The organism is Martelella mangrovi, assembly GCF_040545495.1.
Lineage (GTDB): Bacteria > Pseudomonadota > Alphaproteobacteria > Rhizobiales > Rhizobiaceae > Martelella > Martelella mangrovi.
In genome coordinates this window covers 1-113411 of the sequence record NZ_JBEPLY010000002.1, presented here as the reverse complement: position 1 = coordinate 113411, position 113411 = coordinate 1, and the positions used below count along the sequence as shown (strand labels likewise).

The 113411-nt window shown below is 60.4% G+C and carries 106 protein-coding genes, 1 tRNA gene, 1 pseudogene and 1 riboswitch (1 of these 109 running past the window's edge); of the genes and pseudogenes, 58 read left to right on the top strand and 50 right to left on the bottom strand.

Features of this window, described 5'->3' with window-relative positions:
• On the bottom strand, positions 1-350 hold the 5' end (the start) of the coding sequence (gene trxB, locus ABID12_RS02920; RefSeq protein WP_354433033.1) for a thioredoxin-disulfide reductase. The gene continues 628 nt to the left of window position 1, outside the view; the window shows 350 of its 978 coding nt (coding positions 1-350); its start codon is at positions 348-350; the stop codon falls past the left edge of the window.
• 220 nt (positions 351-570) lie between these two features.
• Here trxB and ABID12_RS02915 point away from each other — a divergent pair, with 220 nt between their 5' ends.
• Positions 571-1035, top strand: coding sequence for an Lrp/AsnC family transcriptional regulator (locus tag ABID12_RS02915; protein ID WP_106301919.1), 465 nt, complete (start codon positions 571-573; stop codon positions 1033-1035).
• A 6-nt stretch (positions 1036-1041) separates the two neighbouring features.
• Here the strand turns inward: ABID12_RS02915 and ABID12_RS02910 are convergent, their stop codons facing one another.
• Complete coding sequence (locus ABID12_RS02910) at positions 1042-2184, bottom strand: glycosyltransferase family 4 protein (RefSeq protein WP_354433032.1); 1143 nt, start codon at positions 2182-2184, stop codon at positions 1042-1044.
• A 416-nt stretch (positions 2185-2600) separates the two neighbouring features.
• Here ABID12_RS02910 and ABID12_RS02905 point away from each other — a divergent pair, with 416 nt between their 5' ends.
• Positions 2601-3314: a hypothetical protein gene (locus ABID12_RS02905; RefSeq protein WP_181190660.1), complete on the top strand. Its 714-nt coding sequence runs from the start codon at positions 2601-2603 to the stop codon at positions 3312-3314.
• 91 nt (positions 3315-3405) lie between these two features.
• Here ABID12_RS02905 and ABID12_RS02900 read toward each other — a convergent pair whose 3' ends face one another.
• Positions 3406-3720 (bottom strand): hypothetical protein, encoded by a 315-nt coding sequence (locus tag ABID12_RS02900; protein WP_354433031.1) that lies wholly within the window; start codon positions 3718-3720, stop codon positions 3406-3408.
• 587 nt (positions 3721-4307) lie between these two features.
• On the opposite strand from ABID12_RS02900, the gene ABID12_RS02895 reads away from it, so the two are divergent.
• Positions 4308-5768: a cation:proton antiporter domain-containing protein gene (locus ABID12_RS02895; RefSeq protein WP_354433030.1), complete on the top strand. Its 1461-nt coding sequence runs from the start codon at positions 4308-4310 to the stop codon at positions 5766-5768.
• Positions 5769-6032: 264 nt separating this feature from the next.
• Here ABID12_RS02895 and rpmG read toward each other — a convergent pair whose 3' ends face one another.
• Positions 6033-6200: a 50S ribosomal protein L33 gene (rpmG, locus tag ABID12_RS02890; protein ID WP_018066542.1), complete on the bottom strand. Its 168-nt coding sequence runs from the start codon at positions 6198-6200 to the stop codon at positions 6033-6035.
• A 394-nt stretch (positions 6201-6594) separates the two neighbouring features.
• On the opposite strand from rpmG, the gene ABID12_RS02885 reads away from it, so the two are divergent.
• The 3 genes from ABID12_RS02885 to ABID12_RS02875 all read left to right on the top strand — a co-directional run bounded on the left by ABID12_RS02885 (position 6595) and on the right by ABID12_RS02875 (position 8823).
• Positions 6595-7266, top strand: a complete 672-nt coding sequence (locus ABID12_RS02885) for a spermine/spermidine synthase domain-containing protein (protein WP_354433288.1) — start codon at positions 6595-6597, stop codon at positions 7264-7266.
• Between the two features lie 195 nt (positions 7267-7461).
• The gene (locus ABID12_RS02880; protein WP_435528148.1) at positions 7462-8370 is read left to right on the top strand and encodes a sensor domain-containing diguanylate cyclase; all 909 of its coding nucleotides are present in this window, start codon (positions 7462-7464) and stop codon (positions 8368-8370) included.
• A gap of 135 nt (positions 8371-8505) precedes the next feature.
• The gene (locus ABID12_RS02875) at positions 8506-8823 is read left to right on the top strand and encodes a DMT family transporter (protein WP_354433028.1); all 318 of its coding nucleotides are present in this window, start codon (positions 8506-8508) and stop codon (positions 8821-8823) included.
• A 46-nt stretch (positions 8824-8869) separates the two neighbouring features.
• Here the strand turns inward: ABID12_RS02875 and ABID12_RS20840 are convergent.
• From ABID12_RS20840 to topA, 5 genes and pseudogenes are all read right to left on the bottom strand, one after another.
• A pseudogene (locus ABID12_RS20840) lies at positions 8870-8995 on the bottom strand (DUF983 domain-containing protein); the annotation flags it as partial.
• A 31-nt stretch (positions 8996-9026) separates the two neighbouring features.
• Positions 9027-9623, bottom strand: a complete 597-nt coding sequence (locus tag ABID12_RS02870; RefSeq protein ID WP_354433027.1) for an alpha-ketoglutarate-dependent dioxygenase AlkB — start codon at positions 9621-9623, stop codon at positions 9027-9029.
• Positions 9624-9634: 11 nt separating this feature from the next.
• Positions 9635-10084 (bottom strand): DUF983 domain-containing protein, encoded by a 450-nt coding sequence (locus tag ABID12_RS02865; RefSeq protein ID WP_354433026.1) that lies wholly within the window; start codon positions 10082-10084, stop codon positions 9635-9637.
• A gap of 46 nt (positions 10085-10130) precedes the next feature.
• A complete protein-coding gene (rnr, locus tag ABID12_RS02860; protein WP_354433287.1) occupies positions 10131-12392 on the bottom strand; it encodes a ribonuclease R in 2262 nt (753 codons plus the stop codon).
• A 56-nt stretch (positions 12393-12448) separates the two neighbouring features.
• Entirely contained in the window at positions 12449-15115 is a 2667-nt protein-coding gene (gene topA, locus ABID12_RS02855) for a type I DNA topoisomerase (RefSeq protein ID WP_354433025.1), read from the bottom strand.
• A 481-nt stretch (positions 15116-15596) separates the two neighbouring features.
• On the opposite strand from topA, the gene ABID12_RS02850 reads away from it, so the two are divergent.
• The gene (locus ABID12_RS02850) at positions 15597-15797 is read left to right on the top strand and encodes a hypothetical protein (protein ID WP_106301883.1); all 201 of its coding nucleotides are present in this window, start codon (positions 15597-15599) and stop codon (positions 15795-15797) included.
• Between the two features lie 69 nt (positions 15798-15866).
• On the opposite strand, the gene dprA is transcribed toward ABID12_RS02850, so the two are convergent.
• The 4 genes from dprA to ABID12_RS02830 form a co-directional block, all read right to left on the bottom strand.
• Positions 15867-16991: a DNA-processing protein DprA gene (dprA, locus tag ABID12_RS02845; protein ID WP_354433024.1), complete on the bottom strand. Its 1125-nt coding sequence runs from the start codon at positions 16989-16991 to the stop codon at positions 15867-15869.
• A 67-nt stretch (positions 16992-17058) separates the two neighbouring features.
• Positions 17059-17676 carry a glycerol-3-phosphate 1-O-acyltransferase PlsY gene (gene plsY / locus ABID12_RS02840; protein WP_319519429.1) on the bottom strand — a complete coding sequence of 206 codons (618 nt, stop codon included), beginning with the start codon at positions 17674-17676 and terminating at the stop codon, positions 17059-17061.
• Between the two features lie 118 nt (positions 17677-17794).
• Positions 17795-19084 (bottom strand): dihydroorotase, encoded by a 1290-nt coding sequence (locus ABID12_RS02835; protein WP_354433023.1) that lies wholly within the window; start codon positions 19082-19084, stop codon positions 17795-17797.
• Positions 19081-20022, bottom strand: coding sequence for an aspartate carbamoyltransferase catalytic subunit (locus ABID12_RS02830; protein ID WP_354433022.1), 942 nt, complete (start codon positions 20020-20022; stop codon positions 19081-19083). Before ABID12_RS02830 ends, ABID12_RS02835 begins: the two co-directional genes overlap by 4 nt.
• A 150-nt stretch (positions 20023-20172) precedes the next feature.
• On the opposite strand from ABID12_RS02830, the gene ABID12_RS02825 reads away from it, so the two are divergent.
• On the top strand, positions 20173-21819 hold the full coding sequence (locus ABID12_RS02825; RefSeq protein WP_354433021.1) for an acyl-CoA dehydrogenase family protein: 1647 nt from the start codon (positions 20173-20175) through the stop codon (positions 21817-21819).
• A 175-nt stretch (positions 21820-21994) separates the two neighbouring features.
• Here the strand turns inward: ABID12_RS02825 and ABID12_RS02820 are convergent, their stop codons facing one another.
• Both ABID12_RS02820 and ABID12_RS02815 read right to left on the bottom strand, forming a co-directional pair.
• Positions 21995-22162, bottom strand: coding sequence for a hypothetical protein (locus ABID12_RS02820; protein WP_181190649.1), 168 nt, complete (start codon positions 22160-22162; stop codon positions 21995-21997).
• 226 nt (positions 22163-22388) lie between these two features.
• Positions 22389-22526: a hypothetical protein gene (locus tag ABID12_RS02815; protein WP_354433020.1), complete on the bottom strand. Its 138-nt coding sequence runs from the start codon at positions 22524-22526 to the stop codon at positions 22389-22391.
• On the opposite strand from ABID12_RS02815, the gene ABID12_RS02810 reads away from it, so the two are divergent.
• Entirely contained in the window at positions 22525-24360 is a 1836-nt protein-coding gene (locus tag ABID12_RS02810; RefSeq protein ID WP_354433019.1) for an aminopeptidase P family protein, read from the top strand. The two genes, ABID12_RS02815 and ABID12_RS02810, sit on opposite strands and share 2 nt — an antisense overlap.
• On the opposite strand, the gene ABID12_RS02805 is transcribed toward ABID12_RS02810, so the two are convergent.
• Positions 24350-24667: an AzlD family protein gene (locus ABID12_RS02805; protein ID WP_354433018.1), complete on the bottom strand. Its 318-nt coding sequence runs from the start codon at positions 24665-24667 to the stop codon at positions 24350-24352. The genes ABID12_RS02810 and ABID12_RS02805 overlap by 11 nt on opposite strands.
• Complete coding sequence (locus ABID12_RS02800; protein WP_354433017.1) at positions 24664-25365, bottom strand: AzlC family ABC transporter permease; 702 nt, start codon at positions 25363-25365, stop codon at positions 24664-24666. The genes ABID12_RS02805 and ABID12_RS02800 overlap by 4 nt, the downstream gene beginning before the upstream one ends.
• 159 nt (positions 25366-25524) lie before the next feature.
• Here ABID12_RS02800 and ABID12_RS02795 point away from each other — a divergent pair, with 159 nt between their 5' ends.
• Positions 25525-25761, top strand: coding sequence for a DUF2164 domain-containing protein (locus ABID12_RS02795; protein ID WP_354433016.1), 237 nt, complete (start codon positions 25525-25527; stop codon positions 25759-25761).
• Positions 25762-26027: 266 nt separating this feature from the next.
• Here the strand turns inward: ABID12_RS02795 and pncA are convergent, their stop codons facing one another.
• From pncA to ABID12_RS02780, 3 genes are all read right to left on the bottom strand, one after another.
• The gene (gene pncA / locus ABID12_RS02790; protein WP_354433015.1) at positions 26028-26654 is read right to left on the bottom strand and encodes a bifunctional nicotinamidase/pyrazinamidase; all 627 of its coding nucleotides are present in this window, start codon (positions 26652-26654) and stop codon (positions 26028-26030) included.
• Between the two features lie 60 nt (positions 26655-26714).
• The gene (locus tag ABID12_RS02785) at positions 26715-28997 is read right to left on the bottom strand and encodes a sensor domain-containing protein (protein WP_354433014.1); all 2283 of its coding nucleotides are present in this window, start codon (positions 28995-28997) and stop codon (positions 26715-26717) included.
• A gap of 216 nt (positions 28998-29213) precedes the next feature.
• On the bottom strand, positions 29214-31664 hold the full coding sequence (locus ABID12_RS02780; RefSeq protein ID WP_354433013.1) for an ATP-dependent helicase: 2451 nt from the start codon (positions 31662-31664) through the stop codon (positions 29214-29216).
• 243 nt (positions 31665-31907) lie between these two features.
• Between ABID12_RS02780 and ABID12_RS02775 the strand changes: the two genes are divergently transcribed.
• The 4 genes from ABID12_RS02775 (at position 31908) to ABID12_RS02760 (ending at position 37852) form a co-directional block, all read left to right on the top strand.
• The gene (locus ABID12_RS02775) at positions 31908-33044 is read left to right on the top strand and encodes an efflux RND transporter periplasmic adaptor subunit (protein WP_354433012.1); all 1137 of its coding nucleotides are present in this window, start codon (positions 31908-31910) and stop codon (positions 33042-33044) included.
• Positions 33041-36238, top strand: a complete 3198-nt coding sequence (locus ABID12_RS02770) for an efflux RND transporter permease subunit (RefSeq protein ID WP_354433011.1) — start codon at positions 33041-33043, stop codon at positions 36236-36238. The genes ABID12_RS02775 and ABID12_RS02770 overlap by 4 nt, the downstream gene beginning before the upstream one ends.
• Before the next feature lie 167 nt (positions 36239-36405).
• Positions 36406-37062 (top strand): YiaD family glycine zipper/OmpA-like lipoprotein, encoded by a 657-nt coding sequence (locus tag ABID12_RS02765; protein ID WP_106301844.1) that lies wholly within the window; start codon positions 36406-36408, stop codon positions 37060-37062.
• 139 nt (positions 37063-37201) lie between these two features.
• The gene (locus ABID12_RS02760) at positions 37202-37852 is read left to right on the top strand and encodes a YiaD family glycine zipper/OmpA-like lipoprotein (RefSeq protein WP_354433010.1); all 651 of its coding nucleotides are present in this window, start codon (positions 37202-37204) and stop codon (positions 37850-37852) included.
• A gap of 72 nt (positions 37853-37924) precedes the next feature.
• Here the strand turns inward: ABID12_RS02760 and ABID12_RS02755 are convergent, their stop codons facing one another.
• Together ABID12_RS02755 and ABID12_RS02750 are read right to left on the bottom strand one after the other, a co-directional pair.
• Positions 37925-38194, bottom strand: coding sequence for a hypothetical protein (locus tag ABID12_RS02755; protein ID WP_227023528.1), 270 nt, complete (start codon positions 38192-38194; stop codon positions 37925-37927).
• A 208-nt stretch (positions 38195-38402) separates the two neighbouring features.
• Positions 38403-39854 carry an SPOR domain-containing protein gene (locus tag ABID12_RS02750; protein ID WP_354433009.1) on the bottom strand — a complete coding sequence of 484 codons (1452 nt, stop codon included), beginning with the start codon at positions 39852-39854 and terminating at the stop codon, positions 38403-38405.
• Between the two features lie 274 nt (positions 39855-40128).
• Between ABID12_RS02750 and ABID12_RS02745 the strand changes: the two genes are divergently transcribed.
• Complete coding sequence (locus ABID12_RS02745; protein WP_354433008.1) at positions 40129-40857, top strand: rhomboid family intramembrane serine protease; 729 nt, start codon at positions 40129-40131, stop codon at positions 40855-40857.
• Between the two features lie 123 nt (positions 40858-40980).
• On the top strand, positions 40981-41415 hold the full coding sequence (locus ABID12_RS02740; protein WP_106302201.1) for a CBS domain-containing protein: 435 nt from the start codon (positions 40981-40983) through the stop codon (positions 41413-41415).
• A gap of 26 nt (positions 41416-41441) precedes the next feature.
• Here ABID12_RS02740 and hisI read toward each other — a convergent pair whose 3' ends face one another.
• Positions 41442-41888, bottom strand: a complete 447-nt coding sequence (hisI, locus tag ABID12_RS02735) for a phosphoribosyl-AMP cyclohydrolase (RefSeq protein ID WP_354433007.1) — start codon at positions 41886-41888, stop codon at positions 41442-41444.
• Positions 41889-42050: 162 nt separating this feature from the next.
• Here hisI and ABID12_RS02730 point away from each other — a divergent pair, with 162 nt between their 5' ends.
• Entirely contained in the window at positions 42051-42512 is a 462-nt protein-coding gene (locus ABID12_RS02730) for an iron-sulfur cluster assembly scaffold protein (RefSeq protein ID WP_354433006.1), read from the top strand.
• Positions 42505-42861 carry a membrane protein insertion efficiency factor YidD gene (yidD, locus tag ABID12_RS02725; RefSeq protein WP_354433005.1) on the top strand — a complete coding sequence of 119 codons (357 nt, stop codon included), beginning with the start codon at positions 42505-42507 and terminating at the stop codon, positions 42859-42861. The genes ABID12_RS02730 and yidD overlap by 8 nt, the downstream gene beginning before the upstream one ends.
• Here yidD and ABID12_RS02720 read toward each other — a convergent pair.
• The 4 genes from ABID12_RS02720 to moaA all read right to left on the bottom strand — a co-directional run bounded on the left by ABID12_RS02720 (position 42846) and on the right by moaA (position 46397).
• Positions 42846-43667, bottom strand: a complete 822-nt coding sequence (locus tag ABID12_RS02720; RefSeq protein WP_354433004.1) for a class I SAM-dependent methyltransferase — start codon at positions 43665-43667, stop codon at positions 42846-42848. The two genes, yidD and ABID12_RS02720, sit on opposite strands and share 16 nt — an antisense overlap.
• Before the next feature lie 63 nt (positions 43668-43730).
• The gene (mobA, locus tag ABID12_RS02715; protein WP_354433003.1) at positions 43731-44363 is read right to left on the bottom strand and encodes a molybdenum cofactor guanylyltransferase MobA; all 633 of its coding nucleotides are present in this window, start codon (positions 44361-44363) and stop codon (positions 43731-43733) included.
• Positions 44363-45325, bottom strand: coding sequence for a DMT family transporter (locus tag ABID12_RS02710; RefSeq protein WP_354433002.1), 963 nt, complete (start codon positions 45323-45325; stop codon positions 44363-44365). Before ABID12_RS02710 ends, mobA begins: the two co-directional genes overlap by 1 nt.
• A 79-nt stretch (positions 45326-45404) precedes the next feature.
• Positions 45405-46397: a GTP 3',8-cyclase MoaA gene (gene moaA, locus ABID12_RS02705; protein WP_354433286.1), complete on the bottom strand. Its 993-nt coding sequence runs from the start codon at positions 46395-46397 to the stop codon at positions 45405-45407.
• Positions 46398-46567: 170 nt separating this feature from the next.
• On the opposite strand from moaA, the gene ABID12_RS02700 reads away from it, so the two are divergent.
• Both ABID12_RS02700 and ABID12_RS02695 read left to right on the top strand, forming a co-directional pair.
• Positions 46568-46939, top strand: coding sequence for a gamma-butyrobetaine hydroxylase family protein (locus ABID12_RS02700; protein WP_435528147.1), 372 nt, complete (start codon positions 46568-46570; stop codon positions 46937-46939).
• Positions 46940-46949: 10 nt separating this feature from the next.
• Positions 46950-47561 carry a pyridoxamine 5'-phosphate oxidase family protein gene (locus ABID12_RS02695; RefSeq protein ID WP_354433000.1) on the top strand — a complete coding sequence of 204 codons (612 nt, stop codon included), beginning with the start codon at positions 46950-46952 and terminating at the stop codon, positions 47559-47561.
• A gap of 2 nt (positions 47562-47563) precedes the next feature.
• On the opposite strand, the gene ABID12_RS02690 is transcribed toward ABID12_RS02695, so the two are convergent.
• Positions 47564-48649 carry an AI-2E family transporter gene (locus ABID12_RS02690; protein WP_106301807.1) on the bottom strand — a complete coding sequence of 362 codons (1086 nt, stop codon included), beginning with the start codon at positions 48647-48649 and terminating at the stop codon, positions 47564-47566.
• A gap of 116 nt (positions 48650-48765) precedes the next feature.
• On the opposite strand from ABID12_RS02690, the gene ABID12_RS02685 reads away from it, so the two are divergent.
• The 13 genes from ABID12_RS02685 (at position 48766) to ABID12_RS02625 (ending at position 68115) form a co-directional block, all read left to right on the top strand.
• Positions 48766-49347 carry a DUF924 family protein gene (locus ABID12_RS02685; RefSeq protein WP_354432999.1) on the top strand — a complete coding sequence of 194 codons (582 nt, stop codon included), beginning with the start codon at positions 48766-48768 and terminating at the stop codon, positions 49345-49347.
• A gap of 82 nt (positions 49348-49429) precedes the next feature.
• Entirely contained in the window at positions 49430-52018 is a 2589-nt protein-coding gene (locus ABID12_RS02680) for a mechanosensitive ion channel family protein (RefSeq protein ID WP_354432998.1), read from the top strand.
• A 140-nt stretch (positions 52019-52158) separates the two neighbouring features.
• On the top strand, positions 52159-54672 hold the full coding sequence (locus ABID12_RS02675) for a GcvT family protein (RefSeq protein WP_354432997.1): 2514 nt from the start codon (positions 52159-52161) through the stop codon (positions 54670-54672).
• A 240-nt stretch (positions 54673-54912) separates the two neighbouring features.
• Positions 54913-54988 (top strand) — tRNA-Trp (locus ABID12_RS02670).
• 167 nt (positions 54989-55155) lie between these two features.
• Positions 55156-55356, top strand: coding sequence for a preprotein translocase subunit SecE (secE, locus tag ABID12_RS02665; RefSeq protein ID WP_106301795.1), 201 nt, complete (start codon positions 55156-55158; stop codon positions 55354-55356).
• A gap of 26 nt (positions 55357-55382) precedes the next feature.
• A complete protein-coding gene (nusG, locus tag ABID12_RS02660; protein ID WP_106301792.1) occupies positions 55383-55913 on the top strand; it encodes a transcription termination/antitermination protein NusG in 531 nt (176 codons plus the stop codon).
• A gap of 151 nt (positions 55914-56064) precedes the next feature.
• A complete protein-coding gene (gene rplK / locus ABID12_RS02655; protein WP_106301790.1) occupies positions 56065-56493 on the top strand; it encodes a 50S ribosomal protein L11 in 429 nt (142 codons plus the stop codon).
• 5 nt (positions 56494-56498) lie between these two features.
• Positions 56499-57194: a 50S ribosomal protein L1 gene (rplA, locus tag ABID12_RS02650; protein ID WP_354432996.1), complete on the top strand. Its 696-nt coding sequence runs from the start codon at positions 56499-56501 to the stop codon at positions 57192-57194.
• Between the two features lie 341 nt (positions 57195-57535).
• Positions 57536-58054 (top strand): 50S ribosomal protein L10, encoded by a 519-nt coding sequence (gene rplJ, locus ABID12_RS02645; RefSeq protein ID WP_106301787.1) that lies wholly within the window; start codon positions 57536-57538, stop codon positions 58052-58054.
• A 64-nt stretch (positions 58055-58118) separates the two neighbouring features.
• Positions 58119-58496 carry a 50S ribosomal protein L7/L12 gene (rplL, locus tag ABID12_RS02640; RefSeq protein ID WP_106301784.1) on the top strand — a complete coding sequence of 126 codons (378 nt, stop codon included), beginning with the start codon at positions 58119-58121 and terminating at the stop codon, positions 58494-58496.
• A 292-nt stretch (positions 58497-58788) separates the two neighbouring features.
• Entirely contained in the window at positions 58789-62934 is a 4146-nt protein-coding gene (gene rpoB / locus ABID12_RS02635; protein WP_106301781.1) for a DNA-directed RNA polymerase subunit beta, read from the top strand.
• A gap of 193 nt (positions 62935-63127) precedes the next feature.
• Positions 63128-67342, top strand: coding sequence for a DNA-directed RNA polymerase subunit beta' (gene rpoC, locus ABID12_RS02630; protein WP_106301778.1), 4215 nt, complete (start codon positions 63128-63130; stop codon positions 67340-67342).
• A 155-nt stretch (positions 67343-67497) separates the two neighbouring features.
• Entirely contained in the window at positions 67498-68115 is a 618-nt protein-coding gene (locus tag ABID12_RS02625; RefSeq protein WP_354432995.1) for a LysE family translocator, read from the top strand.
• 37 nt (positions 68116-68152) lie between these two features.
• Here the strand turns inward: ABID12_RS02625 and ABID12_RS02620 are convergent, their stop codons facing one another.
• Genes ABID12_RS02620 through ABID12_RS02605 form a run of 4 tightly spaced genes read right to left on the bottom strand, consistent with a single transcriptional unit; the run spans position 68153 to position 71814 of the window.
• Positions 68153-69298 (bottom strand): ABC transporter permease, encoded by a 1146-nt coding sequence (locus ABID12_RS02620; protein ID WP_354432994.1) that lies wholly within the window; start codon positions 69296-69298, stop codon positions 68153-68155.
• Entirely contained in the window at positions 69288-70223 is a 936-nt protein-coding gene (locus tag ABID12_RS02615; protein ID WP_354432993.1) for an ABC transporter ATP-binding protein, read from the bottom strand. Before ABID12_RS02615 ends, ABID12_RS02620 begins: the two co-directional genes overlap by 11 nt.
• The gene (locus ABID12_RS02610; protein WP_354432992.1) at positions 70223-71185 is read right to left on the bottom strand and encodes an HlyD family secretion protein; all 963 of its coding nucleotides are present in this window, start codon (positions 71183-71185) and stop codon (positions 70223-70225) included. The genes ABID12_RS02615 and ABID12_RS02610 overlap by 1 nt, the downstream gene beginning before the upstream one ends.
• A complete protein-coding gene (locus tag ABID12_RS02605; protein ID WP_354432991.1) occupies positions 71182-71814 on the bottom strand; it encodes a TetR/AcrR family transcriptional regulator in 633 nt (210 codons plus the stop codon). Before ABID12_RS02605 ends, ABID12_RS02610 begins: the two co-directional genes overlap by 4 nt.
• 455 nt (positions 71815-72269) lie before the next feature.
• On the opposite strand from ABID12_RS02605, the gene ABID12_RS02600 reads away from it, so the two are divergent.
• The 3 genes from ABID12_RS02600 (at position 72270) to ABID12_RS02590 (ending at position 75921) form a co-directional block, all read left to right on the top strand.
• The gene (locus ABID12_RS02600) at positions 72270-73376 is read left to right on the top strand and encodes a TRAP transporter substrate-binding protein (protein ID WP_106301755.1); all 1107 of its coding nucleotides are present in this window, start codon (positions 72270-72272) and stop codon (positions 73374-73376) included.
• Positions 73377-73542: 166 nt separating this feature from the next.
• The gene (locus ABID12_RS02595) at positions 73543-74763 is read left to right on the top strand and encodes an NAD(P)/FAD-dependent oxidoreductase (protein WP_354432990.1); all 1221 of its coding nucleotides are present in this window, start codon (positions 73543-73545) and stop codon (positions 74761-74763) included.
• A gap of 168 nt (positions 74764-74931) precedes the next feature.
• Positions 74932-75921 (top strand): LacI family DNA-binding transcriptional regulator, encoded by a 990-nt coding sequence (locus ABID12_RS02590; protein ID WP_181190643.1) that lies wholly within the window; start codon positions 74932-74934, stop codon positions 75919-75921.
• A 23-nt stretch (positions 75922-75944) separates the two neighbouring features.
• Here ABID12_RS02590 and ABID12_RS02585 read toward each other — a convergent pair whose 3' ends face one another.
• The 4 genes from ABID12_RS02585 to ABID12_RS02570 all read right to left on the bottom strand — a co-directional run bounded on the left by ABID12_RS02585 (position 75945) and on the right by ABID12_RS02570 (position 79910).
• Positions 75945-76658, bottom strand: coding sequence for a phosphoadenylyl-sulfate reductase (locus tag ABID12_RS02585; RefSeq protein WP_354433285.1), 714 nt, complete (start codon positions 76656-76658; stop codon positions 75945-75947).
• Between the two features lie 145 nt (positions 76659-76803).
• The gene (locus ABID12_RS02580; protein ID WP_354432989.1) at positions 76804-78216 is read right to left on the bottom strand and encodes a chloride channel protein; all 1413 of its coding nucleotides are present in this window, start codon (positions 78214-78216) and stop codon (positions 76804-76806) included.
• A gap of 141 nt (positions 78217-78357) precedes the next feature.
• Complete coding sequence (locus ABID12_RS02575; RefSeq protein ID WP_354432988.1) at positions 78358-79269, bottom strand: SDR family oxidoreductase; 912 nt, start codon at positions 79267-79269, stop codon at positions 78358-78360.
• Entirely contained in the window at positions 79269-79910 is a 642-nt protein-coding gene (locus tag ABID12_RS02570; RefSeq protein WP_354432987.1) for a glutathione S-transferase family protein, read from the bottom strand. Before ABID12_RS02570 ends, ABID12_RS02575 begins: the two co-directional genes overlap by 1 nt.
• Positions 79911-80085: 175 nt before the next feature.
• Between ABID12_RS02570 and focA the strand changes: the two genes are divergently transcribed.
• From focA to ABID12_RS02550, 4 genes are all read left to right on the top strand, one after another.
• Complete coding sequence (gene focA, locus ABID12_RS02565) at positions 80086-80949, top strand: formate transporter FocA (protein WP_354432986.1); 864 nt, start codon at positions 80086-80088, stop codon at positions 80947-80949.
• Positions 80950-81055: 106 nt separating this feature from the next.
• Positions 81056-81619 carry an HdeD family acid-resistance protein gene (locus ABID12_RS02560; protein WP_354432985.1) on the top strand — a complete coding sequence of 188 codons (564 nt, stop codon included), beginning with the start codon at positions 81056-81058 and terminating at the stop codon, positions 81617-81619.
• 105 nt (positions 81620-81724) lie between these two features.
• The gene (locus tag ABID12_RS02555) at positions 81725-82726 is read left to right on the top strand and encodes an NAD(P)H-quinone oxidoreductase (protein WP_354432984.1); all 1002 of its coding nucleotides are present in this window, start codon (positions 81725-81727) and stop codon (positions 82724-82726) included.
• A gap of 27 nt (positions 82727-82753) precedes the next feature.
• Complete coding sequence (locus ABID12_RS02550) at positions 82754-83752, top strand: asparaginase (protein ID WP_354432983.1); 999 nt, start codon at positions 82754-82756, stop codon at positions 83750-83752.
• Here ABID12_RS02550 and ABID12_RS02545 read toward each other — a convergent pair.
• Entirely contained in the window at positions 83744-84211 is a 468-nt protein-coding gene (locus ABID12_RS02545) for a MarR family winged helix-turn-helix transcriptional regulator (protein WP_354432982.1), read from the bottom strand. The genes ABID12_RS02550 and ABID12_RS02545 overlap by 9 nt on opposite strands.
• 177 nt (positions 84212-84388) lie before the next feature.
• Between ABID12_RS02545 and ABID12_RS02540 the strand changes: the two genes are divergently transcribed.
• The 4 genes from ABID12_RS02540 to ABID12_RS02525 all read left to right on the top strand — a co-directional run bounded on the left by ABID12_RS02540 (position 84389) and on the right by ABID12_RS02525 (position 87232).
• The gene (locus ABID12_RS02540) at positions 84389-84814 is read left to right on the top strand and encodes an organic hydroperoxide resistance protein (RefSeq protein ID WP_354433284.1); all 426 of its coding nucleotides are present in this window, start codon (positions 84389-84391) and stop codon (positions 84812-84814) included.
• A 246-nt stretch (positions 84815-85060) separates the two neighbouring features.
• Complete coding sequence (locus ABID12_RS02535; RefSeq protein WP_354432981.1) at positions 85061-85936, top strand: branched-chain amino acid aminotransferase; 876 nt, start codon at positions 85061-85063, stop codon at positions 85934-85936.
• Between the two features lie 189 nt (positions 85937-86125).
• On the top strand, positions 86126-86542 hold the full coding sequence (locus tag ABID12_RS02530) for a MerR family transcriptional regulator (RefSeq protein WP_354432980.1): 417 nt from the start codon (positions 86126-86128) through the stop codon (positions 86540-86542).
• A gap of 198 nt (positions 86543-86740) precedes the next feature.
• The gene (locus ABID12_RS02525; RefSeq protein ID WP_354432979.1) at positions 86741-87232 is read left to right on the top strand and encodes a GNAT family N-acetyltransferase; all 492 of its coding nucleotides are present in this window, start codon (positions 86741-86743) and stop codon (positions 87230-87232) included.
• Positions 87233-87245: 13 nt separating this feature from the next.
• On the opposite strand, the gene ABID12_RS02520 is transcribed toward ABID12_RS02525, so the two are convergent.
• From ABID12_RS02520 to ABID12_RS02490, 7 genes are all read right to left on the bottom strand, one after another.
• Positions 87246-88109, bottom strand: coding sequence for a cytochrome c (locus ABID12_RS02520; RefSeq protein WP_435528162.1), 864 nt, complete (start codon positions 88107-88109; stop codon positions 87246-87248).
• Positions 88110-88213: 104 nt separating this feature from the next.
• Complete coding sequence (locus ABID12_RS02515; RefSeq protein WP_354432977.1) at positions 88214-88657, bottom strand: c-type cytochrome; 444 nt, start codon at positions 88655-88657, stop codon at positions 88214-88216.
• A 123-nt stretch (positions 88658-88780) separates the two neighbouring features.
• Positions 88781-89581, bottom strand: coding sequence for a bifunctional hydroxymethylpyrimidine kinase/phosphomethylpyrimidine kinase (gene thiD / locus ABID12_RS02510; RefSeq protein WP_354432976.1), 801 nt, complete (start codon positions 89579-89581; stop codon positions 88781-88783).
• Positions 89578-90216, bottom strand: coding sequence for a thiamine phosphate synthase (gene thiE, locus ABID12_RS02505; protein WP_354432975.1), 639 nt, complete (start codon positions 90214-90216; stop codon positions 89578-89580). Before thiE ends, thiD begins: the two co-directional genes overlap by 4 nt.
• Positions 90213-91007, bottom strand: coding sequence for a hydroxyethylthiazole kinase (thiM, locus tag ABID12_RS02500; RefSeq protein ID WP_354432974.1), 795 nt, complete (start codon positions 91005-91007; stop codon positions 90213-90215). Before thiM ends, thiE begins: the two co-directional genes overlap by 4 nt.
• Positions 91008-91056: 49 nt before the next feature.
• Positions 91057-91151: riboswitch (TPP riboswitch) on the bottom strand.
• A gap of 105 nt (positions 91152-91256) precedes the next feature.
• The gene (locus ABID12_RS02495) at positions 91257-92069 is read right to left on the bottom strand and encodes an enoyl-CoA hydratase-related protein (protein WP_354432973.1); all 813 of its coding nucleotides are present in this window, start codon (positions 92067-92069) and stop codon (positions 91257-91259) included.
• A gap of 180 nt (positions 92070-92249) precedes the next feature.
• Positions 92250-93746: a CoA-acylating methylmalonate-semialdehyde dehydrogenase gene (locus ABID12_RS02490; protein ID WP_354432972.1), complete on the bottom strand. Its 1497-nt coding sequence runs from the start codon at positions 93744-93746 to the stop codon at positions 92250-92252.
• A 257-nt stretch (positions 93747-94003) separates the two neighbouring features.
• Here ABID12_RS02490 and ABID12_RS02485 point away from each other — a divergent pair, with 257 nt between their 5' ends.
• Positions 94004-94891, top strand: coding sequence for a LysR family transcriptional regulator (locus ABID12_RS02485; protein ID WP_354432971.1), 888 nt, complete (start codon positions 94004-94006; stop codon positions 94889-94891).
• Between the two features lie 204 nt (positions 94892-95095).
• Here the strand turns inward: ABID12_RS02485 and ABID12_RS02480 are convergent, their stop codons facing one another.
• Positions 95096-95455 (bottom strand): hypothetical protein, encoded by a 360-nt coding sequence (locus ABID12_RS02480; RefSeq protein ID WP_106301690.1) that lies wholly within the window; start codon positions 95453-95455, stop codon positions 95096-95098.
• Positions 95456-95621: 166 nt separating this feature from the next.
• Between ABID12_RS02480 and ABID12_RS02475 the strand changes: the two genes are divergently transcribed.
• Complete coding sequence (locus tag ABID12_RS02475; protein WP_354432970.1) at positions 95622-95795, top strand: hypothetical protein; 174 nt, start codon at positions 95622-95624, stop codon at positions 95793-95795.
• Between the two features lie 6 nt (positions 95796-95801).
• On the opposite strand, the gene ABID12_RS02470 is transcribed toward ABID12_RS02475, so the two are convergent.
• On the bottom strand, positions 95802-96368 hold the full coding sequence (locus ABID12_RS02470; protein ID WP_354432969.1) for a dual specificity protein phosphatase family protein: 567 nt from the start codon (positions 96366-96368) through the stop codon (positions 95802-95804).
• Positions 96369-96660: 292 nt separating this feature from the next.
• Here ABID12_RS02470 and ABID12_RS02465 point away from each other — a divergent pair, with 292 nt between their 5' ends.
• Positions 96661-98895: a TonB-dependent hemoglobin/transferrin/lactoferrin family receptor gene (locus ABID12_RS02465; RefSeq protein WP_354432968.1), complete on the top strand. Its 2235-nt coding sequence runs from the start codon at positions 96661-96663 to the stop codon at positions 98893-98895.
• A gap of 184 nt (positions 98896-99079) precedes the next feature.
• Here ABID12_RS02465 and pyk read toward each other — a convergent pair whose 3' ends face one another.
• Together pyk and ABID12_RS02455 are read right to left on the bottom strand one after the other, a co-directional pair.
• A complete protein-coding gene (pyk, locus tag ABID12_RS02460; RefSeq protein ID WP_106301680.1) occupies positions 99080-100519 on the bottom strand; it encodes a pyruvate kinase in 1440 nt (479 codons plus the stop codon).
• Positions 100519-101022: a DUF1036 domain-containing protein gene (locus tag ABID12_RS02455; RefSeq protein ID WP_435528146.1), complete on the bottom strand. Its 504-nt coding sequence runs from the start codon at positions 101020-101022 to the stop codon at positions 100519-100521. The genes pyk and ABID12_RS02455 overlap by 1 nt, the downstream gene beginning before the upstream one ends.
• A gap of 167 nt (positions 101023-101189) precedes the next feature.
• On the opposite strand from ABID12_RS02455, the gene ABID12_RS02450 reads away from it, so the two are divergent.
• The 3 genes from ABID12_RS02450 (at position 101190) to ABID12_RS02440 (ending at position 102651) form a co-directional block, all read left to right on the top strand.
• A complete protein-coding gene (locus ABID12_RS02450) occupies positions 101190-101972 on the top strand; it encodes an N-formylglutamate amidohydrolase (protein ID WP_354432967.1) in 783 nt (260 codons plus the stop codon).
• 18 nt (positions 101973-101990) lie between these two features.
• Positions 101991-102296, top strand: a complete 306-nt coding sequence (locus ABID12_RS02445) for a DUF1244 domain-containing protein (RefSeq protein WP_354432966.1) — start codon at positions 101991-101993, stop codon at positions 102294-102296.
• An 88-nt stretch (positions 102297-102384) separates the two neighbouring features.
• On the top strand, positions 102385-102651 hold the full coding sequence (locus ABID12_RS02440) for a DUF2312 domain-containing protein (protein ID WP_106301671.1): 267 nt from the start codon (positions 102385-102387) through the stop codon (positions 102649-102651).
• 56 nt (positions 102652-102707) lie between these two features.
• Here ABID12_RS02440 and ABID12_RS02435 read toward each other — a convergent pair whose 3' ends face one another.
• The gene (locus ABID12_RS02435) at positions 102708-103466 is read right to left on the bottom strand and encodes a sulfite exporter TauE/SafE family protein (RefSeq protein WP_354432965.1); all 759 of its coding nucleotides are present in this window, start codon (positions 103464-103466) and stop codon (positions 102708-102710) included.
• A gap of 99 nt (positions 103467-103565) precedes the next feature.
• Here ABID12_RS02435 and ABID12_RS02430 point away from each other — a divergent pair, with 99 nt between their 5' ends.
• The 7 genes from ABID12_RS02430 (at position 103566) to ABID12_RS02400 (ending at position 110842) form a co-directional block, all read left to right on the top strand.
• Positions 103566-104219, top strand: coding sequence for a thiamine phosphate synthase (locus ABID12_RS02430; protein ID WP_319519485.1), 654 nt, complete (start codon positions 103566-103568; stop codon positions 104217-104219).
• 7 nt (positions 104220-104226) lie between these two features.
• A complete protein-coding gene (locus ABID12_RS02425; RefSeq protein ID WP_354432964.1) occupies positions 104227-105357 on the top strand; it encodes a tetratricopeptide repeat protein in 1131 nt (376 codons plus the stop codon).
• Positions 105358-105473: 116 nt separating this feature from the next.
• Positions 105474-106595, top strand: coding sequence for a GGDEF domain-containing protein (locus ABID12_RS02420; protein ID WP_354432963.1), 1122 nt, complete (start codon positions 105474-105476; stop codon positions 106593-106595).
• A 104-nt stretch (positions 106596-106699) separates the two neighbouring features.
• Positions 106700-107497, top strand: coding sequence for an inositol monophosphatase family protein (locus ABID12_RS02415; RefSeq protein WP_106301656.1), 798 nt, complete (start codon positions 106700-106702; stop codon positions 107495-107497).
• 165 nt (positions 107498-107662) lie between these two features.
• Positions 107663-108691: a flagellar motor protein MotA gene (locus ABID12_RS02410; protein WP_354432962.1), complete on the top strand. Its 1029-nt coding sequence runs from the start codon at positions 107663-107665 to the stop codon at positions 108689-108691.
• A gap of 2 nt (positions 108692-108693) precedes the next feature.
• Positions 108694-109725: a peptidoglycan -binding protein gene (locus ABID12_RS02405; RefSeq protein ID WP_354432961.1), complete on the top strand. Its 1032-nt coding sequence runs from the start codon at positions 108694-108696 to the stop codon at positions 109723-109725.
• Between the two features lie 226 nt (positions 109726-109951).
• Positions 109952-110842, top strand: a complete 891-nt coding sequence (locus ABID12_RS02400) for a DMT family transporter (protein ID WP_354432960.1) — start codon at positions 109952-109954, stop codon at positions 110840-110842.
• 3 nt (positions 110843-110845) lie between these two features.
• On the opposite strand, the gene ABID12_RS02395 is transcribed toward ABID12_RS02400, so the two are convergent.
• Positions 110846-112669, bottom strand: a complete 1824-nt coding sequence (locus ABID12_RS02395; RefSeq protein WP_354432959.1) for an ABC transporter transmembrane domain-containing protein — start codon at positions 112667-112669, stop codon at positions 110846-110848.
• A gap of 157 nt (positions 112670-112826) precedes the next feature.
• On the opposite strand from ABID12_RS02395, the gene rpmE reads away from it, so the two are divergent.
• The gene (gene rpmE / locus ABID12_RS02390; protein ID WP_106301644.1) at positions 112827-113048 is read left to right on the top strand and encodes a 50S ribosomal protein L31; all 222 of its coding nucleotides are present in this window, start codon (positions 112827-112829) and stop codon (positions 113046-113048) included.
• The last annotated feature ends 363 nt before the right edge of the window (positions 113049-113411 follow it).

Sequence of the window (113411 nt, the reverse complement as noted above, 5' to 3'; positions counted from 1 at the left end):
GCCTGCGCGCCGGTGGCGAGAATCACCGTATCTGCGGTCCAGACTTCGCCCGAATCGGTGGTCGCCGTGAACGGACGCTTGCTCAGGTCGAGGCTGGAGACCAGATCGTTGACGATTTCAGTGCCGACATTTTCCGCCTGGGCCAGCATCTGTTCCATCAGCCAGGGGCCCTGGATCGGATCGGCAAAACCGGGATAATTTTCGACATCGGTGGTGATCGTCAGCTGGCCGCCCTGTTCAAGGCCGGCAATCAGCACCGGCTTCATCATCGCGCGTGCGGCATAGATCGCGGCGGTATAGCCGGCCGGGCCGGAACCGATGATCAGAACCTGTGTGTGATGGTCTGGCATATCAAATCCTTTCAGCGCATCCCGGCAAGCGGGAAATGATGGCGCGCCGGCGCAATTCAGTGTTCTGGCTCATTTATGGCTGGACGGGCGTCAGTTTCAAGGCCATGGGATAGCTACCAACAGACCATTTCCGTCTGTTGAAAGATTCCTGCGGAGTGTTGTAATAATATTGCTCGCTCTGAGCCCCAAACGCGTCCCGAATCCGCTTCAGGAGAAATCTATGCGCGCCGACCTCGATTCCGTCGATCTCAAGATCCTGCGCGAGCTGCAGCGCGACGGCCGGATGACCAATGTCGAACTGGCCGAGCGGGTCGGCATTTCCGCGCCGCCCTGCCTCAGGCGGGTGCGCCGGCTTGAGGAAGCCGGCATTATCGAAGGCTATAACGCCATGCTGAACGCGCCGCGGCTGGGCTATGATCTCGTTGCCTTTTGCATGGTCGGGCTGAAGCACCAGTCCGAGGCCGAACTGAAGGCGTTTTCCACGGCGACCGAAGACTGGCCGATTGTGCGCCAGGCATGGATGACCTCCGGGGAGACCGATTTCCTGCTGCATTGCGTTTCGGAAAACCTGATGCAGTTTCAGGATTTCGTGATCGAGGTGCTGACCACCAACATGCATGTCGACACGGTCCGCACCATGCTGACCATCCGGCAGGTGAAGAAGGAAGGGCTGGTCGCCATCTGACGGCGGCTATCTGTCTTCCGCAAGCAGCCTTTCATAGGCGGAAAATTCCTTTTCGAGCATGGTTTCAACCGTGAAATTGGCAAGCACATGGGCACGCGCGGTGCGGCCCATCGCCGCCAGCGCCTCACGGTCTGAAAGGGCGATGTCGATCGCATCGGCAAAGCCCTTTGCGCTTGCCGGCGGAACGAGATAGCCGGTCTTGCCGTCAATCACCGTTTCAAGGCTGCCGCCATGGCCGGTGGCAATCACCGGTGTCGCCATCACCTGCGCCTCGATCGAGACCCTGCCGAAAGCCTCCGGTCGTGTGGAGGCGGAAACAGCAATATCGGCGGCGGCCATTACGGCGGGAATGTCACGGCGGCTGCCGGTGATCGTCACCCGGTCGGCAAGACCCTGTTCGGCAATCAGCGCCTCCAGTTCGGCAATCACGCTTGCGCTTCCCGAGCCGATGATTGCCAGATGGAAATCTTTGTTCCTGGCAAGGGCGAGGGCTTCGACAAGATAGCGGTGCCCCTTCCAGTCGGTGATGCGCCCGACAATTGCGATCAGAGGCTCACCGGTTTGCGCGCCAAGTTCGGACCGCACCTGGGCGATTTCATCGGCCGTGATCGCGTCGGGATCAAAAACGGCGGTGTCCACGCCGCGCGGCGCCACGATGATCCTGTCTGCCGGAAAACCGTAGACCGCGATGATGTGATCGCGGATAAAGGCCGAATTGGCCACCACCAGCGGCCCCTTCAGCATCACGCCGGCATAGGCGCGCTTGAAACGGTTGCCGTGGCTGTAGACGCCGTGAAACGTCGTCAGGAAGTGTGGTTTTCGCTTGGCCCGCGCCGCGGCAAGCCAGCCAACCCAGGCCGGTGCACGGCTGCGGGCATGCACGATGTCGATTTCGTGTTCATCGATCAGCCGCGCCAGCCGGCTGGCATTGGCATTGATGGCAAACGGCGATTTCCGCCCGACCGCCAGATCGAAGTGATGGGCGCCGGTTTCCGTCAGCGGCGCCAGCAAAGGCCCGCCCGCGCTTGCCACATAATGTTTTATGCCCTTTCGGGAAAGATAAGCCGCCATCTCCAGCGTTCCGCGTTCAACCCCGCCATCGCCAAGTGCGGGAAGAAGCTGCAGAATGCGCGGTGATCGGTCTGTCATGGTTATTTCCCCGGAGATTGTGCAGGCAGGCGATGCGATGATGTGATAAAGCCCCGGCCTGTCATGCCTTTTACAGGGTTTCGGTATAGACCGGAAAACGGCATCAGGGTATCTTTTCGCCGTGTGGGGCGTGGTGGATGAGGCGATGAACCGTTTTTTCCACCATTACGTGCTTTTAATTAAAAAGTTCTTTTTCAGAATTTACGAATTGATGTAATGGACGCTTGTGTTCAGTTTTTCATATTATCGCCCTCCGATGGAGTTGCGCTTGCCGCAGCTTAATTCATAGACAAAGAGACGGATAATCGCCGTAGGAAACGTTGGCATTCGAGTGTCCGGCCGTGGCCACCCTCAACCGGGCAATCGATGTTCCGCAGAATTTGATAGGATCAAGCCTGTTGCAGACCATCGTATGTATGAAATGGGGAACGCGCTATCCCGCACTTTATGTGAACCGGCTCTGGTCGATGATAAAGCGCCATACGAAACGGCCGACCCGTCTGGTCTGCTTTACTGACGACGCGACGGAAGTTGACGCGGAAGTGGACACGTTCCCGCTGCCCTCGATCCGGATTGAAGATGACATTGCCTTCACGCCTTGGCGCAAGCTTTCGCTCTGGCAGGCGCCGCTTGCCGATCTCGCCGGCGACGTCCTGTTTCTCGACCTTGATATCGTAATTACCGGCGATCTCGATGCAATATTCGATTTTCGTCCCGGTACGTTTTGCGTCTGCGAAAACTGGACGCAGCTGGGGCAGGGGATCGGCAACACCTCTGTCTTCCGCTGGCATGTGGGAAAAAATACCCATATTTTCGATGATTTCGAAAAGAACGGCATCGCAATCCGGAAAAAATACGGGATCGAACAGGTCTATATTTCCGATGTTGTCGATGAAATGGCTTTCTGGCCGCGCGAGTGGTGTGTCAGTTTCAAACACACGCTGCTTCCCGCCTGGCCGCTGAATTTCTTCCGAACGCCGCCGCTGCCGGATAATACCAGGATCGTCGCCTTCACCGGAAAACCGGATCCCGACGAGGCGGCCATCGGCAAATGGCCGGTGAACGCGCCGTGGAAACGGATTTACAAACATGTCCGTTCGACCCCCTGGATCGACGAACACTGGCAGTAACACGCAGACCGGACCGGTTTCGCCGCCCGCATTGCGCCTGAGCGGTGACGCGAGGTTTTCACATCGCCCGCTCATTCACGCCAGCGCGGCTTCAGCGTTTGCGATCGAAAAAGAACGAACTGCGCTTGCTGGAGAAAGGCTTGCCGGTTCTGCGTCTGCTGCGGAAAATCCGCTTGCGCGAGGCCGGTGCCTCGCTGCTGGCATTGCCGGCCAGAAAGCCGAGACCGAAGGCCACAAGCCCGACCAGCGCGAGGGCCGATCCGCTTGCTGCGGGATGTTGCCGGGCGGTTTTGCTCAGGGCATTGACCTCACCGCGCACCACTGATCCTGCGCGTTCCACAGGTGTCTGCTGAGAAAAACGCAGGCGGTCGAGCAGGTCGCTCGGGGAAGTCTTGTGTTCAAACATGGTGTTCTCCGTGCCAATTGGTCTCACATCCGTCTCCACAACAGGAAACGGAAACAAGCCGTTTTGCGATGACCGCACCATCATGATGCCCCTGTCACGCGCAAACCGCATATAGGACCATAACAACGCAAAACTATGGCAGCCGGTTCCCTCCGGCAATGCCTTGGCAAAGATAGCGTCCGGGCGCCTCTGTCTGGTTTAGACGAAGAGCATAACCGTTACGAAAACGAATGCTGCTCCGATCAGAAGGGTATGCAGGGAACGTGATAAACTCATGTCGTCTCCTCCATTTATCGTTAACAATATATGACGAATTTCACGGCTGGCAAAGAGAAATCGTTGCTGCGCTGCGCAATACCTCCATCCCTCAAGGCCCGGCGGCCTTCCTTGCCGCAACTGTGCCAGCGGTTGCGGGATGTTGAAATGCTATCCGTCAAGTCTCTGAATTTTATTGGGAAACGATACATCCCGCACAGGGCGGCCGTTTTGGAAGGGTTTGGTTGAGCTTTTGATGCGATGATCCTTATTCTGTGGACAAGGGACTGAGTTGAAACAGTCTTTGCGGCGACTGGAAGGAAAGGGCGCAGATGGAACAGATTGTTCATGAGGCGGTTGCGCAGGGAAGCTCGCATGGCGGTGATTTCGCCGCCGTTGCGCTGGTTATCGCGGTTGCGGCGTTGGCCGGCCTTGGTTTCCTGTGGCTGCGGCAGCCGCCGCTCGTCGGCTTCATTCTCGCGGGCATTCTGCTCGGCCCCACCGGCATGGGGCTGATCGCCAATAATGACAGCGTCGCCTTTCTCGGAGAAATGGGCGTTGTCGTGCTGCTGTTCTTCATCGGCATGGAATTGTCGATCAAGGCCTTCGTTGTTTCGCTCAGGCAAGCATTGCTCGTTGTCGTCGGGCAATTGGCAAGTGCGGCGCTTCTGGCTGTGGTCATCGGTGCCCTGCTTGATGCCACCACCCGCGAAATCGTGATTCTCAGCTTCGTCATTGCAATGTCCTCGACCGTGGTGGCGATGAAGATGCTGGATGAAATGGGCGCGCTCAGGGGCGATGCCGGGCGCATCGCCGTTGGTGTTCTGATCGCCCAGGATATTGCGGTGGTGCCGATGTTGATTTTTGCGTCGAGCTTTGGCGGCCAGGGCTTCGACGTGGTGTCGACCACGGTCCGCGTCGTGGTCGCCGTCGGCATCATGGCGGGGTTTCTGTGGTATTTCGGACGGTTCGGAAAGCTCAGGATTCCCTATGCGGAAAAGGTGGAGGACAAGGTCGAGCTTCTGGCGCTCGGCGCGCTGGCGCTCTGCTTTTCGGCGGCCGCCATATCGGGCGTGGCCGGTCTTTCGCCGGCCTACGGCGCCTTTATTGCCGGCATCTGCGTGGGCAATTCCACCCTTCGAAGCCGCATTATTCCCGTCGTCGAGCCGATCCAGAGCGTGCTGCTGGTGATCTTCTTCCTGTCCATCGGCCTTTTGATCGATCTCGGCTTTATCTGGGACAATCTTTTGACCGTTCTGCTGGCGGCCATCGGTGTCGTTGCCGCCAAGTCGGTGCTCAACGTGATGTTTTTGCGCTGGACCGGCTCTTCGGCACAGACCGCGCTGATTGCCGGGCTGTCGATGGCGCAGGTTGGCGAATTTTCCTTTGTACTGGCCGCGGCCGGCCTTGCCGCCGGCGCGCTTGGCGAAGACCTTTATCGTCTCGTGATTGCGATGACGGCGATTTCGCTGCTGGTCTCCCCCGTCTGGGTCTCGGTCATGCGGCGTCTCGAAGCCACCTACAGCGAAGGGCTCGAAAGCTATCGCAATGCACTTGCGGTCGCTTATGCCCAGGAGCTGCGCGAGGTCGATCGCGGCCGCATTTTCGTCGGGCGGATGGCTGCCGGCGCCAGGGCAAGGCTTGTGGCGCTCGATCTTGCCCGGCGGGAGCGCCGCCGCCGGAAAGCCGAGCGCAAGGCGGAAAAGGCGCGGGAAAAGCAGGCTGCTGCCAAGGTAGAGGCAGGACAGCAGGGCGAAATCGCTGATCGATCGAAAGGTGGCGAGACTGAATGACGGTGGCTTTACCTCGCCGCCAGGCCCCTGGACCGGAAAGTGTTCCGCTCATCGTCTTCGGGTAAACCTGTTTCATTCGGTTTCCGCCAGCGATAGCCGCGCTGAATATGTCTGCGCCGCGGCGATTTCGGGCCGTGCTAAATAGGGCAGCGCTTCTGAATGTTCGAAATGTCTGTCGCCGTCTGCTGAAACGCGCCGGCGCATAACAAAAAAGCCCGGTTCCAAAGAGCCGGGCCTTTTCACATAAACAGGATGTGCCTGATCTTACTTGATCTTGGCTTCCTTGAATTCGACGTGCTTGCGCGCGATCGGATCATATTTGGTCTTGACCATCTTTTCCGTCATCGTGCGGCTGTTCTTCTTGGTAACGTAGAAAAAGCCGGTGTCTGCCGTCGACAGAAGCTTGATCTTGATCGTTGTTGCCTTTGCCATTTTATTCCGCCTTCAAGAGCAATCCGCCTCCGACAAGGGAAAAGCGGAACCGGTACGCCCGGAATTTTTCCTAAAAATCAGGAAGCGCCCGCTCGGGACGCCTCACATTCCCGCCGGGCCGGTTAACCGTCCGCGGCAAAATCTGGCCGGACACTACGAATCTGGAAGCAAAAGTCAAGGAGAAGCGTGCCGGAAATGCGCGTCTTTGGCTGTTGCCGGCCTGCCGGGTGGCATTTTGGGCGTATGGACGGGTTTCTGTTGCCGCGAAAATGGCCGCCGGGACACATTCCCTGGCTTGGTTTTGCACCTGTTTCAGGTCTCTTGCAGGCCGATGGCTTGGCGAAATGGCTGAATGCGTTATGAAGCGGGTGAAGACGAACGGACGGAAAAGCCGATGATTCCATGGATCGAACTCGACAGCGCCTCAATTCCGGGCGAGGCGGCGACATTGCGGCTGAAACAGCGCGGAGCCGAATTTTCCATCATGCTCGGTTCCAACGAACTGATGAACAGCCGCCTTTACGGCTCGGAAGAGGCGCTGGCCGAACTGGCGGCCGAACGAATTGCCGGCCGCAAGGCCCCGGCTGTGCTGATTGGCGGGCTTGGCATGGGGTTCACCCTGCGCGCTGCCCTTGCGGTGTTGCCGGCGGATGCGCGCATTATTGTGGCCGAGTTGGTGCCCGCCGTCGTGGCCTGGGCGAGGGGGCCAATGGCCGATGTCTTCAAGGGTGCGCTCGATGATCCGCGCGTGGAGGTTGTCACCGGTGATGTCACCGCGCTGATTGCCCGCTCCAAGGGCGCCTTCGACGCCATCCTGCTCGACGTCGACAATGGCCCCGATGGGCTGACCCGCTCATCCAACGACCAGCTCTACAGCCTCTCCGGCCTTGCCGCCTCGAAAGCAGCGTTGAAGAAGGCCGGCGTGCTTGCCGTCTGGTCAGCACACCCTGACGACAGGTTTACGGCCCGGATGAAGAAAAGCGGCTTTGCCACCGAAGCGGTTTCGGTGCGCGCCAATGCGAAGAAGCGCGGGCGCAAACATGTGGTCTGGGTGGGCGTGAATTGATCTGAACGCAATCCGGTCAAAGCCATGTTGGCTATATCGGCTGACTTGTTTCTCACCCTGTCCGTGAGCAAGCCTGGCGCTGCCCGCCAATACACGTTTCCGGCGGTGGCGCGCCAAACACCGAGACGCTAGGTATAGATCTGTGGCCGGTTCCACACCGGTAAGGCTGTCTCGAACAGGGTGTGCGTTACAGACATGGACGGTAAGCTGGAAAAGTTTCTCCGCCTTATGGAGATTGCTGACGCGTTTTTCGCCGTCTTTGACGAGCACGACCGGCTGGTCCTGGCAAACCGGCACTACAGGGAGGTGTTCTTCGTCGGGCCGGATGAATATCCGGACTGGCCGACATTGATGCGCCGTAATTTCCACGCCCGGCGCGGCACGGTGATTTCCAGCCCCGATTTCGAATTATGGCTCAAGGGCACGCTGTCGCGGCGCGGCAAGGTGCCGTTTCGGGCTTTCGAGACCGATGTCCATGACGGTCGCTGGCTTTGGATGACCGAAACGGTGGACGAGGATGGCTGGATGATGTGTCTTGCCAACGATATCACCGAACTGCGCACCCAGGGGCGGAGCCTGCGCCAGGAGCGCGACCTCGCGCTCAGGACCTCGCTGACCGATGACCTGACCGGCATCGCCAATCGCCGCTTTGTGATGGAGCGTCTTTCCGAGATGATGACGCGCGCGGGCGGATCGCCTCAAACGCCGACCGGTTGTTTCGCCATTCTCGATGTCGATAATTTCAAGCAGATCAACGATCGCTTTGGCCATTCCGTCGGCGATCAGCTTCTGATCGACTTCGCCCAGAAGATTTCGGCGAGTGTTCGCCGCACCGATTGCTTCGGCCGGCTCGGCGGTGAGGAGTTCGGCCTTGTCCTGCCGCGCATGACGCCACTGGCGGCGATGGGCGTGGTCGAGGCAATGCTGCGGGAGGTGAGCACGCACAGGCCCTTGCCGATGCATCCGGAATTTCGCTATTCCTTCTCCGCCGGTATTGCGCCTGCGATTTGCGACGAAGACCAGTCCGAACTTTACGCCCGCGCCGATGCTGCCCTCTACACGGCCAAGCGCACCGGCAAGCACAAGGTCTGCCTTGCCGACTGAAGCCCGACCTTTCCGCAGAACGCTTCCCTTTCAGGCTGAAATGCTCTAGATCATCGCCGGCGCGGGACGACCCGTGCCTTTCGATATCCATCCGGGACGGCCCGGCCACTCTTGATCAAAGAAGGTGGACCCGTCATGGCCTGGTTCATTCTCGCAATCGCCGGTGTTCTCGAAGTCGTCTGGGCCTTTTCCATGAAAAAGTCGGCGGGCTTTACCCTTCTCACCCCCACGCTCGTCACCTTCCTCGCTGCCGCGGCCAGCTTCATTCTGCTCTCGCTCTCCATGCGCACGCTTCCGCTCGGCACGGCCTACACGATCTGGACCGGCATCGGTGCCATCGGCGCCTTTGCCGTCGGCGTGGCCGTTCTTGGCGAGGCGGTAACGCCCGGAAGGCTGATCGCAGCGGTGCTGATCATCTCGGGGATCGTGGTGATGAAGATGTCGGAGGGATAAGGCGCTGCCGGGTGCAGATCGCCAGCCTTTTCGCAAAGATGAGCGTTCACCGCTCGGAATAATCCACCGCTTCTTCCTTCCCCTTGCCATCGAAGCCGTGCATTTTCAGCGCCCATTGCAGACCGATGACGGCGCCTTTCATGGGTTGGATGATCAGGAAGGCGGTGAGAAGGACCCAGCCGGTCAGACCGCGAACTTTGCTTTCAAGCTGACCCTGTATGGATAACCTTGCGAAAGGTGAGCGAAATCCTGCGCTCTCTGGCTATTCTTGCGCCGCCAATCAGATCGCTTTTGCGTGCGGGAATCTCATGCGACCAGTCGTAGCGGGCCGGACCGCGGAGAACCAGAGCAGAGCGGGGCTCAAGAATGAGCGAGCACCGTTCATTGCCATGCTGTTGACGGAAGATCATCTCGCATTGTGAAAGCAGGCTGACGGAAACGATTGTGTCGCCGAAACAAGGCGGGCAGTCGACATGCGCGCTGATTCCCTGACCCGGCAGATATTCGTTTGCAATGACCTGATCGGGCGGCGTTTCAAAGAATCCGGCGGCGTGCAGTCGGCTTCCAAGCTTTTCCAGCCATGGTGGCAGGGGGCCGATATAGGCATCGGATGTGACCGTGCGCGCACGATAATCATAACGATAACCAAAATGCTGTACGCGGCGTTTGAGTTCGACACTCCAGTTCAGCGCATCAAGCGCATGAACCAAAGCCGCCTCTTCGTCAGGCCGGACGAATGCCGGCAGGAAAACGGCTTCCGAAGGCAAATTTTCTGATGCAATTCCCGTCAGGTCTTTCATCGCCTCAGGAATCAGCCCCCTTCCGAATAATCCACGGCTTCTTCCTTCCCCTTGCCATCAAACCCGTGCATCTTCAGCGCCCATTGCAGGCCGATGACGGCGCCTTTCATGGGTTGGATGATCAGGAAGGCGGTGAGGGCTGTGAGCGGTACCCAGATGGCGAGATGGACCCAGTCGGGCAGGTCGAAGAGTTCCGCACCCGTCATGTAGCCGCCGACCATGAAATGGCCGAGGACGAGAATCACCAGATAGGCGGGCAGGTCATCGGCGCGGTGATGGTGGATTTCGGTGCCGCAGCGGTCGCAGACCTCCACGCTTTTCAGGTATTTGAAAAACAGCTTGCCTTCGCCACAGGACGGGCAGCGGCATTTGAGCCCGTTGACGATGGCCGGCATCAACCGGCGTTCGCCTTGCGGGCTGTCGCCGTAAACCTGGTGATTGTCTTTCGCCTGCTCGGACATGTGGCCTCCCGGAGGCGATTTAGTCAGACATTCGGTTTGAATGCAATCACCGCCTGCCGCGTGCGGAGCGCCGTCCGGCGCCGCCGCCGCGCATCGGGCGGCCGGTTTTCGACTTGTGATAGGAGCGGGTGGCCGTCGGCATCTTGCGCGGGGCGCTCAGCATTTCAAAGCGGATCGCGCCGGCCAGCGGGATCGCCTCGACAAGCTGCACCTCGACATCGTCGCCAAGCTGATAGCCAAGCCCGGTGCGCTCTCCGACCAGCGACTGGCGCACTTCATCGTGGACGTAATAGTCCGCGCCAAGCGTGGAGGCGGGGATGAAGCCATCGGCGCCGTACTCCGGCAGCGCGATGAACAGCCCGGAGCGGGTGACGCCTGCCACGCGGCCGTCGAAGCTTTCGCCGATGCGGCCGGCCAGATGATGGGCAATCAGCCGGTCGACGGTCTCGCGTTCGGCGGCCATGGCGCGGCGCTCGAAGGTGGAGATTTCGGCGGCGATATCGTCAAGCTGGGCTTCTTCCTCCGCCGTCAGCCCGCCTTCGCCCAGATGCAGTGAAGCCACCAGCGCGCGATGGACGATCAGGTCGGCATAGCGGCGGATCGGCGAGGTGAAATGCGCGTATTTCATCAGGTTGAGGCCGAAATGGCCGATGTTTTCGGGCGAATAGACCGCCTGGCTCTGGGCGCGCAGCACCATCTGGTTGACCAGATCCTTGTGCGGCGAATTATCCGCCTTGGAGAGGATGCCGTTGAAGGAATTGGCGCGCAGGTTGCCGCCCTTGGCCAGCGGGATCGAAAGCGTGGCGAGGAATTCGCGTAAGGATTCCTGCTTGGCAAGCGATGGCGCGTCATGGGTGCGGTAGATCAGCTTCTGGCGTTTGGTCTCCAGCGTTTCGGCGGCGGCGACATTGGCCTGGATCATCATCTCCTCGATGAGCTTGTGCGCATCGAGCCGCGGCGGCACCACCACCTTGTCGACCGTGCCGTCTTCCTTCAGCAGGATGCGGCGCTCGGGCATGTCGAGTTCCAGCGGCTGGCGACGGTCGCGGCCACGCTTCATGGTCTCGTAAGCGGTCCACAGTGGCTTCAGGACGGGTTCCAGCAGCGGGCCGGTCTTGTCGTCCGTCTTGCCCTCTATGGCCGCCTGTGCCTGTTGGTAGGAGAGCTTGGCAGCGCTCTTCATCATGATGCGGTGGAAGGTGTGCGATGCCTTGCGGCCTTCCTTCGAGAACACCATGCGCACGGCAAGTGCGGGTCGATCCTCGCCCTCGCGCAGCGAGCAGAGATCGTTGGAAATCCGCTCCGGCAGCATCGGCACCACGCGGTCCGGGAAATAGACCGAATTGCCGCGCTTCATCGCTTCGCGGTCGAGCGCCGATTTGGTGCGGACGTAATAAGAGACGTCGGCGATTGCGACGGTGACGATCACGCCGCCCTCGTTTTCCGGCCGCGTGTCGAGCTCGGCGAAAACGGCGTCGTCATGGTCCTTGGCGTCGGCCGGGTCGATGGTGACCAGCGGCAGGTCGCGCCAGTCCTCGCGGTGCGACATGGTGGCGGGCCTGGCCGCGTCCGCCGCATCGAGCGCCTCTTTCGGAAAGATGTGCGGAATGCCGTGGGCGTGGATGGCGATCATCGACACGGCCTTTTCCGAGGTCAGCGAACCGACGACGGACAGCACTTCGCCGCGCGGCAGGCCATGGCGGCCCGACCGTTTGACGTCGACTTCGACCAGATCGCCGTCTTTCGCGCCGGCAAGCTCATCGAGAATCATTTCATTGTCGCGGCGCTCGATCGGCATCAGCCGCGCCGTGCCGTCGTCGAGCAGCTTCACCACGCCCAGCGCGGCCTGCTTGCGCTTGTCGATCACCTTGATGATGCGGGCGGTATAGGCCGGGCCGGTATCCGATTTCGACGGGAATATCTTGGCGACGATACGGTCGCCGAGACCGGCAGTGGCGACCTTGCGTTTGTTGTTCTTGCCGCCGCCGGACTGGCGGATCAGCACGGCAGGTGCCGCCCCTTCCATCTCCGGCCATTCGGCAGGGCGGCCGATCAGTTCGCCGTCCTTGTCGCGGGTGGTGATGTCGAGCACGGTGACCGGCGGCAGTGCACCCGGTCGCACAAGGCTCTTGCGCTTTTTCTGCAGCAGGCCCTCGTCCTCAAGGTCGCGCAAGAGGTCCTTCAGCTCGACGCGCGCCGCACCCTTGATGCCGAAAGCCTTGGCAACCTCGCGTTTCGATGCGCGCTCGGGATTGTCGGCGATGAACTTCAACAGAACATCGCGCGGCGGCACAGCGCCCTGGATGATCGGTGCATCGGGTTTCGGCGTGCTAGTGTCCTTCGTGCGGGGACGCGGTTTCTGGCTCAACTGTTGTCGCTTTCAGCCTCAGCCTTTTTCTTTGCAGAGGCTGTTTTCTTCGTGGTGGTCTTCTTTGCTGCCGCGGTCTTGGTCGTTGCCTTCTTGGCAGCCGGTTTCTTGGCCGGGGCCTTCTTCTTGGCTGGCTTTTTCGCGCCGGTCTTTTCCATGCGGGCGGTCAGAAGCGGAATGGCCTCTTCCATGGTCACCGATTGCGGGTCCTTGCCCTTCGGGATGGTGGCGTTGATCTTGCCCCACTTCACATAAGGTCCGTAGCGGCCGTCATTGACGGTGACTTCGCCGCCATCCGGGTGATCGCCCAGCGATTTCAGCGCGGCGGGTGCGGAACGGCGGCGGCCGCCATTGGCGCGCTTGTCGGCGATGATCGAGACCGCACGGTTGACGCCGACAGAGAACACATCGTCGATGCTTTCGACATTGGCATAGGTGCCGTCATGCAGCACGAAGGGGCCGTAGCGCCCGAGGCCCGCGGTGATCATCTTGCCGTCTTCCGGATGCGGACCAACTTCGCGCGGCAGAGACAAAAGCTGCAACGCCTTTTCAAGGTCGATATCCTCCGGCTTCCAGCCCTTCGGCAGCGAGCAGCGCTTTGCTTCCTTGCCATCGCCACGCTGGACATAAGGGCCGAAACGGCCAGTGCGCAGCGTGATCGGTTCGCCGGTTTCCGGGTCTTCGCCGAGCTGGTTCGGTTCGTTCGGATTGATGCCGTTTTCGGCCTCCGCATCGGCGCCCAGCTGGCGGGTGTAGTTGCATTCCGGATAGTTGGAACAGCCGACGAAGGCGCCGTATTTGCCGAGCTTCAGCGACAGCTTGCCGGTACCGCAGACCTGGCAGATGCGCGGGTCGGAGCCGTCTTCGCGCTTGGGGAAGACCAGCGGCGCCAGCGCTTCGTTCAGCGCATCAAGCACATTGGTGACGCGCAGTTCCTTGGTGTCTTCGACTTGCGCGAAAAAGTCCTTCCAGAAATCGCGCAGGACCTGCTTCCACTCCAGCGAACCGTCGGAAATCTTGTCGAGCTTTTCCTCAAGGTCGGCCGTGAAATCATATTCCACATAGCGGTTGAAGAAGTTTTCGAGGAAGGCCGTCACCAGCCGACCCTTGGCCTCGGGCGTCAGCTTGCGGTTTTCGATGGTGATGTATTCGCGGTCGCGCAGTGTCGCCAGCGTCGAGGCATAGGTCGACGGGCGGCCGATGCCCAGTTCTTCAAGCTTCTTGATCAGCGAGGCTTCCGAATAGCGCGGCGGCGGCTCGGTGAAATGCTGGGTGGCGCGGATCTTTTCCTTGGCGGCGCTTTCGCCCTGATTGATCTCGGGCAGACGACCATCATCGTCATCCTCGTCGGAGGGCTGCTTTTCCTCGCGGTTGTCGGCATAGGCCTTCAGGAAACCGTCGAATTTTACCACTGTGCCAACGGCGCGCAGACCGGCGCTGTCGCCGCCTTTCGCAGCGGTGATTTCGGCGGTCGTGCGTTCCATTTCCGCCGATGCCATCTGGCTGGCAATGCCGCGCTTCCAGACGAGGTCGTAAAGGCGGAACTGGTCGCTATCGAGATATTTCTTCACTGACTGCGGTGTGCGGGTGAAATCGGTCGGGCGGATGGCCTCATGCGCTTCCTGCGCGTTCTTGGCCTTCACCGAATAATGCCGCGCGCTTTCCGGCAGGTAGCGCTGGCCGAACTGGTCGCCGATCGCGTCACGCGCGGCGGTGACCGCTTCCGGCGCCATGGAGACGCCGTCGGTACGCATATAGGTGATCAGACCGGCCGTTTCGCCGCCGATGTCGACGCCTTCATAAAGCCGCTGCGCCACCTGCATGGTGCGCGATGCGGAAAAACCGAGGCGCGACGAGGCCGCCTGCTGCAGGGTCGAGGTGGTAAAGGGCGGGCCGGGATTGCGGCGCACCGGCTTGGCCTCGACGCTTGCAACCGAATAGGTCGCGCCTTCGAGAAGCTCCTTGATGCGGCCGGCATGATCGCCGTCCTTGATGGAGTTCTTCTGGACGCGCTTGCCGTCGGCCTTGACGAGGCGGGCCTCGAAGGCATCGCCGCGCTCGGTCTTCAGGTCGGCGACGATGTTCCAGTATTCTTCCGGAATAAAGCGTTCGATTTCGGTTTCGCGGTCGCAGACAATGCGCAGCGCCACGGACTGAACCCGGCCGGCCGAACGCGCCCCCGGCAGCTTGCGCCACAGAACCGGCGACAGGTTGAAGCCGACGAGATAGTCGAGTGCGCGGCGGGCGAGATAGGCATTCACCAGCGCCTCGTCGATATCGCGCGGATGGGCCATGGCGTCGAGCACGGCCTTCTTGGTGATGGCGTTGAAGACCACGCGCTTGACCGGCTTGTCCTTCAGCACCTTCTTCTTCTGCAGAAGATCGAGCACATGCCACGAGATCGCTTCACCTTCCCTGTCCGGGTCGGTTGCGAGGATCAGGCCGTCGGCACTCTTCACCGCGTCGGCAATGTCCTTCACCCGCTTGGCCGATGCCGTGTCGACCTTCCAGGACATGGCGAAATCGTCGTCAGGCAGCACCGAGCCATCCTTCGGCGGCAGGTCGCGCACATGGCCGAAGGATGCCAGAACCTTGTAGTCCTTGCCGAGGTATTTGTTGATTGTCTTTGCCTTTGCAGGGGACTCTACGACGACTACGTCCATGTGTTCCGTCTCAATTCTCGTTGTGCCGTGTCAGGCGCTGCCGGCTATCATGTCGGCGCATTCGGTTCTGGTGATATTGGTTCCGGCGCCAGCCGGACCGTTCACCGCATATGAAGGCCGGAACCGGAAGCGCGGTCGGCATTGTGCCGCACCGTCTGTGCCGGGAAGGCGCTGATGCGAAGAGGTATGTTGATATTCACAGCCCAACCGCCATTCGCGTTTTCGCTGGCTCGATCAACACAGCCTTTACCCTGAAAGAGGGGGGCAGTGCAAACCCGACATTTCTCCGGTTCCCAAGGTTTCCGAAATGGACAGGGTTTGCCGCCCGGTCAAGTCCCGGCGCGGATTTTTCGCCGAATACAATCAAATACAACTAAAAGCGAATACTTTTGACAATTGCAATGTGTCTCTCAGACGGTATTCTAGGGTAAGCAGGGGAGTACATGTTCTGCCGCAGCAGCGCCAGTAAACAGGTGAATGCATGACAGTGAAAATGCCGGAAAATGACAATTCTGAAACGCTGACTGAAGAGGGTGTTATCTATATAAAACAGATCCTTGGTCAGCTTCGACGCCTTTCGGACAAGGAGGGCGCTGAAATGCTTTGCTATCTGATCGATATGGCGTATCTCGAAGCGGGTGAACTTCAGTCTCTACTGATATCGGACCCCCGGTCCGAATGAGCGCTGCGTTTTATGGTTTCAACTATTTTTCGCCCTCGCCGTGCCGGGCCGGTCTGATTTGCCAGTCGCTCAACTCAATGAAATCCGCCCGCCCGGATGGCGCACAAGGCGTCCGGCGAGGTCCAGTTCGAGCAGGATAAGCTGAACGGTTGCCGCTTCCACGCCGGTGAACCGGATCAGATCGTCGATTTCGCAGGGGCTGGGGCCAAGCGCCTCGGCAATGCGCAGGCGGTCGTCTTCGCCGGGTTCGGCAGGCGGCCCGCTCTCCGGTTCGTTTTCCTCGTCGGCATTGCCGGAAAATGGCAGTTCCATGTTTGCCAGAGGCGCAAGCGCCTCCAGGACATCATCAGGCGAGCAGATGATCATCGCCCCTTGCTTGATCAGGCCATTGCAGCCCTGGGCGCGGGGATCGAGCGGAGATCCCGGAACGGCGAGCACCAGCCGGCCACTTTCATTGGCAAGCCGCGCAGTGATGAGAGAACCGGACCGCATCGCCGCCTCGACCACGACGACGGCAAGCGAGCAGCCCGCAATCAGCCGGTTGCGCCGGGGAAAATCGCGGGCGCGCGGTTCCCAGCCATAGGGCATCTCGCTGATGGCAACGCCGCCTTCGGCGCAGATCCGGCGGTAGAGATCGGTATTTTCGCTCGGATAGATGTGATCAAGACCGCCGGCGAGGGCGGCAAGCGTGCCATGCTTCAGGCTTGCATGATGGGCGGCCGCGTCGATGCCGCGTGCAAGACCCGAGGCAATGGTATAGCCCGCACCGGCTGCCGCCGTGGCAATCATCGCCGCGAATTTGGCGCCTGCGACCGAGGCATTGCGGGCGCCGACAATGCCCAGTGTCGGCCGGGTTGCGGTTTCGCCGCTGCCGCACATCGCCAGAAGCGGCGGCGCGCCGTCAATGGCGCGCAGAGCGGGCGGATAATCCGCCTCGCCAATGGCGACAAAGCGTCCGCCATATCGTTCCGCCGTCTGCATCTCCGCCTCGGCCTCGGCAAGGCTTGCCACCCGGATGCGCTTCATCGCGCCGCCGCGTTTTGCCAGTTCGGGCAACATGTCGAGCGCGTTTTCTGCACTGCCGCAGTGATTGATGAGTTCGCGGAAGGTTGCGGGGCCGACATTGTCGCTTCTGATCAGTCTGAGCCAGGCTATGCGCTGGCTTTCAGAAAGCGATATGCCGGCGGGGCTCAACGGATGGCTTCCATGTCTCGGCGCTGCGCTGAAGCGCTTTCATGACCGCCGGGACGCCCGTTGTTTTTCACCCCTTGTCTCCGATCCTGCTTTCCGTGCCCGCAATCAGGCGTTCGATATTGGTCTTGTGCCGCCACCATGAAATGATCGTCAGAACGGCCATGACCAGTGAAGCCTGTGGTTGATCCATTATCCACAGGGCAACCGGAATGACAAGCGTGGCCACCAGCGCCGACAAGGACGAATAGCGCGAAAGCCGGGCAATCAGCAGCCAGACGAAGGCGAAGATCAGCACGGCGGCAGGGGCGACGCCGAGCAGCACGCCGATATAGGTGGCAACGCCCTTGCCGCCCTTGAAGCCGAGCCAGACGGGAAACAGATGGCCGATGAAGGCGGCAGCACCGGCCAGCAGGCCCGCATCCGTGCCATAAAGCCTGGCACAGATGATCACGGCAAATGTCGCCTTCAGCGCATCCAGCAGCAGGGTGAGGGCGGCCAGATGGCGCTTGCCGGTGCGCAGCACATTGGTCGCGCCGATATTGCCGGAACCCATCTTGCGGATATCGCCGAGCCCCGAAAACCGGGTGATCAGATAGCCGAAGGGCAGCGAGCCCAGAAAATAGCCGATCACCAGAACGATCAGCGCCTGAACAGGTGTCAGAGCGAAAGCGAACAATTCCCCCACGACGCGTTTCCTCTCCTACAGCGCGTCCGGCAAAAGTGGATACCGGTTTTCCGTCCGGACGCGCGTAAAAATAAATGGATCGAGCATTTCCGGTGATCCGGTTCTCACCGAAAATGCTCTAGTTCGCCTGATAGACGCAGTTTCCACCGACATAGGTGCGCACGGCGCGACCGGAGAAGCGGGCGTTTTCAAACGTGGTGTTCTTCGAAAGCGAAACGAGCCGATCCGGCGTGACGATCCACGGTTCTTCCGGGTCGATCAGCGTGATATCCGCGCGTGCGCCGGGTTGCAGCGTGCCGGCATCGAGCCCGAACACGCGTGCCGGGCGGGTCGACATCGCATCGATCAGGCGCATCAGCGGCACTTCGCCGGAGTGATGAAGGCGAAGCGCGGCCGACAGCATGGTTTCAAGACCGATGGCACCGTCTTCGGCATCGGAGAACGGCAGGCGCTTGGTGTCGACATCCTGCGGGTCATGCGATGAGACGATGATATCGATCAGCCCGTTCTTCAGCGCCTCGACCATCTGCAGCCGGTCTTCCTCGTGGCGCAGCGGTGGCGTCAGCTTGAAGAAGGTGCGGTATTCGCCGATGTCGTTTTCGTTGAGCGTCAGATTGTTGATCGAAATGCCGCTCGACACAAACGCGCCGCGTTCGCGGGCAACCCGGATTGCCTCGACCGATTCGGGCACCGAGATCAGGGCGGCGTGGTAGCGCGCGCCAGTGAGGGCTGCGAGCCTCAGATCGCGTTCCAGCGGAATGATTTCCGCCTCGCGCGGAATGCCGGAAAGGCCGAGCCAGCTTGCAAAAAGCCCCTCGTTCATCACGCCGGTTTCGCTCAGATAGCGGTCGCGTGGTTCCAGCGAGACCACCGCATCGAAGGCGCGCGCATAGGTCATCGCCCGGCGCAGAACCCGGTTGTCGGAAAGCGAATAGCGGCCATTGGCAAAGGCCACCGCGCCTTCACCCTTCAACAGGCCGATTTCGGTCATTTCCAGGCCGGCAAGCCCCTTGGTAAGGGCGGCAGCGGGGAAGATATTGACCACGGCATTGTCGCGGGCGGTTTTCAGCACGAATTCCAGCAGCGCGACATCGTCAATCGGCGGGTTGGTGTCGGGCATCATCACAAACGAGGTGATGCCGCCGGCAGCCGCCGCAAGGCTTGCCGAATGGATGGTTTCGGTGTGTTCGGCGCCGGGCTCGCCGACAAAGACATGGGCATCGACAAGACCGGGCGCTGCTACCAGTCCGCGGCAATCGACAATCTCGGCGCCCTCCGGCGTTCCCTGATTGGCAGCATCGCGTCCGGCGGCAACAATGCGTCCGTCTTCGACGATGATCGTGCCGGTTTCATCGAGGTCGCGGGAGGGGTCGATGATGCGGGCGTTATTCAGAACGAGCGGTTTCATACGCGTGCTCCTCCATTGTCCGAAAGCATCAGCGTCTCCATGACGGCCATGCGCACGGCCACCCCCATTTCCACCTGTTGTTCGATAACGCTTTGCGGGCCATCGGCGACATCGGTGGCGATTTCCACGCCCCGGTTCATCGGGCCGGGATGCATCACCAGCGCGTCGTCCTTGGCGGCCTTGAGTTTTTCATGATCAAGGCCCCAGAAACGGAAATATTCCCGGATCGAGGGCACGAAGGCGCCGGACATGCGCTCACGCTGCAGCCGCAGCATCATCACCACGTCGGCGTCCTTCAGCCCGTCTTCCATATTGTCGAAGACCTCGACGCTCATGTCGCGGATGCCGGCCGGCAGCAGTGTTGCCGGGCCGACCACGCGCACGCGCGCGCCCATGGTGTTGAGCAGAATGATGTTGGAACGGGCAACGCGCGAATGCAGGATGTCGCCGCAGATCGCAACCACGATATTGTCGAGCCGGCCCTTCGCCTGCCGGATGGTGAGCGCGTCGAGCAGCGCCTGGGTCGGGTGCTCATGCGCACCGTCGCCGGCATTGATCACCGAGCAGGCCACCTTCTGCGACAGGAGCGCCGCCGCGCCGGCGGAGACATGGCGGATCACCAGCACATCCGGGTGCATGGCGTTCAGCGTCATCGCCGTGTCGATCAGGGTTTCGCCTTTTTTCACTGATGAATTGCCGACCGACATGTTCATCACATCGGCGCCCAGCCGTTTGCCGGCCAGTTCGAACGACGCCTGTGTCCGGGTCGAGGCCTCGAAGAACAGGTTGATCTGGGTAAGCCCGCGCAAAACGCTGTTTTTCTTTTCGCGGGAACGATTGAATGCTATGGCCTCTTCGGCCTTGTCGAGCAGTGTTCCTATATCGACGGGCGAAAGGCCCTTGATGCCGATCAGGTGGCGGTGGGGAAAGAAGACCATTGAAGCTTTCCTCCGTATGAGGCCGTGCGGTCTATCGCTTGAAGTCTTGGCGTCTATAATGGCTCACCGGCCTGGCTGCAAGCTTTGACAGATCATATCGAAGCGTGCCAACTCGGTGATCTGTCTTCAAAGAGAAGTGCGTAAACGGCGATGACCGATAATGATGTTTTCAGGACGTTGAACCAGCCAAAGCCGTGGAGCGGGTACAACGCCTTTCATTCCGATCCGCTTTTGGGCGATCTGACGCGCAATCTGGCGCGACCGCTGCGTGAGGAGTTCGACACGATCGGACGTTACGTGACCTCGCCGGAAGCGCAGGAACTGGCGCAGATGGCCAATGCCAGCGCGCCGCAGCTGAAAACCCACGGACCTGCCGGAGAGCGTCTGGACACGGTTTCCTTCCATCCGGCCTGGCACGCGCTGCTGCGCCGGTCGATGTCCTCGGGGCTGCATTCTTCGCTGTGGGAGCCGCCGCGCGATGCCGATTCGAAATCGAAGGCGCATAAGCTGAGAGCCGTGCGTCTGTTCCTGACCGCCCAGCTTGAATGTGGTCATCTTGAGCCGCTTTCATCCACGTCGGCGTCGCTGGCCGTGCTGGCTGCCACGCCGCAATTGCGTTCGGAATGGGCGCCGAAAATCCTGTCGCGCAAATATGATTCGACCAACCGTCCGCAGGCGCAGAAGACGGCTGCGACCATCGGGCTGGCCATCACCGAAAAACAGGCCGGCAGCGATATGCGCGGGCTTGCCACGAAGGCGGTGCGCGTCAGCGAGGGCGTTTATCGCCTGTCAGGCCATAAATGGTTCGTCTCGGCACCGATGAGCGATGCCTTCATCATGCTCGCCGATGTCGACGGCAAGCCGGGCTGCTTTCTGGTGCCGCGGCTTCTGGATGAGGGGCGGACCAATGCGCTGCGCTATCAGCGGCTGAAAGACAAGCTCGGGCTGCGTTCGAATGCGGTGGCCGAGGTCGAATTTTCCGATGCTTTCGGTTTTCTGCTCGGCGCGCCGGATGCAGGCCTCAGGACCGTTCTCGACATGCTGACCCTGATGCGGCTCGACAGTGCGGTGATGGCCTCGGGGCTGATGCGCGCTGCTTTGGCCGAAGCCGCTCATGCCACACGCGGCCGCAATGTCGGCGGTCGTGCGCTGGCCAGCCAACCGCTGATGATGCGTGTGCTGGCCGATCTGGCGCTGGATGTGGCGGCGGCGGGCGCGCTCTGCTTCCGGCTTGCCGAAAGCTTCGACCGGGCACGCGACAGCGCCGAAGAGGCGGCCTATGCGAGGGTGATGACCCCGGTCGCCAAATACTGGACCACCAAGATCGCCCCTGCCGTGGTGGCCGAAGCGATGGAGGCCATGGGCGGCAACGGTTTTGTCGAAGACCGCCCGATTGCGCGTCATTATCGCGATGCGCCGGGCCTGGCCATGCATGACGGCGCGGGTAACATGATGGCGCTCGATCTCAGGCGCGTTGTCGAACATGGCAGCGACCTGTTCGAGGCCGTGTTTCAGGTGATTGCGCGCGATCTCGGCGCGTCCGGGCCCAAGATCGTCGAACTTCTGCGGGCCGCCATGGCGCTGTGCAAGAGCCATGAGAGTGCCGCACGGATTTTCATCGAGCAACTGGCGCTGGCCGCCGGCGCCGCCGAACTCTACCGGCTGGGGGCGGGCCGCATTGCCGATGCGTTCCTCGAAACCCGGCTGGCTGCCGGCTGGCGTTCGACCTACGGCATGCTCGATACCCGTTTTGACGCGAGCTATATCGTCGAACTGCTGTTTCCCGAAATGGATTGAGGCCTTTGGGGTCTCAGAGCGTTTCAATCTGAAATGCTCGTGAACAAAAAGAAAGGGCCATGCCTTGCGGCACGGCCCTTGTTTTGCTGACCTGCGGCGCTCCGCGAGCGGGGAGGACGCTCAAGCAGATTGCGGGGTCTGCACGACGCTTAGCAAGCGCCGGAAATCGTCTCGATTAGAACAACATCGAGCTGTTGGCGTTGCGACGCAGTTCAGCGCGCGACTTGCCCATCTTCTTCAGGGATTCGTCGTCGAGCTTCAGAAGTTCGGCATTGACGAAACGGTTGGCCTGGCTCTGACGGGCGCTGGCGATGTTCTTGTAAGCGGTACGGAAGAAACCCATTTTAAATTCTCCTTTTCTGGCGGATCGGGCCGGACGGCCATTCCGTCCTTCGATCCATTGTGCTTCGCGGCTATCAGTCCTGATCCCCTTGATCATCACCGGCGCGAAGCCTTCATCAATCAACTGTCTGGAATATAGGCCGTGCCTTTCGCTTCAGGCAGGTGGGTAGTCGAATGGGAGCCATGCAGAAAACGCATGCTCTTTTGTGGAACTGGCAAAACGCCTGTCATGCTGCACGAATAATGTGCATCGATGCCCGTTCCCGGGGCAGGGCGCGCCATGTGTGAAGCGCCAACGCCAATTGTTGTGATGGCGGATGAATCGCTCTATCGTCGCGCCGATCGAATTGATTGGTGATTTTCATGTTTCAGTCCTACGACGTTTCCGCCCGCCCGGAGCAGGCCGCCCCGCGCATCAAGGCCTTGCGCGCGCTTTTCCCGTCCTTGGGAATCAATGCAGTGCTGGTGCCGCGCACCGACGAATATCAGGGCGAGTATGTGCCGCCTTCAGCCGAACGGCTTGCCTGGCTCACCGGTTTTACCGGCTCTGCCGGCATGGCGCTGGTGATGGCTCAAACCGCGATCGTGTTTGTCGACGGTCGCTATACCTCCCAGCTGAAAATGCAGACAGATCCGGCGCTGATTTCCGGCGGCGATCTGGTGGGCTGCCCGCCCACTGCATGGCTCACCGAAAACAGGCCGGAGGGTATGCGTCTCGGCATCGACCCCTGGCTGCATACGCCAAGCGAGGTTGAACGCCTGAAAGCGGCGCTCGGGGACATCGGCGGCGAACTCGTTCTGCTGTCTGAAAACCCGGTCGACCGCATCTGGGATGACCAGCCTGCGCTGCCATCTGCGCCGGTTTCTGTTCAGCCGCAGCAATTTGCCGGAAAACCGGCGGAAGAAAAGCTTGCCGGCGTTGCCGAAACCGCCCGCAAGAACCGGGCGGATGCGGTGCTGATCGCCGATTCGACCTCCGTTGCCTGGCTTTTCAATATTCGCGGCAATGATGTCGCCCACACCCCGACGCCGCTGTCGCGCGCAATCGTAAGGGCGGATGGCAGCGCCACGCTGTTTCTGGCGGCAGAAAAAGTCTCCGGGGAGGCTGAAGCACATATTCGCGGGCTTGCCACGCTTGCGGCCCCGACAGCCGTTTCGGCCCATCTTGAGGTGCTTGCGCGCGAAGGGCTTTCCATCATGCTCGATCGTTCGGGCGTGCCCTATGCCGCGCTGCAGATCATCGAGGATGCAGGCGGCCGCATTGTCGACGCCGCCGATCCGGTTGTCGCTGCCCGCGCCGTCAAGAATGACGGAGAGCAGGCCGGGACACGTCAGGCCCATCTGCAGGACGGCGCGGCCATGGTGACGTTCCTCAGCTGGCTTGACGCTCAGCCGGCCGGAACCGTCAGCGAGATTGAAGCTGCAAAGGCGCTCGAAGCGGCGCGGTCTTCCGTCGGAAAGCGCATGCAGAACCCGCTGCGCGACATTTCCTTCGATACAATCTCCGGTGCGGGGCCCAATGCGGCGATCATCCATTATCGGGTAACCACCGACACCGACCGCCGGCTTGGGGCGGGGGAGCTTTATCTTGTCGATTCGGGCGCGCAGTACCAAAACGGGACCACGGATATCACTCGCACACTTCCTGTTGGCGTCGTGGATGACGAAAAGCGGCGTTTCTTCACACTGGTGCTGAAGGGCATGATCGCGCTTTCCACGGCCTGCTTTCCTGCCGGCACGCGTGGCATGGATCTCGATCCGCTGGCCCGCATCGCGCTTTGGAAGGCCGGTGTCGACTATGCCCACGGCACGGGGCACGGTGTCGGCTCCTATCTCTCCGTTCACGAAGGGCCGCAGCGTCTGTCACGGCTGGGCACGCCGGAACTCAAACCCGGCATGATCCTGTCGAACGAGCCCGGTTATTACAGGCCCGGGGCCTTCGGCATCCGTATCGAAAACCTGCTTCTGGTGAAGGCGGCGGAACCGGTTGAAGGCGGCGAGATCCCGATGCTTTCCTTTGAAACGCTGACCTGGTGCCCGATCGATCGCCGCCTGGTCATGCCGGAATTGCTGACGGATGAGGAGCGCGACTGGCTGGATGGCTATCACGCGCAAACCTGCGAAAATCTGATGCCGCTCGTCTCCGATGAGGGCGAACGCGCCTGGCTTGAACAGGCGACGAAGCCCCTCAGCCCATGACGAAGTAGCGGCAGACCATCACGATCGACCAGCCGACCGCGATCATCGGCAGGGGGGATTCATAACGCAGCCCGGTGACAAGGGCTGCGGCAATCGCAAGCTTGCTTTCCCAGCCGCCGGCATAAAAGGCGGGCGCCACCAGCGTCGTCAGCACGGCGGCCGGAATGGCGTTGAGCGCCGCTTCTGCACGCGGCGGAATGTCGGAGACCACCGAAAGCAGGAGGTAGCCGGCAATCCGCGTCATGTAGGTTGCGACCGCGGCGCCCAGAATGACGAGGATCATGTGGTCATTGGTGAAGTCGCTCATTGTGCCGCCTCCTTTTTGGTGTCGGGCGGCAGGATTGCGGCAAGCAGAATGCCGGCAACAGCACCGATGCTGACATGCCAGGGCGAACCGATGGTGGCATAGGCCAGGATCGAACCCAGCGCGCTGATGGCGACCACAGGCAGAAAATTCGGCCGCTTTCTGAAGCCGATGACAAGGCTCAGGAAATAGATCGGCAGAAGAACGTCAAGGCCAAGCGCGTCGGGATCGCTGATCAGCCCGCCAAGCGTCGCGCCGATCAGCGTCATGATGTTCCAGAGGACATAGAGCACAAGTCCGGCGCCGAGATACCAGGAAAAGGTGACGCGTTCTTCCCGTTCGTGCCGTTTCAGCGCTTCGGCAAACTGCGGATCGGTCATCAGGAAGAAGGCGGTCAGTTTTTTCGGCAGTGAGAAATGCGCGATCACCGGTGTCAGGGCGGCGGAATAAAGCACATGCCGGAAGTTGACGGCGACGATCGAGGCGATGATCAGCCATGGTGCAACCCGCTGTCCGAAAAGCTCCACGCCGACAAGCTGGCTGGCGCCTGCAAAGATCGTTATGCTCATCAGCGCGGTTTCAAACACGCTTTGGCCCTGCGCAACGGCGACTGCGCCGAACAGCATGCCGAAAGGCGCTGCCGAAAGGGCAGGGATGAGGCCGGATTTCAGGCCGCTTGAAAACTCCGTCTTCTCTGACACGTGGACAAAATCTCCTGATGATGGCGGGTTTGATCCCCGAAAAGGAGCGGCAGAAGAACTGCAGGAGGGGAAACGAGACTTATGTCCGTTTACCGTCTTTGCATTGCCGGCACAAATGAGAAGAATTGATAATGGGATCAAACGTGAGGAAACACCCCGATGATCAGGCTCAGCGCACGCGAAAAAGCCGCCCTGGCGGAGCGGTTGCGGGAATATTGCATGGCAGAATTCGACTGCGAGATCGGCAATCTGCAGGCTGAACTGTTCGCGGACATCATCGCGCGCGAATTCGCGCCGGTCTTCTACAACAGCGGGCTGCGCGATGCAGAAGCGCTGCTGATGAAGCGCATGGAAAGTTTCGGCGATGAAATTGTCGCTCTGGAAATGCCGGCCTAGAGCCCTTCAGGTTTATATGGAAACAGTTCTGTTTGCCCAAACCGGTCATTCCACGCGAAGAAGCCCGCGCGGCATAGCCATAGCTATGGCGAAGGGCTTCGACAAAGTGGATGGCCGGTTTCGGCAAACCCGCAGGGCGGCATGAATTTGCGCCATTACCAGCGGTCTTCGGCTTGGACATAGCTTCGGCTATGCCCTGCGCCAAAGCCCTTGGTTCTGGTGCAAATTCCTTGCCGCAGAACGATTCCATATAAACCTGAAGGGCTCTAACTGCCGATTGCGGTCTTGAGGTCGATGATCGCAACACCCGCATCACGCATTTCGGCAAGCGCCTGCTCGACGCCTTCCTCGCTGATGCCGCGGCAGCCGTCGAGGATCAGCCGCACCGTCACGCCGGGCAGCATTTCAAGGGCGTCGAGGGCGGTAAACTTGACGCAGAAATCAAGCGCCAGACCGACGATATCGAGCGTGGTAACGCCCTGCTGCTTCAGATAGGCATCGAGGCCGGTGACGGCGTCGTGATCATTGTCGCGAAATGCCGAATAGGAATCGATCTTCGGGTTTTCGCCCTTGCGCTGCACGAAATCGATGGCGGCGAGATTGAGGTCCGGGTGAAACGCGGCATCTGCGGTATCCTGCACGCAGTGATCCGGCCACATCATCTGCGGCTTTCCCGATAGTTCGCCCATCGTGAAGGGGGCCATTCCCGGATGCGCGGAGGCAAAGGAACCATGCCCTTCAGGGTGCCAGTCCTGAGAGGCGGCAACGACGCCATATCCGCCCGTCTCGATCAGTGCGTTGGCAACCGGCACCACGGCATCGCCATCGGCAACAGCGAGGTTTCCGCCGGGGCAGAAGCCGTTCTGGATATCGACGAGCAGAAGCGCTTTCATGTGTTTTCTCCCAAAAACGGTATGCGTATTGCCGGTGCGCGGCGCGGCCCGGCGCCGGTTTTATGGCGGCGGCGTCAGATAATGGTCGGCCGGTTGAGGCCGGCTGAACAGGAACCCCTGAAGGCCCTCACAGCCATGTGCGCGCAACCATGCTGCCTGTTCAACGGTTTCCACCCCTTCGGCCACAATCGAGATACCCAGATGATGCGCCATGGTGATGATCAGTTCAACCAGCGAGGTGTCGTTGCTGTCATGCGGCACGCCGGCGATGAAGGTCTTGTCGATCTTGAGTTCGTTCAGTGGAAACTGTTTCAGATAGACAAGCGCGGAATATCCTGTCCCGAAGTCGTCGATCGACAGCCTGATTTTCATGTCCCGGATTTTCCTGAGCTGCGAAAGGGCCAGGTCGAAATTGGCGATCATCAGGCTTTCCGTCATCTCCAGCGTCAGCCGTTCCGGATCGAACTGATAGGTCTCGAGCAGCGCTGCAACATCGTCGATGAAGCTTTCCCTGAGAAACTGGCGTACCGAAACGTTGACGGCGAGATGCAGGTCGTCATGTTCGGCCAGCAATTTGCAGGCTTCTTCCAGAACCCAGGCGCCGATGGGAACAATCAGTCCCGTCGCCTCGGCAATGTCGATAAAGCGTCCCGGCTCGATAATGCCACGCTCGGGGTGATCAAGCCTGAGCAGGACTTCGAAATGCCGTCCGGGCGCGCCGTCGATCACCTTGGGCTGGAGAAAGAGCCTGAGGCCGCCCTGCTGCAGCGCCTGTTCCAGCGCGGTTTCAACATCGAACCGGGCGACAAGGTCCTGGACCATGCCGTCGTGAAACCATGTGATACTGCCGCGTCCGTGCGATTTTGCGTTGTGCATGGCCAGATCGGCATGCCGCAAATGCTCAGATGCCCCTTCTGAATTCGGCATCACCAGAACCGCGCCTGCACTGGTGCTCGGAGTGATCTGGTTTCCGTTGATGAAGGTCTGGCGGGACAGAAGGCTGTGCAGCCGTTCGATCTTCTTGTGGGCCGCTGTTCGCGCTGTCTCTTCGCTGCTGCCAAGTGAGGTCAGGAACACGACGAACTCATCGCTGGAAAGCCGCGCCGTAAAGCAGCCGGGATCGATATTGTCGCACAGCCGCCGTCCTGTGGTTCTCAACAGCGCATCACCGATTGCATGACCGAAAATCGAGTTGATGGCCGCGAAATTGTCGAGGTCGAAGATGGCAATCGCCATATACTGATGACTGACCCTGTGGGTTGCCAGCAGCCCGACAAGAACCTCCTGCGCCTTTGTGCGGTTGGCAAGTTTTGTCAGCGGATCGTAGTAGGCGAGCATTTCGATCCGGGCTTCCGTCCGCCGGCGTTCGGTGACATCCCGCCAGACGCTGACCGATCCGAGCCGTTCGCCACGGGCATCGATCACAGGCGCCTTGATCATCTCAAGCGTATATTTGCGACCTGCCGGATTGGTGACCTCGCCCTGATTGATCAGCTTGCCCTCATCGTTGACGTCGCCGAAGACCTGCTGCATCAACAGCGCGTCATTGGTCTGGCCGAAAATCTCCCTGTCGGTCTTGCCGACGATCGTTTCCGTCGGCATGCCGATGAATTCGGCGGCTGCCTGATTGCAGGCTTCCAGCGTGCCGTTCGGCCGTTTGAAATAGATCTGGTCGGGTATCGCGTCGATGACCACGCGCAGCAGAAGGTGCTGACGGCTGAGGGCGTTGACGAGCCGCCGACCGCGCACGAGGACAAGGGCCAGAATGACGATAATGCCGGAAAGCACCGCAATTGCGGCAATCAGGGTCAGGTTCAGCAGGCCGGACTTGTGTTGCAGTTCCGTGGATTTCCGGCGAACGGCTTCCACCAGGTTCGAGGAATAGGCCGCCAGCGGTTCGCTGCCCGCTCGCACATCCCTGGCTTCGGAGACAATCGACAAAAGCGCCGTCCGGTCCTGAATCGTGATCGGCCACGAGAAGATGCGCATCGTATGGACGGAGCCATCCTGAAAGCGATGGGGGAACAGAAAATAATGCTGCTCGTCCAGACTTACCTCTTCCATCAGCGCCATGATTTTTTCTCTGGGCAACTGGTTCAGTTCGGAGATGGAAAGGTTGCGGAATTCCTTTGATGTCCAGCCATAGAGCGACTGTGCGGCATCGTTTGCTGCCAGGATATCCCCGCTGATCGGATCGATCAGCATCATCGCAACCGGGCTGTTGCTGAAGATATCGGCGAAGGGCGGAAGCGATGTCTGCGCGTATAACTGCGTGGCTGTAGACGAAGCGAACACAAAGGCGGCCAACGCGACACCGGCAACACGTTTGTCGAATCTTCGCACCTTTCGTGTTGCCATCTTCATATTATCGGTGGCCTTTTGCGGTCGGATGTGGCGGTGCGTAATAAATCAGTGGGCGAACAACCAAAAGTAATCCATGTGTAATCTTACACGACATAATAACAGGTAAACATTACATTAGAGAAATTGCATTCATGCCGGGCAAAATGCAAGGGGGAGGGAGGCGCGGTGTCCCTCCGGGCCTTTTTGAGGGCGTGCTCAGGCCGGTTTGACGAAGCCGTCCAGGACCCGTTTCTGACCGGCCTTGTCGAAGTCGATGGTCAGCTTGTTGCCTTCGATCGCCGCGATGTTTCCATTGCCGAACTTCATATGGAAAACGCGGTCGCCGACCGAAAAACGCGACGGCGTTTCTTCGCTGCTGCGGGCAACGAGCTCGCCTTCGATCGTGCGCCCGCGCGGCCCGCTTTCGCCATAGCCGATGCGTTCGACGGCATGACCCGACCGCGTGCCCCAGTTGTCCCGGGTGGCATCGGTGCGGTGTTCCTGCGCGCGTTTCCAGCCGGGGGTGGCATAGGTGTTGGAAAACGGCTGGGCCCGGTCGAAGCGCGACTGGCCGTAGCCGCCGTAGGAGACTTCGGTTTCGCCGACCTCGACATGGTCTTCCGGCAGTTCATCAAGAAAACGTGATGGCATGGTCGATTGCCACAGCCCATGGATGCGCCGGTTCGAGACGAACCAGATGTGGCAATTGCGTTTCGCCCGCGTCAGCCCGACATAGGCGAGGCGGCGTTCCTCTTCGAGGCCCGCGCGGCCGCTTTCATCCAGCGCGCGCTGGTGGGGAAACAGGCCTTCCTCCCAGCCGGGCAGGAACACGGTCTTGAACTCCAGTCCCTTGGCCGAATGCAGCGTCATGATCGATACGGCGTCCATGTCCTCGTTCTGGTCGGCATCCATCACCAGCGAGACATGTTCGAGAAAACCGCGCATGCTTTCAAACCCGTCCATGGAACGGATCAGCTCCTTCAGGTTTTCAAGCCTGCCGGGGGCTTCCGCCGAACGGTCGTTCTGCCACATCTCGGTATAGCCGCTTTCCTCCAGAATGATTTCTGCAAGCTCGGTATGCGGCGTGGTCTCGAGAAGCTCCTGCCAGCGGGTGAACTGGGTGACCACATCGAACAGCGCCTTGCGCGGCTTCGGTTTCAGTTCGTCCGTGTCGATCATCTCGCGGGCGGCGGCCAGCATCGGGATATTGCGGGCGCGGGCGTAGTCGTGGATCTTGCGCACGCTGGCGTCACCCAGGCCGCGCTTCGGCGTGTTGATGATCCGCTCCAGCGCCAGATCGTCGGCCGGCTGGCAGGTGAGGCGGAAAAACGCCATCGCGTCGCGGATTTCGAGCCGTTCGTAAAAGCGCGGGCCGCCGATGACCCGGTAATTGAGGCCGAGTGTGACGAACCGGTCCTCGAATTCGCGCATCTGGAAGGAGGCGCGCACCAGAATGGCCATGTCGTTCAAGAGTTCGCCATCGCGCTGCAACTGCTCGATTTCCTCGCCGATGGCGCGGGCTTCCTCTTCGGAATCCCAGGCGGCATGGACCTGAACCTTGTCATCATCCGGCTCGGAGCGTTCGGTGAATAGCGTCTTGCCGAGCCGCCCGTCATTATGCGCGATCAGCTTGCCGGCAGCTCCCAGAATATGGGCAGTGGAGCGGTAATTGCGCTCCAGCCGCACGACCTTGGCGCCACGGAAATCCTTCTCGAAACGCAGGATATTGTCGACTTCGGCGCCGCGCCAGCCATAGATCGACTGGTCGTCGTCGCCGACACAGCAGATGTTGACCGGACCGTCATCATCGCCGGGGCGCTGCGCCAGAAGCCTGAGCCACATATATTGCGCGGTATTGGTATCCTGATACTCGTCCACCAGAATGTAGCGGAAGCGGCGGTGGTATTCCTTCAGGATATCCGGATTTTCGCGGAAAAGCCGGATCGGGTGCAGCAGAAGATCGCCGAAATCGCAGGCATTCAGCGTCTTCAGCCGGTCCTGATAGGCCTGATAAAGCTGGCGACCGCGGCCATTGGCAAAGGCGCGGGCGTCGCCTTCCGGGATCAGTTCCGGCGTCAGTCCCTTGTTCTTCCAGCCATCGATCATTGCGGAGAACTGCCGCGCGGGCCAGCGCTTGTCGTCGAGGCCTTCCGCTTGGATAAGCTGCTTGATCAGGCGGATGACATCGTCGGTGTCGAGAATGGTGAAATCGGACCTCAGCCCGACAAGTTCGGCATGGCGGCGCAAGAGCTTGACGCCGATGGAGTGGAACGTGCCGAGCCAGGGCATGCCTTCAACCGCGCCGCCGACGAGGACGCCGATGCGCTCCTTCATCTCGCGCGCGGCCTTGTTGGTGAAGGTCACGGCCAGAATCTGGCTGGGATAGGCCCGTCCGGATGCGAGGATATGCGCAATCCGCGTGGTCAGCACCCGGGTCTTGCCGGTTCCCGCACCGGCCAGCACCAGAAGCGGACCGTCAATGGTCTCGACAGCGTCGCGTTGCTCGGGGTTCAGGCCGTTGAGATAATCCGGTGGCGCCGGTGCGCGCCGTGCCGCCATGGCGCGGGCGGCAAGCCCGCCCTGTTGCGCCGGCGCGGCGTTGCCTTCCGGTTTGCGCGGTTCATCGTCATCATCGAAAAACGGTATGTCGTCGTGGCCCTGAATCATGGCGTCAATCTAGTGAGTTGAAACGCAAAGGTGAAGGTGCACGCTGAACTGAGAACAAAATATGCACAGCTCGACCGCATTTCCACGTCCAAAAACGTGTAAAATCAGACAAATCACACCGCTGAACATTACAATTCTGTGAGGTTTCATTCGACAGCTTGCAGTGCGTCGGGCGATCTGGATACTTCCATCCATATTTTCCGCCGCGGCGTTTTCGACGGCTTTTTCAAACCGGGGACATTGATGCGTTTCTACAAACAGGTTGCTGTCAGTGTGTGTGTTCTGGCAATCGGATCTGCAGCCTGGCTTTTTCTGGCGCCGGGCGGGCGGGCCGTGCTTGTGTCCTACGGCATTCTGGATGCGCCGGCAGCCGGCGGTGGCGGCGGTCGCCCGGCTGGCGGGTTTTCGGGCGGCGGCATACAGGTGGTGTCCGCCCCGGTGACAACGGGCACCGTCAATGATGAACTGACGGCCATCGGCAGCGGTGAGGCGATCCGTTCGGTGACCGTGCTGCCCGAGGAATCCGGCACCATTACCGAACTGCTGATCACCTCCGGCGATACGGTCGCGCAGGGCGATACGATCGCCGTTCTTGATGATCGCGAACAGGTGCTGGCCCGCGATCTGGCGCAGGTGGCGCTTGAAAGCGCAACCCGTCAGGCCGAGGTCAACCGCCGTATCAAGTCGGCGATTTCCGATCTGGAAGTCTACAATGCCGAGATCGATCAGCGGTCGGCCGAACTGGATCTCAAATCGGCCGAACTGGCGCTGTCACGCCGCCGGATCGTTGCGCCCATCGATGGCGTGGCCGGCATTGTCGGGGTGAATGTCGGCGATTATGTCACCACCTCTTCGGAAATCGTTACCATAGACGATCGCTCCTCGATCCTTGTCGATTTCCCGGTGCCGGAGCGTTTTGCCACTGCCGTCCGCTCCGGCGCGCCGGTCGAGGCCAGCCTGGTCTCGGCGCCGCAGCAGGTGTTCGAGGGTGAGGTGCAGGCCGTCGACAACCGTATCGATGCGGCAAGCCGGACCTTCATGGTGCGCGCGCGGCTCGACAATGACGACGATGCCCTGCGCGCCGGCATGTCCTTCGATGTGTCGATGCGGTTTCCCGGCGATGTCTATCCGGCCGTCGATCCGCTGGCGATCCAGTGGGATTCCAACGGCGCCTATGTCTGGCAGCTTGTCGACGGGCAATCGACCAAGACCCGCGTGCGCATCATCCAGCGTGATCCCGATGTGGTGCTGGTCGATGCCGGGCTCGACGAAAACGATCTGGTGATCATCGAGGGTATCCAGCGCCTGCGGGAAGGCGCTTCCGTGACCGATATTGCCAATGGCGCCGGTGCCGGCGGCGTGGCGGAGACGGCGTCATGAGCGACAACGACCGCGAAAACGGCAATCTCCCCTCCGACGAAAAAAACACCGTTCCCGAGGCGGACGATGCGCGCAGCGAGGCGGCAAAGGCGATTGCTGAGCATGAGAGCGAGCACGGCTTTACCGCGCTTTTCGTGCGCCGTCCGATTCTCGCGGCGGTGTTCAACGCACTGATCCTGGTGGCCGGCCTTGCAGCCTTTTTCGGCGTCGAGGTGCGCGAACTGCCCGATGTCGACCAGCCCGTGATTACCGTGCGCACCAATTTTTCGGGCGCGGCGCCCGAGACGGTCGACCGCGAGGTGACCAATGTCATCGAAGGCGCGGTTGCGCGCGTGCCCGGTCTGCAGTCGATGTCGTCGCGCTCGAACACCGGTTCGAGCCGGGTGACGCTGGAATTCAGCAAGGACACCGATATCAATGTCGCGTCGATGGATGTGCGCGATGCCGTCGGCCGGGTCGAGGGGCAATTGCCCGACGATGCCGACGAGCCGCGCATCGTCAAGGCGGATTCCGATTCCCAGCCGGTGGTGCGACTGGCAATCACCTCGTCCACGCTCGACATTGACGACCTGACGGTGCTGGTTGAAGACGAGATCGAGGACCGTTTTGCCGCCGTCCCCGGCGTCGCCGATGTCGCCGTCTATGGCGAACGGGAAAAGATCTTCCGTATCGATATCAATCAGGCAGCGCTTGCAAGCCGCGGTCTTTCGGTGGCGGACCTGACGGCGGCGCTGTCCGATATTTCCTGGGATGTGCCCGCCGGATCGTTGACCAGCACCACCCAGGCGCTTGGCGTGCGCGCCACCGCGGATGTCACCACGCCGCAGGAATTTGCCGATATTCGGGTGGCTGAAAATGTTCATATCGGCGATGTCGCCACCGTCGTCTTCGGCCCCGACACCGCCGCAACGGCGCTGCGCTATAACGGTCAGCCGGGCATCGGTCTCGGGATCATCCGGCAGGCCAAGTCGAACACGCTGGAAATTTCCGAAGGCGTGCACCGGGTCGTTGCCGAAATCGCGCCCAATCTGCCCGAAGGCACCACCATCCGGGTTTCCAGCGACGATGCGGTGTTCATCTCCGGCTCGATCGAGGAGGTCGTTCGTTCACTTTTGCTCGCAGCGCTCATTGTGGTTGCGATCATCTATGTTTTCCTGCGCGACTGGCGCGCGACCATCATTCCGGCCATCACCCTGCCGGTGGCGCTGGTGGGCACGCTGGCCGCCATTTATGTCGCCGGCTTTTCCGTCAATATTCTCACCCTGCTGGCCATCGTGCTGGCAACCGGCATGGTGGTCGACGATGCCATCGTGGTGCTGGAAAACATCGTGCGCCTGCGTGCCGGCGGCATGGGCCCGCGTGCGGCAGCGGTTCTCGGCACCCGGCAGGTGTTTTTCGCCGTCATCACCACCACGGCAACGCTGGCCGCCGTTTTCGTGCCGCTTTCGTTTCTGCCGGGGCAGGCGGGCGGCCTGTTTCGCGAGTTCGGATTCGTGCTCGCCTTCGCGGTGATGCTGTCGTCCTTCGTGGCGCTGACGCTCTGCCCGATGCTGGCTTCGCGCATTCTGGTGCAGCACAAGGACACCAACCCGGGGCCGATCGCACGGCTGGGCATGCTGTTTGCCCGCGTCTATGCCGTCACGCTGCGCTGGGTGCTGGCCGCGCCGCTGGTGCTGCTGTCGCTTGCCGCGCTTTTGATCTTTGGGGCCTATCTTGCCTATGCCAATCTGACCACGGAACTGTTGCCGCGCGAGGACCGGTCGATGCTGATGATGCGGGTTTCCGCCTCGCAGGGCGTCAGTCTTGATTATACGCGAGACCGCATCCAGCAGGTGGAGGAGAAGCTTCAGCCGCTGATTGAGAGCGGCGAGATTGAAAGCATCTTCTCGATTTCGGGGTTCGGCAATAACACAAACAGCGGCTTCGTGGTGATGTCGCTGGCGCCCTGGGCCGATCGAGACCGCACGCAGGATCAGATTGCCCGGGATGTGAATGCGGCAGCGGGCAGCATTCCGGCCGTGCAGGCCTTCGCCTTCCAGCCGAATTCGCTCAATATCCGCGGTGCCGGCAACGGGCTTTCCGTGGCCCTTGTCGGCTCCAGCCATGCGCGGTTGAGCGAGGCGGCGACCGCGCTGGTTGAAGCCATGGAAACCGATCCGATGTTCGACGCGCCGCGGCTTTCCGAAGATGCGACCCAGGCGCAGCTGTCGCTCACCCTCGACCGGCGGCGCGCGGCCGATCTCGGTATCGATATCGGCGGTCTTTCGCAGGCGCTGATGGCGATGCTCGACGGCCGGTCTGTTGGAGAGGTGTTCATCGACGGGGAATCCTATGATGTCCAGCTTCGCGCCGACACCAGGAAGGTCGACGATCCCGGCGATTTGAGGAATATTTTCCTGCGCACCGGCGACGGTCGCATCGTGCCGCTGTCGACCATCGCCACGCTGGAGGAAAAGTCGATTGCCCCGACGCTTGAACGCGAGCAGCAGCAGGCCGCCGTCTCGCTGTCGTCGAGTCTTGCGCCCGGCGTGGCGCTGGGCGATGCCTATCAGCGGCTGCTGGAACTGGCCGAACCGCTGTTGCCGCCGGGTGCCCATGTCGAGGCGCAGGCGGAGGCCGCAGCGCTCGATGAAAACGCATCGGGCATGGAGATGGTGTTCGGCTTTGCGCTCATCATCGTCTTTCTGGTTCTGGCCGCCCAGTTCGAGAGCGTGTGGAGCGCGCTGATCATTCTGGCAACCGTGCCCTTCGGCATCGGCTGCGCCTTCATCGCCATGCTGCTGACCGATACCAGCCTCAACATCTATTCGCAGATCGGTCTGGTGCTGTTGATCGGGGTGATGGCGAAGAACGGCATTCTGATCGTTGAATTCGCCAATCAGCTGCGCGACCGTGGCGAGAGCGTGCGCGATGCCATCGAGCATGCCACCATGCTGCGCCTGCGGCCGGTGATGATGACGATGATTTCCACCGTGCTCGGCGGCATTCCGCTTGTGCTGGCATCCGGTGCGGGTGCGGAAGCGCGCATCGCGCTTGGCTGGGTGATTGTCGGCGGGCTCGGCCTTGCCACCATCGTCACGCTTTACGTCACGCCGGTGGCCTATTTCCTGCTTGCGCGGTTCTCCAAACCGAAGGCCGACGAGGAACGGCGCCTCAATGCGGAGATGCATGACGCCGCGTCGATCAGCCATTAGCGGCAGGCGTTTGGTTGAAACCGTCCCTTTGGTGGTTTTCGCGCCCGCACCGCCAATGTGAAGGGCGGATGTTGCCATGCAACCGTGAAAGATGCCGGAGAGGAGCCAGTGTATTCGACCTGTCGTTGAACGGAAAAACTTGCTAAGTCAGGCCCGATACTGTTTTTATGGCGCTTATCGCAATGATCTGCAACGACGATTCCGATCGTCTCGAAGGGGGAAACATGTCAGCCAAGGCAATCACCGCCGTTATCGCAACAGCATTGCTCGCAAGTTGCGCGGCCAATACGCAGAACAGCGTGAACCCGGGCGCCGACGAAGTGTCGGTCACCAACATTTCCGTCAGCGATCCGGGCGACTACATGGACCGCCAGGAAGCGGAAATGCGCCAGAAGCTTGAAGGCACCGGCGTCACCATCGTCCGCACGCCCAAATATATTGCCCTGGTGTTCCAGTCGAGCATCACATTTGCCACCGACAGTGCCGAAGTGGTGCCGGAATTCGCGCCGTCGCTCGCCGTGATCGCGGGCCTGCTGCAGAAGTATAATGCCACCGATATCGACGTGAACGGCTATACCGATTCAACGGGTTCGGACGCTTACAATCTCAAGCTTTCGCAGCAGCGCGCCAACGCCGTTGCCGGTGCCCTGATCCAGCGCGGCGTCAGCCCGCAGCGCATCATGCCGGTGGGATACGGCAAGGCCGATCCCGTTGCCACCAACGATACCGCCGACGGGCGCGCCCAGAACCGCCGTGTCGAGATCAGGATTGCGCCGCCGCCGGCGGCCGGTGCCACCGGTGCCACGGCTGCGGCAACCAACTGACAGCCAAGGGCAAAGCCCACAGACAGGATGGTCCGGCGCCTGACGACGGACCATTGTTATATCCAAATGGCGGTTGCGCCATATCATTGCCGTAATGAGACGGCTTGAAAGTGTTTGAAGCTTCATATTGAGGGACATCATGCTGAAAAAACTGACCATCGCTGCCGTGAGCGTTGCGTTTCTTGCCGGCTGCACCACCACAGACCCGTATTCGGGTCAGACCGTCAACAATAACACCGGTACCGGTGCGCTTGCCGGCGGCGCTCTTGGTGCGCTGGCAGGCCTTGCTGTCGGCGGTGATGCCAAGGGGGCTGCAATCGGCGGCGCCATCGGCGCGATTGCCGGCGGCGGCATCGGCGCCTACATGGACAATCAGGAAGCCGAATTCCGCCGTGCTCTTGCCGGCACCGGCGTTTCCGTCGTGCGCAATGGCGACCGCCTGACGCTGATCATGCCGTCGAACGTCACCTTCCAGACGGACCAGTATGATATTTCGCCGAATTTCTACAGCACGCTGAATGCCGTTTCGACCGTGCTGCGCAAGTATGACCGCACCGCGATCAACATTAACGGTTATACGGATTCGACCGGTTCGGCCGAATATAACCAGAGGCTCTCGCAGGAGCGAGCCAACAGTGTCGGCAATTATCTGATCCAGTCCGGTGTCGGCGGCAATCGCATCTCCGCCGTCGGGTTTGGCGAATCCAATCCGATCGCCTCCAATTCGACGCCGCAGGGCCGTGCCCAGAACCGCCGCGTCGAGGTACAGATCTCCGCCGTCAAGATGTAAGGTCTTCGGTTCAGGAAATGAAAAAGGCGCCGCAGGGCGCCTTTTTTGATGCTCGGGATTTATTCGATACGGTCAGCGCAGTCTGAGGCTGATCGGAGCGTGGCCTTGCTGCCTGCTCTGTATATAGAGGTGGATCCGGGCCTCGGGCTGCATGGCACGGGCCGCGCGGTCACCCTGGCTGGTCAGCAGGCCGACGAGTTCCTTGGCTTTGTAGCGGCCCTGAAAACGGGCATATTCGGCAAGTTTCTGGGCGGCCTCGTGAAGCGGGTTGAAGCCGCTGCGGCGCGCGGTTGAGAGTTCGATATTGCCTGACATCATGCCGGAACGCTGTTTCCTGTTCACTTCAATCCCCTTAGCTACGCAGAACAGACAGAGGGTTTTTGTGTGGCATCGGAGGCGATCGTCATTCTTGCTTTCCGAAACCTTACCGAGAAAACTAGCGGCTAAATCTTTCGAAACCCTTTACGGAAAACGCCGGCCCGCAATGCGGACCGGCGTTTTGTTGTTCATATCGGTAGCGCGGCGATGCGCGCCTGTTTCAAGCTGAAGACTACTGCAGGCTTGCCCAGCAGCTCACGCCGTTGCGCTTCAATGCGCGGCAGGCCTTTACCGCTTCTTCCTGATCGGGGAAGCCGCCGAAGCGGGCGCGGTAGATTTCCTGGCCGCCATTGTTGTAGGCAAGCGCGAAAGGATCGGACCTGTCGAGCGCTCCGTCGGCCTTGCCCTTCGTGCGGGTAAGCAGATCGCGGGCGCCTTCGGCCGTTGCCGCCGTGCCGACCTGAACCACCCAGCCGCGCGGCTTCTGGATCGAGCTCGTCTTGATCGAAGTGTCAGGCGCGCTTTCGGAAGCCTGGGCTGCGGGAATGATTGCGTCGCCAACGGCATCGGCCATGTCGTCGGCGGTCTGCAGCACGTCTTCGACGCTCAGGCCCTCATCATTGTCGGCCGGGCGGCGTGCGCTGGGAACCGGCACGTTGGAGACCAGTTCGGCCTGGACGCCGGTCAGGCCGGCTGCAGCTGCCGGTGTAGCATTGTCATTGGCCGCATAAGCCAGTGCCACACCGCCTTCGGCTGCCGGGCGCGGATAGGGGATGGGCCCGGTTTTCGGGAACACCATGCTGCCGGAACGGGCAATCACGAAGTTACCGCCGCGGCCATTGGAGGCTTTCGGCAGGTAGGTGTTGATCAGGCGGGTCGCCCATTTGTCGCGGCTTGCCGCCGTCGCGCCACCCATGACAACGGCTGCAATCGACCGGTTGCCGGAAATCACGGACGTGGCAATGTTGAAGCCGGAAGCATTGGTATAGCCGGTCTTGATGCCGTCAAGGCCCTTGATCTTGCCGAGCAGGTGGTTGTGGTTGCCGATCGTGCTCTTGCCGTATTTGAAGCTGCGGGTGCTGAAATAGTGGTAATACTGCGGAAAATGCTGGCGCAGGGCGATGCCGAGACGGGCCTGATCGCGGGCCGTGGTCTTCTGCGCGCTGTTCGGCAGGCCGTGGGCATTGCGATAGGTGGTGCGCGTCATGCCGAGGGCATGCGCCTTGTTGGTCATCATCTTCGCGAAGTTGGTTTCCGATCCGCCGAGATATTCACCGACAGCGGTGGCGACATCATTGGCCGAACGGGTAATCAGCGCATAGATCGCGGTTTTGACCGTGACGCTGCGGCCGGCAGGGATGCCGAGTTTGGTCGGCGGCTCGGCAGCGGCGTTTTTCGAAAACGGAATTTCGGTATTCAGCGTGACGCGGCCCTCATCCATGGCTTCGAACAGCATGTAGAGCGTCATCATCTTGGTCAGCGATGCCGGATAGCGCGGCGCATCCGGGGCCTCGCTGTAGAGCACTTTTCCGGTATGCGCATCGATCACGATGGCCGCGTCGTTCGAATCCGCGCGGGCGTCGTTTACGGGAACACCGGTGATGATGGCCATGAAGGCTGCGAAGATCATCGCTGCCCTGGATAACCGGCTTGAACGGAAGCGGCGTGTTGCCTGTCTCTGCATTCGAAAAACTCTTGCGAAATCTGGCGGTTGTTGGTTCCTGGCGAAGCCGTGGCGGCATGATAACGGCCGCATTCATCCTTTGCTAGGCTGAACCGGATACTGATCAAATTGCGGTTAATATTCGTTTAAGTTTCCTTGGCCCCCGGCGGCTTTTCCAATGCCGATGCCTCAAACCGCGTGGCGGATGGCGCTCGTTGATCCTTCTGCCAGTTTCGTCGGCGCTTTTCAAACATCTTTCGATCGGATAATCAGAACCCGAACAGGAGTACGACCCATGCGCACACCGCAGACCGGCGGCGCCCCATTCAGGCCCCAGAGGCGCGAGCCGCCGATCAACCTTCCGCCGGTCGTTCTGGCAGCGCTTGGCGTGCTGTTTGCGATCTTTCTGATCCAGGAATTTGCTCTCGGCTACGCGACCAACCTGATGATCTGGCAGGAATTCGGGTTCCTGCCCGCCCGTTACGTGCATCCGCTTGGCGAGCAGGGGCTTTCCTGGCTGTGGTCGCCGCTGACCTATTCGCTGCTTCACGGCGGCTGGAGCCACATCATCTTCAATGCGATCTGGCTGGCGATTTTCGGCGCGCCGGTTGCCCGCAGGATCGGCGCCGTGCGCTTCCTGACCCTTTGGCTGACGAGCGCGGTGGCCTCGGCGTTTTTCTTCGCCGCCACCGACTGGGGCGCCGTTTCGGTGCTGATCGGCGCCTCCGGTGTGGTTTCGGCCTATATGGGGGCTGCCTGTCGCTTCGTCTTTGCCGGTGGGCGTTTTCTGCCGCAGGCCCATCTTGGCCGGCGGCTTTCGATCAGCGAGGTCTTTGCCGATCCGACGGCGCGGGCCTTCGTGCTGGTCTGGCTTGTGGGCAATCTGCTGGTTGCCGTCGGCGTCAGCTTTGTGGGCATCAGTGCGGCCAGCATCGCCTGGCAGGCCCATGTCGGCGGTTTCCTGTTCGGGTTTCTGGCCTTTCCGCTGTTTGACGTGAAGACCCCGCGCACACTCGTTTTCTAGCGCCGCGTAAATCCTCCAGACATGGTTTTCTTGCAATCGCCCAAAACCTCATGCACCATGCTCAAATGCATGGTTCGTGTGGAGGCGGGCGCGTGCCTGCGAGCCGGAAACGAGGAGGTTTTTATGGCGATCACTGTCAGAATGATACTGGATGAAAAAGGCAGGGCGGTCGTGACCGCGCCGGCCAAAACCCCGATTTCGGAAATGGCGGTCATTCTTCATCAAAACCGTATCGGTGCGGTGGTGATTGTGGACGAGGACAACAGGATTGCCGGTATCTTTACCGAGCGCGATCTGGCCGCTTGCGTCGGCAAGCACGGCGCACGTGCGCTGGCCGCGCCGGTCTCCCAGGAAATGACCGATAATGTCCACCGCTGTGACGAGGGCACCAGCGTCAACGAGTTGATGGAAGTGATGACCAAGCGGCATTTCCGTCATGTGCCGGTGGAAGTTGACGGACGCCTTGCCGGCATCATCTCGATCGGTGACGTGGTCAAGTCACGCATCCGCGAGGTCGAGCAGGAAGCCGAGCACATCAAGTCCTATATCGCCGGCTGAGCCGGAGCGGCGCCAAGGCGGCAGACCTATTTGCCGTAAACCGTCTTCGGGTCGAAGGCTCTGTGGTCGGCGATCGTCTCAAGCACGGCCGTGCCGTCGCTGGCGCTCACCGCGCGATAAAAGCAGGAGCGGCGGCCGGTGTGGCAGGCCGCATCATGGCCGGACATGGAAACCTTGAGCAGGATGGCATCCTGATCGCAGTCGGTCAGCATCTGCTCCACCTTCTGCAGGTTGCCGGAGGTTTCGCCCTTCTTCCAGATCGCGTTGCGCGAGCGGCTGTAATAATGCGCAAAACCGGTCTCGATCGTCAGCGACAGCGCTTCGGCATTCATATGGGCAAGCATCAGCACCGCATTGTCGCGGGCATCGGTGACCACGGCCGTGACCAGCCCCTTGTCGTCGAAACGGGGGGTGAAATCGGTGGCCTCGTCAAGCAGGGCCTTGTCCTGCGGCGGCTTTGCGAAATTCAGCATGCTCTTTCCTGTCGTTGCCGGGTGTTGATAGCCCGCTCGGGGACCGTTGGCAATCGCCTCACCGTCGCCGGGGACTTGCCCCGGCCTTGCCGAAATCCCATGTTCTCCTTTAATCATTCAGTTCCGGCCGGTTTGAAGGTCAGGCATCACGGAAAGCAGAAAATGGACGATATCTATTCCGCGCGCATTTTGAGCCACGCCGGCAATGTGACCCGGCTGGGCGTGCTGGAAAATGCCGATGCCAGCGCGTCTGCCCATTCCAGGCTGTGCGGGTCGCGGCTGACGGTCTATGTGCGGATGTCCGGCGGCAAGGTCAGCGACTTTTCCCATGAGGTAAAGGCCTGCGCTCTGGGGCAGGCATCCTCCGCGATCATGGCCGGAACCGTGATCGGGGCGACGCCGGATGAAATCCGGCAGGCCCGCAGCCAGATGCGCGCAATGCTGAAAGAGGGCGGGGACGGTCCCGACGGCCGATTTGCAGAAATGCGCAGTCTCCTGCCGGTGAAGGACTATCCGGCCCGCCACGCATCGGTGATGTTGACCTTCGAGGCGCTGGTGAAGGCGCTCGATACGCTGGACGGTCTTTCGCACGATGAAAAAGAGGACGCCGGGCACGATGTGTGAAACCCGTGGCGGCGCGAAGACGGCGTCGCGCAACTGGCAGGGGCCGTTTCGCAAGACGCCCGGCCGCCTGTTGGGGCTCGGCCTCATCCGCTTCTATCAACTGACATTTTCAAGCCTGATCGGCCAGTCCTGCCGCCATTTGCCGACCTGCTCGGAATATGGATACGAGGCGGTCGCGCGGTACGGGCTTTGGGCGGGCGGTTTTCTGACGCTCTTTCGGGTCGGACGCTGCGGCCCGGGCGGCACGGACGGGTTTGATCCGGTGCCCGAAAGGCTGGATGCCGACTGGCACTGGTATACGCCGTGGCGGTATTTTCAGGCCGGGCGGCGTTCTCACGCGTCGAGATAGCGCGCGATAATCAGATAACCCGGTGTCGGCTGGCCGTTTTCAAAGCGGACATTGATATCGGTGGTATCGACCATTCTGAAGCCCGCCTTTTCCAGCCCTGCGGTCAGATAGGCCAGACTGTGGCCGAAACGGTGATGCGGGCCGACCATATAATCACGGCCCTTCAGGGTCTCGTCGGGCAGGGTTTCGGCGGAAAACGCCAGAATGCCGCCGCCGGACATGCTCCTGGCCGCCCCGGAGAAGAAGGCATCGAGCGTGCCGAGATAGGGCAGAACATCGGCGGCAGTGATCAGGTCGAATTCTTCCTCGCCGTCATCATGCAGAAACGCTTCGACCTCGGCGACGAACAGCGTGTCGTAAAGGTCCTTCTCATAGGCGATTTCCACCATGTTTTCGGAAATGTCGAGCCCGGTGATCTCGCCGGCCATATCGCGCAGCGCGCTGGCGCCGAGCCCCGTGCCGCAACCCAGGTCGAGCATGCGCTCGAACGGGCCGATGCCGAGCGCCTGGAACCGCTGGCGGATGATCATCGGCACGCAATAGCCGAGCTGGTCGACGAGAATATCCTCGAAATCCTCGGCGTGCTGATCGAACAGCGTTTCGACATAGGCGTCGGGCGCCTTTTTCGGCGCTTCGCCGAAGCCGATGGCGGCAAGCCGCACCGCCGCGCCGCCGTGATCCTCCGGGTCGATCTTCAGGACCTGGCGGTATGCCTCTGCCGCTTCGGCCAGTTTACCCGCCTTTTCGAGCGAAAGCGCCCGGTTATAGGCCTTGGCCAGTTTTTCCTCGTCGATCTTGCGTGCCATTGCGGTTGCCCCGTTGAATATCGCTCATGCTCTATGCCGGGATCGGGGGCGGCGCAACCGCGATCAGGCGTTTCCGGTCAGTTTTGCGATCTGCCGGGCGGTGTCGAGATCCTGCGGGGTGTTGATGTTGAAAAACGGATCGACAGCGCCTTCCGGCGTGGCAACCGTTGAAAAATCGACGGTCCGGTGCGGATGGGCTTTGACAAAATCCATCAGGCGCCGGTTGCTGCCGGTGGCAAACCAGCGTGTCAGGTCGTCGTGGAGAGCAAGCGGCCACAGCGCGAAGACCGGATGAACCCGCCCTTCCGACTGTGCCAGCACGATTTCATTTTCGGCAGGGCGCGCTTCAGTCAGCCGGGCAACGAGGTCTGCGGGGAAAAATGGCGTGTCGACAGCGACCGAAATCATGTGGGTTGCCGGGCTGTCGTTCCTTGTGAGGTGGTCGAGTGCGGCGAGAATACCCGCAAGCGGTCCCTCGTGGTCTGTTCCGATGTCGCGGACAACGATAGCGCCGGGCGGAGCCCGCATATCTGCACCATGGCGGCTGACCAGTACGGGCGAGGCCTGGAGCGCAATCTGCCGATGCGCCCGGGCCAGAAGGGTTTCGCCGTCAATTTCCAGCATCGCCTTGTCGGTGCCCATGCGCTGCGACGCGCCACCGGCGAGAATGACAGCGGGGGGAAGGGCGGGGGACATCACGACTTATCCTTCAGCATGTCCTCTTCCGCCTTGACGATCGGGCCGCCGCCTTCGGAGGCGACCGGCTGGTCGGTCGCAGCCAAGGGTTCCAGCCCTTTCTTGCGCTCGCGGTAGAAGGAATAGAGGCCGGCGGCCACGATGATCAGGCCGCCGCCGAGGACGTTGATGTCCGGATAGGTGCTGAAGATGATCATGCCGAGCAGCGTTGCCCACAACAGGCCGGCATAACGGAATGGCGCGATATAGGAGATATCGGCAAGGCGCACGGCAAACACCACGAACTGATAGCCGGACAGCAGGAAGGCGGCGGCCAGCATCAGCTTGAACAGGATCGGCCAGCTCATCATGCTCCAGTCCTGTTCGACCGTGCCGAGAACGGCGCCGCCGAGCGTCAGGAAAATGGCCGTTGCCAGGGTGATGACGATGGCCGGTATGTCCGAGCGGATGGTCTTGGTCAAAAGGTCACGGGCGGATGCGGCAAGCATTGCGATGATGGCAAAAACGGCGCCCTCTTCAAAACCGCCGGGGCCGGGCCTGATGATGATCAGCACGCCGATAAAGCCGACGGCGATCGCGCTCCAGCGGCGCCAGCCGACCGGTTCCGACATGAACAGGGCCGCACCGAGCGTGACGGCGAGCGGCAGGCACTGGAGGATGGCGGCGGCATTGGCAAGCGGCATCGCCTTCAACGCCTGCAGAAAGGAAAGGGCGGCGACGAGTTCGCAGACGCTGCGCACGAGCACCCGAAAATCGAACACCGCACCGATGTTTTTCAGCACCCGGCTGCGCCAGGCAATCAGCATGGCAAAGGCCGTGATGATGAGGCCCCTGAAGAACATGATCTGGCCGACGCCGATTTCTTCGGTCAGCAGTTTGGCCGTGGCGTCGTTGAGGGCAAAGCCCGCCATCGCCGCGATCATGCAGACGGCGCCGGTGATATTGGAGGAGGTGCGCATCATTCATCCCGTTATCGTGTTGTTGTTCTTATAGATGAATAACGGGTCGGGGAAGTGATCTGTGTCAGTCGTGATTGACTGTTCAGCCTCCGGTCATGCTCATGTGGCGGGCCACTGCAACGCGGGATTTCGTGCTGTCGAGTTCGAAATTATGCTCTTCCGGCTTGCGCGCAATCGCCCGGTCGATCGCGCGGTAGAGCACCGCATCATCATCGGGATTGTCGCGCAGCACCTTGCGGAAATCGGCATTGTCGTCATGCCCGAGACAGAGATAGAGCATGCCGGTGCAGGTCAGCCGCACGCGGTTGCAGGACGCGCAGAAATTATGCGACAGCGGGGTGATGAAGCCGAGCTTGCCGCCGGTTTCCGCCACATTGACGAACCGGGCGGGGCCGCCGGTGGTCATCGGGATATCGCTTAAGGTAAACTGCTGTTCGAGGTCGCGGCGCACCTTTGAAAGCGGCAGATACTGGGCGGAGCGGTCGGTATCGACCTCGCCAAGCGGCATCGCCTCGATCAGCGTCAGATCCATGCCTTCGCCATGGGCGAAACGCATGAGCTCCGGAATTTCATGCTCGTTGAACCCGGCAAGCGCCACGGCATTGAGCTTGACCTTGAGGCCGGCCTTGCGGGCCGCTTCGAGCCCGGCCATGACCTTGTTGAAATCGCCCCAGCGGGTGATCTCGTGGAATTTCCGCGCATCGAGCGTGTCGAGCGAAACATTGATCCGCCGCACACCGGCGGCATAAAGCCCGTCTGCGAAACGGGAAAGCTGCGAGCCGTTGGTCGTCAGCGTCAGTTCGTCAAGCGCGCCTTCGGGAATACGCTGTCCGAGGTTTTCGATCAGCTGCATCACGTTCTTGCGCATCAGCGGTTCGCCGCCGGTCAACCGCAATTTGCGCACGCCCTTGTCGATGAAGGCGTTGCACAGACGTTCGAGTTCTTCCAGTGTGAGGAGATCGCGTTTCGGCAGAAAGGTCATGTGTTCCGCCATGCAATAGGTGCAGCGGAAATCGCAGCGATCCGTCACCGAAACACGCAGATAGGTAATCGCCCGGCCGAACGGGTCGATCATCGGTGCGGGCTTTTGATGGAAGCGGCCGGTATCGCCCTTGCTTTCAGCGGTCAAAATAGCCAATTTTGCGTTCTCCTCGTCACAATAAATGGAATGTGACCTGGCAAGCGTCAAGACAGGGTCAAAACACTTCGGCGTGAAAACTTCCCTCGATGCCATCGGATTTCAAAATGACAATGACACCAACCGAACTGCGCGTTTCCAAAGACAGGCGCGTTCTGACCATAACCTTTGACGATGGCGCGCGATATGCGCTTCCGTCTGAAATGTTGCGTGTGCTTTCGCCCTCGGCCGAGGTGAAAGGGCACGGTCCCGGGCAGGCCGTCACCGTGCCGGGCAAGCGCAATGTCGAGATCATGACGGTCGAGGCGGCAGGCAATTATGCCGTGCGCATCGGCTTTGATGACATGCATGACAGTGGTATCTACACGTGGTCCTATCTTCGCGAGCTTGGCGAGAATGGTGACAGGCTGTTCGCCGACTATGAGCGCGAACTGGATGAAAAGGGCATGACCCGCGACAGGGCGGAGCGGCCACGTTGAGTAAGGCAAGATGAAGAAAATCGAGACCGTTGAAGCGCTTCGTGAAATATATGGCGAACCCGGGCAGACATCGCTGGCAAAGGTGACGGCGAAGCTTACGGCAGCTTACCGGCAGGTGATCGAGGCCTCTCCGTTTCTGGCGCTGTCGACGGTGGGGCCGGAAGGCCTCGACTGCTCGCCGCGCGGCGATGACGGCGCCGTGGTGCGGATTGCTGACGACAGGACGGTGATGCTGCCTGACTGGCGGGGCAACAATCGTATCGACTCACTTGTCAATATCGTCCGCGACCCGCGTGTGGCGCTGATGTTCCTCATTCCCGGGTCCAACAATGCGTTGCGCATCAATGGGCAGGCGATCGTGACCGACGAGCCGGCCGTCGTCGAGAGTTTCGAGGTGGGCGGGCGCCATCCCCGCTCGGTGATCGTGGTGACGATCAACGAGGTGTATTTTCAGTGCGCACGGGCGCTGGTGCGTTCGCGGCTGTGGGATGCCAGCCGCTTTGTCGATGCGGGATCGTTGCCAAGCGCAGGCGAGATGACGCGGCAGGCCAGTGCCGAGCCGTTCGATGCGGAAACCTACGACCGTGAATGGCCAGGCCGCGCCGCCAAGACGATGTGGTGAAATCAGGCTTGGTTGCCGGTCGCGTTTGTCTCGGTGGCAAGCTCTTTTGGATGTCGCTTGCCGCCGAGAATTTCCGCGACCCAGCGAAGCGACGGCACATGCTCGCACACGGTCAGCAGGGCAATGGTGATCGGGACGCCGAGAAACGTGCCGAAAAGTCCCCACATGAACGTCCAGAAGAAGATCGAAAACACCACGACGAACGGCGATATCGAAAGCGCCGACCCGGAAACCATCGGTTCGACGTAATTGCCGATGGTGAACTGCACGAGGTTGAGGCAGACGAAGAGCGCAAGCGCCGTTTCCCAGTTTTCAAACTGGATGATGCCGTAAAGCGAGGGAAACACGGTGGCGACGACCGAGCCGATGAACGGAATATAGTTGAGCGCGAAGGCGATGACGCCCCATTCCACCGGAAAGTCGAGCCCGGTCAGGGTTGCCGCACCCCAGAACAGAACGCCGGTAATGGCGCTCATTTCGGTTCTGACCAGCATGTAGCGGCCGAATTTCTTTGCCGTGGCGTCGGCAATCCGGATGGCCGCCGAGGCGACTTCGGGCTTGCGCAATGTCCCCAGCTTGTCGCGCAGCTTGTCCACCTCGGTCAGTCCCAGAACCACATAGGCGAGAACCACGAGCCAGAAACTGAGCGTGGTGCTCGCCTGTCCGGTTACCTGACGGACGGTGCGGGCGATCAGTCCGACATTGAAGATATCGTTGAGCGAGCTTGCAACGGAAAAGCCCTTGCCGCCGAGCCAGGCCACGGCATCCTGATAGGCAGCCTGAAGCTGCCAGGCGGCATCGATGAAAGAGGTGGCCATGCGGCTGAAACCCCAGATCACCAGGGTCGCGAAGATGACGAACACCACGATGGTGCTGACAACCGTGATCGCCAGCGCCAGAAGCTGTGGCACCACTTTCTGAAGCGCGTTCTTGATCGGCCATGTTACGGCGATGATGAACAGCGCCAGGGCAACAGGTTTCAGGAAGCCGCCCGCCCAACGGACGCCGATGAGCAGCAGAATGACAAAAATCAGGGATGTGACGACGGTGACGCCGCGCCGAGAGCCCGTTGGCCCAGTTTCAGGCATTCATGTCTCTTAAATGTCTTGCTTGAGCGGATGTGACTGAAAATGTATCGTTCCCGCCAGTCATGCGCAAGCACCGTATGCGCGCCAACATGCGATTGTGTCGGGGTAGGAAACCAATGAATGAATTTGTCGAAACCGTTTCAAGCCCCGAACAGGTGCTTTCCTTCTGGTTTGAGGAGCTGACGCAGGAGGACTGGTTTCAGCCGGATGATGTGGCGGCGCTCGACCATACCATCCTCTGCCGCTTCTTTTCGACGCACCGGGCGCTGGCGCGCGATGTCGGTGCCGTCTGGCGGGCAAGCCCGCAGGCCCATCTGGCCGCCGTGATCGTGCTCGACCAGTTTCCCCGCAATATCTACCGGGCAACGCCGATGGCCTTTGCCACCGATATGCTGGCGCTGAGGGAGGCCAAGCTTGCGGTGGCCTCCGGCGCGCATGAAAAGGTTGACGCCGACCGCCGTGCGTTCTTTTTCATGCCGTTCGAACATTCCGAAAACCTTGCCGATCAGGACCGTTCGGTGGCGCTGTTTGCGACGCTCGGCGATGATAACTTCTCCTCCTATGCCGAAAGCCACCGGGATGTGATTGCCCGCTTTGGCCGCTTTCCGCATCGCAATGCGATCCTGAAACGGCGTTCGACCCGGGCCGAGCTTGCCTATCTTACGGATGACGAGAATACCGGATGGGGACAGAAGTAGAGCTGCTTTGTCATGAAATTGACGCGCTTTGGAATTCAAAGGCGCGTTTTCGACATTTTCAAACGAGGGACTAGATCATTTGATGCAGCTTACGCAGGGGAGGGGTGTTTTCAGGCTTGCCATGGTGATGGCGGCGCTGTTCTGTCTGTTGGCCGGCTCGCCTGTTCTTGCCCAGCAGGCGGCAGAGACGCCGGCTGCTTCTGCGCAGGCAGAAGGGTCCGGACAAAAGCCCAATGACGCGGTCGATCAGCCGAGCGATCCTTTCGTTACCGAAATGGGGACGACGCTGGATGATTATGCCAGCACGCTTTCCGGCATTTCGGAAAAGGTTCAGGGCGACGACAACAGCGATGACGAACTCGCCAAGCTTCAGGTGCAGGCCGATCAGTTGCAGAGCGATCTGTCGAAGGCGGACAGCACCATTCAATCCCGGCTGGGGGATGTCCGCGCCCAGTTGAGCGAGCTTGGTAGCGGACCGGGGCCGGGCGAACCCGCAGAGCCGGCGGTGACGACACAGGAGCGCAATACGCTGCTGGCAGAGCGTTCGGAACTCAATGCGCTTGTCGACCGGGTGAACAAGCTTGCAGGTACCGCGGACGAGACTTCAGGCGCGGTTTCCCAGATGAGGCGTGAGCAGTTTGCCCGCGCGCTGTTCAAGCACACCGACCTGCAGGAGCTGTTTTCCACGGACTTTCAGACGCTGTGGCAGCAGCAACAGGCTGCATTGGTCAAATCCTATGGCGGCTGGTTTGAATTCCTCTGGACATCGAAGCGCGTGCCTTTCGCGCTCGCCAATCTGCTGTCCGTTCTGGCCGCTGTTTTTGCCTACAGGATCTCCACCCGTTTTGTGGAACGCACAAAACTTGACCTGCAGATGGACGAGCCGTCCTATGTCGTGCGTCTGCTCGGCGCCTTCTGGATGACCGTTATACCGAGCCTGGCGATGCTGGCGTTTCTGACGGTTTCCTATGTGCTGTTCGTCAGCATGAATATATTTCTGCCGGATGTGCAGCGGGTGGTTAGGCAGGCCTATATTTCCGACGGGATTATCCTCTTCGTCTTCCTTCTGTCGCGCAATGTGCTGACGCCGCGCAGGCCGCAATGGCGGCTGATGCCGGTTAGCGATTCGGCTGCCCGTAACCTCACACTGGCCTTTACGGCGATGGCCTGCATCAACTGGTTCGACATTCTCATCGGTGTTCTCAACGATACGCTCGATGCGGATGTTCGGCTCGATGTGCTCCGCAGCCTTGTTTCGTCTGTGTTGATCGGTGGCATTCTGATTGCCGTTTCGTTCATTCATACGCGCCCAAGGGAAACGGAAAATGGCAGTCGCAAAAAAACGATGCGGCTTTTGTTTCCATCCCTCATCTCCGGCCTGGCGCGTCTCGTTGGTCTTTTCGTCGTGCTCACTGCCCTGATCGGTTATGTGGCGCTGGCCCGTTTCGTGGCGCAGCAGATTGTGCTGACCGGCGCGGTGCTGATCACGATGTATATCGGCATTTTGGTAGGCAAGGCCGTCGGGCAGGCGGGCAGTTTCGCACATACGGGGTACGGCAGGCGCTTTATCGCGCGGTTCGATCTGTCACAGGTGCGGGTCGATCAGCTCTCGTTGCTGACGGGACTTCTGACATACACCCTGACCCTGATGATTGGCATCCCGCTGATTATGCTGTCCTGGGGCGTGCGCTACGAGGAGATGCGACTTTGGGCCGCGAATAATCTCACTTCCATCACCGTCGGCTCGATTACGATTTCACTCGGCGGCATTCTGATTGGCATTCTGCTTTTCGTCGGCGGCTTTCTCCTGACCCGCTGGTTTCAGGGCTGGTTCGACAATAATGTGCTTTTGCGTTCCCGTGCCGATTCGGGTGTTCGCAATTCGGTCAAGACAGGCATCAACTATCTTGGGATCGTGCTGGCGGGCCTGCTGGCGATTTCGGCCGCCGGGGTCAATCTCTCCAGTCTGGCGCTGGTGGCCTCGGCGCTTTCCATCGGTATCGGTTTTGGTCTGCAGACCATCGTTTCGAATTTTGTTTCCGGCCTTATTCTTCTTGTCGAACGTCCGTTCAAGGTCGGCGACTGGATCGTTTCGGGGTCGGCGGAAGGGTTCGTCAAACGGATATCTGTGCGCGCGACCGAAATCGAGACCTTTCAGCGCCAGTCGATCATTGTGCCGAATTCGGAACTGATCAACGCCTCTGTCGGCAACTGGATGCATCACAACCAGATGGGTCGGTCTGAAGTGGCCGTCGGCGTCTCCTACAACTCGGACCCGCGCAAGGTGATGGATATCCTGATGGAGATCGCGACATCGCATCCGCTGGTGTTGCAGAACCCGGAGCCGATGGTGATTTTCCTGGGCTTCGGCGATTCCTCGCTTGATTTCGAAGTGCGTGTCTATCTCGCCGATGTCTTCAACGGCATTGCCGTGCGCAACGATATCCGCGTCGCCATCTTCGAACGGTTCAGGGCGGAGGGCATAGAGATTCCGTTCCCGCAGCGTGATCTTCACATCATAACCGGCGACGATGACGACGCAGAGAAGGATGCGCTCGATGCCGAAATCCGCAGGCGAGTGCGCAAGTCCAAGGTTGAGCCGGTATCGACAGGTACAAAACCGACCGCCGACAACCCGGATGCCGGCAATGATGGTGAAGACGGGCGCTGAAGCGGCGTTTTGAGGGCGCGTCGCGCCCGCATTCATGCATGTCGCAAACGGGCTGTTTCCGGTCTTCCGCCCGTTGCATAGTCTCATAAGGCAATGCCCGGCGCGCGGGTGGTCAATCAAGGTTTCAAGAGGCGGAACGGATGACAACGAAGACAAGGGCTCTGGTGATCGGCGGCGGTGTCGTCGGCGTATCGACGCTTTATCATCTGGCAAAGAAGGGCTGGGACGATGCCGTCCTGATCGAACGCAAGGAACTGACCTCCGGTTCGACATGGCACGCCGCCGGTCTGCTGCCGCTGTTCAACATGAGCTATTCGGTCGGCCAGCTGCACAAGTATTCGGTTGATCTCTATACCGCTCTTGAAGAAGAAACCGGGCTGAATGTCGGGTTCTCGAAGGTGTCGAACATCCGTCTGGCGATGACCAAGGACCGGATGGACGAATATCTCTATTATTCCGGGATCGCCGAAACCATCGGCGTCGATTTCAAATTCCTGACGCCGGAAGAGGTCAAGGAGGTCTGGCCGCTGTGCGAGACCGACGGCATTCTCGGCGCGATCCAGCATCCCGACGACGGCTATATCCAGCCTGCTGATCTGACCCAGGCTTTTGCAAAGGGCGCGCGCGACAATGGCGGGCGCATCCTGCGCAATACCACCGTCACCGAAATTCGCCAGAACGCCGACGGCACATGGCATGTGGAGACCGACAAGGAAGCGTTTACCGCCGATCACGTCATTTCCTGTACCGGAAATTTTGCGCGGCGAACCGGCGAAATGGTCGGGCTCAACATTCCCGTCATTCCGGTCGAGCATCAGTATATCGTGACCGAGCCGCATCCGGCCATTCTGGAACGCAAGAAGCAGGGCCTGCCGGAAATGGGCGTTTTGCGCGAATCCGACAGCGCCTGGTATATGCGCGAGGAGGCCGGCGGCCTGATCCTCGGGCCGTATGAGGTTGGCGCGCCGGTCTGTTATGTCGACGGTCCGTCCGACGACAGCGAATACGAGCTGTTCCAGGAAGAGCTCGACAGGCTGATGCCGCATATCGAAACCGCCTTTGCCCGCGTGCCCGCCTTTGCCGAGGTCGGCATCAAGAAGGTCTATAACGGCGCGATCGCCTATACGCCGGATGGGAACCCGATTGTCGGTCCTGCGCCGGGTCTGAAGAATTTCTGGCTGAACGAGGGCCATTCCTTCGGCATTACCGCGGCCGGCGGGGCCGGCTGGCAGCTTGCCGAATGGATCGTCGACGGCGAGCCGACCGTCGATCTTGCCGGCGTCGATCCGCGCCGTTTCGGCCCCTATGCGACCGAAGGCTATCTGATTGCCAAGAACGAGGAGGCCTATGCCAATGTCTTCACGACGCATTATCCCGACGAGGAGCGTTCAGCCGCCCGTCCGCTGAAGACATCGCCGGTCTATTCGCGGCTGAAGGCGCTTGGCGGGGTGTTCGGCTCCATCTACGGCTGGGAGCGCGCCAACTGGTATGCGCCGGAGGGCTACGCGCTGGACGAGAGCGAACTGGGCGTCGGCGCCGATGTGATCACCAGCCACAATCATGCGCCGCCGCTCGATGACGGCCGGATCGTGGAAAAATGGTCGTTCCGCCGCTCGAACTATTTCGAGCATGTCGGCAATGAGGTGAAGCACGTTCATGAAAAGGTCGGCGTGCTGGACATGACGCCGTTTGCCAAGATGGAAGTGTCCGGGCCCGGCGCGCGCGCCTTCCTCGACAGCATCTTCGCCAATGCCGTGCCGAAGAAACGCGGCCGCATCGCGCTTTGCCATCTGCTCGGAACCAAGGGCGGGGTGAGGGCGGAATTCACCCTTTATGAATGGGCTCCGGATCGCTTCTATCTGGTTTCCGGCGCGGGGCTGGAAAGTCATGACCATGATCTCCTGGCAAAGCTTGCGCCGGATGATGGTTCGGTCACGCTGCGCCCGCTGACGCTGGAAATGGGCGTTCTCGTGGTTGCCGGCCCGAAATCGCGCGATGTCCTGAAGAAACTCACGCGTTCCTCGCTGGAAAATGCCGATTTCGGCTGGCTGACGGGGCAGCCGATTGCCATCGGCGCGGCCACGGCCCATGCCTTGCGCGTGAACTTTGTCGGTGAGCTTGGCTGGGAGCTGCATCACCCGATTGCCATGCAGACCTATATCTTCGACAAGCTGATGGAAGCCGGCGCCGAATTCGATATCAAGCCCTTCGGCATTCGCGCCATGGGGGCGATGGCACTGGAGAAATCCTACCGCGCCATGCAGCGGGAAATGTCGATCGAATATACGGCCTACGAATCAGGCCTCGACCGCTTCATCCGCCCGAAGAAGGATTTCATCGGCAAGGAAGCGCTGCTGGCGCATAAGGAAAACGGACTCGGCTCTGTGTTTGCGACCCTCATCGTCGATGGCGTCACCGATTGCGATGCGCGCGGGTCGGAGGCGATTTACGATGCTGACGGCAATCTGGCAGGCCGTGCCACCCAGGGCGGTTTCGGCTGGCGTATCGGCAAGTCGATCGCTCTTGCCATGCTGAAGCCCGATTATGCAATGCCGGGTACGAAGCTGAAGATCCGCATTCTTGGCGAACTCTTTGACGCAACGGTTGTCGAGGAAAGCCCGTTCGATCCCGATAACGAGGCGCTCAGAAGCTGATACGGTCAGCAACCTTTCGCGCTTTTTCCATCATCCCGGCCGTGCACTGGCCTGTCGGGATGATGGGTCTTGGGCGATCAGGTTGGCCGATGATCGCTCTCAAAAGGGGATGCGGCATGGTTTGCAGGGGCTTCTTCCGGATTTCGTGAAAAACACTCTTGCCAAGACGGCGTCATCCCCGTAAATGGGGCGCCAGATCGGATCGGGTGGCGCGGCAACGCATGCAGCCAGATTCGGTGAAGGGGTATAGCTCAGTTGGTAGAGCGGCGGTCTCCAAAACCGCAGGTCGGGGGTTCGAGCCCCTCTGCCCCTGCCATTCAAGGCTTCTGCGGTTTTTCCGGCGGAAGGCTGGCGGATGCGTATAAAGAAAATGTTGTTTTCCTCTTGAGAAACTGGAAAACAATGATATGTAATGCAAGACAGACTCGCGGTGCGTGGAGTTGGGATATTCCGCTTTACGCGCCGTAAAGGCGTGGGCAGTTTATGGCATCGAAAACCAATCCATTTACGTTTCTGCAGCAGGTGCGCTCCGAGACGGCCAAAGTAGTATGGCCTTCGCGGCGCGAAACTGTCATTTCGACCCTGATGGTTATGGTGATGGTGGTGGTTGCGGCATTTTTCTTTTTCGCCGCCGATCAGCTGATGAGCTTGGCGATGAATTTCATCCTCAATCTCGGCGCGTGACCGGGTAAGGACAGGGAAGAGAAATAATGGCGATGCGCTGGTATATTGTTCATGCCTATTCCAACTTCGAGAAGAAGGTGGCCGAGGCAATCGAGGAGAAGGCGAAGCAGAAGGGGCTTGACCACTTCTTTGATCGCATTCTCGTTCCGACCGAGAAGGTCGTTGAGGTGCGCCGTGGGCGCAAGGTTGATTCGGAGCGGAAGTTTTTTCCGGGTTATGTTCTCGTTCGTGCCGATCTGAATGATGAAGTGTTTCATCTGATCAAGAATACGCCGCGCGTGACCGGTTTTCTCGGCAGTGATCAGAAGCCTGTTCCGATTCCCGATTCCGAGGCTGAGCACATTCTCGGTCAGGTGCAGGAAGGTGTCGAGCGCCCGAAGGCGACCGTATCTTTCGAAATCGGCGAAAACGTCCGGGTGTCCGACGGTCCGTTCGCCTCGTTCAACGGCGTTGTTCAGGATGTCGATGAAGAGCGCGCCCGCCTGAAGGTCGAGGTTTCGATCTTCGGCCGCGCCACACCGGTCGAGCTTGAATACGGACAGGTCGAAAAAGTTTGAAGTTTTGCCCCTTTTTAATAGAGGGGCATTGCGCGTGGGAGGAGGGGTGCTTTAGCCGGCACTCCGTTAATCCGAACCACGCAACCGCAGCCGCCGGCTTGTCAGTCGGCAGAGTGGGCCGGAAACGGTCCGTTAGATGAAAGGCAGAGTAATGGCTAAGAAAGTTGCAGGCCAGCTCAAGTTGCAGGTCCCGGCAGGTTCGGCAAATCCGTCCCCGCCGATCGGTCCTGCGCTTGGTCAGCGTGGCATCAATATCATGGAATTCTGCAAGGCGTTCAACGCCGCCTCGCAGGAAATGGAAAAGGGTATGCCGATTCCGGTCATCATCACCTATTTCCAGGACAAGTCCTTCACCTTCGTGATGAAGCAGCCCCCGGTCTCCTACTTCCTGAAGCAGGAAGCGAAGATCAAGAAGGGTTCGCAGACGCCGGGCAAGGCCAAGGCCGGTTCGATCTCTGCCGATCAGGTGCGCAAGATTGCTGAAGCCAAGATGAGCGATCTCAATGCCGCCGATGTCGAAGGTGCCATCAAGATGGTCGAGGGCTCCGCCCGCGCCATGGGCCTGGAAGTGACGGGTTGATTGCCATGACCAAGATTGCAAAGCGTATTCAGAAGACCCGTGAGGGTGTTGATGTCAACAAGCTTTACCCGCTTACCGAGGCCGTTCAGATGGTCAAGGAACGCGCGATTGCCAAGTTCGACGAAACCATCGAAGTCGCCATGAACCTGGGCGTTGATCCGCGTCACGCCGACCAGATGGTCCGTGGTGTGGTCAACCTGCCGAACGGCACGGGCAAGAGCGTTCGCGTTGCCGTGTTCGCCCGTGGCGCCAAGGCCGATGAAGCCAAGGAAGCCGGTGCGGATGTTGTCGGCGCCGAAGACCTGGTCGAAGCCGTTCAGGGCGGCAACATCGATTTTGATCGTTGCATCGCCACGCCGGACATGATGCCGCTCGTCGGTCGTCTCGGCAAGGTGCTCGGCCCCCGCGGCATGATGCCGAACCCGAAGGTTGGCACGGTCACGATGGACGTCAAGGCCGCGATCGAAGCCTCCAAGGGCGGCGCTGTCGAGTTCCGCGTCGAAAAGGCCGGTATCGTACACGCCGGTGTTGGCAAGGCATCGTTTGATGCGAGCGCGCTGGAAGAAAACATCCGCGCATTCGCCGATGCCGTGGTCAAGGCCAAGCCGGCCGGCGCCAAGGGTAACTACGTCAAGCGCGTCGCCCTGTCGTCGACCATGGGCCCCGGCGTCAAGATCGACTTCTCGTCGGTCAACGCTTAAAGTTTTTCGGAAAGCGAAAGCTTCCGATGCAAAGTTTCCGGGCTCCAGGGCCCGGAAAAAAGACCGGGATAAAACCCGGTTTCCTGTCCGAGATTGCAGGTGGGCAACCTTAATCATTTGCCTGCATGAGACGGGTGAGACCCTATTTTCCGCGATGGACGGTGATGAACCCCCGGCGGTCAATTTGGTTCGAACCTGGTTGTGCCTTGGCGCTTGAGAAATCGCGCGCTGAAGGGGGCAGGATCCTCGAGCGTCGCTTGGGATCTTGGATAAAACAAGAGCCCCTGCGGCAAAGGCAAACCGGCAGGTCCGTAAATGGTCCTGTCAACTGGAGATAGGCAGTGGAAAGAGCGGAAAAACGCGAATTCGTCACGGAACTGAACGAAGTCTTCAAGGCTTCCGGTTCGGTTGTCGTGGCCCACTATGCCGGTGTCACCGTTGCGCAGATGAACGATTTTCGTTCGAAGATGCGTGAAGCGGGCGGCACTGTCAAAGTCGCGAAGAACCGCCTGGCCAGGATTGCCCTTCAGGGTACGGAGTCCGAGGGAATGGCTGACCTGTTCACAGGTCAGACGCTCATCGCTTTTTGCGATGACCCGGTGACGGCTCCGAAGGTCTGCATGGATTTCGCCAAGACCAACGACAAGCTCGTTGTTCTGGGTGGCGCCATGGGGGCAACCGTGCTCGATGCTGATGGTGTCAAGTCGCTTGCGACGATGCCTTCGCTGGACGAGCTGCGTGCGAAGCTGGTTGGTATGATCCAGACCCCGGCAACGCGTATCGCAACGATTGCTTCGGCACCCGCAAGCCAGCTTGCGCGCGTGCTCAACGCCTATGCCACGAAGGACGAAGCCGCTTGAGGCGGTTTTTCGCTGTTTATGAAATTTCGACCCAGTTCGAACCAAACACTTAAGGAAGACTGACATGGCTGATCTCGCCAAAATCGTAGACGAACTCTCTGAACTGACGGTTCTCGAAGCCGCTGAACTGTCCAAGATGCTCGAAGAGAAGTGGGGCGTTTCCGCCGCTGCTCCGGTTGCTGTTGCTGCTGCCGGTGGTGCCGGTGAAGCTGCTGCCGCTGCTGAAGAAAAGACCGAATTCGACGTTGTTCTGGCTGAAGCCGGCTCCAACAAGATCGGCGTCATCAAGGAAGTCCGCGGCATCACCGGTCTCGGCCTCAAGGAAGCCAAGGAGCTCGTTGAAAGCGCTCCGAAGCCGATCAAGGAAGCCGTTTCCAAGGACGAAGCTGAAGAACTCAAGGGCAAGCTGGAAGCAGCTGGCGCCAAGGTTGAGCTCAAGTAAGCTTTTCTTGTTCAAGGTTCTGCGGGCGGGCAACCGCCTGCCCGCAGGGCTTAAAAAACTGATCTGAAACCATTACCCAAAGTCCCTTTTCGGGCCTTTGGGTAATGGGTTCTCAATAAGACCCTTTCGACGGGCAGCGCCGCCTTAACCGGTCCCGCGCTCGGATAGTCGATAAATTCAGGAGATCGAGCCTTTCCGGCGGTATTGGAAATGGCTCTCGATGATGACGGAGCCGACTGGCCATCGGTAACCGTCTGTTGCAGGCCCGGATGCAGATTGACAAGGAGCGACGATGGCTCAGACCCTTTCCTTTAATGGTCGCAGGCGCGTACGCAAGTTTTTCGGAAAAATTCCGGAAGTGGCGGAGATGCCGAACCTGATCGAGGTTCAGAAAGCATCATACGACCAGTTCCTGATGGTGGAAGAGCCCGAGGGCGGTCGCCCGGACGAGGGGCTTCAGGCGGTCTTCAAGTCCGTCTTTCCCATGACTGATTTCTCGGGCGCATCGATGCTCGAGTTCGTATCCTATGAGTTCGAACAGCCGAAGTTCGACGTCGAGGAATGCCGGCAGCGCGACCTGACCTACGCCGCGCCGCTGAAGGTGAAGCTGCGCCTGATCGTGTTCGATATCGACGAGGATACCGGCGCGAAGTCGATCAAGGACATCAAGGAGCAGTCGGTCTACATGGGCGACATGCCGCTGATGACCAACAACGCGACCTTCATCGTCAACGGCACAGAGCGCGTCATCGTTTCGCAGATGCACCGTTCGCCGGGCGTTTTCTTCGACCACGACAAGGGCAAGAGCCATTCCTCCGGCAAGCTGCTGTTTGCAGCCCGTGTGATCCCCTATCGCGGTTCCTGGCTTGATATCGAATTCGACGCCAAGGACATCGTCCACGCCCGTATCGACCGCCGCCGCAAGATCCCGGCGACGTCGCTTCTGATGGCGCTTGGCATGGATACCGAGGAAATCCTCGAAACCTTCTACGAAAAGGCGCTTTACGAGCGTGACGGCGACGGCTGGAAAGTGCCGTTCTCGCCGGAGCGTCTGCGCGGCCAGAAGGTCGTGAGCGACCTGATCGACGCCGAAAGCGGTGAAGTTGTTGTCCAGGCCGGCAAGAAGCTGACGCCGCGCATGCTCAAGAAGCTTGCCGAAGGCGGTCTGAAGGCGCTCAAGGTCACCGATGAAGAGCTTTACGGCACCTTCCTCGCCGAAGACATCGTCAACATGGAAACCGGCGAGATCTATCTCGAAGCCGGTGAAGAGCTTGACGAGAAGAACCTGGCCGGCATCATCGAGCAGGGCATCGATGAACTGGGTATCCTCAACATCGACCACGTCAATGTCGGTGCGTATATCCGCAATACGCTTGTGGCCGACAAGAACGAGAACCGTCAGGACGCGCTGTTCGATATCTATCGTGTGATGCGCCCGGGTGAGCCGCCGACCATGGAATCGGCCGAGGCGATGTTCAATTCGCTGTTCTTCGATGCCGAACGTTACGACCTGTCGGCCGTCGGTCGCGTCAAGATGAACATGCGCCTTGACCTTGATGCGCCGGACACGATGCGCGTGCTGCGCAAGGAAGACATCCTTGCCGTGGTCAAGCAGCTCGTGGACCTCAGGGACGGCAAGGGCGAAATCGACGATATCGACAACCTTGGCAACCGCCGCGTCCGCTCGGTCGGTGAGCTGATGGAAAACCAGTATCGTCTGGGCCTTCTGCGCATGGAGCGCGCGATCAAGGAACGCATGTCCTCGATCGAGATCGACACCGTGATGCCGCAGGACCTGATCAACGCCAAGCCGGCGGCTGCCGCCGTGCGCGAGTTCTTCGGTTCCTCGCAGCTGTCGCAGTTCATGGACCAGATCAACCCGCTTTCGGAAATCACCCACAAGCGTCGTCTTTCGGCTCTTGGCCCGGGTGGTCTGACGCGCGAACGCGCCGGCTTTGAAGTCCGCGACGTGCATCCGACCCATTACGGCCGTATCTGCCCGATCGAGACGCCGGAAGGCCCGAACATCGGTCTGATCAACTCGCTGGCGACCTTTGCGCGCGTCAACAAGTACGGCTTCATCGAAAGCCCGTATCGCAAGATTTCCGAGGACGGCAAGCTGACCGACGAGGTCATCTATCTGTCGGCCATGGAAGAGGCGAAGTATTACATCGCCCAGGCCAACTCGGTGATGAATGATGACGGTTCCTTCTCGGAAGAATTCGTCGTCTGCCGTCATGCCGGTGAGGTTATGCTGGCCCCGCGGGAAAACATCAACCTGATGGACGTGTCGCCGAAGCAGCTGGTTTCGGTTGCAGCGGCTCTCATTCCGTTCCTGGAAAACGATGACGCCAACCGCGCTCTGATGGGCTCGAACATGCAGCGTCAGGCGGTGCCGCTTCTGCGCGCCGAAGCGCCGTTCGTGGGAACCGGCATGGAGCCGGTGGTTGCCCGTGACTCCGGTGCTGCGATTGCTGCAAAGCGTGGCGGTGTGGTTGACCAGGTGGATGCGACCCGTATCGTTATCCGCGCTACGGAAGACCTCGATGCCTCCAAGTCCGGCGTCGATATCTACCGGCTGATGAAGTTCCAGCGTTCCAACCAGAACACCTGCGTCAACCAGCGTCCGCTGGTCCGCGTCGGTGACGTTTTGAACAAGGGCGACATCATTGCCGACGGTCCGTCGACCGACCTTGGCGATCTGGCGCTCGGCCGCAACGCGCTCGTCGCGTTCATGCCCTGGAACGGCTACAACTACGAGGACTCGATCCTGCTTTCCGAGCGGATCGTTTCGGATGACGTCTTCACCTCGATCCATCTGGAAGAATTCGAGGTCATGGCCCGTGACACCAAGCTCGGTCCGGAAGAAATCACCCGCGACATTCCGAACGTTTCGGAAGAAGCGCTGAAGAACCTCGATGAAGCCGGTATCGTCTACATCGGTGCGGAAGTGCATCCGGGCGATATCCTCGTCGGCAAGATCACGCCGAAGGGCGAAAGCCCGATGACGCCGGAAGAAAAGCTTCTGCGCGCCATCTTCGGTGAAAAGGCCTCCGACGTTCGCGACACCTCGATGCGCATGCCGCCCGGCACTTTCGGCACGATCGTCGAAGTCCGCGTGTTCAACCGCCACGGCGTCGAAAAGGACGAACGTGCCATGGCGATCGAGCGCGAGGAAATCGAACGTCTCGCCAAGGACCGCGACGACGAGCAGGCCATTCTGGACCGCAACGTCTACGCCCGTCTTGCAGACATGCTGCGCGACCACACCTCGATTGCCGGCCCCAAAGGCTTCAAGAAGGGTGTCAAGCTCTCCGACGATGTGATCGAGGCTTATCCGCGTTCGCAGTGGTGGATGTTTGCCGTTGAGGACGAGGAAGCCCAGGCCGAACTCGAAGCGCTCCGTGGCCAGTACGACGAATCCAAGAACCGCCTTGAACAGCGTTTCATGGACAAGGTCGAAAAGGTCCAGCGCGGCGACGAAATGCCTCCGGGCGTGATGAAGATGGTCAAGGTCTTTGTGGCTGTGAAGCGCAAGATCCAGCCCGGCGACAAGATGGCCGGCCGTCACGGCAACAAGGGTGTGGTTTCCCGTATCCTGCCTGCCGAAGACATGCCGTTCCTGGAAGACGGAACCCATGTCGATGTCGTGCTGAACCCGCTTGGCGTGCCCAGCCGCATGAATGTCGGTCAGATCCTGGAAACGCATCTTGCGTGGGGTTGTGCCGGCATGGGCAAGCGGATCGGCCAGATGCTCGAAGAGTATCAGGAGACCAACGACATCGCGCCGCTGAAGGAAACGCTGACCAAGGTCTATGCATCGGAAGCGCGGGACGAAGTCTCGAATTTCGATGACGAAAGCCTGGTGCGCCTTGCCGATGAAGCCAAGCGCGGCGTTTCGATCGCCACGCCGGTCTTCGACGGTGCACATGAGGGCGACGTCTCCGAGATGCTGTCCTGGGCGGGTTACAATCCGTCGGGTCAGTCGACGCTTTACGATGGCCGTACGGGCGAGCCCTTCGACCGCCAGGTCACCGTGGGCTACATGTACATGATCAAGCTCAACCATCTGGTTGACGACAAGATCCATGCCCGTTCGATCGGTCCGTACTCGCTCGTCACCCAGCAGCCGCTTGGTGGTAAGGCGCAGTTCGGTGGTCAGCGCTTCGGCGAAATGGAGGTCTGGGCTCTGGAAGCTTACGGCGCCGCCTACACGCTGCAGGAAATGCTGACCGTGAAGTCGGATGACGTTGCCGGTCGTACCAAGGTCTATGAAGCCATTGTTCGCGGTGATGATACGTTTGAGGCCGGTATTCCGGAATCATTCAACGTTCTCGTCAAGGAAATGCGCTCGCTGGGGCTTTCCGTCGAACTCGAAAACCGTGCCGATGAGCCCGGTGACGAAGAGGCCGATGAACTGCCGGACGCTGCGGAATAACAGCAAAAGACGGTGCGCCCGCGTGCAATATGCCGGGCGCACCATCGACACGGCATGCCGGTTGGTAAGCATGTAGTGTCATTTTTGCCGCATTTCGCGGCTAGAACCGTTTTAAAAGACAGAGAACCGGCATCGGGGTTTGGCCGGATTTATCTGTCAGCAAGGGCGATGCCGCCCAGTCAAGGAGACAGGCATGAACCAAGAGGTCATGAATCTTTTCAATCCGCAGGCGCCGGCGCAGGTCTTCGATTCGATCCGGATCTCGATCGCCAGCCCGGAAAAGATCCTTTCCTGGTCTTATGGCGAAATCAAGAAGCCGGAAACCATCAACTACCGTACGTTCAAGCCCGAACGTGACGGTCTGTTCTGCTCGCGTATTTTCGGTCCGATGAAGGACTATGAGTGCCTGTGCGGCAAGTACAAGCGCATGAAATACAAGGGCATTATCTGCGAAAAGTGCGGCGTTGAAGTGACGCTGTCGCGTGTTCGCCGCGAGCGCATGGGCCATATCGAACTGGCTGCGCCCGTTGCCCATATCTGGTTTTTGAAATCGCTGCCGAGCCGCATTTCGACATTGCTCGACATGACGCTGAAGGATGTCGAGCGCGTTCTCTATTTCGAGAACTATATCGTCACCGAGCCCGGCCTGACCGATCTGAAGGAGAATCAGCTCCTTTCGGAAGAGGAATACATGCTGGCCGTCGACGAGTTCGGCGAAGATCAGTTCTCGGCCAATATCGGTGCTGAAGCGATCTATGAGATGCTCGCCGGCATGGATCTGGAAAAGATCGCGGGCGACCTGCGCGCAGAGCTTGCCGACACCACGTCGGAACTGAAGCAGAAGAAGCTGATGAAGCGTCTCAAGATCGTCGAGAACTTTCTTGAGTCGGGCAATCGGCCCGAGTGGATGATCATGAAGGTCGTTCCGGTGATCCCGCCGGACCTCAGACCGCTGGTGCCGCTCGATGGCGGCCGTTTCGCGACGTCCGACCTCAACGATCTCTACCGTCGTGTGATCAACCGTAACAACCGTCTGAAGCGGCTTATCGAGCTGCGCGCGCCGGGCATCATCATCCGTAACGAGAAGCGCATGCTTCAGGAATCGGTTGATGCGTTGTTCGACAACGGTCGTCGCGGTCGCGTCATCACCGGCGCCAACAAGCGTCCGTTGAAGTCGATCTCCGATATGCTCAAGGGCAAGCAGGGCCGGTTCCGTCAGAACCTGCTCGGCAAGCGCGTCGATTATTCCGGTCGTTCGGTCATCGTGACCGGTCCGGAGCTGAAGCTGCACCAGTGCGGCCTGCCGAAGAAGATGGCGCTCGAACTGTTCAAGCCGTTCATCTACGCCCGTCTTGACGCCAAGGGGTATTCCTCGACGGTCAAGCAGGCCAAGAAGCTGGTTGAAAAGGAACGTCCGGAAGTCTGGGATATCCTCGACGAGGTTATCCGCGAGCATCCGGTGCTCTTGAACCGTGCGCCGACGCTGCACCGTCTGGGTATCCAGGCGTTCGAGCCGACGCTGGTTGAAGGCAAGGCGATCCAGCTGCATCCGCTTGTCTGCACGGCGTTTAACGCCGACTTCGACGGTGACCAGATGGCCGTTCATATTCCGCTGTCGCTGGAAGCGCAGCTGGAAGCCCGCGTGCTGATGATGTCGACCAACAACATTCTGCATCCGGCCAATGGTCTGCCGATCATCGTGCCGTCGCAGGACATGGTTCTCGGTCTCTACTACCTCTCGATCATGAACCAGAACGAGCCGGGCGAAGGCATGGCCTTTGCCGATATGGGCGAACTGCACCATGCGCTCGAAAACAAGGTCGTCACGCTGCACTCCAAGATCAAGGGTCGCTTCAAGACCGTTGACGAGGATGGCAACGAGGTTTCGAAGATCTACGAAACCACGCCCGGCCGCATGATCATCGGTGAGCTTCTGCCCAAGAACTCGAATGTGCCGTTCGAGACCTGCAACCAGGAAATGACCAAGAAGAACATCTCCAAGATGATCGACACGGTCTACCGTCATTGCGGCCAGAAGGACACGGTCATTTTCTGCGACCGGATCATGAGCCTTGGCTTCGGTCATGCCTGCCGTGCCGGTATTTCCTTCGGCAAGGACGACATGGTCATTCCGGATGCCAAGCACACGATCGTCGCCGAGACGGAAGCGCTGGTGAAGGAATACGAGCAGCAGTATAATGACGGTCTCATCACCCAGGGCGAGAAGTACAACAAGGTTGTCGACGCCTGGGGCAAGGCGACGGAAAAGGTTACCGAAGAGATGATGGCCCGCATTAAGGCTGTCGAATTCGATCCGGAGACCGGTCGTCAGAAGCAGATGAACTCGATCTACATGATGAGCCATTCCGGTGCGCGTGGTTCGGTGAACCAGATGCGTCAGCTTGGCGGCATGCGCGGCCTGATGGCCAAGCCTTCCGGCGAAATCATCGAAACGCCGATCGTTTCGAACTTCAAGGAAGGCCTGACCGTGAACGAGTACTTCAACTCGTCGCATGGTGCCCGTAAGGGTCTTGCCGATACCGCGCTGAAGACGGCGAACTCGGGTTACCTGACCCGTCGTCTGGTCGATGTCGCACAGGACTGCATTGTCAACACCGCCGATTGCGGCACGGACAAGGGCCTGACCATGACGGCGATCGTCGATGCCGGTCAGGTGGTTGCCTCCATCGGTCAGCGTGTTCTGGGCCGTGCGGCACTTGTCGATATCGAGGATCCGTCAACCGGCGAACTCATCGTCGAGGCCGGCCGTCAGATCAACGAGGCCGACGTCGCCAAGATCGAGGCATCGGGTATCCAGTCTGTTCAGATCCGTTCGGCGCTGACCTGCGAAGTCCAGACGGGCGTCTGCCAGGTCTGCTACGGCCGTGACCTTGCACGCGGTACTCCGGTCAACATCGGTGAAGCTGTCGGCGTTATCGCCGCGCAGTCGATCGGTGAGCCCGGCACCCAGCTGACCATGCGTACCTTCCACCTTGGCGGTACGGCAAATGTGGTTGACCAGTCGTTCCTGGAATCCTCCTATGACGGTACGGTTCGCATCAAGAACCGCAACGTTCTGAGGAACTCCGATGGCGTTCTGGTGGCAATGGGCCGCAACATGGCGGTGCAGATCCTCGACCAGCGCGGCCAGGAGCGGTCGTCGCAGAAGGTCGCCTATGGTTCGAAGCTGTTCGTCGATGATGGCGATGCCGTCAAGCGCGGCCAGCGTCTCGCCGAGTGGGACCCCTATACCCGCCCGATGATGACGGAAGTTGCCGGTACGGTCGACTTCGAGGATCTGGTCGAAGGTCTCTCGGTTACCGAAACGACGGATGAAGCCACCGGCTTCACCAAGCGTTCGGTCATCGACTGGCGCTCGACGCCGCGTGGTTCCGATCTGAAGCCGTCCATCGTCATCAAGGACGAGAACGGTGAAGTGATGAAGCTGCCGCGTGGCGGTGACGCACGCCTGCCGCTTTCGGTTGACGCCATTCTGTCGGTTGAGCCCGGCCAGAAGGTCAGCCAGGGTGACGTGCTGGCCCGTTCGCCGCTGGAAAGCGCCAAGACCAAGGACATTACCGGTGGTCTGCCGCGCGTGGCCGAATTGTTCGAAGCCCGCCGTCCGAAGGACCATGCCGTGATCGCAGAGATCGACGGTACGATCCGCTTCGGCCGCGACTACAAGAACAAGCGCCGCATCCAGATCGAGCCTGCCGAGGATGGTGTCGAGCCGGTGGAATACCTCATTCCCAAGGCCAAGCCGTTCCATCTGCAGGATGGCGACTACATCGAGAAGGGCGACTATATTCTCGACGGTAACCCGGCTCCGCACGATATCCTTGCTATCAAGGGTGTCGAGGCGCTGGCTTCCTACCTCGTCAACGAGATCCAGGAAGTCTATCGTCTGCAGGGTGTGGTCATCAACGACAAGCACATCGAGGTGATCGTTCGCCAGATGCTGCAGAAGATCGAGATCACGGCCTCCGGCGACAGTGGCTACATCACCGGCGATATCGTCGAAGCGATTGCCTTCGACAATATGAACGAGGAGCTGGTAGCGCAGGGCAAGCGGCCTGCCGAAGGCGAGCCCGTTCTGCTCGGCATCACCAAGGCCTCGCTGCAGACGCCGTCCTTCTTCTCGGCTGCATCCTTCCAGGAGACCACCAAGGTTCTCACGGAAGCTGCGATTGCCGGCAAGGTCGACACGCTGCAGGGCCTGAAGGAAAACATCATCGTCGGCCGTCTGATCCCGGCCGGTACGGGACGCGCGATGGGCCAGGTTCGCCGCATCGCGACGACCCGCGACGACCTCATCATCGACGCCCGCCGCAAGGCTTCCGGCGCAGACGAGGCAACGCCGATGCTGTCTTCCATGACCGAAGAAAACGAGCCGCAGCCGGGCGAATAAGCCCCGCACGGAATATGCTCTGACATTAAAAGCCGCCGGCCTCGTGCCGGCGGCTTTTTTGCGTTCTGCGCCGTATGAGAGCTGTCTTGTCGGAGCGGAATATCCGGCCTATGGTCGGTGTTCGACGCTGAAATGCTCTGGAGGACGCCTATCTCATGACCGACCTTGCAAGTCTTCTGCCCATCGCGCTCGCTTTTCTCATTGTGGCGGTGTCGCCGGGGCCTGCGAATATCGCGACGGCAACGCTGGCGATGCGGTCGGGTCGACGGGTGGCGATGGTGTTCGGCACTGGGCTTGCCGTGGGGCTTTCGTTTTGGGGCGTCGTTGCCGCAACGGGCATGGGCGCGTTGCTGCAGGGCTCCGTCTATTTTCTGACCGGGTTGAAAATCCTCGGCGGCGCCTATCTGCTCTACCTTGCCGTTCAGTCGGCGCGCACGGCGGTCCATGGCAAGGTTGCGGTGGAGCGCTTTGCGGGGACCGGCGGCCACTGGTTTCGCCGCGGCCTGCTTCTCAACCTCTCGAACCCGAAGGCGGTTCTGGCCTGGATGGCGGTTCTTTCCGTGGGGGCAGAGGGCGGTGGCCATAACATGATGACTGCCACGCTGGTCTGCATGCTCATCGGGCTGGCGAATTACATGTTTTATGCCTTAGCCTTTTCGCTTTCCGGCGTCATGGCCGGCTATCGGCGCTTCAGCCGCGCCATTGAAGGCGCTGTGGCGGGGCTGTTTGCTACGGCCGGTTACGGATTGCTGCGTTCGGCTGTCTCCCGCTGAACGCGGTCTTTATTCCGCTGTTTCGGTTAGCGCATTGTCAGTCCAGCGTCTTGTTGAAGCGGGAGACGGCGATGGCGATGGCGACGAGGGCGATGGCCGCCAGCATGGCGCTGTCGAAGCCGAGGGCGGTGATATCGGCACCTTTCAGCATGATGGCGCGTACGATTCTGAGGTAGTGGGTCAGCGGCAGGATTTCGCCGATATACTGCGCCCATCGCGGCATGCCGTCGAAGGGGAACATGAAGCCGGAAAGCAGAATGCTCGGCAGAAAGAACATCATCGACATCTGCACGGCCTGAAGCTGGTTCTTCGCCACCGTGGAGAAGGTATAGCCGATCGACAGATTGGTGACGACGAAAAGCAGGGTCAAAAGCGCCAGCGACCATGGATCGCCGAGGATCGGCACGTCGAAGATGAACAGGCCCGACGTGATGATCAGGGCGGCCTGAAACGCGCCGACGAAAACATAGGGCATGATCTTGCCCATCATGATCTCGATCGGGCGGATCGGCATGGCCAGCAGGTTTTCCATGGTGCCGCGCTCGATTTCGCGGGTCACCGCAAGCGCCGTGAAGATCAGCAGCGTCATCGTCAGGATCGTGCCGAGAAGGCCGGGTACGATGTTGAGCGTTGATTTGCCGGCGGGGTTGTAGTGGCGATGCTGGATGATGTTGAAGGCCGGCTCCTGGGGGGCGGAGATAGTGATGCCGTGCAGGCCGGCAAGCGCGGAGGAGACGACACCCGAAAGCGCGCCGAGCGCAGACGACGAGGCGACCGGGTCGGTGGCATCGGCCGCGACCAGAAGGGACGGGGAGAGGCCGCGCCTGAGGTCGCGTTCGAAATCGGGCGGGATTTCCACGACGAACAGCACGTCGCCTGATTCCAGCGCCCGGTCCATTTCCGCGTCGCTGGTGACGATCCCGGTGATATTGAAAAAGTCGGTGTTTTCGAGCGATGCCAGAATGGCCCGCGAGGCATCGGTGCTTTCCGACAGCATGACGGCGGTCGGCAGATGATGCGGCGTGGTGTTGATGGCAAAGCCGAACAGCAGCAATTGCATGATCGGCAGCATGATCATCATGCCCATGGTCAGCCGGTCACGGGTCATCTGGATGAATTCCTTGACCGTCATCGCCCAGAAACGCCTGAGTGCGGCAAAGCGGCTTGTTCTTTCAGTCGTCATCGAAATTATCCTTCGATGAATTCATCATGTAGATAAAGGCATCCTCCAGCGTCGCCTCCGTCGGCCGGCACTGGGTGTCCGGGCGGTCGCGATAGGGCTGAACCGCACGTTCCAGCGCCGCCCTGTCATGGCCGCAGACATGGAGCGAAGAGCCGAAGGGGGCCACCAGATCGACGCCGTCGGCCTGTTCGAGTTCGGTCTGCAGATCGTGAACATGGGCACCGGTGATCAGGTAGCTTTCAAGGCCCGAGGCGGCGACCACGTCCTTGACCGTGCCGGTCACCATCAGCTTGCCATAGGCCATGTAGGCGATCTCGTGGCAGCGTTCGGCCTCGTCCATATAGTGGGTGGAGACCAAAACGGAGAGCCCGTCAGCGGCCAGGGCATGGATTTCGGCCCAGAATTCGCGTCGCGCCTTGGGGTCGACGCCGGCCGTCGGCTCATCGAGCAGCAGCAGGTCGGGATCGGGCAGCGTGCAGGCGCCGAGCGCGAGCCGCTGTTTCCAGCCGCCGGAGAGATTGCCAGCAAGCTGTTTTTCCCGCCCGCCGAGGCCAAGCCGTTCGATGGCGTCGGAGACTTTCTGGCGCGGGTTTTTCAGGCCATGGATACGCGCCACAAAATCGAGGTTTTCGCGGATGGTGAGGTCCTGATAGAGCGAGAAACGCTGGGTCATGTAGCCGACATGGCGTCGCAACCGTTCGCCGTCGCGGGTGATGTCGTAGCCAAGGCAGGTGCCGGAGCCGCTGTCGGGCGTCAGCAGGCCGCACAGCATGCGGATGGTTGTGGTCTTGCCCGAACCGTTCGGCCCGAGAAAACCGTGGATCGTGCCCTTGCGGACATTCATGGTCAGGTGATCGACCACGGTGCGCCCGCCAAAACTTTTGGTCAGCCCCTCGACCGATATGACATTTTCCGGCGTATCCATCAGCGCGGCTCGCTCTCAACGTTGACCGGAAGACCCACGGGCAGGGCGGCGGGGTCTGTCGGCCGGGCCTCGGCGCGGTAAACCATCTTGGCGCGTTCCTCGCGCGAGAAGATTTCCGGCGGGGTGTATTCGGTATCCTTTGCGATGAAGAAGACGGTGGCTTCCTGCCGGTCGCAGCCATCGCAGGTGAAACCGATACGGTCGCCAACCTTCAGTGAGGCGCGTTCGCGCTCGGGCACGAAGAAGTCGATCTTGATGTTTCCCGGCGGCAGGAGTGCGAGAACCGGGCGTCCGGCAGGCACCACCTCGCCGGTGCGGTAATAGATGTCTTCCACGCGCCCGGCTTCGGGTGCCGAAACAGTCTTGAGCGCCAGCGTGGCCTCGGCGGACGCAAGGTCGGATTGCGCTGCAGCGACGCCCTGTTCCGCCTGATCTATCTGCTGGTCGCGCTGCGGCAGTTTGCCGAGGGCGATCTGCGCGTCGATCTTGTCGAGCGCGGCCTTTGCCTGTTCATAGGTGCTGACGGCATTGTCCAGATTGGCCTTTGTGCCGCTTTGCTGCTGAAACAGCGAGCGCGCGCGTGTCAATGACTTGTCGGCATATTCGAGCGCGGCCTTGGCTTCCTCGCGTGAGGCCTGCAACGCTTCCAGCTGTTCGCGCCGGTCCTGCGGTGCTTTCGCAAGGGCGAGTGCGGCTCTCGCCTTTTGCAGATTGGCCTTCGCTGTCTCCACGGCGGCCTTTTCGGCATCGGCTTCCAGCGAAAACAGCACCTGGCCCTGCGCGGCGGTGTCGCCCTCGGCCACCGTCAGCGTCGTCAGCCGCGCGGTATTGGCGGCGCCGATATAAAGTGTGTCCGCTTCGACCCAGCCAAGCCAGCCGTGATCCTCGGACGGGCGAAAGAGGGAATAGCCGACCGCCGCTGCAGCAGCGAGGATAACGACAGCGAGGAGAAGGCGCTTCATCGGATGTCTCCATCGGCAGGTTTGAACAGGGTGTCCAGGTAGAAATCGAATGCGGCATCGATATCGAGATCGCCATACCGGGTGAAATTCGCTTCCCAGATCACCGACAGCAGTGCCGGCGCGAAGATCACCTGCGGCGCTTTCAGCACGTGCGCAGAGCGCAGTTCGCCCTGCCTTTCGGCCTTTTCCAGAACCCGGGTGATCAGGGCCAGTCCGGGCGTTATGATATTTTCGTGGTAGAATTCGGCGATGTCGGGGAAATTCCGCATTTCCATCACCATCAGTTGTACCAGATTGCGCTTTTCGGTGGCCAGGATTTCCGTTTTCAGAAGATGAAAAAAGACCGCCAGCGTTTCTCGCGGGGGCATATCACTTTCTTCAAGCGCTGAATGGGCGGCCATCAGAAGCGGGCGCAGCGCATCGCTGATCAGGTATTTGAACAGGCTCTCCTTGTCCGGAAAGTAGAGATAGACCGTGCCCTTGCCGATCCCCGCGCGCCGGGCGATGTCCTCGATCCGGGCATTGGCGAAGCCCTTGTCGGAAAACGTGGCCAGCGCGGCTTCCAGAATGGCAATTCGGCGGGCTTCGGGGGCAATGGATCTGCGCTTTGACGGCGGTTGTGCGGGCACGTATGAGCCTTTCGAATTATGACTGACCGGTCAGTCATAACAGATGACGTACCGATGGGCAAATTATCTTTGATGTTGGGGAGGGGCTGGCGGGACTGTCACCGCCAGTACGAAATGCGCGCAATCGGTTGCCGCCGGATTGAGACAGGATAAGCCGTCAGGCCGGAAAAAAATGCGGCTTTTTCGTTGATCGGACGCGGGATCTGCAACGGTGAAACACCGCCCGCTCCGTCCGTCACATTGTTTTCGTGGTCTGTGCCTTTGCGCACGCGCCCGACCGTCTTTCCGGGTATGAAATACCAGCTTCTGCAATGCAGCGGCGGGGCGGGCTTTCAGGCTTGCAAGCCATTGTGAAAACGTATAGTACCCATCGGTACGGATCGCCCGGACCTCCGGAAATACACCCCGTTTGCCCGTTCCGGGCCGGTTCTATATCAAAGAAGCAGGAAACACCCATGGATCGCCGCACATTCTTCAAAAAGGCAGGCGTTGCTTCGGCCGGCGCCCTTGCTCCGGCTGCACTCGCCGCGCCCGCCATCGCGCAGGAAACCCCCAAGCTCACCTGGCGCCTTTCGTCCGCCTTTCCGCAGTCTCTCGATATTCTCTATTCCGCCTCGACCGGGATCGCTGACCGCGTCCGCGAGGCGACCGACGGCAATTTCGACATCCAGGTCTATGCCGGTGGCGAACTGGTTCCGCCGCTGCAGGTGCTGGACGCCGTGCGCGACGGCACGATCGAAATGTGCCACACGCCGTCCTACTATTATATCGGCCAGGACATGACCTACGGTCTGGGAACGGCCGTGCCATTCGGCATGAATGCGCGTCTGAAGAATGCGTGGCTCTATCAGGGCGGCGGCAATGATTTGTTTGACGAATTCTTCGCTGAAAAGGGCGTCTGGGGCCGTCCGGCCGGCAATACCGGTGCGCAGATGGGCGGCTGGTTTGCCAAGGAAATCAACTCGCTGGAAGACCTCAAGGGCCTGAAGATGCGCATTGCCGGCCTTGCCGGACAGGTCATGGCCAAGCTTGGCGTGACCCCGCAGCAGATCGCTGCCGGTGACGTTTATTCCGCCCTGGAACGCGGCACGATCGATGCCACGGAGTTTGTCGGTCCCTATGACGATTTGAGCCTCGGCCTCGTCAAGGTCGCCAAGTATTATTACTATCCGGCCTGGTGGGAAGGCGGCCCGACCATCCATGCCTTCTCCAATCTCGACAAGTTCAACGAACTCCCGGCCGGCTACCAGCAGATTCTGACGGATGCCTGCGATGCCGTGAACCTCGACATACTGGCCCGTTATGACGCCGGCAACCCGAAGGCGCTGCGTCAGCTGGTGGCCGACGGGGCTGAGCTGAAGCCGTTTAACCAGGAAATCCTCGACGCCTGCTACAAGGTGTCGCAGGAGACCTTCGCCGAAATCTCTGCCGAAAATGCCTGGTTCAAGCGCATCTATGACAGCCAGCAGGAGTTCAAGAAAGACGCCTATCTGTGGATGCAGCTTGCCGAATTCTCGTTCGACAAGTTCATGATGGTCCAGCAGCGCAAGGGTAATCTCTAAGACGCCTGACGGTTTGATGTGAAATGCTTGCGGCCCGGAGAGTACTGCTCCGGGCCGTTTTGCTGTGATCTTCGCCGCCGCAATGGTCCGGCGTGATTGACGGATGGGCATTGGCGACGTAAGCCATTGACCTGTATCGAAAAAGAAAACCAAAAGAGGACGTTCCGTGTCGGACCGGATTGTCATTGTCGGAGGCGGGCAGGGCGGCTTTGCCGTTGCTGCCAAACTGAGGGCACTCAAGGTTGAACGACCGATCACTCTGATCGGGGCGGAAACGGTTCCGCCCTATCAGCGTCCGCCGCTTTCGAAAAAATACCTGCTCGGCGAAATGGCATTTGATCGTCTGCTGTTTCGTTCCGAAAGCTGGTATGCCGACAATGACGTCGATCTGAGGATGGAACGCTATGTCGAGCGGATCAATCGCGAGACGAGAGATGTCTTGATGCAGGACGGCCAGACGGTGTCCTATGGCGCGCTTGTGCTGGCGACCGGTGCAACGCCGCGACGCCTGCCCGGGCACATCGGCGGCGATCTGGACGGCATTTTCGTCATGCGTGACAAGCAGGATGCCGACCGGCTTGCCGGTGCGATGAAGCCCGGCAGCAGGCTGCTGGTGGTCGGCGGTGGTTATATCGGTCTGGAAGCGGCATCCGTGGCCCGGAAATTCGATGTCGATGTGACGGTCATCGAAATGGCCGACCGGATCCTGAAGCGTGTTGCGGCTGCCGAAACGGCCGAAATCATGCGCGCCATCCACCTGTCCCACGGTGTCGATATTCGCGAAAATACCGGGCTGATCCATTTCGAGGGCGAGGACGGCCATGTGCGTCGCGCCGTTCTGTCCGATGGCGATATTATCGACGTCGATATGGTGGTTGTCGGGATCGGCGTAACGCCGAACGACCAATTGGCCAAGGATGCCGGTCTTGCCGTTGCCAACGGGATTGTCGTCGATGCCTACGGGCGCACGTCCGATCCGGATATTTTCGCTGTCGGCGATTGTGTCGAGCAGCCCTATCGGGGCGAGCGCATCCGTTTTGAATCGGTCTCCAATGCCGTGGATCAGGGCGAGGCCATTGCAGCGATACTGGCAGGTTCGGACAAACCATATGTCGCGCAACCGTGGTTCTGGTCGGATCAGTATGACGTCAAGCTGCAGATTGCCGGATATAATGGCGGTTATGACCGGGTCGTGACGCGCGATGGCGCCCGGGAGGGCAGCAAGTCTGTCTGGTACTTCAAGGGCGACGAGATGCTTGCCGTCGACGCCGTCAACGATGCGCGGGCTTATGTTTGCGCCAAGAAGATGCTGGGCGCGGGCATTCATCCGAAACCGGCCGTGATTGCGGACCCGCAGACGGATCTGAAGGCGTTGACCACCTCGTAAACGGGATGCGCTTGCGAAGAATTGACAAATGGCATTTTGCCTTGATCTGGAAAGTCGGGCATTGTGGCTAAACTGAAATCTGTGTGGCACAAGAGACGCCGGAAGGCGAAGTAGGGGATTGAATAATTGTCTTTTCGGCTGAGGGGCGGTTCCAGAACACGGACGACGTTGAGCGATGTTGCACGGCTGGCGGGTGTCAGCCCGATTACGGTTTCGCGTGCCCTGCGCGAGCCGCACAAGGTCTCTGACAAGCTGCGCGAGACGATCCTGGAAGTAGTGGAAGAGATCGGCTATGTGCCGAACTTCGCAGCGCGTGCGCTGGCCAGCCGCCACAGCGGCATCGTCGCCGTGCTGGCGCCGATCATGGACATGAACGGTTTCTTTCACGCCGCACGCGGCATCGAGGACCGCTTTCTGACCAGCGATGTCAGCACCCAGTTTGCCAATATCGGCCTGGATGCGGCAGAGGAAGCCAAGCTGCTGCGGCTTTTCGTGGCCCAGAACCCGGCCGGCATCATTCTTGAAAGCGTTGCCGAATTCCCCGTCAACAAGCCGTTGATTGCCGAGCTCGGTTTCCCCGTCGTCCAGATGATGGATACCAGTATCGAACCGCTGGACATGGGCGTGGGCATCAGAAACCGGGCTGCGGCCACGGCGGCTGTCGAACACCTTCTGGCAAAGGGCTATGAACGGATCGCGCTTTTCGGCGGCGGCAAGGATATCCGCTCACGCCGCCGCTTCGAGGGTTATCGCGATGCGCTGTTGAAGGTTGGCCGCTATGATCCGGCTTATGTGTTCGAGGCGGAAAACGGCAATCCGATGGAACAGGGCAGCAAGCTGATCCAGAATTTGCGCAGGCGGATGCCTGAGGTGGATGCTGTTTTCTGCCATAATGACAGTCTGGCCATGGGGGTTTATTTCGGTGCCCAGCAGTTGGGTATCCGCATTCCCGAGGAATTTGGCATCTGCGGTTATAACGGTGTCGATCTGGCCGAAATGGAAGCGCCGCCGCTGACGTCGGTATATGTGCCGCTCTATGATATCGGCTTCAAGGCCGCCGATCTGATCATGCGCCATCTGGTGGCGGGCGAACGGCCGGATGCGGCCGTCGAACTGCCCTTCGATATTATCGAGGGCAATTCAACCCGCCGCTTCTGAGACAATTCTTTCCGGTGATACGTTCAGCGGGCAGCGCCTGCGACATGCAGGCCGCATTCGCGCTTTGCATCGTTTTCCCACCACCAGCGACCGGCGCGTTCCGGTTCCCCGGGCTTGACGGCGCGGGTGCAGGGTTCACAGCCGATTGAGGGGTAACCGCGGGCATGAAGCGGGTTGAGGGGCACATCGTGCTCTTCGGCGAAGGCGCGAACGTCTTCAATGCTCCAGTCGGCCAGGGGATTGATTTTGGTGAGATGGCGCGCGGGATCGTCTTCGGCAAACGGCGTTGAAGCACGATTGCCGGATTGACCGCGCCTCAGGCCGGTCACCCAGTAGGACATGCCGTCAAGCGCGCGCGCCAGCGGTTCCAGCTTGCGCACATGACAGCAGGCGTGGCGGGCTTCGACACTCTCGTAAAAACCGTTTTTACCGTATTCTACAATGTAGCCGGCAACGGCCTGCGCGTCCGGCGTATAACGCTCGATCGTGATGTTGAAACGCTGCTCGGTATCGTCGATGAGCTGGCTGGTTTCATCGAACAGCCGTCCCGTGTCGAGCGTGACGATCCTGATCGGTAGTCGGGCCATGGCAATCGCCGCGGTCAGCACCTGATCCTCGATACCGAGACTGGTTGTGAGCACGGCGGGCCTGCCGGTTTCGGCAATCAGCCGGAGCCGGTCGTCAAGATCCAGCCCGGCAAGTGTCTTCTCAAGGTCTATCGTCGTGGAAAGCGTCATCATCAAACTCGCTTCATGTCCGTTTGGTGCAGTATCACAGCACCGGCGATACGCCGCGAGGAACCGGCTTGCTGATTTATCGACAGGGCCTGCAAAAGCTTGGCGCAAAACTCCTGATTGCTAGAACGCGCTGCCCCGAAGGGCTCTAGATCGCACCCTTCTCGTTGTAGCGACGGGTTTCCTCGCGCATTTCCTCGGCGGAACTACGCTCGCCGGCGGCCGTCTCGCGGTTGCGGGCGCGCTGGAACTTGATGCTGTCGGCGATGAAGGCGCGCGACAGGCCGTGATAGAGCGGCTCACGCGAAATCATCCGCGAGGCGATATAGCCGAGCATGGAGGTCGCCATCAGGGTGATGATACCGTCGTGATTGTCCGTCATTTCCAGAATGATCACGAAAGCCGTCATCGGCGACTGCACGACGCCGGCAAAATAACCGGCCATGCCGAGGATCGCGCCAAGCCCGATACTGATGCCGAGCACGTGGGCAACCGTGGAGCCGAGTGTTGCGCCGACGGAAAGCGACGGCGCAAAAATACCGCCGGGAATACCCGAAGCCATCGACAGGAAGGTGGCCAACAGCTTGCCGAGAAAGAAGAAGGGATTGATCGATCCGCCCTCGATGACGGTTCTGGCCTGTTCGTATCCGGTGCCGAAGGTGGCGCCGCCGAAGACCAGACCGATGAGCGCAACGGCAAGGCCGCAGCCGCCGGCGACAATCGCCATCCGCTTGACCGGGGCAGGCTGCGCCCAGCGCTTGATGCGGCGGGCGGCTTTCAGCGAATAGAGCGAGAACAGGGCCCCCAGAAGTCCGCCGCCAATGCCGCAGACGAACACGGCCACCCATTCTTCGGGGCGCACGGCAATGGCCGAGGCCTGTCCGAAATAGGTGTAGTTGCCGGCCAGCCCGATGGCGGCAAGGCCGGAGAGGATGATGGCGGATACGACCAGCCCGTTGGCGCGCGACTCGTAGGCGCGACTCATTTCCTCAATGGCGAACACGATCCCGGCAAGCGGCGTGTTGAAAGCCGCGGAGATGCCGGCTGCGGAGCCTGCAACGATCAGCCCCTTGGTCTGGATCATCTTTCCCCAGCGCGCAGTCTGGATCATGATCGAGGCGCCAACCTGCACGGTCGGGCCCTCACGGCCGATCGAGGCGCCGCAGAACAGCCCGATGATGGTCATCAGGATCTTGCCGGCAGCCACCTTCAGATTGAGCAGGCGATGCTGGCTTTCGGTGTTGTGCAGATGCCGGGCGGCGATGGCCTGCGGAATGCCGGAACCTTGCGAGTTGGGAAACAGCCGCGTGCTCATATAGGAGCACAGCATGAAACCCAGCGGTGTCAGCACAAGCGGCAGATAGGGAGAATAGGCGGTCGTGTGCCGCAGGCCCTCAAACAGTTCGTAGGCATAATCGGCGGCACGTGCGAAAAACACACTGATCACCCCGATCATGAGAGCGCCCACCCAGAACACCAGCCTTGGCTGCCATATTCGCCATGATCCCCACATCACCCGTGTGCGGCGGACCATTTTGACGTTCTTGTAGTAGGGGCGCATAGCTCGGCTTTCGCGGCAAACTCTTTGGTGTTTAAAAATATCCCGGTCCGGGGTCCGGCATCAAATTACAGGAAGCGGGGCGGTTGCCTCCTTATCCTCTTGCCTTTCACCGATTTCAAGGCCGATTGACGCAAATTCCGTTTATCGCTCCGCTTTCGTTTGCTGTGATGCAAGCGTGCCGAAATGGCTCTCGAGCCGGGCTGTGCCGAAACAGGGGGCGATCATGTCCTCGCGCGCGGCGGCCAGAAAAAATTCGAAAGGTCCCCAGGTGCCGGGACCGGCAAATTTTTTCAGAATAAACAGCGCGGCATCGGCAATAAAAAAGGGAAGGTGCAGAAACCGCGGCTTTCTGCCAAGGGCCGTAAAGGCCAGTGTGCCGATGTCGTTGAAGCTGAGGATGTCCGGGCCGCCGACATCGACGAAGGCCGTTCCGTTTTCCACCGCATCGACCGAAACGGCAGCCAGATCGGTACCGTCGATCGGGTTGACGCGCTGGCGGCCATTGCCGAACAGGTAGACACGTCCGCGCGCGGCCATGTTGAAGATGTCGCCCATATCCGAGAAATAGCCGGTCGGGGCAATGACGGTCGAGGGCAGGGGGCTTTGTTCAAGCCGTGTGACAAAATCCTGCTTGGCGCGGGCAAGCGCGCTTTTGGGCGCCATTTGAGCGCCGTTGAAGACATGCACATAGGCAAAGCGGGAAACGCCCGCCGGTTCAGCTTCTTCAAGCAGGTTGCAATTGGCGCCGTAATCGACATCGCGGTAGGTGAGGCCATCCTTCTGCCGGGTAATGCCGAGGGCCGATATCACGATATCGACATCGTTCATGATGCCCGAAAGACTTGCAGGCGCTGTCGCTTCCGCCTCGATAAGCTCGTCTGCTTCCGGCAGCATATCCCTTGCACGCGCTCGGTCGCGGACCAGGGCAACCACCTTGTAGCCTGACTTATGGAAGGCCGTGACCAGATGTCGTCCGAGATATCCCGTCGCGCCGGCAACGAGGACGGTTTGGCCAGTTTTGCCGGCAGCAGCGTTTTCAAAAGTGTCCGTCATCAGGCACGCAACTCCGCATAGGATACCATGACATGGGTGCGGTAGGCGTCCCGCTCGGTCATTGCCGCATAATAGGCCTCAACGGCAGGTCGGGACGGGCGAGCGGTATCCACCGTATAATAGCGGTAGAGCACGTGGGCGAACATGATATCGGCCAGCGTGAAATCATTGCCTGCGAGGAAGGCATGCTTTTCAAGCTCGGCCTCGGCCATTCCCAAAAGCCGGTCGAAAGCGACAACCGCGCGATCGATGGCCGCCGGATCGCGGTCCTTTTCGGGCGTGCGCACCAGCTGCCAGAAAATCGGCGTGGTAAAGGCGGTAGCGGCGGTGGACTTGGCCCATTCCGCCCATTTGTCGACATGGGCGCGGGCCGCGGGATCGGCCGGCCAGAAGGCGTCGCTGCCATAGCGGGCGGCAAGATAGCGGCAGATGGCAGCCGATTCAAACAGCGCTTCTCCGTCCTCGCCATCCTTCAGCACGGGGATCAGGCCGTTCGGATTCATGGCCAGGAATTCGGGCGTGTCCGTGCCGCCGAATTTGTGACCGATATCGTAACGCTCGAATTCGAGGCCCAGTTCGCCGACGGTCCACATGACGGCCTGAACATTGGATGACGTCGCGCGGCCCCATATTTTCAGCATTTTACGATCCTTCCCGTATGATTCGCCTGTAACCCGCATTATGCAGCTTCGCATGCGTCCGGGTAGCTGGCTGTGATGCGCGCGCCGAACTGATCAAGATCAACGCGCGGGCGGCGGGGGCTGCTAGGTATCAGCCACACGCCTCCCAAGCGTCTACCGACGGAGATTTCTGAGCATGCAGCATTTCAATTTCGATGCATTCCCGCCCCATGTCATGGCCGAAAAGGCCGAAACCGCAGGTATTGCAAAGGTCAACAAGGATCCCGTCTCGCTTCTCGTTTCGGCGATGATGGCCGGCGCCTTCATCGGCATAGCGTTCATATTCTACACCGTCGTGACAACCGGCAATGGCGATGTCGGCTGGGGGGCGAACAAGTTCATCGGCGGCCTGGCCTTCAGCCTCGGCCTGATTCTGGTCGTGCTCACCGGGGCCGATCTTTTCACCAGCACCGTTTTGACCATTGTCGGCAAGGCGACGGGCCAGATCACCTGGGGCGCGCTCGCGCGCAACTGGGCAACGGTCTTTATCGGTAATTTCATCGGTGCGATGACGCTTGTGATGATCATGCAGGCCGCGCGTCATTATGAGGGCGACAGCGGCCTTCTGGGCATCAATTACATGCATATCGCCCAGCACAAGCTGCACCACACCTTCCTGCAGGCCGTTGCGCTTGGCATCATGTGCAATGTGCTGGTCTGCCTTGGCGTATGGATGACCTATGCCGGTCGTTCGGCGGCCGACAAGATCCTGGCGATCACCCTGCCGGTTGCCATGTTCGTGGCCTCCGGCTTCGAGCATGTTGTCGCCAACATGTTCCAGATTCCGATGGCGATCCTGACCAGGACGCTCGCCGGGCCGGAATTCTGGGAAGCCTCGGGCGCGAACATTGCCGATTTCGCCGATCTCACCTGGCGCAATTTCATTGTCGCCAACATGATTCCCGTGACCATCGGCAATATCATCGGCGGCGGATTGTTCGTCGGGATCGCTTACTGGGTCATCTATCTCAGGCCCGCGGTGCGCAATCAGGCGCATTGAAATCAGAAGCAGAAAATGCGGGCTGATGCGATGAACAGTTGCTTATATCGCCCTTCGTCACTATCGTCTGGACGATTTTTCAAGGTGATGAAGGGGATATTTCACCATGACGACTATAGGAGAGCCGAATCCGAACATTGACAAGGTCAGGGGGAACTGGGGCTGGGTCATGGCCTTTGGTCTGCTGCTTGTCCTGTTCAGCCTGATTCTGCTTGGCAATCTTGTGGTGGCAACCGTGGCGTCGGTGGTGTTCTTCGGCGCAATGCTGATTGTTGCCGGTGTCGTTCACCTGTCGCAGCTTTTCTACAATCACGGCAAGGGGCATGTGGCCTTCTGGGTGATTTCCGGGCTGCTCTATGTCCTTGCCGGCATCATGCTGATGCGCAATCCCGTGCTGGCCTCCAGCCTGTTTACCATCATCGTCGGTGTCTCGCTGGCCGTTGCCGGTGGCTTCCGTCTTTACCTCGGCATGACCATGCGTCCGGTCAAGGGCTGGGGCTTCATGATTTTCTCCGGCCTGGTGCTCATTCTGGCAGCCGTGCTGATCGCCTCGAACTTTCCGCAGAACAGCCTCTGGCTGCTGGGCCTGTTCGTCGCCGCCGACTTCCTGGTTTACGGCGTTTCACTGGTGATCTTTGCGCTGGCGCTGAAGCCGCGCAGCAACGGCTAAATATACAAGAACGGCCCGGGACCGGCTGACGTCTTCCGATATCGCCGGCGCCGGGTCTTTGCGATCTGCCCATGCAGGTGTCACGGACACCGAAGGAAGAGGTTCATGTCTTCAGACGGTTCGATGCGGTACATCACGATCAGCGGTTTCGGTGGGCCGGAGGTCATGTCGGTCGCCACGGGACCGCGTCCGACGCCGGGGCCGAACGAAGTGCTGATCCGCGTTTCAGCGGCCGGTGTGAACCGGCCGGACGTGGCCCAGCGGCAGGGCACCTATCCGCCGCCGCCCGGTGCCAGCGCGGTGCTGGGGCTGGAAGTTGCCGGGACAATCGCCGCTATGGGCGATCAGGTCAGCGGTTTTGAAATCGGCGCGCGGGTCTGTGCGCTGGTCAATGGCGGCGGCTATGCGGAATATTGCACGGTGCCGGCGGGACAGGTGCTGCCCGTTCCCGACGGTCTGGACGATGTTGCCGCTGCCGCAATCCCCGAAACCTTGTTTACGGTGTGGGCCAATCTTTTCCAGATGGCCGGTCTTCACGAGGGGCAGGATGTTCTCGTGCATGGCGGGTCGAGCGGGATCGGCACCACGGCGATACAGCTTGCCAATGCTTTCGGCGCCCGGGTTTTCACAACCGCCGGCACCGATGCGAAATGCGATGCCTGCCTGAAACTCGGCGCAGCGGTTGCCATCAACTACCACCAGCAGGATTTCGTCGAAGCGGTCAAAACGGCGACCGATGGCCGGGGCGTCGACATCATCCTCGATATGGTGGGGGCGGCCTATTTTCAGCGCAATCTTTCAGCGCTGGCCAGAGATGGGTGCCTGTCGATCATCGCGTTCTTGAGCGGGCCGAAGGCCGAGGCCGTCAACCTGACACCGATCATGGTCAAGCGCCTGACGGTGACTGGATCGACCATGCGGCCGCGCACCGAAGATGAAAAACGCGCCATTCGCGACGACCTTCTGGACAAGGTCTGGCCGTTGATCGCAGAAGGACGCGTCAAGCCGCTGATCGATCGCGTCTTTGCCTTCGAGGATGCTGCCGATGCGCACCGGCACATGGAAGCGGGCGATCACATCGGCAAGATCGTTCTGGCATATGACTGACATGACAACGCCGGGAGGCTTCGCTTCATGGTAAACCCTGTTCTGGTGGATGTAACCCGCGGAGCGCTCACCGAAAGCCGCCATCGCGGCATGATCGCGGTCACCGATGCGGCAGGCGGCGTGGTTTATGCTGCAGGCGATATCGACGCGGCGGTTTTTCCCCGTTCGGCCTGCAAGGCAATTCAGGCGCTTCCGCTTGTCGAAAGCGGTGCGGCGGACACCTACGGTTTCGGGCAACGCGAGATCGCGCTGGCCGCCTCGTCGCATTCCGGCGAGGATGCCCATATCGCCCTTGCTGCCGAAATGCTTGAGCGGGCAAGGCGCGGCGTTGCCGATCTGGAATGCGGCGCGCACTGGTCGTCTCAGCAGCCGGTGCTCATCCATCAGGCCCGGACGCGCCAGATGCCTGATGCGCTGTGCAACAATTGTTCGGGAAAGCATGCGGGCTTCGTCTGCGCCTGCTGTCATCAGGGGATCGATCCGAAGGGATATACCGGCTACGACCATCCGCTGCAGGCGCAGATACGCGAGGCGATGGAAGACGTCACCGGCGCGATTGTCGGGGCCGATGTCTGCGGCACCGACGGCTGCAATATTCCCACCTATGCGGTGCCGCTGAAGGCACTGGCGCGGGGCTTTGCCCGCATGGCAACCGGAGAGGGGCTTTCGCCGGAACGCGCGCGGGCGGCCCGGCGCATCCTCGATGCCGCCATGGCCGAGCCCTGGTATGTGGCCGGCACGGGACGAGCCTGCACCGCGCTGATGTCACTCGCCCCCGGACGGATTTATGCCAAGACCGGCGCCGAGGGCGTGTTTTGTGCCGCACTTCCGGAGCAGGGGCTCGGCATTGCGCTGAAATGCGAAGACGGCACCACGCGCGCTGCCGAGGCCATGGTGGCTGCCGTTTTTGCCAGACTTCTCTCCGATGATGTCGAACTGGCCGGCCGCCTTTCGGAAAGGGCCGATGTCAGGCTGAGGAACTGGAACGGCACCGAAGTCGGCCGTGTGCGCGCCGTTTTACCCTGACTGTTCGCCTTCAGCCGCCAGCAGGTTCTGGCGCAGCGTGTTCAGCCGTGCGTGCAGGTCGCGGGCCTCTTCTGCCGTGCAGCCGGTCTTTGCGGCAATCGAGCGGGCGATCGTCTCGGCGTCGCTTTTGATCTCCCGGCCCCTCGGCGTCAGTGTGATTTCGACGCGCCGCTCGTCGTCCTGCGCTCGCCGTCTGGCGATATAGCCTGTTGTTTCCAGCCGCTTGAGGAGGGGAGACAGCGTGCCGGAATCCAGACCGAGCCGCGTGCCGATCGCATTCACTGAAAGCGTGCGGTGTTCCCACAGGGCCATCATCACCAGATACTGCGGATAGGTCAGACCCAGCTGCGACAACAGCGGCTTGTAGGCGCGCGCAAAGGCATGCTCGGTTGCATAGACGGCAAAGCAGAGCTGGTTGTCGATGCGGGGCAGGAATGTCAGGTCGTCATCATCGGTCATGCTCGAAATGTAATGCCGATAATAAAATTTGCAAAATAATATTGTAAGCAATTAAATCGTGCACTATGTAAAATATACCCGACGCGATATGGAACGCAAACCGGTTCTGCTGCGTCGTTAAGGAAACGGGAATTTTCTCGAAAAGGCGATCTGTCGCCGCAAAGGAGTAATGCCATGATCAAGACGCTTTACACCACCAAAGCCACATCCACCGGCGGCCGCGAAGGCAGCGCCCGCACCGAAGACGGTGCATTCGAAGTCAACCTGGCCCTGCCGAAGGAAATGGGTGGCGCCGGCGGCGAAGGCGCCAATCCGGAACAGCTTTTTGCGGCCGGTTACGCCGCCTGCTTCAACTCCGCCCTCCACAATGTCGCGGGCAAGAAGAAGGTCGAACTGCCGGAAAACACCACGGTAACGGCAAGCGTCGGCGTCGGCCCGCGTGACGATGGCGAGGGCTTCGGCATCGAAGCTGAGCTGACCGTTTCTCTGCCCGGTCTCGACCGCGAAACGGCCGATAGCCTGGTCAAGCAGGCCCATATCGTCTGCCCCTACAGCCATGCCCTGCGCGTGAACTATGAAGTCCCGGTATCGCTTGCCGACTGAGGACGGTTTTTCCGAGACCCCAAAGCCGGCGGATATCCCGCCGGCTTTTTTGTTCTGCGGCAATGCCGCCATCGAAAATGCCATGCGCAAACTTTCTGCTTGACCTTGGTGCGAGCGACGTCTTGATTGTCGGCATTGAATTCCCGCCGCCTTCTTCCCGCGCACGCTGACATTCCGGCCCGTTTTCCCAGTGACCGATCGTACAGGCGCTTTTCGAAGAGCATGCGGCGTTGCAAGGAGAATGAAATGGCAGTCGATACTTCCCCGTCTTCGGAAACCTGGACCCATGTCGATGGTGAGTGGCTTCCCGGCAATCCGCCGTTGATCGGCCCGACCTCGCACGCGATGTGGCTTGCCTCGACCGTGTTCGACGGCGCGCGCTTTTTTGAAGGCATGGCGCCGGATCTCGACGAGCACTGCAAACGCATCAACCGTTCGGCGCACGCGCTCGGGCTTGAACCGACACATACGTCAGAGGAAATCGAGGCGCTGGTCTGGGAAGGGCTGAAGCGCTTCAAGGGGGCGGAAGCCGTCTATATCAAGCCGATGTACTGGGCCGAACACGGGCTTGCCGGTCTCGTGCCGGCCGACCCTGCGTCGACGCGGTTCGCGCTTTGCCTGTTCGAAACGCCGATGCGTTCGACCCAACCGGTCACGCTGACGCTGTCGCCCTTCCGCCGCCCCTCGCCGGAGGTCGCGATGACCCACGCCAAAGCCGGCAGCCTTTACCCGAACTCCGGCCGGATGATGCTGGAGGCGCGCAGCCGCGGGTTTGACAATGCCCTTGCCTGCGACATCAACGGCAATGTCGCCGAAACCGCTTCGGCCAATATCTTTCTGGTCAAGGACGGAATTCCGATGACGCCGGCCGACAATGGCTGCTTCCTGGCCGGCATCACCCGCCGCCGCATCCTCAAACTGTTCCGCGAAAACGGCATTCCCGCCGAAGAGCGTACGCTGACGGTCAAGGAATTCATGGAGGCCGACGAGTTGTTCCTGACCGGAAATTACAACAAGGTCGTGCCGGTCACCAAGCTCGATGAGCGCGATTATGCGCTTGGCCCGATGGCGAAAAAGGCGATGTCGCTTTACATGGACTGGGCCCGGGCCACCTGCAAATAAGACCGGCTGATCAGGTCGTGAATGAAGAAGCCCGGACACGCTGTTCCGGGCTTTTTATTGGGGTTGGCGCTTGCGTTCCGCGTGGCGGTCGCAGCACGCATTCATTATCCGTTACCTGTTGTTTTTGCTCACGGACAGCACCATAATTCCTCAAGCGACTATTATAGGTTCAAGAGGTTTTTTGAGGCGATGTTTTCCATTGGCGAGCTTTCCCGGCGCACTGGCGTCAAGGTGCCGACGATCCGTTATTACGAGCAGAACGGGTTGATTGCACCGGCCGAGCGATCAGAGGGCAATCAGCGCCGCTACGGCTCCGATGATGAAAGCCGGCTGACCTTCATTCGCCATGCACGCGATCTCGGCATCAGGGTCGATGCCATTCGCGAACTGCTGGAATTGTCGTCCCACCCCGAAAAGCCCTGTGACCGCGCAGATGCCATTGCCCGCGACCATCTGGCCCAGGTGTGCGGGAAGATCGCACAACTGAAGCGGCTGGAGGCCGAGCTTGCACGCATCACCAGCCATTGCGAGGGCCACGCGGTCGGCGAATGCTATGTGATCCGCTCCCTTGCCGATCATGGTCTTTGCAGCCGCGAGCATGTGTGACTTTTTCAATTGACAAATCCGGCGTTTCGGCGCATCTGAAATTCATGATCAAGATCGTGACCCATTCTCGCGCGTATTTTTGGCTGTTCCAATAGGAGCGGCCGTGATTGATCATGTTCATCACCGGCCGCCTGGGGCGGCAAGGTGTTGAAAACATAACGTCCCGGACGGCACTGCAAGGAAAGCCAAGGGACGACAATGACTGAAGATCAAGATGAAATTTCGCTGGAACGACCCGCTCTGATGACCATCAGAAAAGCGGTCGAGGCCGATATTCCCCAAATTCTCGAAATGATCGGCCTTCTGGCCGCATTTCACGACGATGTGCTGGAAACCAGCGCCGACAGCCTGAAGCGCGACCTTTTCGGCCCCGCGCCGTGGGTAACCGCGCTTGTGGCCGACAGCGGCTCCACGCTTCTGGGCTACGCGCTCATGACCCCGCTCTACCGGGCCCAGCAGGGCAAGCGCGGCATGGACCTGCATCACCTGTTCGTGCGTGACGGTCATCGCAATCATGGCGTCGGTCAGCACCTGATTGCCCGCGCACGTGATTTTGCAAAGGCGGCCGGTTGCGCCTACATGTCGGTCAGCGCCGCCACGGGCAACACCAGGGCGCACCAGTTTTATCAGCAGATGGAGTTTGTTGCCCGACCGGTGACGGGCATGCGCTATCTGCAGACGCTGGCCTGAGCGGGCCGGTTCTTCAGTTTGCCGGAATGGCTTTCAGATACGCGCCGATCGCTTCCAGATCGGCGCGTGACAGATGCGAAATATTCTTCTGCACCTCCACCATCGAACCGCCGACCGTGTCGTAATCGGGCGTAAAGCCGGTTTCGAGATAGTCGGCGATTTCGCTTGCCGTCCAGTCGCCGATATCGCCGGAGCCTGGTGTGATATCGGGCACAATGCCGTCGCCGCCCTCCGGATTGGGCCCGCCTTCCAGCCAGTGGTCATATTTCAGTCCGCCGAACAGGTTGCGCGGTGTGTGGCACTCCCCGCAATGGGCAGGGCCTTCGACGAGATACTGCCCGCGCAGCACATCCGGTGCGGCGTTCTCCAGCTGTGCCGGTGATTCACTGTCAAAATAGAGCAGCTTCCAGAAGGAAACCGACAGCCGGATATTGAAGGGAAAGGTGATGTCGTGCGGTTTGCTCGGTGCACTGCTTTCGGGCAGCGTCATGAGGAAAGCGTGAAGGTCCCTGATGTCCTGATTGTTCATGCGGACATAGGATGTGTAGGGCAGGGACGGATAGAGGTTTTCACCGTGCCGGCCAATGCCTTTCTTCATCGCGTTGGCGAATTCGTAGAAGCTCCAGTCGCCAATCCCGTGTTCCTTGTCGGGGGAGATGTTGGGCGCATGGAACGTGCCGTAATGGCTGTCGAGCCCCAGGCCGCCGGCCAGAACCAGCCTGTCGTCACCCGTGGCGCCCGGTGCGGCATGGCAGCCGGCACATCCGCTTGCCCAGAACACCTTCTCGCCGTTCTGGACATTGGCCCCGGCAATGTTGCGAAGGTCGTCCGGATCAAGCTTCGGCGGCGTCAACGCAACCACAAACGCTGCCCCCATGAACAGGGCGGCAACGATCAGAACCCCGATGGTAATGCGCTTCACGCTCTGGCTCCCTCACAAACCGCCCGCCACCGGTGAAATCGGCCAGGCGGCGGCGTTCGTCAGTTCTTGACGCGATAGATTTCGTGACAGGCGCCGCAGTTTGCGCCGAGCGTCCGCATCGCCTGGCCGACGGCGGCCTGATCGGCAGGCAGATCGGCCAGCAGTGCGTTTGCATCGCTTGCAAGTTTTTCAGAGCGGGCGGTGAAGTCGTCCATGTTTTCCCAGATCGCCGGACTTGCCTCGCTATCGTTTCCGGTTTTCGAATCTTCGGGGAAATGCGTCGGGAAGTCGGTCGCATGCGTTGCAATCGATGAAAGAGCGCCCTCGACGACGACCGGGTCATAAGCCTTCTGGCCCTTGGCGATGGCGCCCAACTGGCCCATGGCCTGTCCGATGGCTTTCATGTCGTCCTGGCGAAGCATTTGCGGAGCATCCTGTGCCATCACGGTGCCCGCGCCCAGACAGAGCGACAATGCGCCTGCAATCAAAAACTGCTTCTTCATTCGGTTCCTCCTTCTCTTCCTGCCGGCACTATACTGTGCTGCCGGCAGGAAACCAATGGGAAGAGGATATTGTTGGCGTTCAAATGGGTGTGGCTGAGTGTTAACCACCACTCTGTGTTGAAATCACGGCCAGAAGGCGTGGAAATGGTGGGTCGGGCCGTGGCCTGAGCCGACGGCAAGCGCGTCTGATGCGGCGATGGCGTCGGCCACATAGGTTTTGGCCTCTGTGGCCGCATCACTAAGCGAAAGCCCCTTGCCGATTTCGGCGGCGATCGCACTTGAGAGCGTGCAGCCCGTGCCATGGGTGTTTTCCGTTTCGATGCGCTTGCCTTCAAGCCATTGATGGCCCTCTGCGGTCACCAGCAGATCGGGGCAGTCTTCGCCGTCCAGATGTCCGCCTTTCAGCAGCACGGCCTGTGGCCCGAGACCGCGCAGCGCCTGGGCCTGGGCGATCATCGTGTCGCGATCGGTGGCGACGTCTTCGTCCAGCAGGGCTGCCGCTTCCGGCAGGTTCGGCGTCAGGAGCGCGGCGAGCGGCAGCAGATGCTCCTTCAATGCCTCGACCGCATCTTCCGGCAGGAGCCGGTGGCCGCCCTTGGCCACCATCACAGGGTCGAGCACCACCGGGACCTCGACATGGTGGCGCAGGCAGTCGGCGATGGTAACGGCGATATTGGCATTGGCGATCATGCCGATCTTGATCGCGCTGACGGAAACATCGTCGAAGATTGCGGTGATCTGTTCGGAGACGAAGGCTGAGGGCACCTCATGCACGCCGGTCACGCCACGGGTGTTTTGCGCCGTCAGCGCCGTCATGGCGGCCATGCCATAGGTGCCGCGCGCGGAAAAGGTCTTGAGGTCGGCCTGAATGCCGGCGCCGCCCGACGGGTCGGAACCGGCGATTGAAAGAATATTCGCAATCATGTCTTTGCCTTCCCGATGGCCGCTGAAAGGGCCACCGCTGCGTGATGGGGATCGGGTTGTCCGCAGATCGCCGAGACGACGGCGATGCCATCTGCACCGGCCTGAAATGTGGCCGGTATGTGCTCGGCTTTCAACCCGCCGATGGCCACGACCGGAAGATCGGACCGCCCTGCCACTTCGGCAAGCCCGTCAAATCCGAGCGGGGCGGCATGGCCGGGCTTTGTGCGGGTCGCGAAAACCGGGCCTGCGCCGATATAATCCAGCGGGGCCGGGTTGAAACGCCGTGCGGCCTCACGGCTGTCGATCGAAAGCCCGAGCAGCATGTTCGGCCCGATTTTTTCGCGCACGGCGATCGGGTCGTCGTCTGACTGACCGACATGGACACCGTCTGCGCCAAGCGCGATTGCTGCATCGACATCGTCATTGACGATCAGGCGGGCATCCGTGCCGGCCAGAACCTGCTGCAGCTTGCGTCCGGCTGCAATCCGTTCTGAGGTCGTGGCATCCTTCATCCGAAGCTGAACCATGGTTGCGCCGCCGCGCACGGCCTGCCGGGTTGTTTCTGTCATGCCGAGGGTGCTGCAAAGCACGGGATCGAGCACAAGATAAAGCGAAAGGTCGAAAACCGGTCTCATGGAAGGGTAATCCTTGCCTCGGCTTCAAGTTCCGCCGGCGTCAGCGATGCGAGCTGATCGAGAAAGTGGACAGCGAAAGTGCCGGGGCCCTCAGCGATGTCATGCGCATGGCTGCCGGCGACCGCATAGAAGGACAGGGCGGCCACGGTTGCAGAAAACGGGTCGTCCGGCCGGGCGCCCGCAAACGCGCCGACAAGGCAGGTCAGCGCGCAGCCAAGCGCCGTCACCTTCGGCATGATCGGGGAACCGCCGTGAATGCGTGCGCTGCGGGTGCCATCGGTGACAAAGTCGTTTTCGCCGGTGACGGCCACCACCATGGTGCGCTCGGAGGCCAGCCGGCGGGCGGTTTCCTCCGCCGCTTCCACGCTGTCACCGGCATCCACGCCCTTGCCGCCGCCTGTCGCGCCGGAAAAGGCCAGGATTTCCGAGGCGTTGCCGCGCAGGATCGTCGGTCCGCGCTCAAGCAGCTCGCGGGCGGCGTTTCTGCGAAAATCCGTTGCAAAATGGGCAACAGGATCAAAAACCCAGGGCGTGCCCTTGGCCGTAGCGCCGTCGATAGCGGCCTTCATGCCGCCGATCCACAGGGGTGACAGCGTGCCGATATTGACGGTGAGTGCGGAGGCCAGTCCGGCGAACTCGCCGGCTTCTTCCTCGCAATGCACCATGGCCGGGGAGGCGCCGGCTGAAAGCAGCACATTGGCGGCGACATTCATCGCCACGTAATTGGTGATGCACTGCACCAGCGGCGCCTTTTCGCGCATTTCTTTGAGAATGGTCGCGGTGTCTGTCATTCCGGTTTCCCTTTCAGTTGTGGCGGAAAAGCCGGACGGACCAGAACAACGGAAGGCCCGAGTGACTCCCTCCGCCGGTATGATCCGGATCAGGTTCCAAGGGTGCTTCTCAGCCCGCTGCAGCGGACGCCCCCGTCGCTCTTGATGGCGTTGTTATATCAGAAAAAAACGCCCCGATAAGGGGCGTTGCAGGTCGATGGGAATTTTTATTGACGCCTTTGATTCACCGCGAATTCCCTGCGGATCCCGTCACCTGTCGCGTATCTGCGTGGGATGGGGGAGTGGGCCGTGTTTTTTGCCCGAAGCCCCGTGAAGATGGGTCATCAGTGTTTGCGTGCGGGTGAGAAGCGCGGGATCTTTCAGCAGTTCCGCGCGCTTGCAGGCGATGCCGGCCGTCTGTTCATCGCTCAGCGGCACGGCGCTGGCCAACTGGTTGAGCTGCAGCTTGGTGTTGGCGATGCCTTGGGGTGTGCATCGGGCAATGCGGTTCGCCACCGCGCCGATACGCCGGTCAAGGGCCACCGGTGTTTCGAAAATATCGTTGAAGATACCGGCGCAGCGGGCATCCTCTGCATTCATCGGAGCGGCCGTCAGAAACAGTTCCTTGATGGAATGAAGGCCGGCAACCGACAGAAACCGGCTGTAGTCTTTCGGATTGAAGGGAATGCCCAGCCTGTTTGCGGTCATGACGACACTTGCGGTCTTGAGCGCATAGACAAGGTCGGCGGCCAGCAGCAGCCAGAGCGCACCGGCATAGACCGTGCCCTCGACCTGCGCGATCACCGGAAGCGGGGAGGCGTAAATCGCCTCGAACATGGCAAATATCGGATCATCCGCAAGGTCATCGTCAGGCCTGTATTCATTCAGGTCATGGCCTGCGGAAAAGATGCCGTGCGAGGTCTGTGCCTTGATCACCACGACCCGCACGCCCAGTTTCTCTGCCTGTTCGAGGCAGGAGATCACGGCCTTCGACATCTCCGCATCGAAGGCGTTGCGGGTACACGGGTTATCGATTGTAATCGTGGCAACCTTGTCTTCGAAGCGAAAATCGATCTTGTCCATCCGTCGTTCTCCTTAGTCGTGACGAAAGGGGGTAGATGCAACTAAAGGATGATTTTGTCGAAATTACGCGTTGGGATGACGCCTGTTTGCGGACGTCGAAGACAACCAGCCGCCGCAACGAAAAACCCCGGCAGGTCGCCCTGCCGGGGTGGAGTGAAATCATGGCGGTCGTGCGCCGGTCTATTTCATCGTCGGCATGGAGAATTCCGCGCCCGAGCGGATGCCCTTGGGCCAGCGGCTGGTGATGGTCTTCATCCGGGTATAGAAGCGCACGCCTTCCGGCCCATGCATGTGGTGATCGCCGAACAGCGACGCCTTCCAGCCGCCGAAGGAGTGGAATGCCATCGGGACCGGGATCGGCACGTTGATGCCGACCATGCCGACCCTGATCTTGTGGGCGAATTCGCGTGCGGCATCGCCATCGCGGGTGAAGATTGCCGTACCGTTGCCGAATTCGTGGTCGTTAATCCACTGCGCCGCTTCGTCATAGCTTGAAGCGCGGGCAACGGAGAGAACCGGACCGAAAATCTCTTCCTTGTAGATTTTCATGTCGGTCGTGACCCGATCGAACAGCGTCGCGCCGACGAAATAGCCGTTTTCATAGCCCTGCAGTTTCAGGTTACGGCCATCGACAACGAGATCGGCGCCCTCTTCGACGCCCGAATCGATATAGCCGAGAACCTTGTCGCGGGCCGCTGCGGTGACCACCGGCCCCATATCTGCTTCGGGATCGGTGCCGGGGCCGACCTTGAGTGCGGAAATGCGGGGTTTGAGCTTTTCGATCAGCCGGTCGGCGGTCTCTTTGCCCACCGGAACGGCAACGGAGATTGCCATGCAGCGCTCGCCGGCAGAACCGTAGGCTGCGCCCATCAGCGCGTCGGCAGCCTGATCCATGTCGGCATCGGGCATCACGATCATGTGGTTCTTGGCCCCGCCCAGCGCCTGGCAACGTTTGCCGGCCGCCGTTGCCGTGGTGTAGATATAGCGCGCGATCGGCGTTGAGCCGACGAAGCTGACGGCTTCGATATCGGGATCGGCGAGGATCGCGTCGACGGCTTCCTTGTCGCCCTGGACGACGTTGAAGACGCCGTCGGGCAGGCCTGCTTCCTTCAGCCATTCGGCAATCAGCAGTGCTGCGGACGGGTCACGCTCAGACGGCTTCAGAATGAAGCAATTGCCGCAGGCCAGCGCCACCGGGAACATCCACATCGGCACCATGGCCGGAAAGTTGAACGGGGTGATGCCGGCAACGACGCCGAGCGGCTGGCGCATCGACCAGCTGTCGACGGCGGTGCCGACATTTTCGGTATATTCGCCCTTCAGAAGCTGCGGCGCGGCGGTGGCGAATTCCACCACTTCCATGCCGCGCTGGATTTCGCCCATGGCATCGGAAATCACCTTGCCGTGCTCGGCAGTGATGACGGCGGCAAGCTCGGCGGTGCGGTCCTCGAGAATGCCGAGGAACCTGTTGAGGATGCGGGCGCGGCGCAGCGGCGTGGTCTCCGCCCAGCCGGGAAAGGCCGCTTTTGCGGTTTCGACGGCGGTGCGGACATCGGCCGGGCTTGCGAGCGACAGTTCGCCGCTCTGTTCGCCCGTTGCCGGATTGTAGGTCGGTACGCTGCGGGTGCCGGACCCGGCCACCACCTTGCCGCCGATAAAGTGCTGGATGGATTTCATCGTGTTTCCTCCGTTGTTCCGGGCGACAGGCCCAACCGCTCTCTTCTGCGTCATCCTCGGGCTTGACCCGAGGATCCGATAGCACGGAACGAAGCCGTATGGACCCTCGGGTCAAGCCCGAGGGTGACGCAAGGAAGAGCCGTTGGTGACCATGGGGTCGCTCTCGCGTTCAAATGATTTGCACACTCTCGTCTATTAATTTTTGCAAAGAAACAGGATAGTTTACAAATCCGTTGTGCGGAAATTAAAGGATAGCCATGGACTGGGATCACCTGCGTATTTTTCTCGCCGTGGCAAGGCGTGGACAGATCCTGGCTGCCGCCCAGGCGCTCGGGCTCAACCACGCCACGGTGTCGCGCCGTCTCAACGCTCTTGAAAATACGCTCGGCGAACCGCTGTTCGAACGCACGCCGGCAGGCTCGACGCTGACGGAGGCCGGCGAGCGTCTGCTGTCGGTTGCCGAGCGGGTGGAAACGGAAATCCTCGGGGTTGCGGAGGATACGCGGGCGCGCGGTGCAAGCCTTGCCGGAACCGTCAGGGTCGGCGCGCCGGATGGTCTGGGAACCTATTTCCTCGCCGGTGAACTCGGCCGTTTGCAGGAAGAACACCCCGGACTGATCATCGAGCTCGTGCCGCTGCCGCGCACATTCTCGCTGTCGAAACGGGAGGCGGATCTGGCGATCACGCTCGATCCGCCGGAAGAGGGGCGGCTGGTCGTGTCGAAACTGACGGATTATACGCTCGGTGTTTATGCGGCGCGTTCCTACCTCGACCGTTTCGGCACACCGGAGGATGAGCACGCGCTTGCCGGTCATGTCGCGGTGACGGGGGTGGAGGACTACGCCTATGCCTCGTCGCTGAATTATGCCAATCATCTCGGCCGCTCGGCGGGCCGACTGTTCCGCTGTGCCGGTGTTGCCGGGCAGATCGAGGCCGTGCGCGCCGGCATCGGCATCGGCATCCTGCATGATTTCGTCGTGCGTGACAGCCCGGGGCTCGTCAGCATCCTGCCCGAAATCCGTTTCCGGCGCTCCTACTATCTGCTGTCGCATCCAGATACCGGCAATCTGGCGCGCATCGCACTGGTGCGCGCCTTTTTGACACGGCGGTTTCGCGAAGAACGCCGCCGCTTCATGGTCGAATGATGCCGCTCAAAGACGAGCATTTGTGCGTGGTGTCAAGAGATACTCGATTTGGGCAACTCCTGACATATCGAAATGACCATTGTGGAGAAATGGAGCTTCGTCGACTCTGATCTTTTTGTCACTCATGTTGAACCGCGAAATCAAAAAAAACAGGCCAGCCGAAGCGGACCTCCACAAATTCGCATTCGTGGTTCGTTCAAAAAGTCAGCAGTCGATCTTCGCTTCAGTATCAAGGACATAAGGTTCCGCGGCGCCCCACTCTCTGGTGAAGTCATCGGCTGGGATAAGCTCTTTTTTATCCGCGCTCAGCGTGAACACAAACTGACCATTAGCATTCATTTTCACCAGATCGCCTTCTACGGTATAGGTCCTGTTGACCATGAAGCCGTCGCTTCCGGCTGCACCCTGTCCATTGCCGCAAAAGCCGAAGCTGGAAACAAGTTCCGCATCCGCATTGGTGTAGACGCCTCTCAAATCGCCAAGGTCCCATGCAAAAACAGAAGAAGCCATCATTCCCGAAACAGCCAAACCAATCGCCAGCGCCTTGAAATCGGAGGTTTTCATCGCGCAATCATCCTTTCTGAATCAAAAAGTTATGGGCGACATAGACCATAGATGTGCCAGCACGGCAATTGATCACCTGATTAATTTCCACCTCGGTAAAACGGCTCTTCAGCGCAACTCGGCTCCAAATGTCTGAACAAGCCTAAGCATCCTGCATGATTTTGTGGTGCGCGACAGCTCCGGCCTTGTCAGCATCCTGCCGGCAGTCCGGTTCAGGCGGTCCTATTATCTGCTGTCGCATCCCGACACCGGCAATCTGGCGCGCATTGCACTGGTGCGCGCCTTCCTGACCCGTCGTTTTCGGGAAGAGCGCAGCCGGTTTGTCATTGATGCAGGCTAGAGCCGATCAGCTTGGAAGGCCGAAGTCCTTTTCCAGGCTTTCCCATGTCTCATCCATGGCGTAGGGGCCGGTCAAGGGGATGTTGAGATGGCCGTAGATTGGCGAAAGCTGCCATTCCGCGCGTTCCTCGTCCACGCCTGCTACCTGCTGAAGGTAGAGGACAGAGGCCAGTCCCGTACGGTCGGCGCCGGCCTTGCAGTGGATCAGCAGCGGCTTTTCGGCGTCGCGCATCAGGGCCAGCAATTCCATGCTGCGGTCGAATGACAGCTCCACCCTGTCCGACATGGCAAAATCGACATGGGTGATGCCGAGCGATTCACTGGCGGCGATCTCGGAATCATACCAGTTGCGACCAGGATGTGCGCCACGCAGATTGATCACTGTCTTGATGCCATGACGTTTCACATAGTCGGCCAAGGCACCGGCACTCGGTTGCGCCGAGCGATAGAGCGTACCGGCATGGACTTCGTGGAAATTGCCGGTGAGCTGAAGCCCGCCGAGATATACGCCGCTGCCAAGCAGCAATGCGCCCGCGGTCCATGCACTGCGTCTGATCGCGGTTTTTGCCCCCATATATTCCTGCTCCGAATGCGTTTTGCCCGATCGTCTTTCAACTTTGGATTTATAGCCGAACCATGTCCCATGGAACAGCGCTTTTGTTTCCCATAATGTCGCACTAAGGTCTGATATGAAGGAATATGACGAAAATCAGGCATTTTATGTTGACAATAAAAGTCATGTTTAATAGCGGGTAGTCGCAGATATCCGGTGTTTTGCCGGATCCGAATGCCCAGCCAGCCAGTCCGTTTCGGGGTTTTCCCGGCGTCAGCCAGCCAGGTTCTCAAGAGAACAAAAGGATTGGGTGATGCGTATGGGGATTTCCCGCACGGTATTGCTGGCGTCGTGCACTGCACTCGCGTCGGCGGTTTTGACACAGTCTGCCTTTGCGCAGGATGCCACAACGAATGATGCAACCACGGTTCTGGCGCCGGTCGACGTAACGACGACCAAGGGCAAGGAAGGGACCGCGGACACACCGCTTGCCACCGAAACGACGCGGGACGATCTGGACGCCAACATCGTCACCGATTTCGATGATTTTACCCGTATTCTCGAACCCGGCGTCACCTTCGTCGGTGACGATGCCGGATCGGTGAACATTCGCGGCATGCAAGGGCCACGCGTTTCCACCGTCATCGACGGTATCCAGATTCCCTATCTGGATGACGGTGCGCGTGACGCCAATGGCGGCATGGACAGCTTCAGCTTCGATTCGATTGCGACCATCGATATCGTACGTGGTTCCGATTCCTCGCGCTCGGGCAGCGGTTCGCTCGGTGGCACGGTTGTGCTGAGCACGCTGGAGCCGGAAGATCTGATCGATCCTGAAAAGGGATGGGGCGGCCGCACCGGCATCATGTATGACAGCGCTGACGAAGGCATCAATGCCCAGGGCGCTTTTGCCGTGCGTTCGGGCAATACGTCGGTGCTGTTCCAGGGGGATATCGGCTCGGGCAGCGAAACGGAAAACCAGGGCACTGTCGGCGGCTACGGGGCCACCCGCAGCGAGCCCAACCCCGCAAGCTTCGACGAGAACAACCTGCTGTTCAAACTGCGTCAGCAGTTCCTGGGCGCACACACGCTCGGCCTTACGGTGGAGCGCTACGACAAGGACAAGGATATCGAACTGCTGACCGAACAGGGTTCGACCTATGCGCCTGACGATTATGACGGCCACGAGACCAAGCACCGCGACCGCGTTTCGATCGACTATAATTATGAAGCGATTGCCAATGACGGTCTGTTCGACAGCGCCTTTGGAACGGTCTACTGGCTGAAGAGCGAACGTGTAAGCGGACGCAGCGGCACCAGACTGCCCAGCCCCCGCAGTCCGACAACGCCCCCCTTCGGCCCTTATTCACGCAGTTCAAAAACGAATGATGAACGCTATGGCTGGTCCGGCTGGGCGCAGAAGGGTCTCGATACCGGTTCGTTTGCGCACGACATCACCATTGGCGGTGACTTCTATTATTCGCAGACCAGCCAGTATTCCAGCGGTCAGGACAATTGCGGACCGGGCCCGTTCCCGCCGATGAGCACATGTGGCTTCCTGCACACCAATCAGGCGGATTCGCCCGATGTCGACGGTTACGTTCTCGGCCTTTATGCTCAAGACGAAATCGCCTTCGGCGACAGCGGCTTCGCGCTGACCCCCGGCATTCGCTTCGACTGGTACCAGTACGATCCGAAGGAAACCGCAGCCTATACCCGCAACCCGAACTATAACGGCTTGCCGGACGGCCAGAGCGATTGGCAGATTTCGCCGAAAATCCTCGCGACCTACGACCTGAACGACTTTACCCAGCTTTACGGCCAGTTCTCGACCGCGTTCCGTGCGCCCACGCCGGGTGAGCTTTACGTCGATTACGGCGCGCCGGGCACCTATCTGAGGATCGGTAATCCCGATCTCGATCCGGAAACCAGCTGGGGCTTTGAACTGGGCGCCAATTTCGGTGATGAAATGGAAGGCGGCCGGATTTCCGCGTTCTACAGCCGCTACAAGGATTTTATCACCACGCAGGCCGTGGATCCGGCTGATGTCGGTGTCGGGCCTGGTGTCTATCCCTTCGGGATCACCCAGACCGTCAATCTCGACAACGTCGAGATCGCCGGTATCGAGGCGAGCGTCCAGAAAACCTTCGTCAACAACTGGGACATTCATGCCTCGCTGGCATTCGCCCGCGGCTTCGACATGGATACCAACAAGATGCTGGCATCCGTGGCGCCGCTCAAGGCGGTCATCGGCGGCGGCTATAACGACGAGACCTGGGGCGTGAACTCCAACTGGATCCTGTCGGCCAAGGTGCCGGACGGTTCGACGGCAACCTTCAAGGCGCCGGGTTACGGCATCGTCGACGTCACCGCATGGTGGGCGCCCGAGCGCTTCGAGGGCATGACCCTTCAGGCCGGCGTCTACAACCTGTTCGACCAGACCTATTACGACGCGCTCGATCTGCAGGACACGACCCTTGAACAGCCGCAGGCCTTCTATTCGGAGCCCGGCCGGACCTTCAAGATTTCGTTCACGCAGACTTTCTAGGCTCAGGACCTAAAACTGAAAATCGGGAGGCCGGACGCAACAGCGTCCGGCCTCTTTGTGTTTATCGGGGGGGGGGGGCGACCGCAGCAGCGCGCTCTCGTGCCGCCTTCGTCGATGAGAAAGAAAAAAGGCCGGGCATTTTCACGCCCGGCCTTTCCGTTTGGTATCTGTTCTTTTGTCCGGATCAGACGCCGGAGCGGCCGTCCATGCCGATATAGGCGATGCGCAGCATGTTGGTGGCGCCGGGGGTGCCAAGCGGCACGCCGGCCGAAATGATGATCCGGTCGCCGGGCTTGCCGATGCCTTCGTCAACAACGATCTGGCAGGCGCCGTCCACCATGGTGTCGAGGTCCGTCGGCTCGTCGGCGACCACGCAATGCAGGCCCCAGACCACGGAGAGGCGGCGGGCGGTCTTGACCACCGGCGACAGCGCGATGATCGGAACGTTCGGCCGCTCGCGGGCGGCGCGCAGGCCGGTCGTGCCCGATGCCGTGTAACAGACCAGAGCCGTCAGTTTCAGCGTTTCGGCAATCTCACGCGAGGCCAGCGAGATCGCGTCGGCGCCGGTGGCTTCCGGCTGCGGGCGCTGTGCGTAGAGAATCTGCGGATAAAGCTGCTCGCGCTCGATGGTGCGGGCGACCGACGCCATGGTGGCAACGGCTTCTGCCGGATACTTGCCGGCAGCCGATTCAGCCGACAGCATGACGGCGTCGGCGCCTTCGAAAACGGCGGTTGCGACGTCGGAAACCTCGGCACGGGTCGGAACCGGCGATTCGATCATCGATTCCAGCATCTGGGTGGCGACGACAACCGGCTTACCGGCGGAGCGGCACAGACGGATGAGCTTTTTCTGAAGGCCGGGCACGGTTTCCAGCGGCATTTCGACGCCGAGGTCACCACGCGCCACCATCAGCGCATCGCTCATTTCGATGATTTCCTCGATGCGCTCGATGGCCTGCGGCTTTTCGATCTTCGACATCAGGCCGACCTGGCCACGGGCAATCTTGCGCACTTCGGCAAGGTCGTCGGGGCGCTGGACGAAGGAAAGCGCAACCCAGTCGGCATCGCCGGTTTCCAGAACGGCATCGAGGTCGGCACGGTCCTTGTCGGTCAGCGCGCCGACACCGAGCAGGGTGTCGGGAAGCGACACGCCCTTGCGGTCGGAAATCGTGGTGCCGGCGACAACGGTGCATTCGATGCTCTTGCCGTCGCACTTTTCGGCGCGCAGCTGCAGCTTGCCGTCATCGATCAGCAGACGGTGACCGGGCTGGACCGATTGCAGGATTTCCGGATGCGGCAGGAAAACGCGCTTTTCATTGCCGGGCTCATCCTTGTCGTCGAGGGTGAAGGTCTGGCCGATTTCCAGCTCGACCTTGCCGTCGAGGAATTTTCCGACGCGCAGTTTCGGACCCTGCAGGTCGCAGAGAATGCCGATCGGACGGCCGAGACGGGCTTCGACATTGCGGATGCGCTTGATCAGCGTGCGCATCAGGTCATGGCTGGCATGGCTCATATTGATGCGGAAGAGGTCTGCTCCGGCTTCGTGGAGCTTCTGGATCTGCTCTTCTTCAGACGAGGCGGGGCCGAGTGTGGCGAGGATTTTGACTTTTCTGTTACGTCTCATCAGTTCTGACTTTCTTGGGTGCTGGGCTTTTCGGAAAGCTGAACGGTCCAGCTCTCCTCCCGCCCTGTGTCGTATTCGCTGAATCCCATCTGCTGATAGCCACGCGTGAAGCAGTCCTGGACTCCGGTGATCTCGAATTCCTCTTCGGCAACACACATGTTGGTATAGCCTGTCCAGCGTCCGCTTCCGGAAGCGTCTTCGGCGTACAGATAGTAATAGCGCGATTGCAAGGGGCCGGGCACGACGGTTGCGCAGGTGGTGGCCGGCAATTGCCACCAGCCCTCCGAAATCCATCCGTCTTCACCGCGATAGCCTACTGCAACGCCTACGAGGTTGGCCGTATCGTTGCAGACCCGGAATTCGGCATGTGCCTGATCGGTCGGCCAGAGCGCTGCCATGAAAAGCCCGCCAAGGAAAAGGCCAGAGCAGGTCAATGCCCGCGTCACGCTCTTGGGTGCGTGGTTTGCTGGGCCGGTTCGTGGATGATTCGGTTTCAGTCGCATGTACCAGATCTCGTTTTGCGTCACCGTGCGGGAGGCGCATTCAATCGATTTGCAGCCTCTATCATAAAGCCCCGCAGCAAGCGAGGCAAATGGCGCGGTTGCAGCTTGCCGAATGTGCCGACTCTATGCCATCACCCGCATTATTGTTAATTCTGCGGCGGATATCCATGCCGAACATCAACGCTTATGAGAGAATAAAGGGAAAATATGACACGGGTTTAGTCCTGCTGGCCGACCATGCCATGGCGACCGTGCCTGGGGAGTATGACGATCTCGGTCTCGACCGCAGTGTTTTCCGGCGCCATGTGGCTTATGATATCGGCGTGGAGGCTTTGACCCGCACACTGGCCCGGCGGCTGGCCTGTCCGGCGGTGCTGTCCACATTTTCCCGCCTGCTGATCGATCCCAACCGCGGCGAGGACGATCCGACACTGATCATGAAGATTTCCGACGGCGCCATTATTCCGGCCAATCATCCGCTGTCGGCCGAAGAGCGGGAACGGCGGCTCGACGCCTTTCACCGGCCCTATCATGATGCCGTCGATGAGACGATCGCGCAGGCAGAGGCGGCTGCCGGCAGGCCGCCGCTGGTGATTTCGGTTCATTCGTTCACACCGTTCTGGAAGGATATTGCCCGGCCATGGCATGCGGGCGTGTTGTGGGACGGCGACCCGCGGGCCGTCCGACCGCTGATTGACATGCTTGCAGCCATCGACGGCGTGGTCGTGGGCGACAACGAGCCCTATGACGGTGCGCTGAAGGGCGATACGATGAACCGGCACTGCATGACGAAGGGCATTGCCCACGCATTGCTCGAAGTGCGGCAGGACCTGATCGCCGATGATGAGGGGGTTGCCCTGTGGGCGGACCGGCTCGAGCCTGTCATTGCGGCGCTGAATGCGGACGCGGCGCTGCACGAGCGCCGCCATTATCCTTCACGCGTAAGATAACGAGACCCGGAGGCTGACATGACCAGACTGAGCGAAGAGCAGAAACGTGATCTCGAGGCCGCGGCCTTCCGACGGCTGGTTGCGCATTTGCGCGAGCGCAGCGACGTACAGAATATCGATTTGATGAACCTTGCCGGTTTTTGCCGCAATTGCCTGTCCAACTGGTACCGGGATGCCGCCGAGGCGGAAGATATCGCGCTCACCCGCGAGGAGGCGCGCGAAATTGTCTACGGCATGCCCTATGATGAATGGAAGGCGCGTTATCAGCGCGAGGCGAGTGCCGAACAGAAAGCCGGTTTTGAAAACAACAAACCGCGTGAATGAACGGGACAAGCGAAGAAGGAACTTGACCTGTCGCGCTGTTTTCGGCAGGCAGGAGCCCACGCATTTTTCAGCGAAATAGGAGTTGACCATGGCCGACGACGCCCACGGCATTGCGCGCGATCAGCTGCGCTCGATCATCGAACGCATTGAACGTCTCGAAGAAGAAAAGAAGACCATCGCCGACGACATCAAGGATGTCTATGCCGAAGCCAAGGGCACCGGTTTTGATACCAAGGCGCTGCGCAAGATCATTTCGCTGCGCAAGAAGGACGAGCAGGAGCGCATGGAAGAAGAAGCCGTGCTCGACACCTATATGATCGCGCTCGGCATGATTCGCGCGCCGTCGGACGAGTAGACCCGACCGGGAAAGAAAACGCGGCCAACTGATACGGTGGCCGCGGCATTCCCTTTTTAAAACCCGTCGAGAACGAGTTTCATGCCGGCGAGAAACGCCATGGCATACATGAACGGGTAGAACACTTCCATGCGCATGCGCTTGACGATCGTGGCACCGGCAACGGTGGCGACCACGGCGAAGGGCAACAGGGTGGCCGATGCTGCCAGATTCGGCGCGCCGAGTTCGCCGAGCGCATAATAAGGCAAAAGCTTCATCACATTGACGATGGCGAAAAAGCGGACACTGGCACCGGTATAGGAGCGCGGGTCAAGCTTCAGCGGCAGCGTGTAGATCTGATAGGGCGGTCCGCCCGAATGGGAGATGAAGCTGGTATAACCGGCGATGCCGCCCCAGATCGTGGCGGCGACAGGGCGCTGGCCGGCCGGCGGCTTTTCGATTTTTTCGCCGGGCTTCCAGCGATCATAGAAATATTTTCCGGCAAAGATGACGGTGGCGAGGCCGACGAGCATCCGCGTCAGCTCGAAAGGCACCACGGAAAACGTGTACCATCCCAAAATGGTCCCGATCACCGCGCCCGGCAGCAGGATGCGCAATGTCGGCCAGTGTCCGTACTGGCGCCAGGACCAGAGCGCGACCCCATCCATGACAATCAGGATCGGAAGCATGATGGCCGCTGCTGTTGCCGGCTCGACGACGAATGTCAGAATGGGAACGCCGAGCAGCGCAAGCGCGCCGCCCATGCCGCCTTTCGTCAGGCCGACAAGAAGAACGGCGGGGATCGCCGCCGCATAAAAGATTGGATCGGGAAGCATGAAATCAAAGCACCTGTTGAAACTCCGCTCTAACGGATTTATCCCGAAATGGCGAGAGGGCGAACCCGCCTTCGGCGCGCCTGCAAGGGGATGAGAGACATGGATACGGAACAGGAACGTTGCCGGTTGGTGCTTGTCGCGCCGGAAATCGCGGATATGGAAGCGCAGGAAAAAGCGATTGCCGACGCTTTGCGCGGCGGCGATGTGGCATCGGTTATCCTTCCGCAATACGGCGAACCCGTCGAGGCTTTTCAAAAACGCGCCGAACGGATCGTTCCGGTGATTCAGAACTACGATACCGCCGCCATCATTGCCGGTGATACCCGTGTGGCCGGGCGCGCCAAGGCCGATGGTATTCACATCGAGGGAGGGCCGGGCGTTCTTGCCGATGCGATGGACCGGTTTTCGCCGCGCATGATTGTCGGCGCCAGTGCACCCAAGGATCGCCATCAGGCGCTGGAACTGGGGGAACTGAACCCTGATTACGTGTTTTTCGGCATGCTGGACGGCGATACGCGGCCCAAGACCCATCCCAAAAACCTGGAACTTGGCGAATGGTGGGCCTCGATGGTCGAAATCCCCTGCATCGTGATGGCGGGAAGCGAACCGGCAAGCGTGATCGAGGCTGCGTTGACATGGGCGGAATTCGTTGCTGTCGGCAAGGCGGTTTTCTCAGCGCCCGGCGGAGCAGCCGGGATGGTCGCCCAGATCAATGCCGTGCTCGACGAAAAAGCGCCGCGTTTTGATTATTAAAGAGGTTATGACCGTCCGCACCCGCATTGTTGTTGTTGCCGCTGTTTTTGCTCTGGTGCTTCCGGGCCGCTCGTTTGCGCTGACGGCGCGGGAGTTTGCAACGGATGCCGGGCTGGTTGCCGGTGCGCCCGGCAATCCCCGCCTCGGCGGCGCGCTGTTGCCGCCGGGCATGGAGACGGGCGACCCGGACAAGGCCTATGCGTTCGAATTTGCCCAGGTGACGGCGGCGACGGCGGACGACATTGCAAAGACGCCAGACGACACAGAGAATACCGAGGCCGGTGAGCCTGAAACACCGTATGACGGACCGGTGGATGAGGCTTACGGGGCTTATCAGCGCGGATTGTTCGATGCCGCCTATGAGGCCGCGATGCAACGCGCCGGCCGCGGCGATCCTCGTGCGGAAACCCTGATTGCCGAACTGGTCGAGCGCAAGCTGATTGCCGAAAACCGGGCAGGGCCGCCGGAAGCCTGGTATCGGATGGCCGCCGACAGCGGCGCGCCATTTGCCGTCAATCGCTACGGGATGTTCCTGCTCGGCTCCGATGACGAGGACGAGCGCCAGACCGGGCGGGATCTGGTGCGGCAGGCGGCAGAAGCGGGCGATCCGCTCGCGGCCTTCAACCATGCGACAATCCTGGTTGAGGAAGACCCCGGTCCGGAAGGACTTCGGAGCGCTTTGCCGTGGTATGAAATGGCGGCAGAGGCCGATATTGCCGATGCCCAGTATGCGCTCTCCCAGATCTATCGCGCGCTTGAGGGGATACCGGAGGAAAAGCGGGAGCTCTGGCGCTACTGGTTGCGCCGTGCTGCCAATGCCGATCACGATACCGCCCAGCTCGACCTGGCGCTGGCACTGATCAACGGGACGGATATGCCGCGCAACCTGCCGGAAGGGTTTGACTGGATGCACCGCGCCGCACTCAACGGCAATGCTGCGGCCGCCAGCCGGCTGGCCTATCTCTATCTGAACGGTATCGGAACGCCCGTCGACCGGGAGGCGGCGGCAATGTTTTATCTGACGGCGCGTAATGTTGGACTAAAAAACGAGGAAATGGAGCAACTTCTCTCGTCGCTTTCTCCAGAAAACCGTGCCAAAGTTACATTGCGATCTCGAGCGATCGTGCGACGTTACTAGTAATACTTGTATTTTTTGTGTCATTTCCATTTTTTGACGTGTACGTTACGCACGTTTTATGACATAAAATACTAATTATCGCGTATAGGTGGTGGAGTTCGTGGGGGAATGGCCTTGTGCTGCAGTTTGACTTTGTCGGACAGATGATTGCCAGCCTCGGGCTGGGCGCGCTTGTCGTGATGGCATATGGCCTGATTCTGCGCCATTTTCGGGGGAAATGGTATGAAGGCTATGCCAGCGCGGCGGTGTTGGCCTGTGGCGCCCTGGCTTCGATGACGACCCCTATCGTTCTGCCTGCCGGCTATGTCTTTGATGCCAGAGCCGTGTTCATTGCGCTTGCCGGGCCATTTGCAGGGGTCGGCGGCGCGGTCCTTACTGCTGCTTGCGCGGCGACTTTTCGGATACTGGTCGGCGGAGATGGAATGCTGGCCGGTGTCGTCGGTATCGTCATTGCCGCTCTTGCCGGGATCGTGTTCATCCGGTTTATGCCGCAGAAGCGGACAGCCGGCGGCTTTCTGGTGCTGGGGTGTCTTGCGGCGCTGATGGCGTTTTCGGTCTTTCTCATCGATTTTGACACTGCAATGCTGTTGATCGCCGGCGTCAGCGTTCCGCTCACGATCGTCAATATCCTCGGTGTTGTCGTGCTCGGCTTGGCACTGGAAAGGACGAGGCGTAGCGCCGAATATCTGCGCGATGTTGAATTCAATGCCGAGCGCGATCCGCTGACCGGCCTGTTCAACCGGCGCGCGCTGAAGCAGTTTGAAGGGCGCATCGGGCAGATGCTTGCACCCGGCAGGCGCGCCGGTTGCGTCGTGCTGTTCGATATCGACCGTTTCAAACTGGTCAATGACCGCTATGGTCATCCGCGCGGGGACGAAGTCCTTCAGCGCGTTGCCGCAACGGTCACCAGCCGGATGCGCCGCTCCGATCTGGTTGTGCGCTATGGTGGAGAAGAAATCGCCGTCGTGCTGCTTTCCACCTCGCTTGATGATGCCTGGCGGATTGCCGAACATATCCGCTCGCGCGTTGAAAAGCTGGTCTTCACGCATGATCGTGAGACGTTTTCCGTCACGCTTAGTGCCGGGATTGCCGGTTTTACCGTCGGCGACGTTCCTCTTGAAACCGCTTTTGATCATGCCGACCGGGCGCTTTATCAGGCCAAAAACGCCGGCAGAAACCGCACGGAAATCCTCAGCCTGCCTCTTCTTCACGAGACGCCTGTGCGTGCAAATGCCTGACAGGCCTTGAATTCCGGTCCGTTCTGTGGTCATGAACCCGCCAACAGCCTGTTTGCCGGTCGCGGGTGGTTCCGCGCCGGTGCAATAATCAAGGAATTCTGGTCATGGCCCGTTCAGCCCTTCTCAATGTGATGGTTCAGGCCGCCCTGAAAGCGGGTCGGTCGCTGACCCGCGATTTCGGCGAAGTGCAGAACCTGCAGGTTTCCGTCAAGGGACCCGCCGATTTTGTGTCCCAGGCGGATATCAAGGCGGAAAAGATCGTCCGCACCGAACTGATGCGCGCCCGCCCGACCTATGGTTTTCTGGGTGAGGAAGGCGGAGAGGAGACCGGATCCGACGGCCAGCATCGCTGGATTGTCGATCCTCTCGACGGCACCACCAATTTCCTCCACGGTATTCCCCAGTTCGCCGTTTCGATTGCGCTGGAGCGCTCCGGCGAAGTGGTCGCCGGCGTGATCTACAATCCGATCCTCGACGAACTGTATGTTGCCGAAAAGGGCGGCGGCGCGTTTTGCAACGACCGGCGCATCCGGGTATCGGCACGGCGCAATCTTGCCGATGCGGTTATCGGCTGCGGCGTTCCCCATCTCGGCCGCGGCCAGCATGGCAAGTTTCTTGTGGAACTGCGCCATGTCATGGGCGAGGTTGCCGGCATCCGTCGTCTGGGCGCTGCCTCGCTTGATTTGGCCTATGTCGCTGCCGGCCGGCTTGACGGCTACTGGGAAGAGGCGCTTTCGGCCTGGGATATGGCCGCGGGCCTGATCCTGGTGCGCGAAGCGGGCGGTTTCGTCTCCGATACCAAGGGCGGCCAGCAATGCCTTGAAACCGGCAGTGTCGTCGCCGGTAACGAGCTGATGCGGATTGCACTGTTCGACCAGCTTCAGCGTCGTCTGGAAAAATAGAGCCTGCCGCTTCCGGTGGACTGAAACCGGTTTTGCGTGCATCGCTCTTCAAATCGCCGCCATTTTCGAATAGAGCTTTTAACCGGCCCGGAGGAATGCTTCGGGTCCGTTCGGCCGTGCAGCAATGTACCGGCGCAGCCATCGATGACCGGAGGGTAGGGCGAAATGTCGGATTTCGAACTCGAACAGGACGATCGGCGCCAGCCTCAGCCGCGCGGCTACGCCCAGAAGATGTCGAGCCCGATGACCTTCGTCTGGACCATGGTCATCTTCCTGATCCTGATCGGCTTTTGTGTCGCCATCCTTTACCGGCAGGCCCATTCGGCCTTCATGACCAATCCGGGGCTGAACGGCCTGATCCTCGGGGTTCTGCTGATCGGTATCCTGATGGTGTTCTCACAGGTTCTGGCGTTGCGGCGCGAGGTCACCTGGCTCAATTCCTTCCGCGCTGCGGGAAGTGCCGACCGAGTCGGCCGCGACCCCAAGCTGCTTGCACCGATGCGCGCGCTGATCGGCAGCCGCCAGACCATGGCGCTTTCGACCTCGTCGCTGCGTTCCATTCTCGATTCCATTGCCACCCGGCTTGACGAACAGCGCGACACATCGCGCTATCTCGTCGGCCTTCTGGTCTTTCTCGGCCTGCTCGGCACGTTTTGGGGCCTGCTCGGCACCATCGGGTCGATTGGCGATATCATTCAGAACCTCGATCCGAATTCCGGTGACAGCGCCGATGTTCTCGATGCGCTGAAAGAAGGACTGGCCGGGCCGCTTTCCGGCATGGGAACGGCATTTTCCTCATCACTGCTCGGTCTTTCCGGTTCGCTGGTGCTCGGCTTCCTCGACCTTCAGGCGGGGCGGGCCCAGAACCGCTTCTACATGGAGCTGGAAAACTGGCTTTCGACGATGACCGACGTGACCTCGGATCTCGCACCGGCGCTTGAAGGCGTTGCCAGCGGTTCCTCCGAACAGTTCGAGGTGCTGGCGGAAGAACTGCGGCGGATCGCCGAGGCCAATGGCGCAGGCGCGGCTTCGGTGCCCGCCATGGCGCAGCTTGCCGAGGGCATTCAGGGCGTGGTCAAGAACATGCGCAACGAACAGCAGATGCTGCGCGACTGGATCGAGGCGCAGCACGAGGAATCGCAGGAACTGCGGCGCACCCTCCAGCGCCTCACCGACAAGCTTGAGGACCGGTAATCATGGCGCTGGCCCGCAATCGTCGATCCAACCGCAGTGTCGACTACTGGCCCGGTTTCGTCGACGCGCTGTCGACCTTGCTTCTGGCGATCATGTTCCTGCTGACCGTGTTCGTGATCGGCCAGTTCATCCTGACGCGCGAAATTTCCGGCAAGGACGAGGTGCTGAACCGGCTGAACAGCCAGATTGCCGAACTGACACAGCTTCTGGCGCTGGAAAAGAGCAATACGCAGGATGCCAATGATACGATTGCCTCGCTGCAGGCCTCGCTGGCCACGGCGCAGGCCGCCCGTTCGCGCCTGCAGGCACTGCTCGATGAAGGCGCGGGCGCCAGCGATGCCGCTCAGGCCCGTATCGGCGCGCTTTCGGAAGACCTTGAGGCCGAACGACAGCTGACGGCGCGGGCGCAGAGCCAGCTGGCGCTGCTCAACCAGCAGATTTCCGCCCTTCGCGCGCAACTGGCCGCCGTCGAGGAGGCACTGGAAGTGTCCGAGGCCAAGGACGAGGCCTCGCAGGCCCGTATCGCTGATCTCGGCCGGCGCCTCAATGTCGCTCTGGCGCAGAAGGTGCAGGAGCTGAACCGTTACCGCTCCGACTTTTTCGGGCGGTTGAGGCAGATCCTGTCCGACCGCGAGAATATCCGCATCGTCGGCGACCGCTTCGTGTTCCAGTCCGAGGTTCTGTTTCCCTCCGGCTCGGATGAGCTGAATGATGACGGCCGCGCCGAGCTTGCCAAGCTTGCCACCGCGCTTCTCGAAATTGCGCCGGAAATACCGGAGGATATCAACTGGGTGCTGCGGGTTGACGGCCATACGGACGATGTTCCGATCCGGGCCGGCGGTCAGTTTGCCGATAACTGGGAACTGTCGTCGGCGCGTGCGAATTCCGTCGTGCGCTATCTGATTTCACAAGGCGTGCCCGCCACGCGGCTGGTGGCTGCCGGTTTTGCCGAATATCAGCCGATTGCACCCGGCAATTCGCCCGAAGCGCGTGCACAGAACCGCCGTATCGAGTTCAAGCTGACCGAGCGCTGAGGTTTCGAAAAACCGAAACCATGTTTGCCTGCGGCATTGACCGGATATGTCCGCCCGGACTTGCCTTTGGCTGCGCTCTTTTCTATCTTGCGGTCTCCGCAAGGGTGGTACGGCATGCCTGCCCAACCGCCGCGCTTTTTGTAAAGCGCTGTTCTTCCTGACAAGCGGACGAGGGCCCCTCCAGGAAGCATCCCGACACGAACAGATGCTTGTTCAGGAGTAGATGATGACCTTCGTCCTGCCTATGCGGGTCGTGCGTTGGCGGCCCGGTCGCCGACTTGCTGCGATTTTTCTGATGATTTCCGGCGTTGCCGCCTTCAGCTGTATCGATACGCTGACCAAGGTGCTGACGGCCCGCCACGCGCCGGTCATGCTGATTTTCGTGCAGAACAGCCTGGCCGCGATGATGGTGCTGCCGGTTGCCGCCATGAAGGGCTCTGCCGGTTTCCGGCTGCGTTCACCGCGTCTTCTGGCAATCCGCGCGGGGGTGGGGGTTGTTGTCAGTTTTCTGATCTTCACCTCGCTGTCGCTGCTGCCGTTCGCGATTGCCGTCTCGCTGTTCCAGCTCGAGACATTCTTTGTCATTCCGCTGGCGATCCTGCTGTTGAAGGAAAAGGCGAGCTGGCATCGCTGGCTGGCGGTTGCCCTTGGGCTGTTCGGTGCCCTCCTGATCCTCAGGCCGGGCAGCGAGGCGTTTCAGGTGGCGGGGCTTGTGGCGGTCGCAGCGGCGCTGGCGCTTGCCACCAAGAACATCGTTTTGAAGATGCTGGCGATGAACGAGGCTTTCGTGCCGGCATTGTTCTGGATGTATGTGCTGATGGCGAGCATGACTGCCGCTCCGGCGCTGTTGTTCTTCCGGTCGCCGATCGGGCTTGCTGATCTGGGCCTTCTGTGCGTATCGGCGCTGCTGGTCAATACCAGCAATTTCTGCATGCTGAAGGCGTTTTCGATGGCCGATGCGATGGTGCTCACGCCCGCCCTGCACATGGCTCTGCCGCTGGCCGTGATGATGGGGCTGGTGGTTTTCGACGAATGGCCGCAGCCGATCGTGTGGGCCGGCATCGCACTGATCTTTGCGGCAACCTTCATGCCCACCGGCCGAAAGCCTGAGGGTTGATCCTCAGACGGTTTCCTCGGTGTTGAACTGCAGGCGCGCAAGCCGGGCATAAAGCCCGTTACGGGCTACCAGCGTTTCATGCGTGCCTTCTTCGACGATGCGGCCCTCATCCATCACCAGAATGCGGTCGGCCGACAGCACGGTGGCCAGCCTGTGGGCAATCACCAGCGTTGTGCGACCCTTCATCAACCCGCCCAGCGCGGCCTGCACCAGCGTTTCGCTTTCGGCATCGAGCGCCGATGTCGCCTCGTCGAGCAACAGGACGGGCGCATCGCGCAGCACCGCCCGGGCGATGGCGATGCGCTGGCGCTGGCCGCCGGAAAGGGTGATGCCGCGTTCGCCCGCCATCGTGTCATAGCCGTTTTCGAGCTTTTCGATGAAACCGTCGGCCTGGGCGGCAATGGCGGCGGCGCGTACATCTTCGCGTGATGCCTCGGGCTGGCCGAGCGCGATATTGTCGTGAATGCTGGCGGCAAAGATCGCGACATCCTGCGGCACCAGTGCAAACCGGGCCCTGACCGCCGCAGGGTCGGCTTCGCGCAGGTCGACGCCATCAAGCCGGATCGCCCCTTCATCGGGGTCGTAGAACCGCAACAGAAGCGAAAACAGCGTGCTCTTTCCCGCCCCCGACGGGCCGACGACGGCAACGGTCTCTCCGGCCGAAACGGATAATGACAGCCCGTTCAGGGCGCCGGCTTTGGCGCCGCCGGTGGGGTAGCGGAAACAGACATGATCGGCCTCAAGCGCGCCGCGCGGTGCGGGCAGGGCCACCGGGTTTGCAGGCGCCGTGATCGAAGATGGCTCCAGCAGAAGTTCGCTCAGCCGTTCTGCGGCCCCGGCGGCAAGCGAGAGCTCGCCCCAGACTTCCGAGAGCTGGCCAAGGGCGCCGGCTGCCAGAACCGAATAGATCAGGAACTGGCCGAGCGTGCCGCCGGTCATCGTGTCGGACAGCACGGATTGGGCACCGAACCACAGGATTGCGGTGATCGAACAGAACACCGTGGAGATTGCCACGGCCGTCAGCGCGGCGCGTGCCTTCAGCGCCGAACGGGCGGCGGCGAAGGCGTTTTCCACGCCGCGTGCATAGCGGTTTGAGGCCATGCCCTCGGCGGTAAAGGCCTGCAGGGTGCGGGTTGCGCCGATGGCTTCACCGGCAAAGGCGGTCGCATCGGCCAGTTGATCCTGCGCGGCGCGAGAGCGCGTGCGCACCTGGCGTCCTGCGGCGATCAGCGGCAGCACCACCAGCGGGATTGCGGCAATCACCAGCACGGAGAGGCGCGGCGATGTGTAGATCATCATGATCAGCGCGCCGATGCCCATGATCAGATTGCGCAGCGCAACCGAGGCGCTGGCACCGAAGGCCGACTTGATCTGCACCGTGTCGGCCGTCAGCCGTGAGACGATCTCGCCTGACTGATTGACATCGAAGAAGGCGGGCGACAGTTGCACGACATGGGCAAAAACATCACGCCGCAGGTCGGCGACAACCCGTTCGCCGAGAATCATCACGAAGAAATAACGCAGTGCGCTGGCCATGCCGAGCGCCAGCGCCATCAGCCCGAGCACAAGAAAATAGTTGTTGATCAGTTCGGCATCGTCTGTCGAAAAGCCGTGGTCAATCACCCGGCGCACGGCAACGGGCAGGGTGAGCGTTACGAAAGCGGCGATCAGGAGGAAGGTGAGGGCGCCGGCCACAAGGCCGCGATAGGCGGTGATATAGGGTAAAATCGCAGTCAGCGGCCGAAGCTCTTTCGCTCTGCCACCACGTGTTTCAGCATTTCTGCTCACGGGTATTTCCTTCACTTTCGCCGAGGCCGGATATTGCATCCGGCGGCTCTTGTTATTCGGCTCACGTTCCTGTATAGCGACCGCAACCTAATCGACAGCCGTGGCTTTTTTTGGGGTCTCACGGCTTTGTTTATTCAATAGCCCCGGTGGGCGCAATGGCGGCCAGGGTTTAAACAAGCTTGCAGGAACGAGAGTTATGAAGGCTGATATTCATCCCGACTATCACATGATCAAGGTCGTCATGACGGACGGCACGGAATACGAAACGCGTTCGACCTGGGGTAATGAAGGCGATGTCCTGACCCTCGATATCGATCCGACGTCGCACCCGGCATGGACCGGCGGCTCGCAGCAGCTGCTTGACCGCGGCGGCCGCGTTTCCAAGTTCAACAAGCGCTTCGGCGGTCTTGGCATCTGATTTTCAGACCAGACGACAGAATACGAAAAACCCGGCCATTGTGCCGGGTTTTTTGTTGGTAAAGCTGTTCCTCCCTCCGGGGCATCCTCGGGCTTGAGCCGGAAACCAGCAAGGGCCAGGTCCTTGCGCGCAAAGACTCCTTAAAGACTCCTTCTGGAAGCGCACAGCAAGCGGCCCTGGATACCGGCTCAAGGCCGGTATGACGACAGAACGCGGGACGAGCTTTATTGGAGCCTGAACCCAGCCTTTTTCTAGCAGTTTTTCTGAATTAGAGCATTTCCCTGACTGATTGAATCCGGGTCTATGCAAATCAGACGCGGTCTGATTCAAACTATCTGCCGATGGAGGTCGGCGGATATGTCG

Bases quoted from the DNA above. Each gene is read 5' to 3' on its own strand.
- ABID12_RS02915 (WP_106301919.1), top strand. From the start codon at position 571: ATGCGCGCCGACCTCGATTCCGTCGATCTCAAGATCCTGCGCGAGCTG.
- ABID12_RS02910 (WP_354433032.1), bottom strand. From the start codon at position 2,184: ATGACAGACCGATCACCGCGCATTCTGCAGCTTCTTCCCGCACTTGGC.
- ABID12_RS02905 (WP_181190660.1), top strand. From the start codon at position 2,601: ATGAAATGGGGAACGCGCTATCCCGCACTTTATGTGAACCGGCTCTGG.
- ABID12_RS02900 (WP_354433031.1), bottom strand. From the start codon at position 3,720: ATGTTTGAACACAAGACTTCCCCGAGCGACCTGCTCGACCGCCTGCGT.
- ABID12_RS02895 (WP_354433030.1), top strand. From the start codon at position 4,308: ATGGAACAGATTGTTCATGAGGCGGTTGCGCAGGGAAGCTCGCATGGC.
- rpmG (WP_018066542.1), bottom strand. From the start codon at position 6,200: ATGGCAAAGGCAACAACGATCAAGATCAAGCTTCTGTCGACGGCAGAC.
- ABID12_RS02885 (WP_354433288.1), top strand. From the start codon at position 6,595: ATGATTCCATGGATCGAACTCGACAGCGCCTCAATTCCGGGCGAGGCG.
- ABID12_RS02880 (WP_435528148.1), top strand. From the start codon at position 7,462: ATGGACGGTAAGCTGGAAAAGTTTCTCCGCCTTATGGAGATTGCTGAC.
- ABID12_RS02875 (WP_354433028.1), top strand. From the start codon at position 8,506: ATGGCCTGGTTCATTCTCGCAATCGCCGGTGTTCTCGAAGTCGTCTGG.
- ABID12_RS02870 (WP_354433027.1), bottom strand. From the start codon at position 9,623: ATGAAAGACCTGACGGGAATTGCATCAGAAAATTTGCCTTCGGAAGCC.
- ABID12_RS02865 (WP_354433026.1), bottom strand. From the start codon at position 10,084: ATGTCCGAGCAGGCGAAAGACAATCACCAGGTTTACGGCGACAGCCCG.
- topA (WP_354433025.1), bottom strand. From the start codon at position 15,115: ATGGACGTAGTCGTCGTAGAGTCCCCTGCAAAGGCAAAGACAATCAAC.
- ABID12_RS02850 (WP_106301883.1), top strand. From the start codon at position 15,597: ATGACAGTGAAAATGCCGGAAAATGACAATTCTGAAACGCTGACTGAA.
- ABID12_RS02835 (WP_354433023.1), bottom strand. From the start codon at position 19,084: ATGAAACCGCTCGTTCTGAATAACGCCCGCATCATCGACCCCTCCCGC.
- ABID12_RS02830 (WP_354433022.1), bottom strand. From the start codon at position 20,022: ATGGTCTTCTTTCCCCACCGCCACCTGATCGGCATCAAGGGCCTTTCG.
- ABID12_RS02825 (WP_354433021.1), top strand. From the start codon at position 20,173: ATGACCGATAATGATGTTTTCAGGACGTTGAACCAGCCAAAGCCGTGG.
- ABID12_RS02820 (WP_181190649.1), bottom strand. From the start codon at position 22,162: ATGGGTTTCTTCCGTACCGCTTACAAGAACATCGCCAGCGCCCGTCAG.
- ABID12_RS02810 (WP_354433019.1), top strand. From the start codon at position 22,525: ATGTTTCAGTCCTACGACGTTTCCGCCCGCCCGGAGCAGGCCGCCCCG.
- ABID12_RS02815 (WP_354433020.1), bottom strand. From the start codon at position 22,526: ATGAAAATCACCAATCAATTCGATCGGCGCGACGATAGAGCGATTCAT.
- ABID12_RS02805 (WP_354433018.1), bottom strand. From the start codon at position 24,667: ATGAGCGACTTCACCAATGACCACATGATCCTCGTCATTCTGGGCGCC.
- ABID12_RS02795 (WP_354433016.1), top strand. From the start codon at position 25,525: ATGATCAGGCTCAGCGCACGCGAAAAAGCCGCCCTGGCGGAGCGGTTG.
- pncA (WP_354433015.1), bottom strand. From the start codon at position 26,654: ATGAAAGCGCTTCTGCTCGTCGATATCCAGAACGGCTTCTGCCCCGGC.
- ABID12_RS02780 (WP_354433013.1), bottom strand. From the start codon at position 31,664: ATGATTCAGGGCCACGACGACATACCGTTTTTCGATGATGACGATGAA.
- ABID12_RS02775 (WP_354433012.1), top strand. From the start codon at position 31,908: ATGCGTTTCTACAAACAGGTTGCTGTCAGTGTGTGTGTTCTGGCAATC.
- ABID12_RS02770 (WP_354433011.1), top strand. From the start codon at position 33,041: ATGAGCGACAACGACCGCGAAAACGGCAATCTCCCCTCCGACGAAAAA.
- ABID12_RS02765 (WP_106301844.1), top strand. From the start codon at position 36,406: ATGGCGCTTATCGCAATGATCTGCAACGACGATTCCGATCGTCTCGAA.
- ABID12_RS02760 (WP_354433010.1), top strand. From the start codon at position 37,202: ATGCTGAAAAAACTGACCATCGCTGCCGTGAGCGTTGCGTTTCTTGCC.
- ABID12_RS02750 (WP_354433009.1), bottom strand. From the start codon at position 39,854: ATGCAGAGACAGGCAACACGCCGCTTCCGTTCAAGCCGGTTATCCAGG.
- ABID12_RS02745 (WP_354433008.1), top strand. From the start codon at position 40,129: ATGCGCACACCGCAGACCGGCGGCGCCCCATTCAGGCCCCAGAGGCGC.
- ABID12_RS02740 (WP_106302201.1), top strand. From the start codon at position 40,981: ATGGCGATCACTGTCAGAATGATACTGGATGAAAAAGGCAGGGCGGTC.
- hisI (WP_354433007.1), bottom strand. From the start codon at position 41,888: ATGCTGAATTTCGCAAAGCCGCCGCAGGACAAGGCCCTGCTTGACGAG.
- ABID12_RS02730 (WP_354433006.1), top strand. From the start codon at position 42,051: ATGGACGATATCTATTCCGCGCGCATTTTGAGCCACGCCGGCAATGTG.
- yidD (WP_354433005.1), top strand. From the start codon at position 42,505: ATGTGTGAAACCCGTGGCGGCGCGAAGACGGCGTCGCGCAACTGGCAG.
- ABID12_RS02720 (WP_354433004.1), bottom strand. From the start codon at position 43,667: ATGGCACGCAAGATCGACGAGGAAAAACTGGCCAAGGCCTATAACCGG.
- mobA (WP_354433003.1), bottom strand. From the start codon at position 44,363: ATGTCCCCCGCCCTTCCCCCCGCTGTCATTCTCGCCGGTGGCGCGTCG.
- ABID12_RS02710 (WP_354433002.1), bottom strand. From the start codon at position 45,325: ATGATGCGCACCTCCTCCAATATCACCGGCGCCGTCTGCATGATCGCG.
- moaA (WP_354433286.1), bottom strand. From the start codon at position 46,397: ATGATCGACCCGTTCGGCCGGGCGATTACCTATCTGCGTGTTTCGGTG.
- ABID12_RS02700 (WP_435528147.1), top strand. From the start codon at position 46,568: ATGACAATGACACCAACCGAACTGCGCGTTTCCAAAGACAGGCGCGTT.
- ABID12_RS02695 (WP_354433000.1), top strand. From the start codon at position 46,950: ATGAAGAAAATCGAGACCGTTGAAGCGCTTCGTGAAATATATGGCGAA.
- ABID12_RS02690 (WP_106301807.1), bottom strand. From the start codon at position 48,649: ATGCCTGAAACTGGGCCAACGGGCTCTCGGCGCGGCGTCACCGTCGTC.
- ABID12_RS02685 (WP_354432999.1), top strand. From the start codon at position 48,766: ATGAATGAATTTGTCGAAACCGTTTCAAGCCCCGAACAGGTGCTTTCC.
- ABID12_RS02680 (WP_354432998.1), top strand. From the start codon at position 49,430: ATGCAGCTTACGCAGGGGAGGGGTGTTTTCAGGCTTGCCATGGTGATG.
- ABID12_RS02675 (WP_354432997.1), top strand. From the start codon at position 52,159: ATGACAACGAAGACAAGGGCTCTGGTGATCGGCGGCGGTGTCGTCGGC.
- secE (WP_106301795.1), top strand. From the start codon at position 55,156: ATGGCATCGAAAACCAATCCATTTACGTTTCTGCAGCAGGTGCGCTCC.
- nusG (WP_106301792.1), top strand. From the start codon at position 55,383: ATGGCGATGCGCTGGTATATTGTTCATGCCTATTCCAACTTCGAGAAG.
- rplK (WP_106301790.1), top strand. From the start codon at position 56,065: ATGGCTAAGAAAGTTGCAGGCCAGCTCAAGTTGCAGGTCCCGGCAGGT.
- rplA (WP_354432996.1), top strand. From the start codon at position 56,499: ATGACCAAGATTGCAAAGCGTATTCAGAAGACCCGTGAGGGTGTTGAT.
- rplL (WP_106301784.1), top strand. From the start codon at position 58,119: ATGGCTGATCTCGCCAAAATCGTAGACGAACTCTCTGAACTGACGGTT.
- rpoB (WP_106301781.1), top strand. From the start codon at position 58,789: ATGGCTCAGACCCTTTCCTTTAATGGTCGCAGGCGCGTACGCAAGTTT.
- rpoC (WP_106301778.1), top strand. From the start codon at position 63,128: ATGAACCAAGAGGTCATGAATCTTTTCAATCCGCAGGCGCCGGCGCAG.
- ABID12_RS02625 (WP_354432995.1), top strand. From the start codon at position 67,498: ATGACCGACCTTGCAAGTCTTCTGCCCATCGCGCTCGCTTTTCTCATT.
- ABID12_RS02620 (WP_354432994.1), bottom strand. From the start codon at position 69,298: ATGACGACTGAAAGAACAAGCCGCTTTGCCGCACTCAGGCGTTTCTGG.
- ABID12_RS02615 (WP_354432993.1), bottom strand. From the start codon at position 70,223: ATGGATACGCCGGAAAATGTCATATCGGTCGAGGGGCTGACCAAAAGT.
- ABID12_RS02610 (WP_354432992.1), bottom strand. From the start codon at position 71,185: ATGAAGCGCCTTCTCCTCGCTGTCGTTATCCTCGCTGCTGCAGCGGCG.
- ABID12_RS02600 (WP_106301755.1), top strand. From the start codon at position 72,270: ATGGATCGCCGCACATTCTTCAAAAAGGCAGGCGTTGCTTCGGCCGGC.
- ABID12_RS02585 (WP_354433285.1), bottom strand. From the start codon at position 76,658: ATGACGCTTTCCACGACGATAGACCTTGAGAAGACACTTGCCGGGCTG.
- ABID12_RS02580 (WP_354432989.1), bottom strand. From the start codon at position 78,216: ATGCGCCCCTACTACAAGAACGTCAAAATGGTCCGCCGCACACGGGTG.
- ABID12_RS02575 (WP_354432988.1), bottom strand. From the start codon at position 79,269: ATGACGGACACTTTTGAAAACGCTGCTGCCGGCAAAACTGGCCAAACC.
- ABID12_RS02570 (WP_354432987.1), bottom strand. From the start codon at position 79,910: ATGCTGAAAATATGGGGCCGCGCGACGTCATCCAATGTTCAGGCCGTC.
- focA (WP_354432986.1), top strand. From the start codon at position 80,086: ATGCAGCATTTCAATTTCGATGCATTCCCGCCCCATGTCATGGCCGAA.
- ABID12_RS02560 (WP_354432985.1), top strand. From the start codon at position 81,056: ATGACGACTATAGGAGAGCCGAATCCGAACATTGACAAGGTCAGGGGG.
- ABID12_RS02555 (WP_354432984.1), top strand. From the start codon at position 81,725: ATGTCTTCAGACGGTTCGATGCGGTACATCACGATCAGCGGTTTCGGT.
- ABID12_RS02550 (WP_354432983.1), top strand. From the start codon at position 82,754: ATGGTAAACCCTGTTCTGGTGGATGTAACCCGCGGAGCGCTCACCGAA.
- ABID12_RS02545 (WP_354432982.1), bottom strand. From the start codon at position 84,211: ATGACCGATGATGACGACCTGACATTCCTGCCCCGCATCGACAACCAG.
- ABID12_RS02535 (WP_354432981.1), top strand. From the start codon at position 85,061: ATGGCAGTCGATACTTCCCCGTCTTCGGAAACCTGGACCCATGTCGAT.
- ABID12_RS02530 (WP_354432980.1), top strand. From the start codon at position 86,126: ATGTTTTCCATTGGCGAGCTTTCCCGGCGCACTGGCGTCAAGGTGCCG.
- ABID12_RS02525 (WP_354432979.1), top strand. From the start codon at position 86,741: ATGACTGAAGATCAAGATGAAATTTCGCTGGAACGACCCGCTCTGATG.
- ABID12_RS02520 (WP_435528162.1), bottom strand. From the start codon at position 88,109: ATGGGGGCAGCGTTTGTGGTTGCGTTGACGCCGCCGAAGCTTGATCCG.
- ABID12_RS02515 (WP_354432977.1), bottom strand. From the start codon at position 88,657: ATGAAGAAGCAGTTTTTGATTGCAGGCGCATTGTCGCTCTGTCTGGGC.
- thiD (WP_354432976.1), bottom strand. From the start codon at position 89,581: ATGATTGCGAATATTCTTTCAATCGCCGGTTCCGACCCGTCGGGCGGC.
- thiE (WP_354432975.1), bottom strand. From the start codon at position 90,216: ATGAGACCGGTTTTCGACCTTTCGCTTTATCTTGTGCTCGATCCCGTG.
- thiM (WP_354432974.1), bottom strand. From the start codon at position 91,007: ATGACAGACACCGCGACCATTCTCAAAGAAATGCGCGAAAAGGCGCCG.
- ABID12_RS02495 (WP_354432973.1), bottom strand. From the start codon at position 92,069: ATGGACAAGATCGATTTTCGCTTCGAAGACAAGGTTGCCACGATTACA.
- ABID12_RS02490 (WP_354432972.1), bottom strand. From the start codon at position 93,746: ATGAAATCCATCCAGCACTTTATCGGCGGCAAGGTGGTGGCCGGGTCC.
- ABID12_RS02485 (WP_354432971.1), top strand. From the start codon at position 94,004: ATGGACTGGGATCACCTGCGTATTTTTCTCGCCGTGGCAAGGCGTGGA.
- ABID12_RS02480 (WP_106301690.1), bottom strand. From the start codon at position 95,455: ATGAAAACCTCCGATTTCAAGGCGCTGGCGATTGGTTTGGCTGTTTCG.
- ABID12_RS02470 (WP_354432969.1), bottom strand. From the start codon at position 96,368: ATGGGGGCAAAAACCGCGATCAGACGCAGTGCATGGACCGCGGGCGCA.
- ABID12_RS02465 (WP_354432968.1), top strand. From the start codon at position 96,661: ATGCGTATGGGGATTTCCCGCACGGTATTGCTGGCGTCGTGCACTGCA.
- pyk (WP_106301680.1), bottom strand. From the start codon at position 100,519: ATGAGACGTAACAGAAAAGTCAAAATCCTCGCCACACTCGGCCCCGCC.
- ABID12_RS02455 (WP_435528146.1), bottom strand. From the start codon at position 101,022: ATGCGACTGAAACCGAATCATCCACGAACCGGCCCAGCAAACCACGCA.
- ABID12_RS02450 (WP_354432967.1), top strand. From the start codon at position 101,190: ATGCCGAACATCAACGCTTATGAGAGAATAAAGGGAAAATATGACACG.
- ABID12_RS02445 (WP_354432966.1), top strand. From the start codon at position 101,991: ATGACCAGACTGAGCGAAGAGCAGAAACGTGATCTCGAGGCCGCGGCC.
- ABID12_RS02440 (WP_106301671.1), top strand. From the start codon at position 102,385: ATGGCCGACGACGCCCACGGCATTGCGCGCGATCAGCTGCGCTCGATC.
- ABID12_RS02435 (WP_354432965.1), bottom strand. From the start codon at position 103,466: ATGCTTCCCGATCCAATCTTTTATGCGGCGGCGATCCCCGCCGTTCTT.
- ABID12_RS02430 (WP_319519485.1), top strand. From the start codon at position 103,566: ATGGATACGGAACAGGAACGTTGCCGGTTGGTGCTTGTCGCGCCGGAA.
- ABID12_RS02425 (WP_354432964.1), top strand. From the start codon at position 104,227: ATGACCGTCCGCACCCGCATTGTTGTTGTTGCCGCTGTTTTTGCTCTG.
- ABID12_RS02415 (WP_106301656.1), top strand. From the start codon at position 106,700: ATGGCCCGTTCAGCCCTTCTCAATGTGATGGTTCAGGCCGCCCTGAAA.
- ABID12_RS02410 (WP_354432962.1), top strand. From the start codon at position 107,663: ATGTCGGATTTCGAACTCGAACAGGACGATCGGCGCCAGCCTCAGCCG.
- ABID12_RS02405 (WP_354432961.1), top strand. From the start codon at position 108,694: ATGGCGCTGGCCCGCAATCGTCGATCCAACCGCAGTGTCGACTACTGG.
- ABID12_RS02400 (WP_354432960.1), top strand. From the start codon at position 109,952: ATGACCTTCGTCCTGCCTATGCGGGTCGTGCGTTGGCGGCCCGGTCGC.
- ABID12_RS02395 (WP_354432959.1), bottom strand. From the start codon at position 112,669: ATGCAATATCCGGCCTCGGCGAAAGTGAAGGAAATACCCGTGAGCAGA.
- rpmE (WP_106301644.1), top strand. From the start codon at position 112,827: ATGAAGGCTGATATTCATCCCGACTATCACATGATCAAGGTCGTCATG.